Genomic DNA, 115,343 nt, shown 5'->3' on the forward strand with positions numbered 1-115,343 from the left:
GTGCGACTTTTTGTATTTATGCGGTAATGAATTTGATCGGCGGGCGGTATAAGTAACCTTTCTATATGTGGTTTTAATCCCTCTGTGGTTGGCTCTGGCTATAAAGTATTCATGTGTTAGAAAGTGGTGCTTAAGTTGGTCGGGTAAGTAATTTGCAATAGATGCCGGCTTCTTGTTTTGTGTGTTTCGTTATTTACTTTTGGTCCTCTTTAATTGATCAAGGGATGATCGAATGTCTGAATCTAACGGTTCCGCAAGTAATACTGCTGCGGCAGAAAATAACGAGTCCAATGCAGTTCCGGTCTATTTTAAAGTTGATAAAGTCGTGCCGCACCGGTTCGGCGATTTTGGCGGGGCACTGTCTTGGCCGATGCCTTTGTCGGTCTCTCAAAAGGGTAATGTGCTGCTCGCCGCCAGCCACTATTTGAATCGTATCGAGAACCCGGAAAGTGCGTACATTGGTGTGCTTGATTATCTGAACGGTGAGGTGCGACTTTCTGATGACGCACTTCGCGATGCACCCTCGGCGCTGGAAAAACTGATTACCGGCGCTCGTGGCCAAGCGTTGGGGCTGGCGGTGCAGAATCGCCTGAACGGGATTGCCACGGATGTCAGTATCAATGAATACGCCATGGCCGGCATCCAGTTGGTCCTGTATCAGGGATCGCTTGAAGATCCTCAGCGCAACACGGTCGCCGGGTTCGACCTGGCAGGTGAGAAACACTGGGGCAAACCCGCGTCGGCGATATTCAATAATCTGGTTGAGTATCTGGTCAAGGCACACTTGAGCAGCCGGAGAATGGCCCGATTGACCGCAAACCTGTTGCTGGTGTGGAAGGCGCCCGCGCTGCTGATCAGCGACCTTCCCGACCATTTGAAATACGGTAGCGCGGCATGGCTTAACCTGGCTGTTGCCGCGCAGACGATCGAAGCTCAAACACCGGGTAAAGTCGCGTGTATGACCTTCGCCCAGGTCATGAACAGCGCTGAAAGCGCTGCTCAGGCTGATCCGGACGTTACTCTCCAGGCTCAGGCAGCAGCGTTAGTGGACTGGGGGATCGTCAATGGTTCGCTGGAAAAAAGATCCGATGATCTTTACAGCACCACACAACTGGAGGACGTGAAGACACATTTCAATGATCAATTGGCCGACCGGCTCAACGCGTCGATCCTGTTGAGAAGCCAATTCCCCAGTCGCAAAGAAATCGCGTTGGCCAGGCTTAAAGAACGGTTTACAGGTGACGTACCTTTTGAAGAGCGCCTTCTGGAACAAGAAACAGCAGAGGGCGGCGATGGAGTCTTCCTCTCTGCGGACGGGTGGAATGGCAAGTATTCCTTATTGGATATCGCCATGACGGGAAGCTCCCGTCCCCGTCGATGGAAAACTCGCGATGCCCGCCTGGTCCTGCATCTGAATACCATCAACGAACTGCACAACCTAGACGTGCCGCAAACCTTCCAGACTCGGTTTGACAATACGCTCGGCAAGCTGAAGGACGGTGTCCGTCTGACCATAAGCCATCTGATATCCGAGTTGCCACTTGAGGACAGAAAGAATCTGGAATATGGCCGCGTGACTTTTTTTCAACATAAAACTTACAAGTCAAACGGCCATTGGGGAAAAGATCTCCAGTCCACGGACGCGAAACTGACCATTAAGACTGAGTTGGGCCGTGATACAACGGTCTATAACATTCATTTGAATCGTGGAGTCATTGAAAGAGTTGAGTTTACCCAAGCCGTTCCAGGCGAGTCTTACAATACTGGCAGCCCGAGTATTCAGTACGCCACTGAGTCCTTCCATGCCTTCGACAAGTCGGTGGCGGCAAAGCTCTTGCCAACTACAGCGATTCTCTCGACAACTCCGGCCAGTTACGCGAGTGTAAGAACCCAGACAATTGCCGATGTTTTTGTTAAACATCTTGATCTGGATAATGAGAAAATTCTTAAAGACGCCAAAGGCCAGACTACAAAAGAACGGGAAGACGCGGCCGCGCAGAGGGTCATTGATTTTGTACTCGACCTGATCCCGTTCAAGTCAGCTATTTCCAACTTTATCAAAGGCAATTATGCCGAAGGTGCAGTGGATCTGTTCATGGACGTATTGGGGTTCGTCACCGCCGGCGCAGGTGCTGTAGCGAAGGTGGCGAAGATCGGTGCCAAGACGGCTTCGGCAATCGGCAAAACCCTCAAGGCCGCAAAAATCATCGGCGCGGTAGTCATTGGCGAACTGAACCCTTTGAGCGGGTTGACGGGGCTGGTAACGGGGGGGACCCGATTGCTGGGCAAGGGTGTCAATTTCGTGGGCAACCAAAGCCTGCATTACCTCAACAAGTTGCGCGGGGCTTCTGGCAGCTATGATCTGTTGCGTGTTGCAGGCAAGCAACACGGACCGACACTGATTGGCGTCTGGAAGCTAGGCGAGGAGAGTGTCGATGGTGTGGGGGTGTTAAAAAATGGCCAGTTTTATCAGCTCAATCCTGTGAACAATCGGTTGTATGGCCCCCCAGGCGATTTTCGACCCAAGCCTGGCCGCCTCGGTCTTGGGGGGTTGGACAACAAGGACTTGGGGCGCTTCACCGTCAAACCATCTGAAATCGCCGGTCTTGAAGCCAATGCCCAAGGCATTTTTCGAAGTGCCGACGGGGAGCGCTTTTATATCCGCAACTTCGATGAAACCGGCGCAGAGGCCGTGTACCAGATCAGGAATGATTTCACCCGGGGCAGCGATTTCACGGACGTCATCCTTGTCGATCCCGCGACCAATCGCACGCACGGCGCGAGGCTCTGGCAAGTGGCGCCGGATCAATGGCAACCGCTGGCAATACGCGGCGGAAACCTCACCGACGAGATCAAATGGATCCCTTCGCCTATTACGCGCCAGCGTCTGCAAAACGGCTTGTCGGAGCCAATCATTGAAGCCATAACGACCAGTGAAGTCGCACATCTGTCCCGCAATTGGGGCGACTATCATATAGTTTCGTTTACAGCCAGTCCGACCAATATCCACCACGCATTATCGGGCACGGAGTTCGCTCAACTGTCGATTAGCTGCGACCTTTTCAATTCAAAGTTCTGGTCAAACCCACTCGAAAAGAACTCGCTATTGACCAACAAGGAAGGTGGCGCAACGATGATTTTCAGTATGCAGCGAATGAAGACTACCGGCGCTGTGAAAACAGAGTTCAATGCCTTGAGGGCGTTGGAACTGCAGGCCGGCGAAGTGCCGGGTAAAATCGATTCGGTACACGGTTTTTGGGTAGCACAGGGCGGCTATGTGGATATCCCGGTTCATCCGGGATGGGCGGACGCCGACCATGTTTTCACACCGGGTTTCGGTGGCTGTTCATTTGTGGTGGATCAGATGGGAGACAGTACGCTGCGCGTGCGGCATGTCGAAGGTAGCAAGGAAGCGGCTCAATACAACAACCTTTCCCCTCATGAGCACGGGATGGGGCAAAGTGCTGCCATGGAGTTCACGGATTATGGAGTAGGTTTTGATCTGAACGGCAATGCCGACACGATGCTGACCGGATTTTCCTACTTGAAATATGACCGGGCGGCGAAGCAGTGGAAAATACACTACCAGTCCCAATACGGCGCGCCGGTCATCAACAGTTATTCCAAAAATGATGCTGGCTGGTTTGAGCCTTCCACCCGGATGGCTCTGGTTTATCCCCAAACACATATCGTGAAGACCGGTACCAAACCGGTGGAAACGGTCGCCAATGTCGCGAAGCGAGGCGAGGTTTACGCGGCCATCCCGGCATAGCGGGGGAGACCCTGTTGGTGACCAAGGCTTCATCGTCATGAAAGAACCCGGCCTGCAACCGACCGGTGACTCACAAGTTGCGATTCGCTCGGCTTCATAGCTGACGAGCGTGCGGTAAAACAAAAAGTCGCAACGTGCGGCAGTGATTGTAGTGGTGATGTTTCCCCTGCAGGAACTGTTGCAGGGTGCGACTTTTTGTATTGTGTAGTAATGAGTTCGGTCGGCAAACGGTGGGGGTAATCCATGAGTATTCGGTTTTAATCCCTGTGTTGTTAACTTCAGTTGTCAAGGGTGTGTAAGTAAGTGCTTTATGCGTGAAGTGCTTGAATAAGTGATTTGCAATAAAGGCCGGCTTTTTGTTTTGCTCGTTTTGCTATCTACTTTTGGTTCTCTGTAATTGATCAAAGGAAGATCGAATGTCTGAATTAAAAGGTTCTGAAAGTAAAGTTGCTGCGGCGAATAATAATGAGGCCGGTGTTGTTACAGGCAATGTTGAAGTTGATAAAAACCTGCCGCACCGGTTCGGCGATTTTGGCGGGGCATTGTCCTGGCCGATACCCCTGTCTGTCTTGCAAAAGAATAACTTACGGCTCGCTGCCAGCCACTATTTGAATGGTCTTGATGATTTTGGAACTGCGGGCTTTGGTGTGCTGGACTATCTGAACAGCGATTTGCAGCTTTCTGATAAAGCGCTTGGCGATACACCCTCGGCGCTGGAAAAACTTATTACCGGCGCTCGTGGTCAAGCGTTGGGGCTGGCGGTGCAGAATCGCCTGAACGGGATTGCCACGGACGTCAGTGTCAACGAATACGCCATGGCCGGCATCCAGTTGGTCCTGCATCAGGGGGGGCTTGAGGATCCCCAGCGCAATACGGTCGCCGGGTTCGACATCGCCGATCAGAAACATTGGGGCAAACCTGTATCGGCGATATTCAATAATCTGGTTGAGTATCTGGTCAAGGCACACTTGAGCAGCCGGAGAATGGCCCGATTGACCGCAAACCTGTTGCTGGTGTGGAAGGCGCCCGCGCTGCTGATCAGCGACCTTCCCGACCATTTGAAATACGGTAGCGCGGCATGGCTTAACCTGGCTGTTGCCGCGCAGACGATCGAAGCTCAAACACCGGGTAAAGTCGCGTGTATGACCTTCGCCCAGGTCATGAACAGCGCTGAAAGCGCTGCTCAGGCTGATCCGGACGTTACTCTCCAGGCTCAGGCAGCAGCGTTAGTGGACTGGGGGATCGTCAATGGTTCGCTGGAAAAAAGATCCGATGATCTTTACAGCACCACACAACTGGAGGACGTGAAGACACATTTCAATGATCAATTGGCCGACCGGCTCAACGCGTCGATCCTGTTGAGAAGCCAATTCCCCAGTCGCAAGGAAATCGCGCTGACCAAGCTTAAGGAGAGGTTTAAAGGCTACGTACCTTTTGAAGAGAAACTTCTGGATAAAGAACCTATGTCGGGTCGAACCACCGTACCTTCGGGTGGGGGAAAGGGCACGTATTCCTTGTTGGATATCGCCATGACGGAAAGTTCTCGTTACACCCTATGGAGAACGAGCGACAGTCGTCTGCGCCCCCATAGGACGACCATCAACAAACTGCATGACCTTCGCGTGCCGGAAATTTTCCAGGCTGAGTTTGACAGTACTCTCAGCAAACTGAAGGAGGGTGTCCGTCTGACCATAAGACATCTGATATCCGAGTTGCCACTTGAGGACAGAAGGAATCTGGAGTATGGCATCGTCACTTTCTTTCAATCTAAGAATTACAAGTCAGATGGCCATTGGCGCACAAGTCTCCAGTCCACGGACCCGGAACTGATCGTGAAGACCGAACTGGGTGCCGATACACAGTTCTATACAATTGATCTGCACGGCGGAGCCATTAAAAGAAAAGAGTTTACCCGCGAACTTCCTGCAGCAAAGTGGAGCTATCCAGACAGCCCAAGCTTCGTGTACGCCATTGAGTCTTTCGAGTTTTCCGACGGGTTGGTAGGGGTAAAGCGCTGGGTAAAGACAGCAACACTCTCGTTGACGCCCACCAGTTACAGCAGCGTAAGAACCCGAATGATTGCCGATGCTTTTGTTCAACATCTTGATCTGGATAACGAAGCGGTTCTCATAGAAGCCAAAGGCGTGACGACGCTAGAACAGGAACACGCGGTCGCGATGAAGGTGGTTGATTTTGTGCTCAACTTGATCCCGTTCAAGTCAGCTATTACCAACTTTATAAACGGCAAATATGTCGAAGGTGCAATAGATCTGTTCCTGGATGTATTAGGTTTCGTCACCGCTGGCGCAAGTGCTGCCGCGAAGCTGGCGAAGATCGGTGCCAAGACGGCTTCGGCAATTGGCAAGGCGCTCAAGGCTGCAAAAATCATAGGCGCAGTGATCATCGGTGAGCTTAATCCACTGTCTGGAGTGCTGGCAGGAGTGCAGCAGGTGGGTAAGGGGGTCAAGTTCGTTGGGAAGATGGCCGTGCACCAATTGAACAAGATTCGGGGGGCATCGGGTGGGTATGACCTCTTGGTCGCAGCGGGTAAAGAGTTTGGCCCGACGGTGCTGGGGACCTTCAAAGTGGGTGAAAAAAGCATCGATGGCGTGGGGGTTTTGAAAAACGGAAATTGGTATCACTACAATGCCTATATCAATAAGCCATATGGTTTGCCTCATGAGTTTCAGCCAAAGCTTTTCGGCCAGGGACGAATCTTTGGACCCAGCGTCGACAGTGCCCTTTACCACGAGCGTTTTTATAATAATTTGATTAGTGCGCGAAAACCGCAAAATCTTTCCTCCTATCAAAGAGGATTCAATAATGGGCTTTTAGAAGGAATCAGCGATTATAGCCCAAGTCTGGATCTCGATGAGTTATACGAGTTGGCTTCAAATCCCAAGTTGCTTCCGGAACAGATTGGTGCACTAACGAAGGAGATCAAGCGCAAGACTCTGGATAGTTCCTATTATGCTACCAATCTGCTTCTTCAAGACGTGCCGACAAAGTTTACAAAGGTTACCCCGATGTCGCAGGCATATTATATAGCTTATGTTGACTTGGCCTCCAAAGGTGAATGTGCAGGACTCTCCAGCGCCATGGCAGTTGCCATGGCGCAAGGGAAAGAGGATGTTCTCTTGCAAAATCTTTACAAGGCCGCTCACAAACCAGATATTCCTCAAGCCAATAAATTCATCCATGATCTGCGGAACTTTCAGGACAAGGTCAATAAAAAGTCTAATTTTCATTTGAATGCGACCCTGGAAGTGATGACTGTTAATGAAATTGTCAACACACTGCTTTCTTCTCCCCATTCAAAAACGCTGATGCTTAGCACCAAAGATCACGGAATGGTTGCAGGGATTAGAGTGACCGATGGCAATCCTCAATGGTTTTTTTATGATCCAAATTCGGGGCTGGCGAAGCTGGAGTCTATAGCGGCCATGCAGGAAACTTTTGTTAAAGTGCTGGAAAACGGTGCGCTCGCCTCTTCGCACAATACATTTCGAAGTACGCGAGGAGGTCGCGTTTACGAAGTCAGCGAGTTCAATATCAACAATATTGATGCGAGTTACATTGAACGCGTGAAACAACTGTCTTCTGTCGAGTTGCCCGATTTGCCGGATGAGCTGCTCTCGATTCAAGTCATGATTTGAAGACAGGATCCAACTGATCGACGATTGCGGATTCATCGTCATGGCGATGATCATCGACGGCTTCCGTCGCCAGTCGTCGGAAGTGGATTTTCACGAAGCCACCTGAACCGCGCAGAGGTATAAACACGTCCACGCACTTTTGTAGGAGTTGCCGAAGTAACTCCTACACAAGCCTACCAGTCCCAATACGGCGCGCCGGTCATTCACAGTTTTTCCAAAAATGCGCCCGTGATTCAGACTGGCACAATCAACCTTCAGGCCGCCGCCACTTCCTGTGGCTCAAAACTGTCCGCCCGTGCCATCTGCCACATCCGCGAATAGAACTCGCCATTCACTTCTCCGGTCAGCAACTCCCCCGGTTTCAGGAATACATGCAACTGCGAGAACAGCTTGATCTCGGTCGCCGACATACGTCGTACCAAGTGCTTGGCCGACAGTTGCGAGGGGTGATCGAGGCCGGCGGCGGCGAGCATTTCCGCCAGCGCCTTGAGCGTGTTGCGATGGAAGTTGTAGACCCGCTGCGCCTTGTCCGGCACGACCAGCGCGCGTTGGCGCAGAGTGTCCTGAGTCGCAACGCCAGTCGGGCATTTGTTGGTGTGGCAGCTCTGCGACTGGATGCAGCCAATGGCGAACATGAAGCCGCGCGCGGAGTTGGCCCAGTCGGCGCCGATGGCCAGCACGCTGGCGATGTCGAAGGCGCTGACGATTTTGCCGCTGGCGCCGAGTTTGATCTTGTCGCGCAGATTCAAACCGACCAGCGTGTTGTGGACGAACAGCAGCCCTTCGCGCATCGGCACGCCAATGTGGTCAGTGAATTCCACGGGGGCGGCGCCGGTGCCGCCTTCCTTGCCGTCGACGACGATGAAGTCGGGAAGGATGCCGGTTTCCAGCATGGCTTTGGCGATGCCCATGAACTCCCACGGATGGCCGAGGCAGAATTTGAAACCCACCGGTTTGCCGCCAGACAGTTCACGCAGTTGCTGGATGAAATGCATCATCTCGATCGGCGTCGAAAACGCGCTGTGACGTGACGGCGACACGCAGTCTTCGCCCATCATGATGCCGCGGGTTTCAGCGATTTCTTTGGTGACTTTGTGCTTGGGCAGGATCCCGCCGTGGCCCGGTTTGGCGCCTTGGCTCATCTTGATTTCGATCATGCGTACTTGTGGGTTCTGCGCCTGGGTGGCAAAGCGTTCCGGGTCGAATCGGCCGTCGCTGGTGCGGCAACCGAAATAGCCGCTGCCCAGTTCCCAGGTCAGGTCGCCGCCGTGTTCACGGTGATACGGGCTGATGCTGCCTTCGCCGGTGTCGTGGGCGAAGTTGCCAAGCTTCGCCCCTTGGTTCAGTGCGCGGATGGCGTTGGCGCTGAGCGAACCGAAGCTCATCGCCGAGATATTGAACACCGACGCCGAATACGGCTGCGTGCACTGCGGACCACCAACGGTGACACGAAAACTGCTCGGGTCGCTCAATGGCGCCGGACGCATCGAATGGCCGATGAATTCAAAACCGGATTGGTAGACATCGATCAGCGTGCCGAACGGTTTGTCGGCGCTTTCATTTTTTGCCCGCGAGTAGACCAGCGAACGCTGAGCGCGCGAGAAGGGCAGGGCGTCGCTGTCGGACTCCAGCAAATACTGGCGAATCTCCGGGCGGATGCCTTCGACCAGATAACGGATGTTGCCCAGAATCGGGTAGTTGCGGCGCACCGCGTGCGGGCTTTGCAGCAGGTCGAACAGACCGAGCAGGCTTAGCACGCCAGTGACGGCGGTGATCGGCCACAGCCAGTCATGTTCGAGAAAAGGCAGGCTGGCGAGGGTGAACATCACGCAGACGGCAAAGAAGGCGTAGCGGCTCAGGAGGGACAGGCTCATACGGTTTCCTTGGTTCGGACTTTGTAGGGCAGGCAGGGATTCTGCGCCAACGTAGAAACCGTGAACAGCCAGACTTTCTGCCTATTTCGGCGTCAGGCAACAGACTGACGCAGCGGCAACAGCACACGGAACGTAGTGCCAGCCCCGAGTTCGCTGCGCACCGAAATATCCCCGCCGTGTTTTTTCACGATGCCATAGGACAGGGACAAACCCAGCCCTGTCCCTTGCCCCACCGGTTTGGTAGTGAAGAACGGGTCGAAGATTTTCTGCAAGGTTTCGGGCGCAATGCCTGACCCGTTGTCAGCCACTTCGATCCACGCGGTTTCCCCTTGCAGCCCCGTGCGCAGGGTGATGACGCCGCGTTCAGGTCCCATGGCCTGCACGGCATTGACCACCAAATTCATGATCACCTGATTGATCTGCGACGGCAGGCATTCGATGTCCGGCAGATTCTGATATTCCTTGACCACATCGGCCTTGTATTTGAGTTCGCTGGCGACAATGTTCAGGGTCGATTCGATGCCTTGTTGCAGATTGGCCCACTGCCATTGTTGCTGGGTGTCGACCCGGGAGAAATCCTTCAGGTCCTTGACGATCTGGCTGACGCGCCCGATGCCTTCCTTGGATTCTCGGATCAGCACAGGAATATCCTCAAGCAGGAAATCCAGTTCGAGCTCTTTACGCAGTTTTTGCAGTTGCGCGGCGGGTTCGGGTGGCAGCGTTTGCCCGGCGGCCTGATAGGCGTCGAGCATGCTCAGCAGCTGCTGAAAGTACCCGTCAAGCGAACCGAGGTTGGAGGAAATGAAGCCGATCGGGTTGTTGATTTCATGGGCAACCCCTGCTGCCAGTTGTCCGAGCGAGGCAAGCTTTTCGGACTGCACCAACTGACTTTCCAGTTGTTTGCGCTCGTCGATCTCGCGCTGCAAGGCCACGCTGGCCTGCTTGAACTGGGCGGTGCGCTGATCCACCAGATGTTCCAGATGATGCATTTGCAATGACGCGCGTTCGGTCATCTGCCACTTGGTCAGCAGCGTGTTGGCCATTTGCTGGACTTCAATGTTGTCGAAGGGTTTTTTCAGGATCAGCAGACGGTCGTGAGCCTGCAGGCGATCCAGTAACTCGTCCCAGGAATAGTCGGAATACGCCGTACAGACGACCACCTGCAATTGCGGATCCTGCTGCCAAAGGTGTTCGATGGTTTTCGCGCCGTCCCATCCGTCGGGCATGCGCATGTCGACAAACGCCAAGGCGTAGGGACACTGCTCCTGCAGGGCGAGGTTGAGTTTGGCCAGTCCTTCCTCGCCACCGTAAGCGGAGTCGAGCTCGAAATTCGGTCGTTGCGGGCGGACTTGAGCACCAAACAGCGCCGTCTCCATCTCGTCCAGTTCTGCCGAGTGCGCCAGGGGCGGCGTGAGAATCTTGCGAAAGTCTTCGTGAATCGACGGCATGTCGTCGATCAGCAAAATGCGACGGTTCGACAGTTCGCTCATGCGTTCTCCGTTACGGTGATCAGCGGAAGTTGCAAGGTGAACAAGGCCCCCAGCCCTGGTCCGTCGCTATGGGCAGTGAGGTGGCCGTTCATTTCGATCGCCGCCAGCGCGCAACTGTGCAGGCCAAAACCGTGGCCCTCTTTGCGCGTGGTAAAACCGTGAGCAAAGATCCGTGTCATGTTTTCCGGGGCGATGCCTTCACCATCGTCCCGGACGCTGATTTGCAGAAAGGTCTCGTCAACGATTTCCACCCCGAGTGTCATTGTCCGAGGGCGGTTGCTGAGGTCAGTCATGGCGTATTTGGCGTTGCTGATGAGGTTGATCAGAATCAGCAGCAAGCGGTGTTTGTCACCCATCACCTGGGGCACTTCACTGTATTGCCTGACCACGGTTACGTGATGGCGAGTCAGCGCGCCGGCATTCATGCGCAGGGCGTCTTCCAGCAGCTCGTCGATATACAGCGGTTCGGTCATGCTGTTGGCCCCCGCGTAGGACTGCTGGGTGGCGACGATGTCCTTGATGTGGTCGACGCTCTTGTTCATCTGGCCCAGTTCATCGGCCATTTCCTGCTGTTCCTGGGCAATCGCGCTGACCAGTTGATTGAGATAGCCGGGCAGCAATTTGCCCTTGTCGTCCTCACTGAGGAAATGCCCGAGGTCGTTGGGGTGTGCGTTGATCAACTGCATGGCCTTGCCCAGGCCAAGCGCCTTGCTGCTGCGCAGTTTTCGCCCGATCAGCTCGCAGGAGATGTTCACGCTGTTGAGCACGTTGCCGACGTTGTGCAACACGTTGGTCGCGATTTCAGCCATGCCCGCCTGCCGCGCGGCGTCGAGCAGTTCGCTCTGGGCATTCTTGAGTTCCTGGGTGCGTTCTTCGACCCTTTGTTCCAGCACATCGTTGGCATTTTGCAGGGCGTTGTTGACCCGGTGGATCTCGGCGAAGCTGCGGATCAGCCGGACGGCCAGCCACAGCAGCGACAACATCAGCAGCACGGAAAACAGCAGCATGTAGAAGTGGTACTCGCGATCGATTTTTTCGACCCGTTGCTGGTCCAGGTTGAGCATGTGGGTGATGTCGTCCAGGCGTTCGGCCACGGGCACGGCTTCGATGTTTTCCAGCAGTTCGTTGACGATTGGCTGCTCGCGCAAGATCAGCGCGACGTGACTGCTGAGAATCTTCACCGGGGCATGAAATTCTTCCGGCAAGCGTTGCGCGTTCACCGCCAGTTTGTTCAGCCCCACTTCGATGTCGGCGGCCTTGTCGGCAGAGGTGACCTGGGCGAATTCCAGGGCACTGAGCAGCAAGTCGTAGGTGTCGGTGGCGATGTTTTGTACTTGCAGCTTGTCGAGGTCGGACAAGTCCGCCAGTTGCGCCTGGATATCGTCTTCGGCGGTCGGCAGGAAGGCCAGGGAGTTACGCAACAAGGCGTTGTGTGACTTGAACTGCTCCACCAGGCGAGTCTTTTCCTGCATCGCTTTGAGAAAGCCTTCGTGCGCATCGTTCCATTGCCTGGAGTCCTTGCGCCCATGCCCCGACTCCATTGTGGCGAAGCGCTCCCACAACTGGCGCATCTCGATCACCGGAGACACCAGCGGGTCGTAGTTATGGGAAATCGCCACGCGCGCTTTGAGTATCTCGTTTTCCCAACGCGCGTCCTGTTGGGTGATCTGGCGGATCAAGTCGCGCGATTCGATGTACGTGACAGTCTTTTCGGAGCTGGACTTGAGGTAGAGGAACAACAGCGTCGAGGCCAGCAGAATGGCTACCAGCGTGACCAACAGCAGGCTGGTTCTGCGTGACATCTTCTTCATGGCTTGCCCTCCCATTGGCCGGACAGGGTCTTGAGAAACTGGATGATCAGTGTTTTGTCTTCTGCGCTCGGCATGCGCCCCAGTTGATACTGGAACATGACGTCCACGGCCCGTTCGAGGTCGGGGGCTGAACCGTCGTGGAAGTACGGTGCGGTCAGCGCGACATTACGCAGACTAGGCACCTTGAAAACCGCGCGATCAGCTTCGTCGCCGGTGACGTTGAATCGTCCCTGGTCAGCCGCCGTCGGGTTACCGCGATCGGCGATGTAATCACCGAATACGCCGAACTTCTGAAACATGTTGCCGCCGATGTTCACGCCCTGATGGCAGGCGATGCAGCCGTAGTCCTTGAAGCGTTGATAGCCGTACTTTTCTTCGAGGGTGAGGATGTCGGTATCGCCCAAAAGGTATTGATCGAAGCGCGACCCGGGGGATAACAGGGTGCGTTCGTAGGTGGCGAGCGCATTCTGGATATTGGCTTGGGTCACGGCATCCGGGTAGGCGCCGTCGAAGGCTTTGCGGTAGCCGGGATCGTCGGTGATGCGTTGCACGACGGTTTTCCAGTCACCGCCCATTTCGTGGGGGCTGGTGATGACATTGTCGGTTTGCTCCTCCAGCGTCTCGACCCGTCCGTCCCAGAATTGCCGGAAATTGAGGCTGGCGTTGAGCACCGTGGGCGTGTTGAACGCCACCGGTTTGCCATCGAAGCCCAGCGACAGGGCGCGGGTGTCGGCACCGCCCTTGTCCAGTTGGTGGCAACTGGCGCAGGACAACGTGTTGTTCGCCGATAGCCGCGGATCATTGAACAATTGGCGACCGAGCGCGACGCGTTCGCGATTAACGGGAGCCATCTCGGGCAACGGCTTGAGTGGCTGGTTCAATGGCTCGCTGACAGCATTGATACAAACCCCGCAAAACATGAAGGCTAGCGTGTAACGGAAAAGGCTCATTGGAGATTGTCCCCCGTGCTGGTCGGTGGACTGTCGCTGGAGGCCGATGGATCGGCCCAGGGCCCCGGCAGTCCTGCGCTCAGCAGTTGGGCAAATGCCGGTGCCGGCAAGGCTTCGCTGAAGTAGAAACCCTGAGCTTCTTCGCAATGGTGATCCTTGAGATATTGCAGTTGCGCTGCTGTTTCCACGCCTTCGGCGATGACGTTCAGACTCAGGCTCTTGCCCAGGCTGATGATCGCGCCGACCAGCGCGGCATCGCTGCTGTCGCTGCTCAGACCACGAATGAATGACTGATCGATTTTCAGTACATCGATAGGGAAGCGACGCAGGTAGCTGAGGCTTGAATACCCGGTACCGAAGTCATCGATGGCGAGCTTGATCCCCAGTGCTTTCAACCGTTGCAACGCGCTCATGGTCGCGTCGACGTTTTGCATCAGCACACTTTCGGTGATTTCCAGCTCCAGCAGGCAGGGGTCCAGCCCCGTGTCTGCAAGCACCTGTTCGACGCTCTCGACAAAGTGGCGCTGGCGAAAGTCGATGGCCGAGGTGTTGACCGACATGCGGATCGGCGGCAATCCTGCTGCTTGCCATTGCCGCGTCTGGCGGCAGGCTTCGGCCAACACCCATTTGCTCAGCGGGACGATCAGCCCGCTGTCTTCGGCCACTGGAATAAAGTCTGACGGGTAGACCCAGCCATGCCCCGGTTTTTGCCAGCGAACCAGCGCTTCCGCACCGACAATCCGACCGCTCTCCAAGGCGATTTTTGGCTGGTAGTGCAAGACAAATTCATTTCGCTGCAACGCCTGGCGAATACCGGATTCGATACTCTGCTGTTCCCGGGCGCGCGCATTCATCGCCTCGATGAAAAAACCGTAATTGTCCGGTCCGCTGTCCTTGACGTTACGCATGGCCGTTTCAGCTTTCTTGATCAGTTCGGTGGCCTCAAGCCCGTCGTCCGGATAAACGCTTAACCCCATGCTGGCGGTGACGCTGACGTCATGCCCCGCGATCATTTGTGGCGTGCGGATAATGCCCAGCAGTTTTTCGGCGATGCTGCGGGTCTGCTGGGGGTGGTTGATATCGGTGAGAATCACCACGAACTCGTCAGAGCCGTAGCGAAAAACCGAGTCCGATCCGCGCACGCTTTTGAGCAACTGCTGACCCACCCGTTTGAGCATTTCGTCGCCGGCCGGATGCCCCAGCGCATTGTTGATGCGCTTGAAGCGATCCAGACCGAGGAACAGCACCACCAGTTTTTTGTCATGGCGTCGGCAGGCAGCAAGGTGCTGAGTCAGGCGGTCACCGAGCAGGGTGCTGTTGGGCAGACCTGTGAGGCTGTCGTACTGCAACAGATGCGACACCTTGAGCAATTCGTGGACCCGTGCCTCGATAGTCTGTTCGAGGTTGAGCATCTTCAGTGCGGCATCCTGAGCCAGTTGCCATTTCCAGGTCAGGGCGTTGGCCATCTGGCGAATTTCCAGGGCATCGAAAGGTTTTTTCAGGATCAGCAACTGATCGCCGAACTCCAGCCGCTCGGCCATGGCCTCCCAGCTGTAGTCGGTGTAGGCGGTGCATAAGGCGATTTGCAGGTTCGGATCGGCTTGCCACAGTCTTTCGATGGTTTCCAGACCATCCCAGCCGGGCGGCATGCGCATGTCGGTGAAGGCGAGCGCATAGGGGCGCCCTTGCTCCAGAGCCAGTTGAACCAGTTTCAGCGCTTCTTGCCCTTGATAGGCGGAGTCGAGCTGGAAGGCCAGGTGCGATGCCTGTCGGGTGCCGAACAGCGTCTGTTCCAGGCTGTTCAGATCTGCTTCGCCGCTGGTGTCCGGGGTGAGTATCTTGCGAAAGTCAGCGTGAATCGCCGGGGTATCGTCGATGATCAGAATCCGGCGGTTGGTCTGGGCAAAGGGCGTTTTCATCCCTCACTCTCCCTTGTGCCGTTCGACTCGCTGCTGGCGGCCGTGAGCATCCGGACCGCGCGCTCGGGGCTGAGCGCCTCCCGAAAGTAAAGGCCCTGCGCAGCCGGCAGCGGAACGTCGGGTGTTGGAATTAGCGGTTGCCCCGGCTGCTGGCCGCCTTCGGCAATGATGCCGATACCCAGATCCCTGGCGAAATTGATGATCGCCTTCAGCGTGTTGGCCCCGGCCGTGTCCTGAGTCGCGCTGTCCAGAAACGACTGGGCGAGTTTCAGGTGATTGACCCGATAGGTTTTCAGGTAGTCGAACGATGAGTATTCGGTGCCAAAATCATCGATGGCGATTTTCACCCCCAGCTCACTCAATCTCGGCAGCACGTCGTTGTGGGTCCACTTGGTCTGGGCCAGCGTCGCTTCGGTGACGTCAAAACGCAGATCCCAGGGGGCGAGTTCATGGCGTGCGGTGGTGCGCAATACGTCGTAGATAAGCTCGGGGCCACTCTTGAGTTGGGCCAGCGAAATCTTGATCGCCATCACCGGTGGCGCTACCCCGGCGTTGCGCCACTGGCTCATTTGCCGGCAGGCGCGATCCAGCACCCAGCGACCGAGGTGAATGATGGCGCCGGTTATCTCCGCGGCCGGGACAAACGCGCCCGCCTGCAGCAGGCCGCGCTGGGGATGGTTCCAGCAGACCTGCGCTTCCATGCCTAAAATCCTGCCGCTGTGCATGTCGACTTCCGGCGCGTATTTCAACTCCAGTTCATCGCGTTCCAGTGCAATCATCAGCTCATTGACGATGGCCATGCGCTCGGCCACTTCCTGGGTAATCGCCTCAGAGTGGAAGTGATACTGATTGCGCCCCGTGTCCTTGGCGCGGTACAGCGCCATGTCCGCCTGCCCCAGCAGGCTGTCGGCGTCGTGGCAGGCGTCGCTGTAGGTGCTGATGCCGATGCTGGCTGAAATATGCACGGCATTGCCCGCCAGGTGGAACGGCGCCGTCAGCGCATCGAGGATATTGCTGGCCATGGCGGCGGAACGGGTCGGGTCGCTGACGTCCAGTTGCAGAATCGCAAATTCGTCGCCGCCCAGGCGCGCCGTGACGTCGTTTTCGCGCACACTCGATTTGATCCGCCGCGCCACTTCCTGCAATAGCAGATCGCCGATCGGGTGACCGAGGCTGTCGTTGATTCGCTTGAAGTGGTCCAGATCCAGATAAAACACCGCGAATGGCGCTGCGCCCCGACGTGCGCCGGCAAACGCCTGATGCAGACGCTCGATCAGGGTGGCGCGATTGGCCAGCCCGGTGAGACCGTCCGTGCGAGCCAGCAAGGCGAGCTTCTCCTCGGCCACACGGCGCTCGGTGATGTCGAGGATGATGCCTTCGACCTCCAGCAAGCGGCCATCGTGGTCGCGGACCGGAACGTAGCGATTCTCTACCCAGCGCCAGGTGCCTTCTCCGGTGCGCAGGCGAAACTCGATCGAGGCGCCCAATGCGTGTCGATCCAGCACCCGGGCCATGGCGGCATCTACGCCAGCCTGATCGTCGGGATGAATCAGATCCTGCGCCCAGTTTGCCGATGCCACCAGATCGGCGGCCACATGGCCGTATCGCGTGATGTTGTGCGAGATATACATCAATTTGAACGAGGGGTCGCCGCGCAACCGGTAAAGGATCGTCGGGCTGTTCTGCACGATGATATTGGCGTCGGACAGCTCTCGCGTGCGCTCCTGAACGGCCAGTTCGAGTTGCGTCATTTTCAGCGCGGCGTCCTCGGTCATCTGCCATTTGACCGTGAGGGCACTGGCCATCTGGCGGATCTCGATCGCATCGAAGGGTTTTTTCAGAATCAGCAGACCATCGGTCAGTCCCAGCCGCTGATCGATATCTTCCCAGGAATAATCGGTGTAGGCCGTGCACAACGCGACTTGCAGCTTGGGGTCGACCTGCCACAGCCGTTCGATGGTTTCCAGGCCATCCCAGCCCGGCGGCATGCGCATGTCAATGAACGCCATCGCATAAGGGCGTTGAGCGGCCATGGCGGCTTGCAGTTTTTCCAGCGCTTCGCTTCCCTGAAATGCCGAGTCCAGTTCAAAGTGCTCTTTCGGTGCGGTGGCCGGGGTGCCGAACAGCAGGTTTTCAGTTTCCCCGAGGCTGTCGGAGCCTGCATTGCCCGGACTGAGTATTTTCAGATAATCGGCATGAATCGACGCGGTATCGTCGACGATGAGTATGCGGCGGTTGATCGGCCCGGCTTGCGCAATCACGGCGCAACGCCAAATCCAGACTCGCTGTTACTCGGGAGCATCCTTTTCCCCTCCTTGCATGCCCGCACGCAGGCCGTTGGTGTCGTTCGACCTCTTGAGCATAGTTGGCCGCAGGGCACTTCGCTTGCAGGTGTGTAACCAATGTATTGCGTGAGCCCCGCGAAAATCATCTAGCCTTGCCTTCAAGCGCAGGCAAGTCAGGACGTCTGTCGGCGCGCCTGTCAGGTTCACTGTTTCGCTTGAGGCCACCCCATGGAAGAACAATCTGCCCCGATTTCACCGCACCGGCCGAAGGTGTTGCTGGTCGATGACGAGGAGTCGATCCTCAACAGCCTGCGGCGTCTGCTGCGCAGTCAGCCTTACGACGTGCTGCTGGCCACCAGCGGTGCTCAGGCGCTGGAAATGCTGACCCAACAGCCCGTCGACCTGGTGATGAGCGACGCCCGCATGCCCAATATGGACGGCGCGACATTGCTGGCTCGTGTCCATGAACTCTATCCGGCGACCACGCGGATCATGCTCACCGGCTACGCCGATCCAGCGGCGATCATCAAAGCCATCAACGAAGGGCGGATCGATCGCTACATCAGCAAACCCTGGAACGACGAAGAAATGCTCCTGACCTTGCGCCAGGCGCTGGAGCATCAGCATTCGGAGCGTGAACGTCAGCGCCTGGAGCGGTTGGCCCAAGTGCAGAATGATCAGCTCAAACTACTCAACAGCACCCTGGAAAAACACGTCGCCGCGCGTACCGCTGAGTTGCAGCAGACTGCCGACATGCTTGATCTGGCTTACGAGGAACTCAAACACAGTTACGTGACTGGCACCGAAGTGTTCTCGTTGCTGGCCAACCTGCGCCTGCCGCCGGCCAAGCAGACCAATCGGCAGATCATCGAACTGGTGCGCGGCTACTGCAAGATGCACGGCATCGATGAAGCCGGCAGTCGTGACCTGACCATGGCCGCTGCGTTGTACAACATTGGCAAACTGAGCTGGACCGACAACATGATGGTCACCCCCTCGGATCTGCTTCGCCATACCGAGCGCGATCGCTATCGCGGTTATCCGAAACAGAGCGAATCGCTGTTGATGACCCTCGACCCGATGAAGGATGCGGCCCGGTTGATCCTGCATCATCAGGAGCGCTGGGACGGCAGCGGTTTTCCGGATCGGCTCAAGGGCGAGGCGATCCCGTTGGGTTCGCGACTGTTGAAGCTGGCGGTGGACTTCGTCGAATTGCAGCGCGGGCTGATTCTCGAGCGGCAAATGAACAGCGACGAGGCGTTGTTATACCTGCGTCAGTACGCTGGCAAACTTTACGATCCCGAGCTGGTCGAGGACTTCATCAAGGTATGCGCGGCGTTCCTGAGCGACGTGGTCCTCGCCGACCCGGACGTCAAGGTGCTGGGCACCCGCGAGCTGGCGGCGGGCATGATTCTGGCGCGCAACCTGAATGCCGACAACGGCATGTTGCTGCTCAATACCGGCAAGGTTTTGAGCGCACTGCTGGTGGACAAACTGATCAGCTTCGAGGCCATGGAGGGGGCCAAATACAAAGTGTTCGTAAAGGTACCGGAGGAAGTCGAAGGGGCGCTCGAGGCACAGAGGTGATGGCGTAAGAGGTGACGTTGGCGGGGCAGGCATGGGATCCTTGCGGTTTTCTCCAGGCCCGTGGCTGACCCATGACGTGTGCATCCGCCGTTTCACCTCGCATCATCCACATTGCCGCCGCGCTGTTGCTCAACGCCGACGGCCAGACCTTGCTGGTACGCAAACGCGCCACCACGGCGTTCATGCAACCGGGCGGCAAGATCGAAGCCCATGAATTGCCGGTGCAGGCACTGGCCCGTGAGCTGGAAGAAGAGTTGGGGTTGGTGATCGATCCATCGCAGGCGACGTTCCTTGGCCAGTTCTCGGCTCCCGCCGCCAATGAACCGGGATTTGTCGTGCAGGCAGAAATCTTTCAACTGACCATCAATGCCGAAGTCTTCCCGGCAGCTGAAATCGAAGAGGTCATCTGGGTCGATCCGGCCACTGATCCGGCGCTCGAACTGGCGCCATTGACACGCGACCTGATCCTGCCGTTTTATCGAGCCTCGCTGACCCAAATCGCCTGATCATTAACGCAAGGGACGCCCACCATGATCCCGCTTCAAGACCTGCTGATTTTTGCCGCCGCCGCGTTGCTGATGGTCCTCACGCCGGGGCCGAACATGATCTACCTGATCTCGCGTTCGATCTGTCAGGGGCGCAAGGCCGGGTTCACCTCGTTGCTAGGCGTGGTCGCGGGTTTCTTTGTGCATATGTTCGCCGCTGCTGCCGGTTTGACCGCGGTATTCCTCGCGGTGCCGATGGCTTATGAAGTGTTGAAGTGGGCGGGTGCGCTGTACCTGCTGTGGCTGGCCTGGCAGGCGCTGAAACCCGGCGCGCGTTCGCCGTTCGAAGCCCAGCAGTTACCGCCGGATTCGTCGCGCAAACTGATCACCATGGGCTTTCTTACCAGCGCCCTGAACCCGAAAATCGCGGTGTTCTATCTCTCGGTGTTTCCGCAATTCATCAGCCCTGAACACGGCTCGGTGTTCACCCAAAGCATCATCCTCGGCCTGACTCAGATCAGCGTCAGTTTCAGCGTCAATCTGCTGATTGCGCTGTTTGCGGCGGGCATTGCTTCGTGGTTCGTGCGCAACCCGACGTGGCTGGTGATGCAGCGTTATTTCATGGGCCTGGTACTGGGCGGTCTGGCCATTCGCTTGATGCTTGAGCAACGGCGAGCCGCTTGAGATGTGGATCGAAAAGCTGGACGCCAGCCATGCCCTGGCCTATCGGGAACTGATGCTCGAAGCCTACGACCGGCATCCGCAGGCCTTCACCTCCAGCGTGCGTGAACGCGCAGTGATGCCGCTGAGCTGGTGGGAGGCGCGCCTGACCAGCAAGCTCGATGTGGTGCTCGGTGCCTTCGAGGGTGGCACGCTGGCTGGCATTGTCGGTTTGGCATTTGAGCCGCGAGAAAAAGCCCGACACAAGGCCACGCTGTTCGGCATGTATGTGTCGGCGGATTTTCGTCAGCACGGTTTGGGGTTTGAACTGGTGCAAGCGGCGCTGGCCGAGGCGCAGAATCATCCCGAGCTGAAGCTGATCCAGCTCACGGTTACTGCTGGCAATGAAGCTGCGTTCAAGTTGTATGAGCGCTGCGGTTTTATCCAGTTTGGTCTTGAGCCGCTGGCGGTGCGGGTGGGCGAGGATTACTTTGACAAGATCCACATGTGGCGCCAGATCTGAATCCATGCGCAGAACCCTGTAGGAGTGAGCCTGCTCGCGAAAGCGGTGTGTCAGTCGCTCAAATATTGCCTGACCCGACGCCATCGCGAGCAGGCTCGCTCCTACAGGGACTCGTGGTGTTCTCGTATCAGCGCACGGCACTGACCCCATCAAGCGTCGAAAACGATGTGTCCTTGGCCGTCAGCAGAAAATCACGCATGTACGGCGCATCGAGCATGTCGGCGCGGATTCCCGCGTACAGCGTGGCAAACAAGCCTTTCTCGCCCAACCGTTTGCCTTTCACGTAACCGCGTGAGCTGTATTCATGCAGCGCCCAGTGCGGCATGCCGCAGACGCCACGGCCGCTGGCGACCAGTTGCATCATCATCACCGTCAGCTCCGAAGTGCGCACTTGCGCCGGTTCGATGTCGGCCGGTTCAAGAAAGCGGGTGAAGATGTCCAGTCGGTCGCGTTCTACCGGGTAGGTGATCAGCGTTTCAGTCAGCAAATCTTCGGGGACGATGTACGGTTTGCTCGCCAGCGCATGCTGATTGGCCACCGCGAGCATGGCTTCGTAGGTGAACAACGGCACGTAAGTGATGCCGGCGATTTCCAGCGGATCAGAGGTCACCACCAGATCCAGATCGCCACGCGCCAGGGCCGGCAGCGGCGCAAAGGAGAAGCCTGACGCGAGGTCGAGTTCGACCTCCGGCCAGGCATCGCGGAATTGGTCGATGGTCGGCATCAGCCACTGGAAGCAACTGTGGCATTCGATTGCCATGTGCAAACGCCCGGCAGTGCCACCGGCCAAGCGGCTGATGTCGCGCTCGGCGGCGCGCAGCAGTGGCAGGGTCGCGTCGGCCAGTTGCAGCAGGCGCAGGCCGGCGCTGGTGAAGCGCACCGGTTTGGTCTTGCGCACGAACAACTGCATGCCCAGCCGTTCCTCAAGCTCCTTGAACTGGTGCGAGAGTGCCGATTGGGTCAGGTGCAAACGGTCAGCGGCATCGACCAGGCTGTCGGCTTCGCGCAGGGCGTGCAGGGTTTTCAGATGACGGATTTCAAGCACCGGCTGGCTCCATGAGGAAAACTTGTGATCAACACGAAAAGGTTGAGTTTGTCTCATGTTGGTTTGACTGTCGACAATGGCGCCATCTTTTATGCAATGGAGCACACTCGACATGGCCGTGGCCCACACCCTTGGTTTCCCGCGCATCGGCGCCGACCGCGAACTGAAGAAAGCCCTCGAAGCCTATTGGCACGGCGATCTTGATCGGGCTGCCCTGAACCAGGTCGGTCGTGAACTGCGCGCCCGCCACTGGCAATTGCAGAAAGACGCCGGTATCGATCTGCTGCCGGTCGGCGACTTTGCCTGGTATGACCAGGTGCTGACCCACTCGCTGACGTTTGGCGTGATCCCCGAGCGTTTCGACGGCGTGCGCGACGAGCGCGGCCTGCCGAGCCTCGACACCCTGTTCGCCATGGCCCGTGGTGCGTCCGCCAACTGCTGCGGCGCCGAGCACGGCAAGACTCAATATGCGCAAGAACTGACCAAGTGGTTCGACACCAACTACCACTATCTCGTCCCGGAATTCAGCGCTGATCAAACATTCAAGCTGAGCTGGAACCAGTTGTTCGATGAAGTCGAAGAAGCCAAAGCGCTGGGCCACAACGTCAAACCGGTGATCATCGGCCCGCTGACTTATCTGTGGCTGGGCAAGGCCAAAGGCAATGATTTCGACAAGCTGGATTTGCTTGAGCGCTTGCTGCCGCTCTACAACGAAATTCTCGTGCGCCTCGCCGAGCAAGGCGTGGAGTGGGTGCAGATCGACGAACCAATCCTCACCCTCGATCTGCCGCAAGCATGGAAAAGCGCCTTCGAACGCGCTTATCACATCCTCCAGTATTCGCCGCTGAAGAAACTGGTGGCGACGTATTTCAGCGGCCTCGAAGACAATCTGGGTCTGGCCGTGGGTCTGCCGGTGCAGGGGCTGCACATCGACGCGGTGCGCGCGCCGGAGCAACTCGGTCAGGTGCTCGATCGTCTGCCGACCTACAAGATTCTCTCGGTGGGTCTGGTCAATGGTCGCAATGTCTGGCGCTGCGAACTGGAGCAGGCGCTGGCGCAACTGCAACCGGCGCAGGAGCGTTTCGGCGACAACCTGTGGGTCAGCAGTTCCTGCTCGTTGCTGCACAGTCCGGTGGATGTCGAGCGTGAAGACACACTCGATCCGGAACTGAAAAGCTGGCTGGCGTTTGCCGTGCAGAAGTGCAGCGAAATCTCCGTGCTGCGTGATGCGCTGAACGATCCGCAGGCGCCCAAGGTGCAATCTGCACTGTCCGAGAGTCGGGCTATTCAGGCCAGCCGCGCGCAGTCGCCACGTATTCATAAAACCGCAGTGCAGGCGCGGGTCAAGGCGATCAATGCCAGCGACAGTCGCCGTCATTCGCCGTTTGCCAAGCGCATCGCCAGGCAACAGGCGCGTCTGCAATTGCCGACGTTCCCGACCACCACCATCGGCTCGTTCCCGCAGACCGGAGCGATCCGTCTGGCGCGGCAGGCGTTCAAGCAGGGCAAGCTGTCGGCCAACGATTACCACGACGCCATGCGCAGTGAAATCCGCCACGCCGTGCAGATTCAGGAACGCCTCGGGCTGGACGTGCTGGTGCACGGTGAGGCCGAGCGCAACGACATGGTCGAGTACTTCGCCGAGCAACTCGACGGCTACCTGTTCACCCGGTTCGGCTGGGTCCAGAGCTACGGTTCGCGCTGTGTTAAACCGGCGGTGATTTACGGTGACCTGAGTCGTCCGCAAGCGATGACGGTCGACTGGATCAGCTACGCGCAGGGCCTGACCGACAAGGTCATGAAAGGCATGTTGACCGGTCCCGTGACCATGCTGATGTGGTCGTTCCCGCGTGAAGACGTATCGCGCAAGATCCAGGCGCAGCAACTGGCGCTGGCCCTGCGCGATGAAGTGGTTGATCTGGAAAACGCCGGCATCAAGATCGTGCAGATCGACGAAGCCGCTTTCCGCGAAGGCCTGCCGTTACGGCGGGCGCAATGGCAGGAATATCTGGACTGGGCGGTCGAGGCGTTCCGTCTGACGGCGTCTGGCGTGAAGGACGAAACGCAGATTCACACGCACATGTGCTACAGCGAATTCAACGATGTGATCAAGGCGATTGCCGAGATGGACGCCGACGTCATCACCATCGAAACCTCGCGCTCGGACATGGAATTGCTCGACGCCTTTGAGGCGTTCGACTACCCGAACGACATCGGCCCCGGCGTCTATGACATCCACTCGCCACGGGTGCCGGACACTGCCGAGATGTTCAAGTTGATGCGTAAAGCGGTGCAACGGATTCCCGCAGAGCGCCTGTGGGTCAACCCCGACTGCGGTCTGAAAACCCGCGCCTGGCCCGAGACAGAAGCGGCGTTGGTGAACATGGTGGCGGCGGCACGACAGTTGCGCAGTCAACTGGCATAAGCGTCGCCATTTGATCCGGCGCTGCATGAAACCCGTTGTGCCTTGACGCGCAACGGGTTTTTTAATGTCGGTGATATAGGCGTGCGGCCCCGTGAATCTAGTTGGCCAGCGCCTGGAAATGCTCCAGCACCGCCGACTGCCTGCCGATATTCGCGTAGGGCAGGGTGGCGTCGTCAGCGTGGGTCAGGAAGCGGTGTTCGGGCAGCTTCAAGTGAGCCTTTTCGAATGTGCCGAACACTGGCGTCGCACTGCGATAGTGAAAGTGGGCGTACCACAACAACCCGGCTGGCTCGGACGTCAAATTCCACACTTCATATTCCTGCATGTAGTCGGTGCGACCGTCGCGCCTTCCGAGGTTTCTGATCGCGGTGTTGCGACGTATTTCTACCGCGTTTTCGCTGATCAAATCGAGCAACATCCCGTCGGTGGGGTCGCGGCTGACCAGCGACTGGCGAGTACGCATGGCGCGGCCGCTGGTGATCAATTGAGCGGCTTGGTCGCGCAGTTGCTCAATGACCGGCTCCTGCGGCGCGCTGGCGGCGATGCGGTCGGCACGGCGAGTGAGCTCGGCGGCTTCGCTGACCAGCATATGTTCCAGATTCACCGGGAGCATGTTCTGTTCGGCATATGCCTGGACCCGGGTTTGATAGGCCGGGAGCGTAGCGAGGCGTTGTCGAGCTTCTGTCAGCAATGCCGGCAGTTGCAGGTTCGCGGGTGCTTGCTGTTCGACTGGTCGCGGGTTCAGCAAGCGGAATTGACCATCGTTGCCCTGTTGCCAGATTTCTTCATGGCCGCCCCGGCCCGTCGACACGTATTGGCGTGTTTGCGTCGTCGGCTCCCAGCGCTCGACGCCATACAGCAACTGATTGTCGGCGGTGGTAAAAACGCGCTGGGCAGATTGGCCTGCCGGTGCCGCTTGCGCCGGCGCGATAATGCCCCTGCGCGCACGTTCGCCTAGCTGTTCGATACCGTTGAGCAGCGGTTCCACCTGATCAAGGTGAAAGTGCTGTGGGTAACGGTGGGTCCAGATGTTCATCTCGAGGCGAAAACGGCTGTACAGGTCGACGCAGTTCTGCAGAATCCGGCTGCGTTGGGCCGGGGTCGCGGTGAGGGTCGGCAAGATGTATTGCGTGTACAGAGCGCGATCGACATCAATGCGCAGTTCGTGTGCCTGGCCCAGCAGATAGAACCACGACACATCATCAGCCCGGCCGTAACGCTTTACGGTTTCCAAGCGCTGGCTGGTGCGCAGATACAGCAGACTGGCGTCACTGTGTTTGCTGTTGATCTCGTTGACGTCGGAGGCGAGATCGAGCTTGTCTGCCCTGACCTGAATGCGCTCATTCCACAGATTGAGCTCGATCTTCAGTTTCTCAAGCCGATCCAGTTTGCTGAGGTATTGCAAGCGCAGCAGGCGGATCTCCTCAAGCAGAGCTATCCGAGGGGCGAGGTTGTTGCCTGGCAGATTGTTCAGCGCCTGAGTCAACTCGTCGATTCTATTGGTGATGGGCAGGACACTGCGTGACGTGTAAGAGGCCACGCGATGATAGCGGTCGGTCAACTGCCAGGCGGTCTTGCTGCGGAACAGCCTGGCCTCCTGTTTTTTGTTGCCGCTGGTCAACGGGATCAATTCATCCAGTGTCTGAAAAGCGCGTTTGGCCAGTTCGATGTCACCCAGACACGCCGTTTCGGCAGCGGCGACCAGTGCTGGACGATCCTTGGCTGCGGCATCGTTATACCGGTTGATCGCCGCATTGCTCACCGTGTTTCTGGCCTGAATCTGATCCCCGAGGCCCTCGGCAGCCTGGGCCAGGCGATGATGACGGCGAAAAGCGTGGTCGACCCACCAACGCGGCAATTGCTGACGAATCGCCTGCGGCCAGAGCGGATCAAGCGCATCGGCCATGTGCCCGAGTACTTGCCCGCCACCCAGTCCACCCCCCTCGAAAGTCGTGCCGTATACACCGAACCAGGTGTCCCACTGACCACTTTCGTCCAGGGCAATCGGTTGCTTGTAGGTTTTGCGACTGTTGCCGACCAATCGCCAGTTGCGCGAATCCTGACTGCGCTGCACTTCAAAGATCCGCCCCTGACGGACGATGAAGTCGCCATCGGCATGCCGGTAGATCCCGCGATAGAGGCCATGGGTGGCGGGTTGCAGGCCGGCAAGGGAAATCGGCAATTCGTATTCGTAGTCCTTGAAGCGCTGCACCACCTGCCGGGCCTCGCGTTGGGAAGTGCCTTTCAAGGCCGACGCGTGGCGAGCCAGGCGGCGCAATTGGCGAGTACGGGTGAGCTGGCGGGCCGTGCGGGACAAGGTCGAGCTAGGCATTTCGCCCGGCAGCAGGTCCATGGCCGCGTCGATCAAACTGGTCAGCACTGATCTGAGTTCGCTCAAGCCATCGCCGATTTCACCGCGCAGAAAAGCTGCCACGGCCTGATTGGCAGCCGTCCATGCATCGTAGAGGGACAACACGGTGCCGACAAACGGCACCAGCCCGACTGCCATCTTGATGTAATTGAAGGCGCGTGGACCTTTGAGCGCGTAACGCTCCAGGTACAACGCATCGTTGGAGCGAGAGGTCCCGCGATGAGCCTCGATCAGCCGGCCCATGTGGGCGTCGAGCAGATGCTCGCTCAGTGACGTGGTAGCCGGCCAGCTCAGACCGACGCCAATCATGGCGTCGTAGCGATTGGCCCAGGCCTGGTTCAGCCGGTTTTCGTGAGCGCGAACATTACCCTGCAACGTCCGACCGGCGAGGTACTTGTTCCATTTGTCGACCACGGACAGGTTGAACAGGCCCTTGCGCGCGGCTTCGAGGCTATCGTACCGGCGCAGGAACTGTCCGTCGGGGCTGTCCGGCAGGTAAAGCAACGTCACGCCGCTGACCTGTTCCTGGATAAAGGTCACACCCGACAGGGCCACCGACAATTGGTATGGGGTGTCCTTGCCCCCGGCACTCAGGTAAGCCGGCAGTAACACCACACGTTTGCCATCGGTGCGCCACGCCTGGGCAGTGTTGGCGTCGATGGCGATGTTCAGTGTAAGCAGGTCATCACTGCCGATATGCCGCTGCAGGCGCGCGCATTCACCCTGTAAGCGCAGCATCAGGCGCCACGGCTCGACCAGGCATTCGCGGCGCTGTGCCCTGGCGAACGCCGATTCGGTGAGGGGGCCGTTGAAGGTGTCGCGGATCAGTTGTTCGTAAGCGTGCGGCAGGTTCAACTCCGGCAGCACTTGCTTGAGGTAGTCCAGGGTAATGCCAGACGTCAAGCGCAGACGCTCGGCTTCTTCGCGGGTGCTGACCTCGACCTTCATGAAAGCCAGGCGTAGCGCCAGCGGCTCCAGTTGCATCGATGGCGTGTTGTCGATGTTGGTTTGCGCCAGCTCTTCAAGGCTCATTTTGCTGCGCGCGGCACTGGGCACAAGGACCAGTTTTTCTGGTGTCATAGGCGCGCCTGGCGCGGGGTAGAACTGGCTTTGCCATTTTGTCGTATCGGGCAGATCAAGCTGGACCCGGACACTGCCCGTGAGCGCAAAGTCCTTGCTCAGCCTTGCGTGCAGGCGCTTGCGCGTGAAGTCATCGCGCGGTTCCAGCAACAGGGTCATGATTTCATGACTGCGGTCCATGGCCGCCATGTACGCCTCCATCAGCTTTTTGAGCGTCAGCCGATCGGCCTCCGCCATGGTTTTCAGCCAATCGGGCAGGTGGGAAACCAGCGTCGCGCTACGGCTCTGTTCCAACAGGTGGGCAAAGGCCAGGCCTCTGGCAGCGTGCACCGGAACCTGCAACCTGGCGAGCGTTTTGGTGCGCAAGCTGTCCAGCGCTTCACCGAGCGCGCCGGCATCGGTCGAAGCAGCATGACGCTGGCGCAGCATGGCGGCCTGTTCTTCGAATTCGCTTGTCAGCTGGTTGAGCCCATGGACCAGCACATCATCACGAATCTGTTTGAGCTGCAGGGTCAATGTGCGATCCGCCGGATCGATCTTGAACACCTGGCGTGCCAGTTCGCCAAGCCCGGCGTAGCGCTGCAAGCCGCCGCCGGTGCCGGGCCAATACAGGAGCAGGCTGCACGCGCAGGTCGGGTCGCGGAGCACCGCGGCTTGGGTGACGACCCAGACGCCGGGCAGTTCTTGCGTAGTGAGCGTGGTCTGGCCTGCGACGTCAGTGCTCATCGTCAGGGTTATGCTGGCGACAACGGTGTCACTGCCGGCTACCGGCAATGCGTCGAGCACGGTGCGCAGCCTGTTGCAGTCGTCTTCGTCGAGTTGCCCCAGCGCCTGTTGCAGTGCGCATTCGGCCTGTAACCCGGCCTTGTGCGCCGCGTGCAGCGCGGTGAATTCACGCTGGAATGTCTGCAGGTCCGACGTCCGTGCCCGATAGAGCAGGGCCGTGGCCGCTTCGTCGCCGGCCTGTTCGGCAGACTCCAGTGCCTTGAGCGAATCCTTGAAGGATTGCAGCCCGGGGCCGTCACCGACGTCTGCCATTCGCGCCTCAAGCGCCTCGCGCTGGCGGTTCAGTGCCGCCTGACGTAATGGCCAGGGAATATCAGCGAACAGGCTGCCGAACAATGCCTGCTCATCAGGCTCGGCGTCGTCATCGGCATCGACCGGGGGCAGTGGCGGCGTCGGACTCGGCGGTGCCGCAATCAGCTCATCGTGGCTGCGCTGTTGATCGACCCGGTCGACCTGGGCGAGGGATTGTCCGCCATCTGCCGCCAGGGTGGCTTCGCGGCGGCTCGGGGTGGTCAGCAAGGTGACTTGAGATTGCTGGCGGCGCGCGAGCAGGTCGTGGGCACCGAGTTCCAGCGCGTCGGTGCTGACGGTGTACTCAAAGCGGATGTCGTCGGTGGGCAGTCCGGTGGGCACGAGCGACTGTTCGAGCAGCCACGCTTGCATGTCGCTGCGTTGCGCGAAGGCCTGGATTGCAACGGCGCGACACGGCAGGTAAAGCAGGGGGGCAGCGTCGGCGTCGGCACCGGCCCGAATTACCCACGCCCCGCTGAGCATGACTTTACGCTCGTCTTTGAGGACCATTGCCAGTTGCTCGGTGTAGACCGGCTGCGCATTCATCATCAGCGCACCGGGCGGTGGATCAATGACCAACTGCACCAGTTTGAGCTGCTCGGCACTCAGGGTTTTATGGGCATAGGCCAGGTGCGCGCAGGCTTCGAAATGAAGGCGATAAAGCTGTTGGACATGCTCGCGCCGAGAAACCGCCGTGCCCGGTGCTCGACTGTCCCAGAACGCTCGCCACCGTTGCGCATGCGCCTGCTGCATACCGAGCATCTTCAAGCGCTCGAACCATTGCTCAGGTTGCAGGGCCTGCAGCGGGTGCGCCTGAGGCAGGCCGGATACCCGGCACTGCTGATTCAGGTCTTTTTCCACCTGTGGATACTGCAGAACGAAGGCGCAGACGTTGGTGAAACTGATGAACCGTTCAGGCAGCAGATCCGTGGCGGGGAACAGCAGACCGGTGCGCTCGCCATCGAGATCGAGAACTTCCTTGAACCTGTGGTTGAGCGTGTCGCGCATGCCCGGAGTCGCCGCCAGCATTTCGCGCAGGCCTTCCCGGCTTTGTCGCCATCGACTCATGGCGCTGATCGCCAGGCTTTCATCGGGCAGGCGCGCGCTGGGTTTGAAGGCCGGCAAGAGAACGGAGGCCGGTTCGGGCATGGTCAACTGCAGAGAAACGTCCATGGACAAAAAATACTCGGTGCCGGGGGCGGCGGATCCACCCCTCTTGCGAGCTATTGAAAGTCAGTGGACACAGCGCGTGGCGGTACAGGGATATCGCCTCTGTGCATTTTTCCGGTGCTCAGGACGCGTGCGTGGGCGCAGCAGCAACCCCGTTGCAGCCGATAGCTCAACGGGGTTGCTGCCTGGCAACGAAGCTTAGAGCCCTTCGAAATGCACCAGCACTGCCGACTGCTTGCCGATATCGGCGTAGGGCAGGCTGGCATCATCGGCGTGGGTCAGAAAACGGTGTTCGGGCAGTTTCAGATGGGCTTTCTCGAACGCGCGCAGTACGGGCGTTGCACTGGAATAGTGAAAGTGCGCGTACCACAGCAGTTCATTGGGGATGAGGGTCTGATTCCGGATTTCATATTCCTGCATGAAGTCCTTTCGAGTTTTTTTGCCAAGATCTTTCAGCGGTGCGACCTTGCGAATGGTCACGGCGTTTTGTCCGATCAGATCCAGCAGCATGCCATCGGTGGGTTTCTTGCTGGTCAGTGACTGGCGGGTGCGCAAGGCGCGGCCGGTGGCTGTCAGCTCGGTGGCGGTGGTGCGCAGTTCGACAATCATCGGGTCTTGCGGCGAAAGCGCATGGATGCGATCGGCCCGGCGCGTCAGTTCGGCGGATTCACTGACCATCATGTGTTCCACATTGACCGGCAGCATGCCTTTATCGGCGTATGACTGAACCCGCCCCAGGTAAGTCGCTTGCGAATCGAGGCGCGTGCGTGCTTCGGCCAGCAACGCCGCAAGGTCTGGCTGTTCCTGCCGCGGGGGCACGGTTGCCGATGCTTTCAGGCGATATTTCTGGTTGGCGGTTTCTTCCCAGACTTCGCCGTTTTTCATCGTGTATTCGTACTTTTTGGTTTTCGGATCCCAATTTTCCGTCCCGATCAGCCAGTATTCATCTTCAGTGGGGAAGACCTTGGGCGGTATTTTTCCTGCCTTTTGCGTAGTACGCACGGGCCGCGGGCGCGCGATGTTCTTGCGAGCATGGTCGGTGAGCAAATCAATTCCGGACAACAATGGGTCGACCATGTCCTCGTAGAAAAGCTGCGGATAGCCGCTGGTCCAGACTTTCATCTCGCGACTGAACTCCGTGTACACATCTACGCAGCGTTGAAGGATTTGATCGCGTTGTTCGGACGTGACTTCAGCCAATGCCAAGGCACGATGTGTGTCCAGAGTACGTCTGAATTTTCCATGCAAATCGCGTATCTGATCATTGAGGTGATACCACGCCATCTCTTTGGGAATACCGGATCGATAAACCGCGTGATACCGATGTGAGACCCTCCTTTCAGTCAGCCGAAAATCGCTGTAAGCGTCGTTAACTTGCCCCAAACGGTCCGCTAGCCTTTGCCTGTCGTCTGCCTTCCCGATGCGTCTGTACCAGTGGTTTGCCTCATTTCTCAGGGTTTCAATCTGATCCAGTTCGGACAGCATCTCGACACGGTGTTCACGTATCTGTTTATGCACTTCCCTCAGCTCGGCGTAGGCGTCTTCCGGCAACGCACGCAGTTGTGCGTTCAGTGCCTCGATCTTGCGGTAATGGGTATTCGACCAGTAGTAATGATTCACGCGGTGTAGGTACCGGTCCGCCACCATCGAGGCCGGATAGCTTTGCTGCTCGTTCACCATACGGCGTACATCGCCAGTGGACACCGCCTCCAGTTCGACCAACGTCTGGTAACGCCGCTTTCCCAGCTCAATGTCGCCGACAGCGGCGGCTTCAGACGCCGCAATCAAGGGCCGGCTTACTTTTTCCGCTGGTGTCGCCGCGAGGCGGTTTATCGCAACGTCGCTGTTTCTGATGCGCAAACGGAATTCGGGGGCCGAGGCGTTGGCCTGAATGGCCAGGTATTGATAACGGCGATGCGTTCGATCCACCCACCAGCGCGGCAAGCGTTGCCGAATGACCTGCGGCCAGATCGGCTCAAGCGCGTCGGCCAGATGCCCGGCGACATTACCGCCGCCGAGTCCACCACCTTCGAATGTTGTGCCATGAACGCCGAACCAAGTGTCCCACTGGCCGGTTTCATCCAGGGCAATCGGTTGCCTGTAGGTGGCCTGGCGGGTACCGCGCAAACGCCAGAAGCGTGCGCTGGTGTCGAGTTGAACCTCAAAGATCCGGCCCTGACGGACAATGAAGTCACCGTCGGCGTGGCGGTAGATCCCGCGATAAATTCCGTGGTTGCCTGTTTGCAGGCCGGCCAGCGAAATCGGTTGTTCATACTCGTATCTGGCGAAGCGTGCGAGCAGGTGACGGGCCTGGCGCTGGCTGTTGCCATGCAGTGCCGCCACATTGCGCAGCAGCCGCTGCGCCTGGCGCATACGCGTCAATGCGCGGGCGGTGCGCGACAGGACACCGGTCAGCGCTTCACCGGGAAGCAGGTCGACCGCCGCGTCGATCAGGCACAACAACATCGTTGCCAGTTCTTCCAACCCATCGCCGATCTGGCCGCGCAAGAACGCCGCCACCGCCTGGTTGGCCGCAGTCCAGGCATCGTAGAACGCGATGGCGGTGCCGATGAAGGGCAGCATGCCGAGCGCCATCTTCAAGTAGTTGAACGCACGCGGGCCGCGCAGCGCGAAACGTTCCAGATACAGCTCATCATTGGAGCGGGAGGTATCGCGGTGCGCCATGATCAGTCGGCCCATGTGCGCATCGAGCAGGTGCGCGGCCAGGGAGGTGGTCACCGGCCAGCGCGTGCCAACGCCGATCATCGCGTCAAAGCGTCTGTGCACGGCTTCATTGATACGACTTTTATGAGCGCGCACATTGCCGTGGACCGTACGCCCGGCCACATAGGTGATCATCGAGTCTTGCTGGCAAAGCCTGTACAGCCCCAAGCGTGCCGCTTGCAGGTTGTCGTATGAACGCAAAAACCGGCCATCCGGGCTCTCGGGCAGATACATCAGAGTGATGCCGCTGACCTGCTCCTGGATGAAGGTCACACCTGATAGCGTGCTGGGTCCTTGACGCGGGGTGTCCTTGCCGCCCATGGTCAGGATGGCCGGCAGGATGACCACGCGCTGGTTATGCCTGTTCCACGCCTGTGCATGGTCGGCGCTGATCGCGATGTCCAGTATTTGCAGCTGGCTGTCGTTGATATGACCCTGCAAACGGGCAAAACGGCCTTGTAACCTGAGAGTCTGGCGCCAGGGCTCGATCAGGCATTCGCGGTGATGCGCCAAAGTGAACGCGGACGCGCCGCTAGCCCCTCGGAAGGCCTCGTAGATCTGACGTTCATAGGCCTTGGGCAGATCCAGTTCGGGCAGCACTTTGCGCAAATAGATCAGGTTGACGCCGTTGAGCAATCGGATACGGTCCTGACGATTCGCCGCGATCACCTTCAACCGCATGAATATCAGTCGCTGCGACAGCGAGTCCTGTTGCACCGATTGCTCTTTGTCGAGGTTGAGCTGCGCCAGTTCTTCAAGCGTAAGGTGGCTGCGCTTGTCACCGGCAACCATCACCGACGATCGCGCGGGGCCCGTGGGCCCGGCTCTGTATCGGGTTTCCCATTTGACCTCATCGGGCAGATCCAGGGTGACCGTGAAATCACCCTGCAGCGAAAAGTCTTTGCGCAAACGCGCATGCAAGTGCTTGCGAGTGAAGTCGTCGCGTGGCTCCAACGCGGTGGTCATCAAGGCGTGGCTCAGTTGCATGGCCTTGATGAACGCGTGGATCTCGGTGTTGAGGGCGACGCGCTCGGTGACTGGCAGGTTGCCCAGCCAGTCGGGCAGGTTGGCGACCAGCGTGGCCGTTCGCTCTTGCTCCTGCACATGCATCAGCGCCAGGCTGCGCGCCGCATGCACGGGCACTTGCAGGGCGGCGTTGAAGCGTTCGCGCAACATGCTCAGTTGCTCGGTTTGCTCGGCGGCCTGCGTGGTTGCGGCAAGGCGTGTGCGGATTGCTGCGGCTTGCTCTTCGAATTCGCCGATCAGGCCATTCAAGGCGTGTCGCAGTGGATCTGTCTCGATTGCCTTCAGTTGCAGGGTGCGGGTGTTGTCCTGCGTGGTGATTTTGAACACGCGGTTTTCCAGCGACCGACGATCAGCGAATGTCTGCAGGCCACCGCCGGTGCCCGGCCAGTACAGCAACATGCTGTGCGCCGATGCCGGGTCGAGCAGCGCGTCCGGGTGCGTCATCACGAACGGGCCGTTGAGTGCCTGCGTCGTGAGTGTGTGCTTGTCAGCGGTGTGCTCGCTCAGGCTCACGATCAGACTCGCGGCCCTGTGCCCGGCCCCCGGATTGGTCGGGGTATCCAGTAGCGCATTGACCCGGTCGCGCTCCTCAGTGGTCACTTGTTCGAGCAAATATTGCGCGTTGATTTCCGCCTGCAAACCGTCCTTGTGGGCTTTATGCAGGGCGGTGAGTTGACGCTCGAACGTGGCCGGATCGGTAGCGCGTGAACCTGTCAGCAGGGCGGTGATCGCTGTGTCGGCGGCTTGTTCGGCGTTTTCCAGTGCCGCGTGTGCATCCTTGACCGGCTGTAATGTGCTGCTTTCTTGCGCGATACCGCGCAGCGTTTCCAGGGCAGTGCGCTGACGGCCCAATGCCGCCTGACGAAGCGCCCAGGGTATTTCGGCGTGCAGACTGCCGAACAATGACGGCTCATCGTCTTCGCTCACGTCAGGCGTCATGCGCGCTGGCGAGGCGAATACGCCAGTGGTGCTGCGTTGGCGGTCAGTCAGATCGGCATGATCGAGGGCGCTGCCAGCGTGTTCTGCAAAGTCTGGCGCGGCGATCCGGCTATTGCGCAGCGCATCAATCTGCGCCTTGCGCAAATGCTCCAGCAGGTCGGTCATGCCCGTGCTCAGAGGCAGATCGCGGTCGGTGTATTCGAATCCCATGCCAGCGCTGGGCAACCCACGTGGAACCAGATTCTGAGCGGTCAGCCAGGCCTCAAGTTCGGTGCGCCCGGCGAACCCCTTGAACGCCTCGGCGCACAATGGCAGATACAGCCAATGCGGGAGCGGCGCGGCGTTTGCGAAGTTGATCACCCACGCCGCGGGAATCTTCACTTTGCTGCCGTTGCTCATTACCAGCGCCAATGTCTGGGTGGTGACCTGCGCCGTGGCGCTGCTCGCATCCATCAGCAATGCCAAGGGCTTGAGTTGTGCCGCGGTCAGTTGGCGGCGGGCGAGGGCCACTTGAGCAGTGGCTTCCAGATGCTCGCAGTAAAACTGCCGGGCCCGTTCACGGCGTGACACCGGTGTACCCGGCGCGCGCTCATCCCAATACTCATTCCAGGCAGTGCGCAGGGCTTGTTCCGGGTCGAGTGTCTTGATCCGTTCCAGCAATTGTTGCGGTGTCCGCGTGAACAGCGCATGCGTCGTCGGCAGGCCGATCACCTTGCACTGCTGATTGAGCGTGTCAGGCAGTGTCGGATGCTGGAAGACAAAGGCGCACGCCTGGACCAGCGGGACGAAGTGTTCAGGGCGTTGCTCGGTGGCTGCAAATTGCAGCCCGATGTCCGGCTCGCCCAGATCCCATTTCAGTTCCAGCGACCGAGCGAGGGTGTCGCGGGCGGCCGGAATACCGACAATCAGCTCACGCAAACCCTCGCTGCTGTCGCGCCAGCGCTGCGAAGCGGTCAAGAGCAGGGCGTCGTCATAGGTGTCCGGCAAGCGTGTCTCGGTCGGCGGGGAAGACGAACTCAGGGCGGGATGATCGAGAAGTATAAAATCTGGCATGGTCGCAATTGCTCGCTGTGTGAAGCGGAACTCCGCTTTTTGTCACGGCCATTGCATTGAATTTGTCGGCCTCGATGGCGGTACATAGTTATTGCCGGGCGACCGCTCGGCACTCTTCATCAAACTGTCATCGAACTGTGGCAGCGCGCTTGTACAAACTTCATCAGACTCGCGCTCTACTGGGGTTCTGCGTTTCGGTGTTTTTCCATGGGTAAGGTTTTTTTCTCGATCGCGGCCGTTCTGGCCGCGCTTTTGTTCGGCTTGCCGGCTTCTGCGGCGTCGCGCTGTGATGTGAATGTACCGACCGAACGGGTCGATCTGGCGCAGGTGAGCCTTGCCTACCAGAGCATCGGTCGTGCGTCGGATCCGGCATTGCTGCTGGTGATGGGGTTGGGCGGGCAGTTGATCCATTGGCCGGATGAGGTGGTTGAGGCGCTGTGTCAGCAGGGCTTTCGGGTGATTCGCTACGACAACCGCGATGTCGGTTTATCGACCTGGCGGCAGGCACCGGTGGAGGCCAACCTGACCTTTGAAGTGCTGCGCTACAAACTCGGACTGCCGGTGTCGGCGCCGTACAGCCTGACCGACATGGCCGACGATGCGCTGGGCCTGATGACGGCTCTGCACGTCGAGCAATTCCATGTGCTCGGTGCGAGCATGGGCGGGATGATTGCCCAGCACATGGCGGCCATGGCGCCGCAACGGGTGGAAAGTCTGACGCTGATCATGACCAGCTCCGGCGCCGAAGGTTTGCCGGCACCCAACGCGGCGCTGGTGCAATTGCTGGCGCGGCGTGGTGCACCGAACCGAGAGGTGGCGCTGGAGCAGCAGGCGGATTTACTTGCGGCGCTCGGCAGCCCGGCGGTCAGCGATGATCGCCAGGCGTTGCTGAGTCAAGCGGCGGCTTCTTACGATCGCGCGTTCAACCCGGAAGGCGTCAAGCGCCAGATCATGGCGATTCTGGCCGAGCCGAGCCGGGTGGCGCTGCTCAACCAGTTGCGCGTGCCGACGCTGGTGGTGCACGGTACGGCCGATCCGTTGCTGCCGGTGATGCATGGTGTGCATTTGGCGGCGCACATTCGCGGCAGTCAGTTGAAGTTGATTCCGGGGCTGGCCCACCGGTTTCAGGAAGCGTTCAAGGAACCGTTGCTGGCGGCGGTATTGCCGTATTTGCAGGCGCACCGTGAAGACACTTCGCATTGGGCGCAGATTGAGCCGGTGGTGGGGCGTAATCTGCTGTAGCCGCGTCGCTCCCACACAGGAATGCGTTCCCCTGTAGGAGCTGCCGAAGGCTGCGATCTTTTGATCCTGACCTTTTATAAACAAGATCAAAAGATCGTCCGATCGCGGCCCGAGCCTTCGGCAGCTCCTACAGGGGAAGACGTTAGCCATGTACGCGCACCCAAACCGAAACCAACACCGTCGCCGCCATCAACCACGCCACCGCCGCCACGGCCAGCGAAGCCTCCAGCCGCATCCGGTCGACCATCACATACAACGTCGCCAGATACACAAAGTACGGAATGATCGACCACATGCCGAAGACGATGGTGGTCTTCAGGTCATCAACCGAGCGGCCCTTGCCGACGATGTAATGAGCAATCAGCGCAAACGTCGGGAACAGCGGCACCAACCCCGCGATGTAGTAGTTCTTCGTCTTGGCCAGCGCTGCGAGAATCAGCACAACCGCGGCACCGAGTGCCGCTTTCAGCAACAGATCCATCAGTGGCTCAACCCGTATTTTTTGACTTTGTCGAACAGCGTGGTCTTGGCCATGCCCAGTTCCAGACTGGCCTGGGTCAGGTTGCCGCCGCTGCGTTGCAGCGCGTCGCTGAGCAGGTTGCGTTCGAAGGCTTCCACCGCTTCGGCAAACGCCAAACCCTGGCCCGCGCTGCCAGCACCGGTTTTCTTGAACGCCGGCAAACCGAGGGCAAAACGCTCGGCGACGTTGCGCAGTTCACGCACGTTGCCCGGCCAGTCGTGGCTCATCAGGTTCGACAGGGTCTGGTTGTCCATGTCCGGCAGTGCGCGGTCGAAGCGCAGTGCCGATTGCTGGGTGAAGTGTTCGAACAGTTGCAGTATGTCTTCGCGGCGTTCGCGCAGCGGTGGCAATTCCAGCGTCACCACATTGAGACGGTAATAAAGGTCGCTGCGGAATTCGCCAGCCTTGCTCGATTCGTCGAGGTCGGATTTGGTCGCCGCAATCACCCGGCAATCCACCGCCACGCTCTGGTTCGAACCGAGGCGTTCGAGGGTGCGTTCCTGCAACACCCGCAGCAGTTTGATTTGCAGCGGCAGCGGCATGCTTTCCACTTCATCGAGGAACAGCGTGCCGCCGTCGGCGTGTTCGATCTTGCCGATGCGGCGCTTGCCGGCGCCGGTAAACGCGTTGGCCTCGTGACCGAAGATCTCGCTTTCGAAAAGGTTCTCCGGCAAGCCGCCGCAGTTCAGCGCTACGAACTGCTTGCTGTGGCGCCGACTGAAATCGTGCAGGCAACGGGCGACCAGTTCTTTACCGGTGCCGGTTTCGCCTTCGATCAGGACGTTGGCCGAGGTGTCGGCGACGTTGGCGATCAACTCGCGCAGATTCTGCATGGCCGGCGAGCGCCCGATGATCCGGCCTTCAAGCGAATCCCGCTCGGCCAGTTGCCGACGCAGCGACGAGACTTCGCGGGCGAGGCTGCGTTGCTCCAGCGCACGGCGTGCAACATCGACCAGGCGCTCCGGCGAGAACGGTTTCTCCATGAAGTCGTAGGCGCCTTTCTGCATTGCGCCGACGGCCATGGAGATATCGCCGTGCCCGGTAATCAGCACCACCGGCAGGCTGCGGTCGCGTTGCTTGAGCCGGGTCAGCAGCTCCAGGCCATCGATACCGGGCAGACGAATGTCGCTGATGACGATACCGGCAAAGTTGTCGCCGACACGCTCCAGCGCCTCTTCGGCACTGCCGACGCCGATGCTGGGGATGTCTTCCAGCGTCAGCGCTTGCTGGCAGCCGAGCAACACATGAGGGTCGTCTTCGACGATCAATACACTGAGGTCTTGGTTCATATTGGCTCGGCAGGGGTAGGGCTTACCAACGGTAAACTGAGGACGAAGGTGGTGCCACCGCCGCCAGGGTGTTCGACACCCAAATGTCCGCCCGTGGCGGCGGCGAGGCTGGCGGAAAGCGTCAGGCCCAGGCCCAGGCCTTGTTCGCCGGGCTTGGTGGTAAAGAACGGTTCGAACAGATGCTTGCGCGCCTCGGCGTCGACACCGTGGCCGTTGTCGCGCACGCGCAGGCGATATTTGCCATTGAACTCTTCACCTTCCAGCCACAGTTGCGGCAGCGATTGCGCCTGCATGGCGTCGAGGGCGTTGCCGATCAGGTTGACCAGAATCTGTTCGAGGCGGGTCTGGTCGATGTGCAGCTGCACATCAATGAATTGTCGGTGCAGTTGCAGCGCCGGATTTTCCAGCCGCGCTCCGAGCAATTGCAGCGCCGCGTCCACGGCTTTGCCGAGGCTGGCCTGGCCCTGATTGTCACCACGCCGGGCAAACGAGCGCAGGCTGGCGGTGATCCGGCCCATGCGGTCGATCAGGTCATTGATGGTTTTGAGATTGGTGCTGGCGACATCGAGTTGACCGCGTTCAAGGAAACGCACGGTGTTGCCCGACAACGTGCGCATCGCCGCCAGCGGCTGGTTCAATTCGTGGGCGATGCTCGTGGACATCTGGCCGATGGCGGCAAGTTTGCCGGCCTGCACCAGTTCATCCTGGGCCCGGCGCAGCGTCTCTTCAGCCTGCCGGCGCTCGCGGATCTGACTCTTGAGTCGGTCGTTGCTGGCACGCAGGTCGGCGGTGCGTTCGGTAATCCGACGCTCCAGTTGATTGTTGGCTTCCTGCAAGGCTTCGCGGGCGGCGAGACGGGTGGCGATGACCTTGCGCCGCTCATTCCAGGCAATCAGCAGGAACGCCACCAAGGCAAATGCGACAGCGACCAGAATGCCTTGGTTGATCGCTTCGCGGCGCAAATCCTGAAGCGGCGTCAGCAGGGTGAAATTCCACGGTGTATCGCCAAGAGGCCGCGTCTGTGCCAGATAACTGATGTCGTCTTCGTCAGACTGCACTTCACTGTTGGCCGGGAAGGTGAGTTTTTCCACGCCTTCGGACAAGGTTTCCCGAGCCAGCGGTTGCAGCTCGGTGAGCGGGAACCAGTAGTACTGCAAGCTGCGGGCGAGTTTCTCTTTGACTTCGTCACTCAGCGGGATGACCGATTTAAGGCGTCTGGCCGGATCGCTGGACAGAATGATGATGCCGTTTTCATCGCTGACAAACGCTTCCAGGCGCGCCCGTTGCCAGCGTTCTTCCATGGCTTCGAGGCGCACTTTGACCACGGCAACGCCGATGATCTTGCCGTGTTCTTCCAGGCCATGGGCGAGGTAGTAGCCGGGTTCGCCGTTGGTGCTGCCGATGCCGTAGAAACGACCGGGTTCACCGCGTATGGCTTTCTGAAAATAAGCACGGAAGGACAGGTCTTCGCCCAGATAACTGTCGACATCGCGCCAGTTGCTGGTGGCCATTACGCGGCCGGTGGTGTCCATCACGTAGATGGCCCGACTGCGGCTGCGCCGGTTCAGGCCTTCAAGGTAGTCGTTGACCGTTTGCCGGTGTTCCGGGGTCGGGTTGGCGAGCAATTGCGGGACACTGGTTTCCAGCTCCAGCAGGCTGGGGAGGTAGGTGTATTTGCTGATCTCGCTCTCGACGGCGCGGGCGTGCAACTCCAGCTGACGCTGGCCGTTCTCGCCAAGGCTGCGGATGCCGAAATGTTCACTGGTCCAGAAGCCGATAAAACCCAGGCCGACCATCAGGGCGATGACCAGTGGCGGCAGGAACAGATGACGAATCAGACGGGGCTTCACGGCAAGTGATGGCGGCGCGGCGCGATAGAGATTGGGGTCGCATTTCATCACAGATGCCTTGGGTCAACCACAACAACAAGCTATGGCGATCCCTTGTAGGAGCTGCCGCAGGCTGCGATCTTTTGATCTTCAAACTCACAATCAAAAGATCGCAGCCTGCGGCAGCTCCTACAGGGGAAGCCTGTGTTGCTTTTAGTGCTGCAGGATTTTCTCAAGGAAGTGCTGCGCGCGTTCGGAGCGGGCGCTGATGTCGCCGAAGAACTCTTCTTTCGGGCAGTCTTCGATGATTTTGCCGGCGTCCATGAAGATCACGCGGTCAGCCACTTTGCGCGCGAAGCCCATTTCGTGGGTCACGCACATCATGGTCATGCCTTCCTGGGCCAGTTGCACCATCACGTCGAGCACTTCGTTGACCATTTCCGGGTCGAGCGCCGAGGTCGGTTCGTCGAACAGCATGACGATCGGGTCCATTGCCAGCGCACGGGCAATCGCCACACGCTGCTGCTGACCGCCGGACAGTTGACCCGGATGCTTGTGGGCGTGAGCCGACAGGCCGACGCGCTCCAGCAGTTGCAGACCTTTTTTGGTCGCCTCTTCCTTGCTGCGGCCCAACACCTTGATCTGCGCGATGGTCAGGTTTTCGGTGATGGTCAGGTGCGGGAACAGTTCGAAATGCTGGAACACCATGCCCACGCGCGAGCGCAGTTTCGGCAGGTTGGTCTTCGGGTCGGCAATCGAAGTGCCGTCGACCACGATGTCGCCTTTCTGGAACGGTTCCAGCGCGTTGACGCATTTGATCAGGGTCGACTTGCCGGAACCTGACGGGCCGCAAACCACGATCACTTCGCCTTTTTTGACCTCGGTGCTGCAATCAGTCAGCACCTGGAAGTCCCCATACCACTTGTTGATGTTCTTGATAGAGATCATACGGCGAACCTTTTTTGCAGACGCTTGACCAGCAGCGAGGCGGCAAAGCTGATTGTGAAGTACACGAGACCTGCGAAGATCAGGAACTCATTGGAACGGCCAATGATGTCGCCACTGGCGCGCGAGGCATTGAGGAAGTCCACCAGGCCCACGGTGTAAACCAGTGAGGTGTCCTGGAACAGAATGATGCTCTGTTGCAGCAACAGCGGGGTCATCTTGCGAAACGCTTGCGGCAGGATGATCAGACGCATCATCTGCCCGTAGCTCATGCCCAGCGCTTGCGCAGCGCCCATCTGACCTTTGGGAATCGACTGCACACCGGCGCGGACGATTTCACAGAAGTAAGCCGCTTCAAACATCATGAACGCGACGATGCACGAGGTGAACGCACCGATCGGGGTGTCTTCGCCGGTGATCCAGCGCAGCACGAACGGCACCGCCAGATAGAACCAGGTGATGACCAGCAGCAGCGGGATCGAACGGAAATAGTTGACGTAGGCGCCGGCAACCCGCGACAGCAGTTTGCTCGAGGACAAACGCATCAGCGCCAGGATGGTGCCGAGAATGATCCCGCCCACCACGCCCATCGCCATCAGCTTGAGGGTCATCACCATGCCGTTCCACAAACCGGGAATGGCCGGGACGATGCCACTGAAATCAAATTCCATTATTTACCCCCCACGGAGATCAGGCCGGGCACGGCAACTTTCTTCTCGACCACGCGCATCAGCAGCATGAGGCTCATGTTCAGGGTGAAATAAATCAGGGTAGCGAGGGTGAACGCTTCAAACAGGTTGGCCGAGAACTCGGCGGTCTGTTTGGTCTGCGCGAGCAGCTCCATCAGCCCGATCAGCGAGGCCACGGAGGAGTTCTTGAAGACGTTCAAGAATTCCGAGGTAAGCGGCGGAATGATGATCCGGTAGGCCTGGGGCAGCAGCACGTTCCAGTAGATTTGCGGCAGCTTGAAACCCATGGCGCGGGCGGCCGATTCCTGGCCACGCGGCAGCGCCTGGATGCCGGTACGCACTTGTTCGCAAACACGCGCGGCGGTGAACAGACCCAGGCACACGACCACGCTCAGGTAAGCCGAAGTGGTCGGGTTGAGGTCCTGTTTGTACCACTCCTGAATATCCGCCGGCAGCAGGTCGGGCACCAGGAAGTACCAGATGAACAGCTGAACCAGCAGTGGCACATTACGGAACAGCTCGACGTAGCAGGTCGCAATGCCCGACACGATGCGGTTCGGCACGGTGCGCATGACGCCCAGTATCGAGCCCAGCAGCAGAGCGATGATCCAGGCCACGATGGCGATGGCGATGGTCCAGCCCAGACCGGAAATGAACCAGTCGAGATAGGTCTCGCTGCCCACGCCGGTGGACTTGAAGAACACGCCCCAGTCCCAGTTGTAATTCATTAGGGTCTCCCCTCGATTCGATCGATATACAAGTGCCCGCCTGGGAAACTCCGTTCCCTCTGATCGTGAAGATCAGGCACACGCGATCGGCTCGACAGCCACCGGTTCGAGTGTTTCCAGAATGTGCCAGCAGGGAGTGACAAACTCCTGAAAGGGCCGAGCCCCTTCAGGAGATAAGGTTAGTCAGAAATCAGGATTTCTTGTCGTCAGCCGCTTTATCGGTCGGATTGGCGATCAGAGCCTTGAGCTCGTCGCTCATCGGGAAGTTCAGGTTCAGGCCTTTTGGTGGGATCGGCGCCATGAACCACTTGTCGTAGATCTTGGTGATCGCGCCCGATGCGTAGGTCGCCTTGATGGCGTCATCCACAGCCTTTTTGAACGGCTCGTCGCCTTTGCGCATCATGCAGCCGTAGATTTCGTAGGACTGTGGAGTACCGGTCACGGCCCAGTCGGTGGCTTTCTTGGCCTTGGCCGCTTCGCCGGCCAGCAGTGCGTCGTCCATCATGAACGCAACGGCACGACCCGATTCCAGCATCTGGAAGGATTCACCGTGGTCTTTGGCGGAGATGACGTTCATGCCCATCTGCTTGTCGGCATTCATCGCCTTGAGGATGCGCTCGGACGTGGTGCCGGCGGTGGTCACGACGTTCTTGCCTTTGAGGTCGTCGAAATCCTTGTACTTGGAGTCAACCTTGGACAGCAGACGGGTACCGATTTCGAAGATGCCGACGGAGAAGTCAACCTGCTGCTGACGCTCGACGTTGTTGGTGGTGGAGCCGCACTCGACGTCCACGGTGCCGTTTTGCACCAGCGGAATACGGGTTTGCGAGGTCACCAGGTTGTATTTGACCTGCAGGTTTGGAAGGTCGAGGTCTTTCTTGATCGCTTCGACGATGGCCAGCTGGATATCGTGCGAGTAGCCGACCGGTTTGCCGGAGGCATCAGCGATGTAGGAAAACGGGATGGAGGCATCGCGGTGGCCCAGGGTAATGACACCGGACTCTTTGATCTTCTTCAGGGTGCCGGTGAGTTCGGCTGCGAAAACTGGCGTGCTGATCAGAGCGGCAGCAATGGCTGCGCCCAGGATATGGGGAACGATGCGCATCAAATTTTCCTCGACATTGTTTTTTTTATGGAGCCAGTTTGTCGGCCCTTTTGTGCTTCGAATGCCTGACGGCTACTGAAGTGTTGGCACAACAGGCATTCGTCGAGAGAGTGTAGAGCATGAGTCGTGCCATACCAGTCGCGAATGCCTAACTATATGATTTATAAAGCTATTAAACTTTTGTGGCGGATTTTTGTGGTGTGGCTGATCCGGTTAACCGAATTGACTAACAGGTCGCGTTCGGAAATCCGAACGCATTTCTGTAGGAGTGAGCCTGCTCGCGATAGCGTCAGACCAGGCAACTTATTTGTGACGGATGTATTGCGATCGCGAGCAGGCTCACTCCTACAGGGGATAGTGTCTTCCCGATATACGAAAAAGCCCCTGAATCTCACAATCCAGGGGCTTTCGTTCAAACGCTGATCAGATGATCAAGCCGCTTCAATCTTGCGATTCTGCTCAACCTTGCCCAAGTAAGCCGCCAGTTTCTCCTGCTCGGCGGGTGTGGTGAACAACCCCAGCTTGCTGCGACGCCACAGAATGTCGTGCGCCGTCGTTGCCCATTCCTCGCTGCACAGGTAATCCACTTCGCGGGTGTAGAGCCCGCCACCAATGTGCTCACCCATGTCGGCGAGGGTTTCTACGCCTTCGAGCATGCGCCAGGTGCGGCTGCCGTAGGTGGTGGACCAGCGGCGGGCGATCTCGGTTGGCACGAAGTCGAACTTGTCGCGGATCAACGCGCTCAAGGCCTGCGGGGTGGTCATGTCTTCGCCGCCGGGCAGGGTCGCCGAAGCCGTCCAACTCGGGCGCATCTGGGTGAAGTACGGCATCAACTGCGCCATCGCCGACTCGGCGAGTTTGCGGTAGGTGGTCAACTTGCCGCCGAATACTGACAACAGCGGTGCTTCTTCACCGCCACCCGACAACGCCAAGGTGTAATCGCGGGTCACGGCCGACGGGTTATCGGATTCGTCGTTGCACAGCGGACGCACACCCGAGTAGCTGTGCTGGATGTCGTCGCGGCTGACTTGCTTCTTGAAGTGAGCGTTGACCACTTTCAGCAGGTAATCGGTTTCGCCGTCGGTGATCGCCACTTTGGCTGGATCGCCGGTGTACTCGCGGTCGGTGGTGCCGATCAAGGTGAAATGGTTCAGGTATGGAATAGTGAAAACGATGCGCTGATCTTCGTTTTGCAGAATGTGCGCATGTTCACCTTCGTACAGCTTCGGCACGATGACGTGGCTGCCCTGAATCAGACGGATGCCGTATGGCGATTCCATCTTCAGGTCGTCGCGAATGAACTTGGCAACCCACGGACCCGCGGCGTTTACCAGCGCTTTGGCGGTGATCGAGAACAGGCTGCCGTCGGCACGCTCAAGATTCAGATGCCACAAGCCTTTGGCGCGGCGGGCGCTGACGCAGCGAGTCTGGGTGTGCACATGGGCGCCTTTTTCCCGGGCAGCCATGGCGTTCAACACCACGAGGCGGGCGTCGTCGACCCAGCAGTCGGAGTATTCGAAGCCTTTGGTGATTTCGCTTTTCAGTGCGCTGTCGGCACCGAACTTGAGACTGCGCGAACCTGCGAGTTTTTCGCGCTTGCCGAGGTTGTCGTAAAGGAACAGACCGGCACGAATCATCCACGCTGGACGCAGGTGCGGACGGTGCGGCAGCACGAAGCGCATCGGCTTGACGATGTGCGGTGCCTTGGCAAGCAACACTTCACGTTCAGCCAGCGCTTCACGCACCAGGCGGAACTCGTAATGTTCGAGATAGCGCAGACCACCGTGGATCAGCTTGCTGCTGGCCGACGAGGTGTGGCTGGCGAGGTCATCCTTTTCGCAAAGGAACACCGAGAGACCGCGACCGGCGGCATCCGCTGCGATCCCCACCCCATTGATCCCGCCACCGATGACGGCGATGTCGTAGATCTCGGAGATAGGGGGCGTACGCAAGGTAGATGTGGACATCGGCTGGCCTCGGGCTCTTGTGATTTTCTATATTTGAATTCGAACATTAATGTTCATTTGCGAAAATGGTAGCCCATAAACACGCGCACAGCCAGTCGCATTCGATTGAAAAAACTCATCGAAGGGCTGGGAAAGGAAAATTTTCGAACATTAGAAGCAAAAGATCGCAGCCTGCGGCAGCTCCTACATGGGTTCATTTGACCTGTAGGAGCTGCCGAAGGCTGCGATCTTTTGATCTTTGGGGGGGGGGTTAAACCACTTCCAGCCGAATCTTGTGCTGGCTCAACAACTGCGCCAATGCCGGCACCGGTTGCTGGTCGGTCACCAGGCAATCAATCAGGCTGATCGGCCCGAGCCGGATCATCGCGTTACGTCCGAACTTGCTCGAGTCCGCCGCCAGAATCACCTGGCGTGCATTGGCGATGATCGCCTGCGAAACCCGGACTTCCTGATAATCGAAGTCGAGCAGACTGCCGTCCTCGTCGATACCACTGATCCCGACCAGCGCAAAATCAACCTTGAACTGATTGATGAAATCCACACTCGCCTGACCGACCACACCGCCATCGCGACGGACATTGCCACCGGTCAGCAGCACATCGAAATCATCCTTGGCACTGAGCATCGACGCCACGTGCAGGTTGTTGGTGATGATTTTCAGGTGGTTGTGATTGAGCAGGGCGCGGGCAATCGACTCGGTGGTCGTGCCGATGTTGATAAACAGCGAGGCATGATCGGGAATCTGTGCGGCGATGGCTTCACCGATGCGTTGTTTTTCATCGCGCATCTGATCGGCGCGCATCGCATAGGCAGTGTTTTCGACGCTGGAATCATAGGCAGCGCCGCCGTGATAACGACGCAGCAGATTGGCTTCCGCAAGCTGATTGATATCGCGGCGGATGGTTTGCGGGGTAACAACGAACAGCGTGGCCATTTCCTCGATGCTCACATAGCCGCGTTCGCGGACCAGCTCGAGGATTTGCTGCTGACGGGGAGGCAGATTCATGGGGCTTCCTTTGTGCTGCCGTGCAAAATTTGCCCATGATGACGCAGGAATCCGCTCCCTACCAGTTTCCAAACAACGTGAAAGCTACTTCGTGCTGGGCGCCTACGGCGTTACGCAAGCAATCCTGCGTTAAAAACAGGCTCGGACTGCTCATTTACAAACCCGTAAACTCCGCGTCCTCGCCTGTTTTTGCCTTGTCTTGCCTTCGCTCGCTACGCTTTCACGCTGTTTGGACAGCTTTAGTCAGTCCTCAGGTTGGCTTATTCAGCGTCCTCGCGCGCCCAGTCACGGGTGCGGCTGACGGCTTTTTTCCAGCCTTTGTACAGCTTCTCTTTTTCTACTTCGTCCAGGCTCGGTTCAAACTCACGCTCGATCACCGCTTTGCCACGCAGTTCATCCAGGCTGCCCCAGAAGCCGCACGCCAGACCTGCCAGATACGCAGCGCCCAGTGCCGTGGTTTCGCGCATTTGCGGGCGCTCGACCTGCGTGCCGAGGATGTCGGCCTGGAACTGCATGAGGAAGTTGTTCGCCACCGCGCCGCCGTCTACGCGCAGGGCTTTGAGGCGTTCGCCGGAGTCCTGTTGCATGGCGTCGAGGACGTCTCGAGTCTGGTAGGCGATCGACTCCAGCGCGGCGCGGATGATGTGGTCCACGCGAACGCCGCGAGTCAGGCCGAACAGCGCGCCACGGGCATACGGGTCCCAGTACGGAGCGCCGAGACCGGTAAAGGCCGGCACCAGGTACACGCCGTTGCTGTCCTTGACCTTGTTGGCGAAGTATTCGGTGTCGTGAGCGTCGTTGATGATTTTCAGCTCATCGCGCAGCCATTGCACGGTCGAACCGCCGTTGAATACCGCACCTTCCAGCGCATAAGCGACTTCGCCACGCGGGCCGCAAGCGATGGTGGTGAGCATGCCATGCTTGGATTTCACCGCTTTGTCGCCGGTGTTCATCAGCAGGAAGCAGCCAGTGCCGTAGGTGTTTTTCGCCTGGCCCGGCTCGACGCACATCTGGCCGAACAACGCCGCTTGCTGGTCGCCAGCGATACCGCCGATGGCAATGCCGCTTTTGGTGCGGCCATAGATCTCGGAAGAAGCTTTCACTTCCGGGAGCATTTCGCGCGGGATGTCGAGGATCTCCAGCATCTTCGCGTCCCACTCAAGCGAGTGAATGTTGAAGAGCATGGTGCGCGAGGCGTTGGTGTAGTCGGTGACGTGCACCTTGCCGCCAGTGAATTTCCAGATCAGCCAGCTATCGATGGTGCCGAACAGCAATTCGCCGTTGCGCGCACGCTCGCGGCTGCCTTCGACGTTGTCGAGGATCCACTTCAATTTGGTGCCAGAGAAGTACGGGTCGGTGACCAGACCTGTGGTGTCACGGATGTACTCTTCGTGGCCATCGCGCTTGAGCTGCTGGCAGATCTCGGTGCTGCGGCGGCACTGCCAGACGATGGCATTGTAGACCGGACGGCCGGTGGTCTTGTCCCAGACCACCGTGGTTTCACGCTGGTTGGTGATACCGATGGCGGCGACCTGATCGTGATGCAGACCGGCCTGGGCCAGCGCTTCGACCATCACTGCGCTCTGGGTGGCGAAAATTTCCATCGGGTCGTGTTCGACCCAACCGGCTTGCGGGTAATGCTGGGCGAATTCGCGCTGCGCGGTGCAGACCACGTTCGCATCGCGGTCGAAAATGATCGCGCGGGAGCTGGTCGTACCCTGATCGAGGGCAATGATGTAGTTCTTATTCTGAATGTCGGTCATGTCGATTGCCTTGGACGAAATAAGGGAGAGTGGGCCGTGGCGCAGGTTCTATAGGGCAGGAACCTGCGCCGACTGTTTCAAGAAGTTCTTGGTTTGCCGTCAATGGCCGGTTCTGCATCCTTTGTAGCAGGTGTGGCGCCGGTCAGGTGACGGGCGATGAGCCCGCGATACCCGGCAGCGCCGAGGCAGGCACCGACAATCGGTGCAAAAATCGGAATCAGGAAATACGGAATGTCACGGCCGCCAGTGAAGGAAATTTCACCCCAGCCAGTGAAGAAAGTCATCAGTTTCGGACCAAAATCACGCGCCGGGTTCATCGCAAAACCGGTCAGCGGGCCCATCGAACTGCCGATCACCGCAATCAGCAAACCGATCAGCAGCGGTGCCATCGGGCCTTTCGGCAAGCCGTTGTTGTCATCGGTCAGGGCCATGATCACGCCCATCAGGATCGCGGTAATGATCATCTCGACCAGGAACGCCTGAGCGGTCGACAGCACCGGGTTCGGGAATGTCGAGAACACCGACGCCAACTCAAGGCTGGCAGCCGAGCCACGAACCATTTGATGGGTTTGTTCGAAATCGAAGAACAGGTTGCTGTACAGCGTGTAAACCAACAGCGCACCGCAGAAGGCGCCGGCAATTTGCGAGAGGATGTAGAACGGCAGTTTGCGCTTTTCGAAGTCGGCGAAGATTGTCAGGGCGATGCTGACGGCCGGGTTCAGGTGCGCGCCGGAAACACCGGCAGTGAGGTAGATCGCCATGCTCACGCCGACGCCCCAGATGATGCTGATTTCCCACAGGCCGAAGCTGGCGCCCGCGACTTTGAGCGCGGCGACACAACCGGTGCCGAAGAAGATCAGGAGGGCAGTACCCAGGAACTCGGCCATGCATTGGCCTGAGAGCGATGGTTGCTGTAAAGCAGTTGTCATTGAAAACCTCGATTTTTGTTGTTGTCTGGCGCGTTGCCGACAGGGCAAGGCGCGATTTTCTCCGAGGCAGGATCCCCATCCTGTTCCCGGTTACTGCTGGGTGCTGCGATGACCGCAATTCTTACATTATTCAGATTCGAAAAAATATAGACAAGAAACAAACCTGTCAAAGGTCGAAAGTGAACTGTCGGTCACAATGTAACTATTCGCGGTGTGAATGATCCTTCTGCATCGGCGCAGAGCGACGAGTTCGAAAAGCCTGCAAGCCACGGGAAACGTGGCTTGGAATGGAGCCTTTGCGCTGTGAAAGCCTGGAGTGATCGCCTAGAATCCGGGGCAGCATTTTCCTGTCACTGCCGAGCCTGGAGTTGCCATGACCCCTGCGTTGGACTTGTTGAAAAAAGTTCGTGCCGAACATCGCGTGCACAGTTACGAACATGACCCGAAGGCCGCGTCCTATGGGCTGGAGGCCGCAGAGAAGCTTGGCCTCGAGCCCGCGCAGGTGTTCAAGACGCTGCTGGCGGCCAGTGAAAAAGGCGAATTGCTGGTGGCGGTGGTGCCGGTCGTCGGAAGCCTCGACCTCAAGGGCTTGGCCCATGCTGCTGGCGTGAAAAAAGTCGAGATGGCAGACCCGGCCGCGGCTCAGCGTTCCACAGGGTATTTGTTGGGTGGTATCAGCCCTTTGGGGCAGAAAAAGCGCCTGCGCACCTTTATTGATCATTCAGCTCAGGGTTTTGCGTCTATTTATGTCAGCGCCGGTCGGCGAGGGCTGGAAGTCGAGTTGGCGCCTGCAGTACTTGCCGAACACACCCAGGCGAAATTTGCCGATATTGGCCGCGCGTGACATTCATTCGCGCTGTATGAAGAAAATTCGCCGGATCTGTCACTGGCGCTGATTTCAGCGTGGTTGCATGCTCTTTCAACTGACTTAGGGAGAAGGTTATGCAGCTCGAGTTTCATCAGGTTGACGCGTTCAGTGATCGGCCGTTCAGTGGCAATCCGGCAATGGTTTATCGGCTCGATGCGTGGCTCGCCGATGAGCTGATGCAGAAAATCGCTGCCGAACACAATCTTGCGGAAACTGCGTTTCTGGTGCGCGAAGGTCAGGTCTGGCATATCCGCTGGTTCACTCCGACCACCGAGGTGCCGTTATGCGGTCACGCGACGCTAGCCAGCGCTTACGTGCTGTTCGAGATCTACAAGGAAGAAGCCGAACGTATCGACTTCACCTGCAAGTCCGGGCCGCTGAGCGTCAGTCGTGAGGATGGCCGCTTGTGGCTGGATTTCCCGTCGATTGTGCCGTCAGAGATTGGCGTGACGCTGGATGTCGAGCGTGCACTGGGTGTCGAGGCGGTGGATGTGCTGGGCTCCAACGAACTGTTCGTGGTGCTTGATTCGGAGCAGGCGGTGCTCGATTGCACGCCGGACATGGTCGCGTTGGCCAAACTGCCGTGGCTCGGCGCTATTGTCACCGCACGCGGCAACCAGCACGATTTCGTCTCGCGTTATTTCGCCCCGGCGATAGGTATCAATGAAGACCCGGTAACCGGTTCGACTCATTGCAGCCTGATTCCTTACTGGTCGAAGCGTCTGGGCAAATCGAGCCTGACCGCGTGTCAGCGTTCGGCACGAGGCGGGGAGTTGTTTTGTCGGCTGGAAGGCGAGCGAGTGAAGATTGGCGGCAATGCGACGCTGGTTGCCAGCGGCACCTTGATCCTCGGTTAAAAGCTAAAAGATCGCAGCCTTCGGCAGCTCCTACACTGATCCCTGTAGGAGCTGCCGAAGGCTGCGATCTTTTGATCTTCAGAGAGCAGTGCTGTAGCGCCGAACGCCGTTTTCCACCGCTGGAATCTGCGCGACCGTGCTGCCCGAGGCCTGGAACAGCACCAGGTGTTCGGCCGCAACGCGAATGCCTACCTCAGCACCGACATGATGATCGGCGTGGCTCGGGAAAATCGACTCAAGTTGTGCACCGGTCGGCAGTTGCAGGCGATACAGCGTCGATGCGCCTTGAAATGTCTTGCCGACAATCTGCGCCTTCAGCGCGCTATCCGGGGCATACACGATGTCATCCGGCCGCAGCAACACATCCACTGCGCCGCCAATCGGCCAGGTATAAGCCCGATTACCGCGCAGTTCGCCGAGTTCGGTTTGCACCGATTCCGGGCTGGCGAGCTGGCCGCGAATGAAGTAGCCCTGACCGATAAAACTGGCCACGAACTGGGTGGCCGGTTCGTGGTACAGGTTGTACGGCGTGTCCCATTGCTCCAGTCGACCTTCCTTGAAAACGCCGACGTGATCGCTCACGGCAAAGGCTTCTTCCTGGTCGTGGGTCACCAGAATCGCGCTGGTGCCACGAGCCTTGAGGATGTCTCGCACTTCGTGGCTGAGCTTGCGCCGCAGCTCGCCATCGAGGTTGGAGAACGGTTCATCAAGCAGCAGCAATTGCGGTTCTGGCGCCAAGGCACGGGCGAGGGCGACGCGCTGTTGCTGGCCGCCGGACAGCTCGTGCGGGAAGCGCTTGCCGAGGTTCTTCAGGTTGACCAGTTCCAGCAACTCTTCGGTTACGCGCGCCTTGTTCGGGTGCTTGCGAATGCCGAAGGCAATGTTGTCCGCGACACTCAGGTGCGGAAACAGTGCGTAGTCCTGAAACACCATGCCGATCCGGCGTTTCTCCGGCGCCAGGGTGAAACCGGCGCTGGAAATAGTCTCGCCGCCCAGGGTGATTTCGCCTTCGTGCACCGGTTCGAAACCGGCAATCGCGCGCAGGGTGGTGGTCTTGCCGCAGCCGGACGAGCCGAGCAGGCAACCGATGTCACCGGCGTTGAGGTGCAGATTGAGGTTCTGCACCACACGTTGGTCCTGATAGCCGCAAGCGAGGTTGCGCAGGTTCAGCAGTAATTCATGGCTCATGCGTGGTGATATGCCGGTTCGACGAGGAACTCGAGCAGGGCCTTCTGTGCGTGGAGACGGTTTTCTGCCTGATCCCAAGCGACGGAGCGCGGGTCATCCAGCAGGTCGAGACTGATTTCTTCGCCACGGTGCGCGGGCAGGCAATGCAGGAACAGCACGTCCTCGGCCGCGAGGTCGAGCAGGGCACGGTTGACCTGGAACGGTGCGAACAACTTGAGGCGTTTGGCGGTTTCCTCTTCCTGGCCCATGGAGGTCCAGACGTCGGTGCTCACCAGGTGTGCGCCGCGCACGGCATCCTTTGGATCGCGGACGATGGTCACGCGATCGCCGGCCTTGGCGACGAACTCCGGGTTGGGCTCGTAGCCTTCCGGGCAGGCGATGCGCAACTGGAAGTCGAACTGGATCGCCGCTTCTATATAGCTGTTGCACATGTTGTTGCCGTCGCCGATCCAGGCCACGGTCTTGCCCTGGATCGAGCCACGATGCTCAAGAAAAGTCTGCATGTCGGCCAGCAACTGGCACGGGTGCAGGTCATCGGACAGGCCGTTGATCACCGGTACGCGCGAGTTGGCGGCAAATTCGGTGAGAGTGCTGTGGGCGAAAGTACGGATCATCACCGCATCAAGCATGCTCGACATGACGATGGCGCAGTCGCCGATCGGCTCGCCACGGCCCAGTTGCGTGTCGCGCGGCGAAAGAAAGATCGCCTGGCCGCCGAGCTGGATCATGCCGGCCTCGAACGAGATCCGGGTGCGGGTCGAGGATTTCTCGAAGATCATCCCCAGCACGCGGTTTTTCAGAGGCTCGAACAGTACGCCGCGGTTACGCAGGTCCTTGAGCTCAACGCCTCGACGGATCACGCTGACCAGCTCTTCGGGCGTGCAATCCATCAGGGAGAGAAAGTGCCTTGCGCTCATCATTGACTACCTTTTGCTACAAACCGCAGATGCTCAAAGCCTTGTTTATCGGAACAACGGGCGAGACCTGCGGCGTAAGCCGCACAGGGCGACGAAATAGGGGAAGGCGCGATATTGACATTAAATGTCGCGTTTTTCCAATAGGCTACGGTTTTTGCGGGATTCGGAGGGCGGACGGCAAGTTGCAGTCGCGCATTTGAAGCCGGGTTCAGGACAGCAGCGAACCTCTTTGTACACTGGCCTTACCGGGCTTGGCAATCAGGCGTGGCGGGTATGGTGCCACGCTGGTCGCTTTAATACCGGGTGATCGCGCAATCGCTTGGTCGGATGTTCGCGTTGAAACATTTGCTAAAGCAAAGTGCTGAGTTATAAATAGCCTTCGAGCGACGCAGGAAGCCTCCGCATGGAATCGAAAGAACAACTGTTAATGGATTTGCTGGGCCACACGGCTCGCTCCTTGACCCACCTCACCGCTTCAATGACCTCGATGTCCTTCGAACTGCTGCGCAGCGAGGACGAAGTGGTCAAGGCCGCCAGCCGTCAAATGATTGATCGCATGGCGACCATCAGTGCCGGGCTCGACGAGCATTGGCGCCTGATCGGCGAACTCACCGGCGTGCACATCGCCCACGAGCAGATCGAAACCATTCAGGAAATCCAGTTGGCGCCGCCACCCTCTCTGCCGATCAATTGATCGCGTCGGGCTATCGGCTCGCCTGATGGCCGCCGATTCACAAGACGAACGTCGCTGGCGCCGTGTCGGCACACGGGCCATAGTTTTGTTCCCGCAGGCGTTGTTGCCTGCCCAGAACAAAACAGAGACTGGCCATGACCAAGACTCTCCATCACCGTGCCTGCCACCTGTGTGAAGCCATTTGCGGTTTGACCATCGAAACCACCGAAACCGATGGCGCTGTCGCGATCACCTCGATCAAAGGCGATGCCCTCGACACCTTCAGCCGTGGGCACATCTGCCCCAAGGCCGTGGCCCTGCAAGACATTCAGAACGATCCTGATCGGCTGCGCCAGCCAATGCGCCGTGTCGGTAGCGAATGGCTGCCGATCGAGTGGGACGAGGCATTTGCATTGGTGGCCGAGCGCCTGGCAGCGATTCAGGAGCGACATGGGCAGAATTCAGTGGCCGTCTATCAAGGCAACCCGAGCGTGCACAACTATGGGCTGATGACCCACAGCAATTACTTCCTCGGACTGTTGAAAACCCGTAACCGCTATTCCGCGACATCGGTCGATCAATTGCCCCATCACCTCAGCAGTTACCTGATGTACGGCCACGGCTTGCTGCTGCCGATCCCCGATATCGATCACACCGATTTCATGCTGATCCTGGGCGGCAATCCTCTCGCCTCGAACGGCAGCATCATGACGGTGCCCGACGTCGAGAAACGCCTTAAGGCGATTCAGGCACGTGGTGGCAAAGTGGTGGTGGTCGATCCTCGACGCAGTGAAACGGCGGCAATCGCCGATCAACATATATTCGTGCGTCCCGGGGGCGATGCTGCGTTGTTGTTTGGTTTGCTCAACACGTTGTTTAGCGAGGGATTGACCAGCGACAGTCATTTGCCAGTGGATGGCCTCGACGAAGTGCGCGCGGCCGTTTCGACGTTCACCGCCGAAGCCATGAGCCCGTTGTGCGCGGTGCCCGCCGAGAAAATCCGCCAATTGGCCCGCGACTTTGCCGCCGCGCCAAGTGCGGTGTGTTATGGACGGATGGGCGTTTCCACCCAGGCGTTCGGCACGTTGTGCCACTGGGTGGTGCAGTTGATCAATCTGGTCAGCGGTAATCTGGATCGCGTTGGCGGGGCGCTGTGCACAGAGCCCGCAGTGGATCTGGTGGCGTCGACCTCGGGCGGGCATTTCAACAAATGGCAAAGCCGTGTTTCCGGGCGCCCTGAATACGGCGGCGAACTGCCGGTGTCGGCGCTGGCTGAAGAGATGCTCACCGAAGGTGAAGGACAGATCCGTGCGCTGATCACCGTGGCCGGCAATCCTGTGCTGTCGACGCCCAATGGTCGACAACTCGAACAAGCGCTGGACGGTCTGGAGTTCATGGTCAGCATCGACCTGTACATCAACGAAACCACACGTTATGCCGACCTGATTCTGCCGTCGACTTCGGCGCTGGAGAACGATCACTACGACACCACGTTCAACCTGTTCGCGGTGCGCAACGTCACCCGCTTCAATCGCGCGATCCTCGCCAAGCCCGAGGGCGCGCTGCATGACTGGGAAATCTTTGTCGGTCTGGCCAAGGCCTTCGCCGAGAAAACCGGCAAGGAATTGAAGCCGACCATGCCGCCGGCGAAGATGATCGACATGGGCCTGCGCATGGGGATGTACGGCGATGCCGCCGAACAAAAACTGTCGCTGGCGACGCTGTTTGACCATCCCCATGGAATAGATCTGGGCGCGTTGAAGCCTAATCTGGCCGCGCGCCTGAAAACGCCGAGTCAACGCATACAGGCTGCGCCGCCAGAGATCCTCGCTGACCTGGCGCGGTTCGCCGCCTTGCAGGCCCCAGCCGCCGATGAGCTTTTGATGATTGGCCGCCGGCATGTGCGCAGCAACAATTCGTGGATGCACAACTATCACCGTCTGGTGAAGGGCAAGCCGCGTCACCAGTTGCTTATGCACCCGGATGACCTCGCCAGCCGCGGGCTCAATGATGGGCAGCTTGTGCGGGTGAGTTCGCGGGTCGGCCAGATCGAGGTGGAAGTGCTCGGCAGCCTCGACATGATGAAAGGCGTGGTCAGCCTGCCGCACGGTTGGGGGCATGCGCGTCCGGGCGTGCAGATGGCGATCGCCAGCAGTCAACCGGGGTCGAGCGCCAATGACCTGACCGACGAATGCCAGCTCGACGAGTTGTCCGGCAATGCAGCGCTCAATGGTGTGCCGGTGACCGTGGCGGCGGCTTGAGCATGTCTGTCGGGGAGACCGAGCATGGCGCTCGGGATTCCGTTACAATGCGCCACCGTGCCGACCCGTGAGTCGGAAAGTTCAGCCGAGGTGCTCCATGGATATCATCGAAACGATTAAAGAGCAGATTGCCAACAACACCATTCTGCTTTACATGAAAGGCTCGCCGAATGCCCCACAATGTGGCTTTTCCGCGAAAGCTGCGCAGGCTGTGATGGCGTGTGGTGAAAAGTTTGCGTACGTGGACATCCTGCAGAACCCGGAAATCCGTGCCAACCTGCCAAAGTACGCCAACTGGCCGACTTTCCCGCAACTGTGGGTCGGCGGTGAGCTGGTCGGCGGTAGCGATATCATGACCGAGATGTCGGCAGACGGTTCGCTGCAAAGCACCATCAAGGCTGCTGTCGAAGCCGCTGCTGCGAACAAGTCCGAAGCCTGATCGGCTTGTAGGGAAGCAAGCTTCTTTGCTTCCCCGCAGGTTCATTCGACAACGCTTCCCCTGTAGGAGCTGTCGAGTGAAACGAGGCTGCGATCTTTTGATCTTCAGCCAATAAAAAGCCCCGCACCTCGAAAGAGGGCGGGGCTTTTTAATGTCTTGAATCTGGCGAGTGTTAAATCACTCTTCGCCCATCTGCGACTGCAGATAGTTCTCAAGACCGACTTTACCGATCAGGCCCAGTTGGGTTTCCAGCCAGTCGATATGTTCTTCTTCGGATTCGAGGATATCTTCGAGCAGTTCACGGCTGCCAAAGTCGCCAACGGTTTCGCAATGGGCGATCGCGGCTTTCAGGTCAGCGTGGCCGGTCTTCTCGATACGCAGGTCGCACTCCAGCATTTCCTGGGTGTGCTCGCCGATGTGCAGCTTGCCCAGGTCCTGCACGTTTGGCAGACCTTCGAGGAACAGGATGCGCTTGATCAGCTTGTCCGCGTGCTTCATCTCGTCGATGGATTCTTTGTACTCGTGCTTGCCCAGCTTGTTCAGGCCCCAATCTTCATACATGCGCGCATGCAGGAAGTACTGATTGATCGCGACCAGCTCATTGGCAAGGATCTTGTTGAGATGCTGGATGACTGTAATGTCGCCTTTCATGATCGGAGTCCTGCCCTGTAATAGCTGTATATAAGGCGGAGTTTGAGCTTCGTATTTATAAGTGTCAAACCTAAGTTATTGAATAATATATGAAAATTAATCGGAATAAGAATGTTTGTGTTCCGCGTCTGGAGCCTAAGCGCTTGATTTACAGGCATAAAAAAACCGGACATAAGTCCGGTTCTTTGAAATAGGGGTAATTACGCAGCAGTAAATTCTACTGGATAAGGAATCGCGGCCTGGGCGGTTTGCAGCTTGGTCAGGGTTTCGCGAACCACTTCCTTGGCAAGGCAGGCACATTTGCCGCACTGGCTGGCGACGCCGGTGGCCTGGCGGACTTCTTTATAGCTGCAGCAACCTTCATAGATCGCTTCGCGGATCTGTCCGTCGGTGACGCCAGTGCAGAGACAAACATACATAAGTGAGAACCGTCGCTGGTTGTGACTCAATTGCGATGGATCTTAATAATAACGAGAATGATTGTCAAAGTGCTTTGCGAGGCCTTTTCACCAGATTGGCGCGTGACTGACGAACGGTGATTACTGGCGATCTGCCTGGCCCCGTAAATGCAGCCTTGTGATCGGCAAACTGCAAAAAACCGTTAAGGACAGCTCAAAAACGCAGTGTATGATGGTCGGCCCTTGCGAAGGGGGTTCGTGTCACAGGGCTGTCGCCTGAGGGTGGCAGGCTGGCCCGGACCCTGAACTTCAAGTTTCTACACCAGGAGATATCAATGAGCGTACTCGTAGGCAAACAAGCCCCAGACTTCACCGTCCCGGCCGTACTCGGCAATGGCGAGATCGTTGACAGCTTCACCCTGTCCTCGGCCATCAAAGGCAAATACGGCCTGGTGTTCTTCTACCCACTGGACTTCACCTTCGTCTGCCCGTCCGAGCTGATCGCTCTGGACAACCGCATGGCTGACTTCAAGGCACGCAACGTTGAAGTGATCGCTGTGTCGATCGACTCGCACTTCACCCACAACGCCTGGCGCAACACCCCAGTGAACAATGGCGGCATCGGCCAGGTGAAATACACCATGGCTGCCGACATGAAGCACGACATCGCCAAGGCTTACGACGTTGAATCCGAAGGCGGCGTGGCTTTCCGTGGCGCATTCCTGATCGACGACAAAGGCGTTGTCCGCTCGCAGATCATCAACGACCTGCCACTGGGCCGTAACATGGAAGAGCTGATCCGTCTGGTCGACGCTCTGCAATTCCACGAAGAGCACGGCGAAGTCTGCCCTGCCAACTGGAAAAAAGGCGACAAAGGCATGAACGCTTCGCCAGAAGGCGTTGCTGCTTACCTGACCGAGAACGCTGCTGCCCTGTAAGGCGCAACGTTTGAGGTACAAAAAAACCGGCCCACGTGGCCGGTTTTTTTATGAGCGGTAGATCGACGAGGATCAGTCGTTGAAGTCTTCCCAGCCGCCCATCTGTTTCCAGCGATTGACGATGCCGCAGAACAGCTCAGCGGTTTTCTCGGTGTCGTAACGCGCCGAGTGCGCCTCACGACCGTCGAAATCGATGTCGGCCGCCTGACAGGCTTTCGCCAGTACGGTTTGGCCGTAAGCCAGACCGGCCAGCGTCGCCGTGTCGAAACTGGAGAACGGGTGGAACGGATTACGCTTCATGTCCAGTCGCGCAACGGCGGCATTGAGGAAGCCAAGGTCGAAGCTGCTGTTGTGGCCGACCAGAATCGCGCGCTTGCACCCGTTGGCTTTCAGCGCCTTGCGGATGCCACGGAAGATGTCGGTCAGTGCCGTCTCTTCGCTGACAGCCATGCGCAGCGGGTGGTCCAGCTTGATCCCGGTGAACTCCAGTGCCGCCGCTTCAATGTTGGCGCCTTCGAACGGCTCGACACGGAAGAAGTAGGTGTGATCCGGATAAACGAAACCCTTTTCATCCATGGCGATGGTGGTCGCGGCAATCTCCAGCAACGCATCGGTGGCCGAATTGAAGCCACCGGTTTCTACGTCGACAACAACCGGCAAGTAGCCGCGAAAGCGTGCTGCCATTGGGTGACGGGAACCGCCTCCGCCACTTTGACCGTCCAGTTCGTCGTCGAAATGGTCTTCACTCACGCGTGTTCCTCCAGCAGGCGCCAGCGCAGTTTTTCACCGGCGCGCAGCGGGATAACGGTCAGCTCGCCAAATGGCAGGCTGGTTGGGGCGGTCCATTCATCACGAACCAGGGTGATGCGATCGGTGTTCACCGGCAGGCCATAGAAACGCGGGCCGTTGAGGCTGGCGAACGCTTCGAGCTTGTCCAGCGCATTGCGCTGTTCAAAGGCTTCGGCATACATCTCGATGGCGGCGTACGCGGTGTAGCAGCCAGCACAACCGCAAGCGGCTTCCTTGGCGTGCTGGGCGTGCGGCGCCGAGTCGGTGCCGAGGAAGAACTTCGCGCTGCCGCTGGTGGCAGCATCGAGGAGGGCTTCCTGGTGGGTGTTGCGCTTGAGGATCGGCAAGCAGTAGAAGTGCGGCCGAATCCCGCCCACCAGCATGTGGTTGCGGTTGTACAGCAGGTGATGTGCGGTGATGGTCGCGCCAACGTTGGCCGGGGCCTCGTTGACGAACTGCACGGCATCGGCGGTGGTGATGTGTTCGAAAACAACCTTGAGCGTCGGGAAACGCTCGACCACACGACGCATGTGCTCATCGATGAAGATTTTTTCGCGGTCGAACACGTCGACATCGCCACGGGTGACTTCACCGTGAATCAACAACGGCATCCCGACTTCGGCCATGGCCTCGATTGCCGGGAAGATCTTGTCGATGCTGGTGACGCCAGAATCCGAGTTGGTGGTGGCGCCGGCCGGGTACAACTTGGCGGCGTGCACGAAACCGCTGGCCTTGGCCTCGCGAATTTCCTCGGGCTGGGTGCGGTCGGTGAGGTACAGCACCATCAACGGCTCAAAGCGACTGCCGGCCGGGCGGGCAGCGAGAATCCGCTGGCGATAGCCGTCGGCCTCAGCGGCGTTGCGCACCGGTGGTACCAGGTTGGGCATGATGATGGCGCGACCAAACGTGCGCGCAACATCGGCAACGGTATTGGTCAACACGGCACCATCGCGAAGATGAATATGCCAGTCGTCGGGACGCAGCAGGGTCAGGCGGTCGGACATGAGGGGATTCCAGGCGGGTCAAACTGAGGCGAATGCTACCGGAAAAGACTCTTGCAGGCACTCGCTATCAAGTTTTGCGGGAACCTTCCGATATCCCGTAGGTATGCCGTAAACGTAGTGTGAATCGGTCTTTGTGTTTCAGAAGCCAATGGAGCCTCCCGTGCGCCAGCGATATTTAGCCTTGCTCAGTGTGTTTGCCAGTTTTCCTGCGATGGCGCTTACGTACCAGACTCGCCTGGAGAACATTGAGTGGACGGTCGCCGGCGACAAGTTCGAGTGCCGTCTGACACAACCGATTACAGATTTCGGCTCGGGTGAGTTCGTGCGCAAGGCCGGTGAACAGGCGATTTTCCGTCTGAATGCCTACAACGCCATGCTCGGCGGCGGTTCGGCGACGTTGCTCGCAGCCGCAGCACCTTGGCAGCCGGGACGCGGCGACATCAATCTGGGCTCTGTAAGACTGGGCAGCGGCAACGTCTTGTTCAACAGTTCGCAGTCTCAGGCCGGTGGCTTGATCAGTGGACTGATGGACGGGCGCAGCCCTGTTGTTCGTCGCGCTTCAAGCGATGGTCGGGTCTCGGAAGTGCGTTTGTTGCCGGTCAGGTTCAGCAAGGCCTTCAACGATTACCAGAGCTGTGTGGCGAAGTTGCTGCCGCAGAATTTCGAACAGGTGAAACAGTCGCAGATCGGCTTCCCCGGCGAAGGCATCGAACTGGATGCAGCCGCCAAGGCCAAGCTGCAAGTGATGCTCGAGTACATGAAGGCTGATCCGACGGTGAACCACATCGAACTTGATGGCCACTCCGACAACAGCGGCAATCGCCTGACCAATCGCGAACTGTCGCGTCGTCGGGCCTTGGCCGTGGTTGATTTCTTCAAGGCCAACGGCATTCAGGAATCGCAGATCACCGTACGTTTCCATGGCGAACGCTACCCGTTGGCGCCGAACACCAATGCGGCCAACCGGGCGAAGAACCGTCGGGTCAACGTGCACCTTGCGCGAGTAGCCCCGGCAACGGCCCCGGCACCCACTGCCAGCACGCCAGCGAACGCTGCGGCAACTTCCTGACCCGCCGGTCATCGTCGCGCGCTCGACACAATCTGTCGCTTTGTCGTCTTAAGCTGTCGCGCCTCTGTAAATTATCGCGTTTGGGCGTTAGACTCCTCGGCTTTCCGTAGAACCCCGTGGAGTGATGGCATGGCGGACGTAAACAAGGTCGTTCTGGCGTATTCCGGCGGCCTGGACACTTCGGTGATCCTCAAGTGGCTGCAGGATACTTATAACTGTGAAGTGGTGACCTTCACCGCTGATCTCGGTCAAGGCGAAGAGGTCGAGCCGGCCCGCGCCAAGGCTCAGGCCATGGGCGTCAAAGAAATCTACATCGACGATCTGCGCGAAGAATTCGTGCGTGACTTCGTGTTCCCGATGTTCCGCGCCAACACCGTTTACGAGGGCGAGTACCTGCTGGGTACTTCCATCGCGCGTCCACTGATCGCCAAGCGCCTGATCGAAATCGCCAACGAAACCGGCGCTGACGCCATTTCCCACGGCGCCACCGGCAAGGGCAACGATCAGGTGCGTTTCGAACTGGGTGCCTACGCGCTCAAGCCAGGCGTGAAAGTGATCGCGCCGTGGCGTGAGTGGGACCTGCTGTCCCGCGAGAAGCTGATGGACTATGCCGAGAAGCACGCGATCCCGATCGAGCGCCACGGCAAAAAGAAATCCCCGTACTCGATGGACGCCAACCTGCTGCACATCTCCTATGAAGGCGGCGTGCTGGAAGACACCTGGACCGAGCACGAAGAGGACATGTGGCGTTGGACCGTCTCCCCGGAGAAGGCTCCCGACACCCCGCAGTACCTGGAACTGACCTACCGTAACGGCGACATCGTCGCGCTGGACGGCGTCGAAATGTCCCCGGCCACCGTGTTGGCGACATTGAACAAGATCGGTGGTGCGCACGGTATCGGCCGTCTCGACATCGTCGAAAACCGTTATGTCGGCATGAAGTCTCGTGGTTGCTACGAAACCCCGGGCGGCACGATCATGCTGCGCGCTCACCGCGCCATTGAGTCGATCACCCTGGATCGCGAAGTCGCTCACTTGAAAGACGAGCTGATGCCCAAGTACGCCAGCCTGATCTACACCGGTTACTGGTGGAGCCCTGAGCGTCTGATGCTGCAACAGATGATCGACGCTTCCCAGACCAGCGTGAATGGTGTGGTTCGCCTGAAGTTGTACAAAGGCAACGTGATCGTGACGGGCCGCAAGTCCGACGATTCGCTGTTCGATGCCAACATCGCCACCTTCGAAGAGGATGGCGGTGCTTACAACCAGGCTGACGCGGCGGGCTTCATCAAGCTCAACGCGCTGCGCATGCGCATTGCTGCCAACAAGGGCCGCAAACTGTTCTGATTTTTCAGACTGACGCGCAATAAAAGGGCGGCCCTGTCTTGGAGACAGGCCGCCCTTTTTTACAGAATTCTTTTGTCCGACGCTTACCTGCAATGTCCCTTGTCTCTATGCCTGCGTGGCAATGTCCCCATCTTTCAAGCTCGTCCCAACAGCGTGACCGTCTGTGAACACAGGTTGTAAACAATACAGAGTGTTGTGCCCGAGCCTTTCTTCGCCTGCCTGATCTGCAGTAATGCATTCTTTGTCAGTGAAACGTCCGACATATGACTGGAAAGAAACATGATGACACGGGCGGTTTTTTTGTCGGTGCGTCGGATTTTCTCCAGAATTGTTGCGAGTTCTCTCGACGCATCGATGTCCCGTGCATCGATGATGTGCAGGTTGCTGATAGAGGCGGGTAGCTGAATGTTGTGTTGAATCCTCAGATTCGACTTCGCACTGGTGCCTGGCGGCGGGTCGGATGCATTATGGACTTTGCACGAGTCCCTGCACCCTGCAGCAGCGGCTTCGCTGGGTACGATGTGACTTGATATACCGAATGTGGCGTGTGTATCTGTCTCATGCAGCGACGTGTTTCGTTTGTTCTCGCGGTAATCGCTGTAGATGACTTTTAAAAAATTCTTGTCCTTGCCGAAATCAGAGGGTGAATAAAGCGAGCGATGGTTGAAGTTTAAAGTAATAAAGAAAAGGAATAACAGGTAAAACGGAAAGCTGATTAGGAACCATACATAGATTTCTCGATCTTCGTTGTTAAGAAACGGCAAAGATGCCGCGGCGGACCCTTCCGATATGGCAGCGAATATGGCGATAACCGTCATCGGGTTGGTGATTTTATTTTTTATCTTTAACATATATATGCTCTTGTTCAGGTGTCTTGTTGTTAGTGGGTTGTATGTGTTTGCTTGTGAGTAAGTCGGGTTTATGGTGGTTTCTATTTATAGCAAAAGTGTTTGTTTGAGTATAAATATCTTGTTTCAAGTGTTTATGTTTTCCAAGCCTTGTATGCGGAAGGTGTAGGCAATTGCCGTCATTGCATGATGTTTCTAATCTGCAATATCTTTAGAATCTCATGCGGGTATTCGGCGGCGGCCCCACAGCCGAGCTGTAATGAAAGCGGGTGTTGAGGCTGCTCTTCAGCGAACATCGGTCGCGAACTGTTACAAGTCAAAACCTGAAGTTTTGCAGGCGGGTGAAGAGTTTTTTCGTCGGATGTTTATAGTGAGGTGGGTTTTTTGTAGGAATATTCCTCGATGGCTGTAGGGGATGTCTTTCGATGCAAGTGCATGAGAGACCTGACATGCCATAGAGCAAATGGCTGAGCTATTGTGCGTGTTCTAAAAATTCGAACAGCGAAACTGGACTTGCCCATGAATAAAGTGCTGATCGTGGATGACCACCCCGTCATTCGTCTTGCGGTACGTATGCTGATGGAACGTCATGGCTACGAAGTCATTGCAGAAACGGATAACGGCGTGGATGCATTACAACTGGCTCGCGAACAAATGCCGGATATTGTCATTCTGGATATTGGAATACCGAAACTTGATGGTCTGGAAGTAATTGCACGACTGACCTCGGTCGCAATGCCTACTAAAGTCCTGGTGTTGACTTCTCAGGCGCCGGGCCATTTCTCCATGCGTTGCATGCAGTCGGGGGCGGCGGGTTATGTATGTAAACAGCAAGATTTGACCGAGTTGCTAAGTGCGATAAAAGCTGTTCTATCCGGCTACAGTTATTTTCCCAATCAGGCCTTGCACACCGTACGTACCAGCCTGGGCAATGCCAGTGAAGCAGACATGGTGGATCGCCTTTCCGGGCGCGAGATGATGGTGTTGCAACAGTTGGCGCGGGGCAAGACCAACAAGGAAATCGCTGATGGAATGTTTTTGAGTAACAAGACAGTGAGTACCTACAAGACCCGCTTGTTGCTGAAACTCAATGCGCGTTCACTGGTTGATCTGATTGAGCTGGCCCAGCGAAACGGGCTTGTCTGAATACTTCAGTCGCTGACGGGGTCATGGGCCGATCGAATTCAGCTAGGCATTAAAAGCAAAAAGCCTCCGTTTCGGGAGGCTTTCAAATATCAGAGATCAAAGTCATAATCGGCCAACTTCCTTTGCAGTCGGCGCTCCTCCAGCAGGTTATCGATCGTGCGGCGTTTGCTCAGGTTGGTCTTGGCGACTTCAACCACGGGTTCGGCGTCATCCGTGGGGTCATCATCCACTTCCAGCTCCAGTTCCTCTTTATCAGTACTCATCAGATTAACTCCCACCCTAAGACTGCCGTTGGCGCCCCTTATATCGACATTCCGGCGGCGGGTAAAAAAGATTTTTTCAATCGATCACTCATTTATTTCTATAACTGATCAATCGTCCGATGTTTTTTGTTTGTATTCGCACAAGTCTTCGATTCGGCAACTGCCGCACCGCGGCTTGCGCGCCAGACACACGTAGCGTCCGTGAAGAATCAGCCAGTGGTGGGAATCGAGCAGGAATTGCTTTGGTACAAACTTCATCAGCTTGTCTTCCACTTCGACCACATTTTTGCCGGGAGCGATGCCCGTGCGGTTGCTGACTCGGAAGATGTGCGTGTCGACGGCCATGGTCAGCTGACGGAACGCCGTGTTGAGCACCACGTTGGCGGTCTTTCGGCCGACACCGGGCAACGCTTCGAGCTCCTCACGCGTTTGTGGCACTTCACCGTTGTGGCGTTCGACCAGCAAGCGGCATGTCTCGATGACGTTTTTAGCCTTGCTGTTGTAGAGGCCGATGGTCTTGATGTATTCGGACAGCCCCTCCACGCCCAGCGCGTAGATCGCTGCCGGGGTGTTGGCGACCGGGTACAGCTTGGCTGTCGCCTTGTTTACGCCAACGTCGGTCGACTGCGCCGAAAGAATCACCGCAATCAGCAATTCGAAGGGCGAGGAGTAGGCCAGTTCGGTTTTCGGCTCGGGATTGTCTTCATGCAGGCGGCGGAAAATCTCAAGACGTTTTGCGGCATTCATGGGCGATGCGTTTCCTTGGGAATTGAGTTCGAGCGAGTCCACGCCTGACGGGCCGCGAGCAGCAGCCCCAAGACAATCAGCGCGCCGGGAACCAGGGTTGCCAGAGGCAACCCCTCGCTAAGTAAAACCAGACCTTGCCAGTGTCCGAACAGTCCTCGGCCCAAGCGACCCTGGCCTGCGAGTTCACGCACGACGGCGAGTATCACCATCAATGCGCTGAACAGACTGCTTAGCTTTAGGCGCTCGAGGCGTGTCTGGCGGAAAAATCCGTTATGTTCCAGTACCAGGCACTGCAAGGCGATCAACCCGGCATACAGACCAAAAGCCTGATGCCATGGCAGAAACCAGCGTTGCGCGAAGACCTCGGCACAACTGGTCAACGTTGCGGCGAGCAGCAGGCCTGCTGACCATGTGGCCGCAGGCGTCAGACGTGAGCGTAAAAAAGACATGCACAAACCGTAGGCACCAACGACCATCGCGAACATCAAGAGCGCGCCCAGTGCGCCAGCCAACGAACTCGTCGTTCCGAGCAAAAGCAAGAGCATCAATGAATTCGCCACGTGCGCCGTGCGGTTCATGGCGGGCTCCCCAGCAATGCCAGACGATGCTGGTCAAAGTAGCGAAGAGCGTCATGCACAGCGTTGATCACCGCGCGGGAAGTGATGGTCGCACCGGCCATTTGATCGAATTGCCCCTGATCCTTTTTCAGTGCCCAACCGGCATCCGTCGGCTCATCACTCGATTTCCCGATAAACACCGACAGCCATGCATTCGGCCATTCGCCCAGATGTCCGCCGAGTGCTGGCGTTTCATTTTGCTTGAGGGTTTTCACGCCCAACAGTTTTCCATGGTCATCAATGGCAATCAGCAGTTCGATGCTGCCTGCATAACCCTCGCTGCGGCTGCGCAGCAACACTGCGACCGGTCGCCCTGCTTTGCTTGCGCGATAGCCGCCGGTCAGCGTGCTGTGGCTCAAGGCAACGTCCGCCAAGGCCAGAGGCTGCTCAAGTGGTTGATTGTCGTAGCTGTCGGGCGCGAGCACGTCGAGCAGTTTGCGACTGTCGAGCAGACGTTGTTCGGCGGCTATCTGCGGCGCATTGCTGCGTTGCACAAGATACGTCGCCGTGATGCCGACGAAGGCCAATAGCAGCAGCGTGAGTGTGCTCTTTGTGCGGCTCATGGGCGCACCGGTGTCTGTCGACTCACGGCGAAACGCTCGAGTGCCGGCACGCAGAGATTCATTAACAGCACCGCGAACGCGATGCCGTCCGGGTAACCGCCCCATGTGCGGATCAGGTAAGTCAGCAGTCCGACTCCGGCGCCGAACAACACGCGCGCCAGCGCATTTTTTGCCCCGGATACCGGTTCGGTGATGATGAAAAACGCGCCGAGCATGGTGGCACCGCTCAGCAGATGAAACAGTGGCGAGCCGTGAGAGTCCGAGCCCGAGCCGTTCCAGCACAGCAGGCTGACTAAAAACAGGCTGGCGAGCATACCGACAGGCGCGTGCCAGCCGAATACTCGCCGTTGCAGCAGAAATAGCCCGCCGGCGAGAAACGCCAGATTGACCCATTCCATGCCATGCCCGCCGAAGCGCCCGAAGGCCGGGTTGGCGGCGAACAATTCATCGATGGTCAGGCTTTTATTGATGCGCAGGCTGTCCAGGGCCGTGGCCTGAACCCAGGCGTCCGGGGCCTGCCCCGGATTGAATACCTGCTGCAAGGCGTCGAGCAGGGCCATGCCATGGGCCGGCCATTGGGTCATCGGCTGCGGGAACGTCACGATGACCAAGGCAAAACCGAGCATGGCCGGATTGAACGGGTTTTTGCCCACGCCGCCATACAGATGTTTGCCAAACAGCAGACCTGAGGCGGTCGCTGTCATCGTCAGCCACCAGGGGCAATAGGGCGGCAGGGCGACGGCCAGCAAAGTCGCGCTGACCAATGCGCTGCCGTCAGTGAGCAGCGGCTGCAATGCTTGCCCGCGCAGGCGTGCCACGCCGGTCTCGACGGCCAGTGCGCAGGCGACGCAAAGGATCAGATTGATCAATACGCCCCATCCGTAAAACCAGAACAAGCTCAGCAACCCCGGCAGCATGGCAAGCAGCACCAGCTTCATCGCCTGTTGCAGGCGACCGTCGGGTGTCTCAAGGGGCAACATGGTCTTGCACCTGGCGCTCGGCGTCTTGCAGGCGGGCGCGGGCCTTGTCGAGGGTTTCGGCCGGGGTGTCAGCGCGTCGTTCGAGTTTGTTCAGGTCAGCGCGGGCGTAGGCCAATTCGGTTTTCAACTGGCGAAGTTGGCTGTCGATCGGGCGTTTTTCCACGCGCACCAGATCAGGCGCAGGCTGATCGCTGCCCGCTTCGGCGGCGTGAAGGGCTTGCTCGGCGTCACGTAACGCCTGTTCCAGCGTCGCAATCTGCTCGGTCGGCGCTTCGGCGGTCTGGGCCTTTTTCAGTTCGGCGCGGCGCATGGCCAATTGAATTTTTGCCCGCTTCAGGTCCGCGTCTTTCGCTGGAGCTGGAGCTGGCGGAGTGGCGGGTGCGCTGCTTTCGAGTTTTGCCAAAGCCTGTTCGGCCAGTTCGAATTGCTGCTGCAACACGATCAATTGCGACTGCTGTTCAAAGGTCGGCGGATGGCCGAAGGCTTTCAGCGATTTATGCAGTTGCGCACGGCTCATCGCGACATCGATCTTGGCTTTTTTTAGTGCGGCGTCGGCGCCTGCGGATTTTTGCGCGCGCACGCGTTCCAGTGCAGCTTGCACCGGGTCGAGCGTTGTCACTTCAGATTGAGCGGCGCGTTTGGCTCGCGCCTCCCGCTCAGCCTGTTTCTGTTGTTCTTCGCGTTGCAGGCGGGCATTGCGTCGTTCAAAGCGCTGGCGGGCGTGATCACGTTTGGCGGCGCGCGCGCGCTGTTCTTCAAGATTGAACGCGAGGCCACCGACCACAGGCAGTGTGCTCGGCGGCAGAGGATGCATTTCGATGCAGTCCACCGGGCAGGGCGCCACGCACAGGTCGCAACCGGTGCATTCGTCGATCAGAACGGTGTGCATCAATTTCGCCGCGCCGACGATGGCATCAATCGGGCAGGCCTGAATGCACTTGGTGCAGCCGATGCATTCGGCTTCGCGGATGTAAGCCACCTGCGCTGGCGCCGAACCGCGACTGACGTCCAGTTCCAGCACCGGCACTTTCAACAGGTCGGCCAGTGCCGCGATGGTTTCATCACCACCCGGGGGGCATTTGTTGATCGGCTCGCCGTCGACGATGCCCTGTGCGTAAGGTTTGCATCCTGGATGACCGCATTTGCCGCACTGAGTCTGCGGCAGAAGGGCGTCGATGCGTTGAATCAGACTCATGTTTTGATCAGTCCACTGAATCCGAGAAAAATCACTGCGATCAATCCGGCGCCGATCAGATCGATCGGCAGGCCGCGAAAGGGCAGGGGAATATCGTTGTCGGTTGTACGCTCACGCAAATCGCTGAACAGGCTCAGCACCAGCCAGAAACCCAGCCCGGCACCGAGGCTCATTGCTGTCGCGTGCAACAGGCCTTGATCGTTCTGCGCATTGATCAGCGCCAGTCCAAGCACGCCGGCGTTGCCCAGCAACAGCGGCCACAAACCCTCGAACGACAGGTTCGGCAACCCACGCGCCAAGAGCTTCAGCAACGGTGCGATCAACAACACGCTCAATGGCAAAAACACGAACAGGCGCAGCGCTTGCAGTTGCAGGGGTACCAGCAGCCAGTGCCAGATTGAATAGCCAACCACGCCGACGATCACCATCAGACACAAGGTCGCCAGCCCCAGCGCGTGCACCTGCCGACGACTGCCCGCCAATAGCGGATCGACGCCCAGCGGCCAGTGCAACACGAAGTTGTTGAGCAGCGCGGCACTGATAAGCGTAAGCACGAGTTCGGTCATGGGGCTGCCGGCGAAACGGGCGGATGTCTCATAAGGTTAGGCATTATCCGGCAGCGACGGTGAGTGGGCCAGATATGAAAAATCCCACAGGCATGCGCGCACGCCTGTGGGATCGATTTGCCGCAGAGTCTTACTTGATGCGCTGACCTGGCTTGGCGCCGCTGTCCGGGCTCAGCAGGTAGATTTCTTCACCGCCAGGACCTGCCGCCATCACCATGCCTTCGGAAATACCGAACTTCATTTTCCGCGGCTTGAGGTTGGCGATCATCATGGTCAGGCGACCGTCGAGCTTGGATGGGTCTGGATAAGCGCTCTTGATTCCGGAGAACACGTTGCGTTGCTCGTCACCGATGTCCAGGGTCAGGCGCAGCAGTTTGTCGGCACCTTCCACGGCTTCAGCCTTGATGATCAGGGCAACGCGCAGGTCGACGGCGGCGAAGGTGTCGAAGTCGATTTCCGGCGACAGCGGATCCTTGGCCAGTTCGCCGTTGCCTGCCGGGGCGGCTGCGCCGGTATCGGTCTGGCTGGCGGCGAGGTCTTCTTTCGAGGCGTCGGTCATGGCTTGCACTTTTACCGGGTCGATGCGGGTCATCAACGGCTTGAATTCGTTGAGCTGATGATTTGCCAGCAGGGTGGTGTGGTCGTTCCAGGTCAGCGGGGCGACGTTGAGGAACGCCTCGGCATCGGCGGCCAGCAGCGGCAGCACCGGTTTGAGGAAAATCACCAGTTGGCGGAACAGGTTGATGCCGGTGGCGCAAATCGCCTGGACTTCATCCTGTTTGCCTTCCTGCTTGTTCAACGACCACGGAGCCTTGTCGGCGATCCAGGCGTTGGCGCGGTCGGCCAGGGCCATGGTTTCACGCATGGCACGGGCGAAGTCGCGGGCTTCATAAGCGTCGGCGATGCTTGGCGCGGCGGCGAGGAAAGCCTCGGTCAGCTCAGGCGCGGCATTGTTGTCGACCAACAGGCCGGCATTGCCCTTTTGAATGAACCCGGCGCAACGGCTGGCGATGTTGACGACTTTGCCGACCAGGTCGGAGTTGACCTTCTGCACGAAGTCTTCGAGGTTCAGGTCGAGGTCGTCAACGCCACGGCCCAGTTTGGCTGCGTAGTAGTAGCGCAGGTATTCCGGCGACAGGTGATCCAGGTACGTGCGGGCCTTGATGAAGGTGCCGCGCGATTTCGACATCTTCTGGCCGTTGACGGTCAGGTAGCCGTGTACGTTGATCGCGGTCGGTTTACGGTAACCGGCGCCTTCGAGCATGGCTGGCCAGAACAGGGCGTGGAAGTTGACGATGTCCTTGCCGATGAAATGGTACAGCTCGGCAGTGGAATCCTTGGCCCAGAACGCGTCGAAGTCCAGCTCCGGCGTGCGATCGCAAAGGTTCTTGAAGCTGGCCATGTAGCCGATTGGCGCATCCAGCCATACGTAGAAATACTTGCCCGGCTCGCCCGGGATCTCGAAACCGAAGTACGGCGCATCGCGGGAGATGTCCCACTGTTGCAGGCCGGCGTCCAGCCACTCGGCGATCTTGTTGGCCACGGCGTCCTGCAAGGTGCCGCTGCGGGTCCAGGCTTGCAGCATTTCCTGGAAGTCCGGCAGTTTGAAGAAGAAGTGCTGGGAATCCTTGAGCACCGGGGTGGCGCCCGAGATTGCCGACTTCGGATCCTTCAGATCAGTCGGTGCGTAGGTTGCACCGCATTTTTCGCAGTTGTCGCCGTACTGGTCTTCAGTGCCGCATTTCGGGCAGGTGCCCTTGATGAAGCGGTCGGCCAGGAACATTTTCTTTTCCGGGTCGAAATACTGCGTGATCGAACGTTGGGCGATGTGCCCGGCGTCACGCAGCTTGAGGTAGATCTGGCTCGACAGCTCACGGTTTTCTTCGGCGTGAGTGGAGTGGAAGTTGTCGAAGTCGACCAGGAACTCGGCAAAGTCGGCGCTGTGTTCAGCCTGCACGTTGGCGATCAGTTGTTCCGGGGTAATGCCTTCCTTTTCTGCGCGCAGCATGATCGCCGAACCGTGGGCGTCGTCGGCGCAGACGTAGATGCATTGATTGCCGCGATGCTTCTGGAAGCGCACCCACATATCGGTCTGGATGTATTCCAGCATGTGGCCAAGGTGGATCGAACCGTTGGCGTAGGGCAGGGCGCTGGTGACGAGGATCTTGCGTGGCTCGGACATGTGGGGCTTCGCTACTTGATGAAACGGAGGTCGGCCACTATAAAGCGCTGGCGCATATTTTTCACCCTGTGCGCCTGTTTCCGGATGCGCCAGGCAGATTATTTTTGACTGTGAATCCCTGTGTTGTGAACGGGTTTGCCTGTGGCGAGGGGATTTATCCCCGATCGGCTGCGCAGCAGTCGTAAATCCATTGCACGCGGTGTGTCTGATGGGCTGAGGTGTCCGGTTTTGGGGAGGCTTCGCCTCCCATCGGGGATAAATCCCCTCGCCACAATATCTGTGACTGGCATAAATCCCATTCACCCTGGAATGTTTGCGGTACAAATCCACTCACCACAAATCAATCTGCGCGGTACGATACCCGCCATCTTTTCCCAGTCTTGTTATCGGAGTTGCCCATGAGCGCCGTCACTCGCGCAGCGGTGGAAGCCGTCCTCAGCCAATACACCGACCCTTACCTGAACCAGGACCCGGTCAGCGCCGGTTGCGTGAAGAACATCGAGATCGTCGGTGACCGCGTCAATGTGCAGCTGGAAATCGGTTACGCCGCCGGCCTGTTCAAAAGCGGCTGGGCGCAATTGCTGCAACTGGCCATCGAAAACCTCGACGGCGTAGTGATTGCCAAAGTCGAGGTCAACACGGTGATCGCTGCGCACAAGGCTCAAGCGCAGATCCCGGGGCTGGCCAACGTCAAGAACGTGGTTGCCGTGGCGTCGGGCAAGGGCGGTGTCGGCAAATCGACCACCGCCGCCAACCTCGCGCTGGCGCTGGCCCGTGAAGGCGCCAAGGTCGGGATTCTCGATGCCGATATCTACGGCCCGAGTCAGGGCATCATGTTCGGCATTCCCGAGCGCACTCGCCCTGAAGTCAAGGATCAGAAGTGGTTCGTGCCGCTCAAGGCCCACGGCGTCGAAGTCATGTCGATGGCGTTCCTGACGGACGACAACACGCCAATGGTCTGGCGTGGGCCGATGGTCTCCGGCGCATTGCTGCAACTGGTCACGCAAACCGCGTGGGGCGATCTCGATTATCTGGTGATCGACATGCCGCCAGGCACTGGCGACATCCAGCTGACCCTGGCGCAGAAAGTCCCGGTGGCAGGCGCTGTGATCGTCACCACACCGCAGGACCTGGCCTTGCTCGACGCGCGCAAAGGCGTGGAAATGTTCCGCAAGGTCAACATTCCGGTGTTGGGCGTGGTGGAAAACATGGCCGTGCACATCTGCTCCAATTGCGGCCATGCCGAGCATCTGTTCGGTGAAGGCGGCGGCGAGAAGCTTGCGAGCCAGTACGGTGTCGAGCTATTGGCCTCGCTGCCGTTGTCGATGCTGATCCGCGAACAGGCCGATGGCGGCAAGCCAACGGTGATCGCCGAACCGGACAGCCAGATTGCCATGGTCTATCAGCAACTGGCGCGTCACGTTGGCGCGCGGATTGTGTTGCAGGAAGCGGCAACGCCGGCCATGCCGAACATCACCATCAGCGACGATTGATCGGCGTCGCCAGTTAAAAGATCGCAGCCTTCGGCAGCTCTTACAGAAAAACATTGTGTAGGAGCTGCCGGAGGCTGCGATCTTTTGATCTTGTTCTAGATCCGCAACCCGCCATCCATCTCCAGAATCCGACCGGTGTAATAGTCGTTCTCGAAGATGTACGCCGCCGAATGGGCGATCTCTTGCGGTTTGCCCATACGCTTGAGTGGAATCCCCGCGGTCATCTTCTCCAGCGCTTCCGGCTTCATGCCCAGGGTCATCTCGGTCTCAATGAAGCCCGGCGCAATGCCCGCCACGCGAATGCCATAACGCGCCAGTTCCTTGGCCCAGGTTACGGTCGCCGCCGCCACACCGGCCTTTGCTGCGGAATAGTTGGTCTGGCCAACGTTGCCTGCGCGCGAGATCGACGAGATGTTGATGATTGCGCCGCTGGTCTTGAGCTCGACCATTTTCGCCGCGACTTCGCGCGTGCAGAGGAATACGCCAGTCAGGTTGACGTCGATCACTGCCTGCCACTGGGCCAGGCTCATCTTGGTCATCTCGCCGTCCTTGACCTTCAGTAGCAGGCCATCACGCAGGATCCCGGCGTTGTTGATCAAACCGTGGATCGCACCAAAGTCGGCGGCGACCTGCGCGACCATGTGCTCCACCTGTTCTTCATTGGCGACGTTGCACAAATAGCTGCGGGCCTCGACGCCTTTGGCTTTGCAGGCGGCGACTGCGTCGTCGAGCTTTTCCTGGTTCAGATCGACCAGCGCCAGCTTCGCGCCTTTGTCGGCGAAATACTCGGCCATCGAACGGCCCAAACCCTGGCAACCGCCAGTGATAATGATTACTTTGTCGTTGAGTTGCATTCGCATGCCCCGATAGCAGGTCAGAGTGGATTTCCCTTAGAGAGCCTCTCGATCTGCGCCTGATGTGGCCTGGCTGCACATGAGAATTGCCCGATGGTGAGCGGAACTTATCCCGCGCACCTGTCCGTTTTTTCGACGGATTCTATTTAAGGAGTCATAAATTGAGCGTTGAAGTGGCGAAGAATGCCCGAGAATTGCTTCTCAAGGAATACCGTGGAGTGCTCTCGACCCACTCTAAATCCATGCCCGGTTTTCCCTTTGGCTCCGTCGTGCCGTATTGCCTGGACGAGCAGGGCCGGCCGTTGATCCTGATCAGCCGCATCGCCCAGCACACGCACAATCTGCAAAAAGACCCGAAATGCTCGATGCTCGTGGGTGAGCGCGAGGCAGATGATGTGCAAGCCGTTGGTCGCCTGACCTATCTGGCCGAGGCGCAAAAGCTTGAAGACACCGCCAGCATTGACGCGGCGGCCGAGCGTTATTACCGCTACTTCCCCGACTCGCAGAACTACCACAAGGCTCACGATTTCGATTTTTGGGTGCTGAATCCGGTGCGACATCGCTACATCGGTGGTTTCGGTGCGATTCACTGGGTCGATCAACTGACCTTGGCCAACCCGTTCGCCGGCAAAGCCGAAATCAGCATGGTCGAACACATGAACAGCGACCACGCCAAAGCCATCGCGCACTACGTCGATCTGGCCGGGCTGCCGAAAACCGTGCCGGCACAACTGGCCGGGATCGACACCGAAGGCATGCACCTGCGCATCGGTCAGGCGCTGTACTGGTTGCCGTTTCAAGCGCCATGTCATACGCCGATACAAGTGCGCGAAGCCTTGGTTTCTCTGGCTCACGCCGAGCATTGGCCAAAAAATGCAGTGGCCGACGCTTGAATTCACGAAAGGGCGACGTCATCTAAGGCTTACTGCAAGGCATTTCTTGCGTAGAGGAAAGTTAGATGCGCCCTTTTTTGTTGCTCTTTCTGCTGTTTCCGGTGCTGGAGCTGTTCGTATTCGTCAAAGTGGCAGGGGCTATCGGGTTTTTCCCGGCCCTGCTATTGATCATTCTCGGCTCGATGTTCGGGGTATTCGTGCTGCGCGTCGCCGGTCTGGCCACGGCACTGCGTGCCCGTGAAAGCCTGAACCGCGGCGAACTGCCAGCGCAAACGATGCTTGAAGGTCTGATGCTGGCACTGGCCGGTGGCCTGTTGATCCTGCCAGGCTTCATCAGCGACGTGGTCGGTCTGGTGATGCTGCTGCCATTCACCCGTCGACTGCTGGCCAATAAAATGCGCCAGCGCGCCGAAGAACAGGCGATGCGCCAGCGTGCGTTCGCTGACGATCTGCAACCACGCGGCGGGCCTGCCCCACGCGAGACGCTGGGCCGTGAGCCCAACGTGATCGAAGGCGAGTTCGAACACCGCGACACCAAGTGACACCTGAATCGACACGGCACCCTCGGGTGCCGGGTTTTTATGTGGGCTGCATCCGGGCGCTGCGATGAAAAATTTTCTGCGTTCGCCCTTGTAATAAGCTTATGCGCCCTTATGTAACGGTCACCGCAAGGTTTCTGGCATTTGCGCCAGTCAGACTTCCGCGTCTCGCTCGACGAGGCGCACCCGGCGAAGGCCGGATTTGTTAAACCCGCCGGGACTACACCGGCCGATGAAAACCACAATTAGGAGAGATCGACAATGAAGCTTCGTCCTCTGCATGACCGCGTCGTAATCCGTCGCAGCGAAGAAGAAAAGAAAACCGCTGGCGGTATCGTCCTGCCAGGTTCGGCTGCTGAAAAAGCCAACCACGGTGTGATTCTCGCTGTAGGCCCGGGCAAAGCTCTGGAAAACGGCGAAGTGCGCTCACTGTCCGTTAAGGAAGGCGACAAGGTTGTGTTCGGTCCTTACTCCGGCAGCAACACTGTGAAAGTCGACGGCGAAGACCTGTTGGTAATGAGCGAGAACGAAATTCTCGCCGTTATCGAAGGCTGATTACCCCGTCCATTTTCCCGCTACTACAAAGTATTTAAGGAATATCGATCATGGCTGCTAAAGAAGTTCTGTTTGGCGATTCCGCCCGTAAGAAAATGCTCAAGGGCGTCAACGTCCTGGCAGACGCAGTAAAAGCGACCCTAGGCCCGAAAGGCCGTAACGTGATCATCGAGAAGAGCTTCGGCGCTCCGACCATCACCAAGGACGGCGTTTCCGTCGCCAAAGAAATCGAACTCGAAGACCGTTTCGAAAACATGGGCGCGCAGCTGGTCAAAGACGTTGCCTCCCGTGCCAACGATGACGCAGGCGACGGCACCACCACCGCTACCGTGCTGGCTCAGGCCATCGTCAACGAAGGCTACAAAGCCGTCGCTGCCGGCATGAACCCGATGGACCTCAAGCGCGGCATCGACAAGGCGACCATCGCCGTTGTTGCTGAGCTGAAAAACCTGTCCAAGCCATGCGCTGACACCAAGGCCATCGCTCAGGTCGGCACCATCTCGGCCAACTCCGACAGCTCCATCGGCGAAATCATTGCCGAAGCCATGGAAAAAGTCGGTAAAGAAGGCGTGATCACCGTTGAAGAAGGCACTGGCCTGGAAAACGAACTGTCGGTTGTAGAAGGCATGCAGTTCGACCGTGGCTACCTGTCCCCGTACTTCGTCAACAAGCCTGAGACCATGGTTGCCGAACTGGAGAGCCCGCTGGTTCTGCTGGTCGACAAAAAGATCTCGAACATCCGCGAAATGCTGCCAGTGCTGGAAGCCGTTGCCAAAGCCGGCCGTCCACTGCTGATCGTTTCCGAAGACGTTGAAGGCGAAGCCCTGGCGACTCTGGTTGTGAACAACATGCGTGGCATCGTCAAGGTTGCAGCCGTCAAGGCTCCAGGCTTCGGCGACCGTCGCAAGGCCATGCTGCAGGACATCGCTGTTCTGACCGGCGGTACCGTTATCTCCGAAGAGATCGGCCTGAGCCTGGAAAGCGCCACCCTGGAAAACCTCGGTAGCGCCAAGCGTGTGACCATTTCCAAGGAAAACACCATCATCGTTGACGGTGCTGGCGTAGCAGGCGACATCGAAGCCCGTATCGCTCAGATCCGTGCTCAGGTTGCCGAAACTTCCTCGGACTACGACCGTGAAAAACTGCAAGAGCGTCTGGCCAAGCTGTCCGGCGGCGTTGCAGTAATCAAGGTTGGCGCTGGTTCCGAAGTTGAAATGAAAGAGAAAAAAGCCCGCGTTGAAGACGCCCTGCACGCAACCCGCGCAGCCGTTGAAGAAGGCGTGGTACCTGGCGGTGGCGTTGCGCTGATCCGCGCTCTGGAAGCCCTGAGCAACCTGACCGGCGACAACGCTGACCAGAACGTTGGTATCGCTGTACTGCGTCGTGCTGTTGAAGCGCCGCTGCGCCAGATCGCTGCCAACTCCGGCGACGAGCCAAGCGTCGTGGTCAACGAAGTCAAGAACGGCAAAGGTAACTACGGTTACAACGCTGCAACTGGCGTGTACGGCGACATGATCGAAATGGGCATCCTGGATCCTACCAAAGTGACTCGTTCGGCATTGCAGGCAGCAGCTTCCATCGGTGGCCTGATCCTGACCACCGAAGCTGCAATCGCTGACAAAAAAGTAGACGCTCCGGCTGGCGGCGGTATGCCAGACATGGGCGGCATGGGTGGCATGGGCGGCATGATGTAAGCCAGCCTTACCCCTGTAACGCAAAAACCCCGCTGGCGAAAGTCAGCGGGGTTTTTTATTGCCTTCTAAAAGATCAACGTCAAAAGATCGCAGCCTTCGGCAGCTCCTACACGTGATTCCTTACCCTGTAGGAGCTGCCGAAGGCTGCGATCTTTTGATCTTTGTTCAGACGCTGACAGGTTGTGTGTTGATCACCGATTCAGTCTTCACCGCCGGGCGATACAGCACCCAGTAATACGATCCCAGACAAATCAGCCAGCAGAAAATCGCCGTCCACACGTTGTGCGAAAAGAAGTGCGCGCCCTGCATCATCCGGCTGATAGAGAACACCGAGCCCAGCGCAAAGGCAAAGATAAACGCCTGTCGCGCCAGACGCGGACGCCGATCACGCAACACGAAGAACAACGCAAACAGGGTGAACCCCGTCGCCGCATGACCGCCCGGCCAGCAACGCCCGGGTTTATCGGTCGGCGGGCGATGATCCATCAATTTGCTGTAGGTTTCATGGCCGCCGAACTGCTCCAGGCTCCAGGGGCATTGCACAGCGGTCACTGCTTTGACCGGCGTCACGAACGAAGTCGCCAGCCCAAGGGACAGCACCAGACAGCCCAACTCGCGCTTGAACGGCTTGAGCCTGTCGATGAAGAACGCGCCGAAGAAGCCGAAAATGGCGAACACCGAAAATGCGATCACTACCTGCTTGGCGCGATCGTGCAGGATGTCTTCGAGGAAGTAGCTGTGCCGGCCGATGAAGTCGCCCGCGACCGGATCGTAGAACAGCCTGGCCAGATCCATGTCCAGATCGGTCAGTTCGAGCAGCACCAGCACCAGTGCAGCCAAGGCAGGAATGCCCAGGCACAGCCAGAAATTCAGAGGCCTTGAAACGGGACGGGCAGAGGTCGACACCATGGCAATTCCTTGGTCGGCAAGTATTTTGAGGGGCGTAATCGCGCGAAGTCTGCGCCCGCGTGCGTAGGTGATTTGTTAACCGAAAGTGAAAAAATCGTTGGCCGGCACAAACAACCGGTTTATCGATAAACATCCCGACACACGCCTAGCCCTGAGCCACACTTGGCCGTAAGCTGCGCGAGCCGTGATGGCCGTAACTGTGTACGCAAGAGGTGCTCATGCGAATTTTATTGGTCGAAGACAACCGCGACATCCTGGCCAATCTGGCCGATTACCTGGGGCTCAAAGGCTATACCGTCGATTGCGCCCAGGACGGTCTGTCGGGCCTGCATCTGGCGGCCACCGAGCATTACGACCTGATCGTGCTCGATATCATGCTGCCCGGTATCGACGGCTACACCCTGTGCAAACGCCTGCGCGAGGATGCCCGCCGTGATACCCCGGTAATCATGCTCACCGCCCGCGATCAACTGGACGACCGTTTACAGGGCTTCAAGTCCGGCGCCGACGATTACCTGATCAAGCCCTTCGCATTGTCTGAACTTGCGGCGCGGATCGAAGCGGTCATGCGTCGGGCGCAGGGCGGCGGCCGGCGTGCCTTGCAGGTCGCCGATCTGAGCTACGACCTCGACACTCTGGAAGTGACCCGCGAAGGCAAGCTGCTCAAGCTCAACCCGGTCGGCCTCAAACTGCTGGCGGTATTGATGCAGAAGAGCCCGCACGTACTGCGACGGGAAATTCTCGAGGAAGCGCTGTGGGGCGATGACTGCCCGGACAGCGACAGCCTGCGCAGCCACGTTCACCAATTGCGTCAGGTGATCGACAAACCGTTTGCCAAACCTTTGCTGCACACCGTGCACGGCGTCGGTTATCGCTTGGCCGAGGGGCGTGATGGAGTTTAAGCAAAGCCTTTCCCAACGGATCATCATCGCCTTTGCGCTGATGAGCGCACTGGTTGCCGGCGCTTTCGCCATGGGCATTGTCGCGACGGTGCATCTGGTCGAGGAAAAACTGATTTCGGCGGGGCTGGGCGGCGATCTGCAGCGCCTGTTGCTGATGGACAATGTCTCCGACTGGAGCCATCGCCCGGAGCCGGACCAGCTGTTCTATTTCAGTGGTGGCCCCGGCGACTTCGACTTGCCCAAGGATCTGCGTCATCTGGATGCGGGTTTCCATGAAGTCTTCCGCGAGCAGCTGTCGTACCACGCCATGGTCGAAGTTGTGGATGGCCGGCGGTATGTGCTGCTGCAGGATCAAAGCGATTTCGAAGAACGTGAGCGTGTGCTGTTTGCCGTGGTGCTGGTGGGCTTCGTGCTCAGCCTGGCGCTGGCGGTATTCCTCGGCTGGGTGCTCGCGCGCAAGGTAATGGCGCCAGTGGTGCGCCTTGCACGCCAAGTTCGCCATCGCGATCAATTGCTGGGTTTGGCGCCGCCGCTGGCGCCGGACTACGCGGCTGATGAAGTCGGTGAACTGGCGGTGGCATTCGATGCCACGCTGGGGCGTTTGCGCCAGGCTCTGACCCGCGAACGACTGTTCACCAGTGACGTCAGCCACGAGTTGCGCACGCCGTTGATGGTGCTGGCGAGCTCCTGCGAACTGCTGTTGGAAAACCCGGGAATCGACCAGCGCGGCCGTTCCCAGGTCGAGCGCATTGCCCGCGCCAGCGAGGAAATGCGCGAGTTGGTGCAGACCTTCCTGATGCTCGCCCGCGCACAAAATGAAGAAGCCGGGGCGGCACCGCAGCAAAACCTGACGCAAGTGGCAGAAAGTCTGGTGTGCCTGTGGCGCGAGCCGATTGAGCGCAAGGGACTGACCCTCACCCTCGAACCCGGTAACCCTGCGGATACCCGCTATAACGCAACCCTGCTGAACGCCGTGATGGGTAACTTGCTGCGCAACGCATTGCATTACACGGAGCAGGGTTTCATCCGCCTGACGCTCACCGCCAACGGATTTGTCGTCGAAGACTCCGGCGTCGGCATCCCTGAAGAAAAACGCGAGGCCATGTTCGAGCCTTTCGTGCGGGGCAGCGAGAAGCGCGGGGAGGGGCTGGGGCTGGGTTTGTCATTGGTACAACGCATCTGCGAAAACCAGGGCTGGACTGTCAGCCTGAGCACGATGGAACCCAATGGCTGCCGCTTTGAGGTAGATCTTGGCCATTTCGGACGCAAATAGTGGCTTCAGGCTACTCCCGCCAACCTGTCTAAATCCTGTATAACGTTGTAATAATTTGTCGGTTTACCTGACATTTTTTTCACATTTGGATGACCTGACGCTGACACACCGCTCCTTAAGGTGGTGCCATCAGTAATTCAGGAGTCCTGGTGATGACCGGCCCGATCAAGCTCGATTTTTCCGAAAAGTACGACGATCAACACGCTAAGAAATATCTGCGCAAACATAAAGAAAGCCTCGGACGTCGTCTTTCCCATCTACGCGACGAGCAGTTGGCGCGCAAGGCTCTGACCCTGGCCGGCGAACCTGGCCTTGTGCTGGATTTGCCTTGCGGTGCCGGACGCTTCTGGCCGTTGCTGGCGGAAAAGCCCAATCGGGTGATTATCGGTGCGGACAACTCCGAATCGATGATCAAGACCGCATTGGAAGGACAACCGGCAGATGTGGTGAAACGGGTGCAACCTTTGCACACCTCCGCTTTCGATATTGCTCTGCCAGATAACGCCGTCGACAGCATTTTCTGCATGCGCTTGCTCCATCACGTCGGAGAAGCCGAGCACCGTCTGGCGATTTTGCGCGAGTTCGAGCGCGTAACCCGTGACAGCGTGATTGTTTCGCTGTGGGTCGACGGCAATTTCAAGGCATGGAAACGCAAGCGTGCGGAGAAGGATCGTCCCAACCGTGACTACCAGAATCGCTTTTTGATTCCGGCGGCTACGGTCGAAAAAGAATTTGAAACGGCGGGTTTCCGTATTCAGGAACAACTCGACTTTATTCCGCTCTATGCGATGTGGCGAGTTTACGTATTACGCAAGAGGTAAAGGATGGCAGTGCAAATGGCAGCAGAAGCGCAAGTGACTCCCCAGGATAGCTTCGACTACTACTGGAGTCAGCGCGGTGAGTGGGTCGAAGAACCCAATGTGCGCCGTGGCGGCGAAAGTGGTGTGCAACGCATTGTCGGTCGCGATGGCCAGTTGCTGTATGCCAAGCGCCAGACCGGACACATTTATCGCAGTTGGCTGCATCCGTTCGGACGTCCGACCGTATTGCGCGAGCTGGATGCCCTGACCGGTGTCAGCAAGCTTGGCGTGCGCGTACCGCAAATCGTTTTCTGTGGTGCCCAGCCTGATCCGCAGCACAAGTGGCGTGCTCTGCTGGTGACCAAGTCTCTGGACGGTTTCCAGGAACTGGAACACTGGCTGGCGTCTGCCGGTGGTCGCGATCAGTGCGGCGACGCAGTCTATGAGCGTGTGCTCAAGGATCTGGCCGAAAACCTGGCGCGTATGCACAAGGGCCGCTGGCAGCACAGCTGCATCTACATCAAACACGTTTTTGTACGGGTGACGGGCGAAGGCGAGTCGGCCACCGTTGAGGTGGCGTTGATCGATCTGGAGAAATGCCGCCAGCGTCTGACCGCTTATCGCGCAGCCTCCCACGACATGAAGCAATTGCGTCGCCATTCGTCGTTCCGCGATGCCGACTGGAAGAAACTCGTCTACTTTTACGAGACGGCGTTTGGCAGCGCTATCAAAGGTTTATAGCGATGAAACTCGAAATTGCACGAGGTTTGTTTTTGGTAGGAGCCTTGGCAGTTGCTTCACTGGCGGTGGCTGCCTGGGAGCAGCCGCGCATGCAGGTCCTCGGCGCATCCACGACGGATGCGCATTGTGCAGTACCACGGGTGGCGAAAGCCTCCGTGGCAACTCAACCCGATCATGATTTGTTGTTGTTCATGTTCGGACTTACTCAAGGCATGAGGCCACAGAGTTGAACCGATTGAAGCCAAAATAAAAGGCCTCGCAGATGCGAGGCCTTTTTTTTGGATGCAAATCCCCCTGTAGGAGCTGCCGAAGGCTGCGATCTTTTGATCTTGATTCTAAAAACAAGATCAAAAGATCGCAGCCTTCGGCAGCTCCTACAGGGTCAGGGTCAGGGTCAGAGTCAGGTCCGAGTTAGAGTCAGGTCAGAGTCAGGTCCGAGTCAGGGTCAGGTCAAGGTTTGGTATCGGCTTTCGCCAGCAGGGTGTAGATGCAGGGCAAAACGAACAGCGTAAACAACGTCCCGATCGACATCCCCGTCGCAATTACCATCCCGATATCAAACCGGCTGACCGCCCCCGCGCCGGTCGCCAGAATCAGCGGCACCATGCCGAACACCATCGCTGCCGTGGTCATCAATACCGGGCGTAGCCGAATCGCTGCGGCCTCTTCGACCGCTTCACGCGCCGACAGGCCCTTGTCCTTGCGTAACTGGTTGGCGAACTCGACGATCAGGATGCCGTGCTTGCTGATCAGCCCGATCAACGTCACCAAGCCGACCTGGGTATAGATGTTCATGCTCGACCAGCCGAGGAACAGCGGGATCAGCGCACCGCAGATCGACAGCGGCACCGTCACCAGAATCACCAAGGGATCACGGAAACTTTCGAACTGCGCCGCCAGTACCAGGAAAATGATCGCCAGTGCTAGCGCGAACGTCACCCACAAGGCACTGCCTTCCTGCACGAATTGCCTGGATGCGCCGCCATAGTCGAACGCGAATCCGGCCGGCGCCTCTTCCCGGGCGATCTGCAAAACGGTGTCGATCGCTTCGCCCATGCTCACCAGCGGGAAACCAGAGATTTTCGCCGCGTTGAGCTGTTGGAACTGGTTGAGTTGACGCGGTCGTGCGCGGTCGCTGACCTTGATCAGCGTCGACAGCGGCAGCAACTCGCCCTGGGTATTTTTCACGTAGTAGTTGTTCAGCCAGTCCGGGTTGTCACGGAAGGGGCGTTCGACCTGGGCGATGACCTTGTAGCTGCGCCCTTCGATGGTGAAGCGGTTGATTTCCGCCTCCCCGAGCAACGTCGCCAGAGTGCCGCCCAGATCCTGCATCGACACGCCCATCTGCGCCGCTTTGGCGCGGTCGATGTCGACCACCACTTCCGGTTTGTCGAATGCCAGATCGAGGTCGACGAAGGCAAACTTGCCTGACTCCATGGCGCGTTTCTTGATCCGGTCGGCCACTTGCAGCAGCAGTTCGTAGTCGTTGGCCGTGTTGATCACAAACTCGAATGGCAAGCCTTCACCTGTGCCGGGCAGGGAGGGCAGGTTGAAGCCGAAAATCTGCAAGCCCGGAATGTTCTGCAGTTTGCCTTGCACCTCGGGCAGGATCTCCATCTGGGTGCGGCTGCGCTCGTTCCAAGGCTTGAGCAGGAACCCGCCAATGCCCGCCTGTACGCCGTTGTAGCCGTTGATCTGGAACGAGGAGTAGTACTCCGGAAACTCCTTGAAGATCTTGATGAATTCGTCGGTGTAGGTGCTCAGGTAATCGAGGTTGGTTGGCTGCGGGGCGGTGGCCATCATGAAAATGATGCCCTGATCTTCGTCCGGCGCCAGTTCCGATTTGGTGAACTTGAGGAACACCGGGATCAGGCACAGCACAATCAAGGCGAACACCAGCACCACCGGGCGTGTGTTCAACGTGCCGTGCAGCGTGCTCTGGTAGCGGCGCTTGAGGCTGTCGAAGACGCGATCGAGCCGATGCGCCAGGCCTGTGGGGTTTTCCTCGTGGCGCAGCAAAAAGGCACACATCATCGGTGACAGGGTCAGGGCGACGACGCCGGAAATCACCACGGCGCCGGCCAGGGTTAGCGCGAACTCCTTGAACAGCGCCCCGGTCAGCCCGGTGAGGAAACCGATTGGCGCATAAACCGCCGCCAGGGTGATGGTCATCGACACCACCGGCATGGCGATTTCACGCGCGCCCTCAAGCGCTGCATCAAACGGGGTTTTTCCTTCCTCGATATGCCGGTGGATGTTCTCCACCACGACAATCGCATCGTCGACCACCAAGCCGATGGCCAGCACCATCGCCAACAGGGTCAGCAGGTTGATCGAGTAGCCCATCATCTGCATGAAGAACATCACGCCGATCATCGACAGCGGAATGGTCACCACCGGGATTACCACCGAACGCAGTGCGCCGAGGAACAGGAACACCACGACGATGACAATCAGCACCGCCTCGAACAGGGTTTTCACCACTTCGTCGATGGAGGCCTGAATGAACAGCGTGGCGTCGTAGGCGATCTCGCTTTTGAGGTTCGGCGGCAACTGCGCCTCCAGCTCCGGCATGATCTTGCGCACTTCCTTGATCACATCCAGCGGGTTGGCTCCCGGCGTGGCCTTGATGCCGATATACACCGAGGGCGTACCACCGAACGAACTGATCGAGTCGTAGTTTTCCGCACCCATTTCGACCCGCGCGACATCGCTGAGCAGCACGCGGCTGTCACCACTGACCTTGAGCGGAATCGCCGCGAAGGCTTCGGCGGACTTCAATTCAGTGTTGGCATTGATGCTGGTGACCACGTACTGGCCTTTCACTTCGCCGGCGGCGGAGAGGAAGTTGTACTGGCGCACGGCGTTGGTCACGTCGCTGGCGCTGAGGCCGAAGCCGGCAAGCTTCACCGGATCAAGCCACAGGCGCATGGCGAACACCTGATTGCCGAGGATCTGCGCTTCGGCCATGCCCGGCAGGGTTGCCAGTTTTGGCTGGATCACCCGTGACAGGTAGTCGGTGATCTGCGGGTTGCTCAGGTCTTTGCTGAAAAAACTGATGTACATCAGCGCCGAGGCGTCGGCGGATTCCTTGCTCAGCACCGGGTCTTCGGCGTCTTGCGGCAGTTGGTTTTTGACTTCGTTGGCCTTGGCCAGCAACTCGGTGAACAGGCGGTCGGTATTGGAGCCGATGCGCGCGTAGATCGAAATCGTCGAGAAGTTCTGCCGACTGACCGAGGTCATGTAGTCGATGCCCTCGGCGCTGGCCAGGCTCTGCTGCATCGGCTGGGTGATGTAACCCTGAATGGTTTCGGCATTGGCCCCGGGGTAGGCGGTGGTCACCGTGATCAGGGCGTTTTCCATTTGCGGGTACTGGCGCAGCGGCAGCTTGCTCCAGGCCTGGAAGCCCAGCAGCACAATCAGCAGGCTGACCACGGTGGCGAGCACCGGGCGGCGGATGAACGGGTCGGTAAAAGCCATGGGGATTCCTTGATCAGTCGGCGCGGGGCGGACTGTTCTGCTCGCCGAGGGTCTTGTCGTCGCTGATGGCAATGTGTGCGCCGTTGTCCAGTTTGATCTGGCCTGCCGTCACCACTTGTTCGCCGCTCTGCACGCCCTTGTTGATCATCACCAGCCCATCGCGACGCTCACCGGTTTCGATGAAGCGTCGCTCGGCGATCAGCACTGGTTGGCCCTTGTCGTCTTTTTCGAGGCTGCCGTCTTCGGCTTTCTTCTGCCCGACCACGTAGATCGAGTTGCCGTAGAGGGTGTAGGTGATCGCGCTCTCCGGCACCACGATGTGTTTCTGCGGATCAGGCAGCAGCACTTCGAGGCTGGCGAACATGCCCGGCAACAATTTGCCGTCGGGGTTGGCCAGGGTGGCGCGTACCAGCACGTTACGCGTGGTGCTTTCGACGAGCGGGTTGATCGCGCTGATCTTCCCCGTAAAAATCTGCCCGGGGTACGCGGCGGCCGAGATATTCACCGGTTGGCCGAGGGCCAGTTTCGGCACCGATTGCTCGGGCACATAGAAGTCGGCGTAGAGGCTGCTCAGATCCTGCAGAGTGGCAATTTTGGTGCCGCTGGCGAGGTAGTCGCCGATGTCGACCTGACGGATGCCGATGGTGCCGCTGAACGGTGCGAGGATGCGTTTTTTCGCCAGCGCTGCGTTGAGCTGGTTGACCGTGGCCCGCTCCTTTTGCAGAACCGCCGAGAGTCGGTCGTATTCACCTTTGGAAATGGCGCGACTGTCGATCAGTTGGCTGCCACGGCCGAAGTCCAGTTGCGCCAGGCCCAGGTCGGCTTTGGCGGTCTCCAGCAGAGCGGCTTCAACGGCGCTGTCGAGTTGCAGCAGCGGTTGCCCGGCCTTGACCTTCTGCCCTGATTCGAATTTGAGCTCGGTGACGGTGCCGGAGGATTCCAGGCTCAGGTCGACGCCTTGCAGGGCCTTGAGGCTGCCGACGGTGGGCAAACGCATCTGCCACGGACGCTCGCTGGCAGTGGCCACGGCGACGCTGATCGGCGGTTTCGGCTTGGAGAAGCCTTGAACCATGGTGTAAATCGAAAAGGCTTTGTACCCGCCCAACACCAGGACGATCAGCAAAACAACACCCAACATGATCAGCATGCGGCGACGCAGCATATTTCCAGTTCCTTGGATAAATCAGGTGAGACAGGCGGGAACATTACTCCGAGTTCAGGGGGGATTCCAACTGGCAGTTTTTACAGGGGGGAGGAGAGAAGAGAGGTGAAGTGAATAAGTCTGAACACAACCCCTGTGGCGAGGGGATTTATCCCCGATGGGTGGCGAAGCCGCCCCAAAACCATTACACGCGGTTCATCTGTTGAACCGCGTGTAACGGTTTTACGACTGCTGCGCAGCCGAACGGGGATAAATCCCCTCACCACAGGTTTTGAGTCATCCCCAAAAGAAGTGTTATCAGGCCAGAAGTCGGAACTCAAGCCATCAGATGAAGATGGTTATCCCAGAGCCCTGCCGGTAATTCCAGCGGCTTGGCCAGCAGTTCAGCCTGACGGCAATCGTAGTAGCGGCAACGCCCCTGACCCGAGGTCACGACAAAGCCGTCCTTCACCGCACCCACACCTGCGCAATCAGGCAATGGCGCATCAAGGCGCACTTCGCCGCTGTCCAGATCCCAGATAAAGAATCGATTACCACGCGGCGCTGTCAGTGCGACCAGACGCAAATCGCTGTGTACCGCAACGCTGGCCGTGTAATGCCCCATCGACTGCAATTGATGCTCAGGCACCGGGAACGCCACGAACGGTTGCCCCGGACGTTTGATCGCCAGCAGCTCAGAACGCTCATGCGACGCGCCCATGAATTGCTGACCGGCGACGATGGTGCCATCGCTGGCAATCCCCAGGTGGCGCACGCTGTTCATCTGCTGGGCGAGGGTTTCCTTGCTCAGCAGGGTGCCGTCGCGTTGCATCAGGACCAGGCTCGGTTCCATGGCGCTGAGGTTCATGTCGACGCGGCTTTCCGCCTCGGTCCGAATCCCGCCGTTGGCCACCACCAGTGTCTCGCCGTCGGGCATCCACGACACCTGGTGCGGGCCGAGACCATGGGTGGAAATCTCGCCGCTGTGCACCAGCCGCTCACCTTCGAACTTGTACACCCCGAGCAAGCCACGACCCGGATCGGTGGTGTCGTTCTCGGTGGCGTACAGGTATTCGCCGTCCTTGTGCACCACGGCGTGGCCGTAGAAATGCCGGTTCGGCTGCGACGTCACGGTTTGCAGCAACGTGCCGTCACGCAGGTCGATCAGATAGCTTTCAGTGCCCGGCCGACGGGCGACGAACAGCGCAATCGCAAGCGTCGGATGATTGATGATGTCGTGGCAGCGCTGACCCACCTCGGTGGCGAACACGCGCGTGCCATCCAGCCGATAGCCGACGGCGTAGTGCTTGCCGTCGGTATCGTCGCGAGCCGACAGCAGCAGCGGGCTCTGATCCTTGCGTTTGAACAGCGTCCAGCCGCCCAGCGTCACTGCTCCCAGCAGCAAACTACCTAAAGTCAGAGCCTGGCGTCGCAGCATGGCACTTGCCCTCATCAGTCACCGTCGTTGGCGTTGAAGCCCAGTTGAATACCCAGCGCCTTGGCCAGTTCGCCTTCGTGCAGGCGATGGACGACGTTGAGGCTGTCGTAGATGTCGTTGAGTTGTTGCCGACCGGCGTCGTCTTCAAGCATTTCGCCGAGCGAACGCTGGGTGCTGTCGAACAGTTTCAGCGACGCGGCATAGGCAGCATCGATCTTGTCCGCCAGTGGCTTTTGCTCAGCCGGCAACAGACCGCGCAGGCCTTTGTTGTCGACGCCTTCCCAAACGGTTTTGGCGGCGGCGAGGCTGGCTTGCAGCGCGGTCATTGACGACTGGCTGCGCCACGCATCGGCCTGGAATGGCTGCGGCACACCTTTGCTCTGACGGCCCATCGGCGTGCCGAGTTTTTTCTTCAGGGTGTCGAGCGCGGTGACCTGCACACGCAGCAGATCGGCGATCGCTTCGTGGGAGTCAGCGTAGCGCTGGTTGGGGAACTTGCTCATCTGCGCGAGCATGCCGTCGGTGTTGTTCCAGCCTTGCAGAATCTCTTCGGCCAATTGCTTCTGGCGTTCGCCGATGGCGATCAGCAGCGGGCAGTATTTGGCTTTCTGCTCAGCGTTGGCGACGTCTGGCTTGGCGTCGAACAGGATGTATTCGTAAGCCGACAGGCCTTGCACCACCACGCTCGATTTGGCCAGTGCGGCGGCGTCGATCTGCGGTTGCGCGACGACCAGTTGCTCGACCTGACGGCCGACGAGGTTTTTCTTGTCGGGCCAGAACTGCACCTGCCACGAACGGTTGCCCTCGGCCAGTGGCCCGATCAGCAGCGGTTGCAGCTCGGCCCAGGCTTTCTGCGCGTGCAGGAAGTCGGCGCGGGCGGTTTCCAGCGTCTCTTTGCCCTGGCAGTAGGCGAGGGCGCTGACGGCCAGTTGCTTGTCGGCCTCGGCCCAGCGCGTGTAGGTCGGCAGGATCACCGATTTGGCGATGGCAGCCGAGGTAACGGCTTGCGGATCCTGCGGCGAGCAGGCGCCGAGGGCGATGGCGGCAAGGCTGGTGAACAACAGCTTGGGACGGAACATGTCGGGCTCCCGGATCTTTATCTGTATTTAAAGTGAGTTCAAAAACGCCAGCAGCGCGGCACGCTGATCGGCATTGAAAGCTAAAACCTGTTGCTGCGCAGCTTGCGCTTCGCCGCCGTGCCAGAGCACCGCTTCGAGCAAATTGCGAGCGCGGCCATCATGCAGAAACTGGGTGTGGCCACTGACCGCTTGCGTCAGGCCGATCCCCCACAACGGCGGCGTGCGCCAGTCGCGGCCGGAGGCCTGGAATTCGGTGCGGTTGTCGGCCAGACCGTCGCCCATGTCATGCAGCAGCAGATCGCTGTACGGGCGAATCACTTGATTGGCCAGTTCAGGTTCGGCCGCGTTGGCGGCGGTGGTGTATTTCGGTGTGTGACACGACTGGCAACCGGCCTGGAAAAACAGGTTTTTGCCGGCCAGCACTTGTTCGTCGTTGATGCCTCTGCGCGCGGGCACGGCCAGGTTGCGGCTGTAAAACAGCACCAGTCGCAGGATGTTATCGCTGACCTCCGGCTCGCCATTCGGGCCATTGCCGTTCGGCGCCTGTTTGCAGGCGGTTTGCGCGTCGGTGCAGTCATCGAACGGTCTCAGGCTGGTGGTGAGGCCCATATCACCTGAAAACGCGTGAACATTCTGTTGATTGAGGTTGGGTTGCCCGGCTTTCCAGCCAAATCGACCGATGACGGTTTTTTGCAGTTCGTCGTCCCAAACGCGGTTCGGTCGGCCATTGATGCCGTTTTTGTCTTTGGCCTGCGCGGCAGCGTTGGCGAGGATCGCATCTTCGGGGATCGCTTCGAGCAGGCCGAGGCCGATCATCGGCGGGGCGACACGCGCCGAGAAACGCGTGTCCGGGTGCATCGGGCCGTAGCCGAGCTGAGTGATCTGCAGCGCCGGTTTGCGCAGTTCGACTTCGGTGCCGTCCTTGAAGCGCACGGGAACCGGCGTGTACTCGACGCGCACCTTGCCTTCCGGCGTAACACCCGGCACGGCCATGTCCTGGAACTGTCCGCCGTACACCGGCTCCGGCACTACGCCGAGCTGCTCGATGACTTTGGCGTATTGCGGCGCATCGGGGATCGACAGGCGCACCAGCATCGACACCGAGTTGGCCGCGTCTGGCAGTGGCGGATGACCGCGACCGTCCTTGATGTGGCAGTTCTGGCAGGCGTTGGTGTTGAACAGCGGGCCGAGGCCGTCGCGCGCGGTGGTGGTCGACGGCGCTGTCACCCAAGGGCTGCGAAAGAAACTGTTGCCGACGCTGAAATCCACCCGCCGCGACGGCGGCAGATTGGCCGAGGGCAGGGAGAATGCGTTCTGATCGCTCTTGCGCACGGTCGCCGCACCGCCCGAGCGTGCTTCATCGGGCTCAGCCTTGATGAAACGCGGGGCGTCATCGCAGGCACTCAGGCCCAAGGCCAGAAACAGTGCGGACAAGCGAAGAAGCAGCGAGGGCATCAGACATCCTGCGGACGGGCGAAAACAAAGGCGCAAAGTCTAACAGGGCGAGGGAGTTTGAATAAGAGGAATTATCGTTTGCTTGATGTGGGGCAGATCCCTGGGCCAATGCAAAACCTTGTAGGAGTGCTCGGCTCTTGGGAGCACCAACCAACCTGTAGGAGCTGCCGTAGGCTGCGATCTTTTGATTTTGCTTTAAAACAACAAGATCAAAAGATCGCAGCCTGCGGCAGCTCCTACATGTGGGGGCGCTTTTGCAGGCATGAAAAAGGCGACCCGAAGGTCGCCTTTTTCAGTCAGACATTGTTGATCAGAACTCGTGATCAGCGCTGTCCGGGTTCAGGTCGCTGATGCCCAGTTTGCCGGCAGCGGCTTCGATCGAACCGGTCTGCTTGACCAGGGATGCGATGGCGTCACGGACGATCTGGTTGCCAGCGGTGTTGCCGGCAGCGATCAACTGGTCGTAGTGCTCACCCTTGTTGGCGTGATCAACCATGACCTGGATCTTGGCTTCGGTCGCGGCCAGATCGGCTTTCAGTGCGGTGTCGGCAGCCGGATCGGCCTTGGCCACCAGCGACGACAGGCTGGCGCCGGTCATCTTGGTGCCGTCAACACGGGTGTACTCGCCCAGGTAAACGTTACGAATGCCTTTGGCATCGTAGAAGTGCGAGTAGTGAGTGTTGTCGCTGAAGCAGTCCTGTTCGTCTTCCGGGGAGTTGGCTTCCAGAGAAACCTTCATGCGCTCGCCCGCCAGTTCGCCCAGAGACAGGCTGCCCATGCCGAAGAGCATTTTGCGCAGACCGGTTTCGCCCGACTCGGCTTCCAGGGTGGCGCGGTAGTTGTCAGCCACGTTTGGCTTCCAGTTACCGACCATTTCTTCCAGGTCGCTGACCAGCAATTGGGTCACGGACTTCAGGTAAGCGCGGCGACGATCGTTGTGACCGCCAGTGGCGCCGGCGCCTTCCAGGTAGTCGGATGCAGGACGGTTACCAGCGCCAGGGCCGGTACCGTTGAGGTCCTGGCCCCACAGCAGGAATTCGATGGCGTGGTAGCCGGTGGCGACGTTGGCCTCGGAACCGCCCAGTTCATTCAGGCTGGCGAGTTTTTCCGGGGTGATGTCTTTGACGTCGACCTTGTCTTCGCCGACCTGTACTTCGGTGTTGGCGATGATGTTGGCCGCGGCACCCGGGTTACCCAGTGCGTGCTCGTAGGATTTGTCGACGTAGTCGATCAGACCCTCGTCCAGCGGCCAGGCGTTAACCTGACCTTCCCAATCGTCGATGATGGTGTTGCCGAAGCGGAACACTTCGCTCTGCAGGTACGGCACGCGAGCAGCGACCCAGGCAGCCTTGGCGGCTTTCAGGGTGTCGGCATTCGGCTTGGCCAGGAAGGCGTCGACGGCGGTTTGCAGGGTTTTCGCGGTGGATTCGGCATCGCTGTAAACGGCGAAGACCATGTCGGCGTAGTGCGCGACCACAGCCTTGGCGGCGGCATCGTCAACTTTACCGGCAGCAGGAGCAGGCGCAGCGGCAGGGGCTGGAGCAGCGCTGCTGGAAGCCGGCGTCATTTCAGAGGCTTTGTCTTTGTCTTTGCCTTCGCCGCAACCGGCGAGAGAAATAGCGATGGCCAGCAAACTGGCGGTAGCCAGAGGCATACGAATCATGGCGAACATCCTGCTTCGGTAGTTGAGTGGACTCGCGCTGGGGGCGCAAAACTGCGACATAATGCAAATCTTTCGCATTATGTGTAAAGGGTCGTGCTTGGAAATATTTCTTATTCGCGCATCAAGATCAAAAGATCGCTGCCTGCGGCAGCTCCTACAGGAGAACGCATTTCAAATGTAGGAGCTGTCGAGTGAAACGAGGCTGCGATCTTTTGATCTTCTAGAGGATTGCCGCGTTGCTGCGCTGCGCCTGCTTCAGATAAACGCTCAGCTCGCGTGCCGGCAGCGGTTTGCTGTAGTGATAGCCCTGACCTTCGTGGCAGCCTTCGGAGATGATGTAGCTTTCCTGCTCGGCGGTTTCAACGCCCTCGGCGATCACCTGCATGCCGAGGCTTTTGCCCAGTTGGATGATCGCGCGAACGATGGTCGCATCGTCGTCGTCATCGAGCAGATCCTGCACGAAGCTCTTGTCGATCTTGATCTTGTCCAGCGGCAGGCTTTTCAGATAACTCAGCGATGAATAGCCGGTGCCGAAGTCGTCGATGGCGATCAACGCGCCCGAACGGCGCAGGCTCAGCAAGTGCTGGGCAGCGGTGCTGATGTCTTCCATCAGGCCGGTTTCGGTGACTTCCAGTTCCAGGCTGCGCGGCGGCAGGCGGTACATCTGCATCAAGTTGTTGACCACCCGTGGCAGCTCGGCGTGGTGCAATTGCACGGTGGACAGATTGACCGCCATGCGCAGATCGGCGAAGCCTTGATCGTGCCATTCGCGCAATTGCTTGCAGGCCTGATCGAGTACCCACTCGCCGATGGCGATGATCGTGCCGTTCTGTTCGGCCAGCGGGATGAACAGGTCCGGCGGCACCAGACCGTGCTCCGGGTGCTGCCAGCGAATCAGCGCCTCGACACCGACCACGCGATGATCGCGATAGCTGATCTGCGGCTGATAGACGAGGTAGAACTGGTCACGCAGCAACGCATCGCGCAGGTCTTTTTCCAGTTCACGCCGGCGGCGCATCTCGCTGTCGACGCTGGCGATGTAGAACTGATAACGATTGCGCGAGCGAGTCTTGGCCAGCGTCATGGTCTGCTCGGCTTTCTGCAAGAGCTTCTCGGTGCTGTCGCCATCTTCCGGGAACAGGGTGATGCCGATAGTCGCGCGCAGGCGGATTTCCTGATGATCAAGGGCAAACGCTGCTTCCAGGTCATCGAGAATGCTTTGCGCCAGTTCCGCGGCTTCGTAAGGCTGTTCAATATCGGCTTGCACCAGGGCGAACTGATCGCCGCCCAAACGGGCGAGGGCGCCGAGGCGGCCGCTGTGGGCGCGTAGTCGGTCGGCCAGCGCCAACAGCAATTGGTCGCCGGTCTGGTAGCTGAACTGCTCGTTGATGCCTTTGAAATCGTCCAGCCCCACGCATAACACCGCGACCCGGCGTTGCAGTTTGCCGGCGTCGACCAGAATCTTGTCCAGTTGCTGCTGCAACTGTTGGCGGTTCGGCAGACCGGTGAGGAAATCGTACTGGGCCATGCGCAGCAGACTGTTTTCCGCTTCGTGACGCAGATGCGTATTGCGTTCAATCGATTCGAGCAACTGGTTGGCGGTGTTGATCCAGATGCCCAGTTCGTTTTTCTCGTGGCCCTTGAGCTGCGGGATCTTGTGCTCGCTGGGACGGTCCGGATTGATCTCGGTAAGGTGCTCGATGATCCGTGACAGCGGTTTGGTCAGCAGCCAGTGATAAACCAGATACAGCACCAGGCCCATGGCCAGCGCACGCAAAACGCCGGAGATAAAGATGATGACCGAACTGACGATAAAACCTTCGCCATAGGTGGCGGTGTCGAGGGTGATGCTCAGGTCGCCATAATATTCACTGTACGGCCCGCGTCCCACCAGTTGGGTGGTGAAGGTGCGCTCCTTGCCCAGAATCAGGTCGGTCAGCCAGCGGCTGCTGGAATGCTGCAACTCGCGGGATTTTTGCGCGAGCATGGCTTCATTGGGATGGCCGATAGAGGCCTGACGCACGGCGTCGTCCTGGAACAGGCCTTCGATCACCTGCATGCCCATCTCCCGATCCAGGCTATAGACGGCCTGAGTGGAGGGGTCGCGGAACATATCGAGGATGCGTTCGGCATCGCCGGCCACGGCCTGACGGGTTTTATAGGCGTCGAACACAATCTGCGCGCAGCTCAAGACTACGCCAACGATCAATGCCGACAGGAGCACGACCCGGAGCAACTTCACCGACAAGCTGTTCTTGAGTTCCAGCTTCAAAGGGTTATTCCTTGTTCCGTGCGGGTAGCGTCAGTTTGCCATGAGTATTGGCAATCCCGTGTTGGCAGTCAAAGGGACAATCGGGCACAGGATAATTTGCCTGTGGGCTTGGCCAGAATGCTGCCATCTGGAGTATTAGCCCTATTTGTACTGTGTCGGTAGTTTTAGCCCTCAACTTGAGCGATGCGGGGCAAATTTTCCTCTGTTGGATGTTAGCCCGCTGTGGCGCGGCAGCAAGCAGCGCTGACCAGCATTCACCGTGAGAAAAACGCTATCCCCTGTAGGAGCTGCCGAAGGCTGCGATCTTTTGATGTTGATTCTATAAACCATGATCAAAGATCTCAGCCTTCGGCAGCTCCTACATAAATCAAAGGCATAAAAAAACCCGGCCATGGCCGGGTTTTTTATCTGGCGCGCAGCTTAAGCAGTAAAGGTTTTGCCTTCGAACTGCTCGGCAACAAACTTCCAGTTGACCAGGTTCCAGAACGCTTCGACATACTTCGGACGAACGTTGCGGTAGTCGATGTAGTAAGCGTGTTCCCAGACGTCGCAGGTCAGCAGCGGGGTGTCGCCGCTGGTCAGCGGGTTGCCGGCGCCGATGGTGCTGGCCAGGGCCAGGGAACCGTCAGCCTTTTTCACCAGCCAGCCCCAGCCGGAACCGAAGGTGCCGATGGAGGTTTTGCTGAACTCTTCCTTGAACTTGTCGAACGAACCGAAAGCAGCGTTGATGGCTTCAGCCAGCGCGCCGGTTGGTTGACCGCCAGCGTTTGGCGCCAGGCAGTTCCAGTAGAAAGTGTGGTTCCAGACCTGAGCGGCGTTGTTGAAGATGCCGCCCGAGGAAGTCTTGACGATCTCTTCCAGGGTCTTGCCTTCGAACTCGGTGCCTGGCACCAGGTTGTTCAGGTTCACGACGTAGGTGTTGTGGTGCTTGTCGTGGTGAAATTCCAGGGTTTCCTTGGAAATGTGCGGCTGCAGGGCATCGTGTGCGTAAGGCAGCGGCGGCAATTCGAAAGCCATGATGATTCTCCTAATCAGGTCTGTTGCGGTGAGCGCAAGGCCGATCACGGGCGGCCAGAAATGCACCGACGAGTTTTTACTCTTTGCGGCGCAGGGTTCGGATCATAGCACCGGGGTTGCGGCTTAACCACGCAACAACTGTGTGGAATAGAGGTTCCAGAGCCTTTTGGAATAAATCAGCCAGCGATAATTAATTGACCCGCCACGGCGAACATCATCAACGCCACGACCAGATCGAGAATCCGCCATGTGCTTGGCCGAGCCAGCCAAGGCGCCAGCCACGCAGCACCCAGCGCCAAAGTGAAAAACCACAGCAGTGACGCACTCGCCGCGCCCACCACGTAAGCGCCCGGCACTGATTGCTGAGCACCAAGTGAGCCGATCAGCAACACCGTATCCAGATAAACGTGCGGGTTGAGCAACGTCACCGCCAGCGCACTGAGCATCACCGCCCGCAGCGAACGCACGGTCTGGTTCCCGCCCTGATCCAGACTTTGTTTCGAGAATGCCCGGCGCAGTGCCTGGCTGCCGTACCAGATCAGGAAGGTCGCGCCGCCCCAACGGGCGATCGCCAGCAGCGTCGGACTCTGCGCCAGAATCGTCGCCAGACCGAAAACCCCGGCAGCGACCAGCAGCGCATCGCACACCACGCACAGCGCTGCCACCGGCAGGTGATGCTCGCGGCGCAGGCTCTGCGCGAGGACGAAAGCGTTTTGCGTGCCGATGGCCATGATCAGTCCCAACGCCACCAGCAAGCCGTTCACATAGCTCTGCCACATAACAATTACTCCGCGTTGGCTGCGAGATCGCGCAGCACTTGCATGGCGCGCTCGGCGTCGGCCTGGCCGACAAATAGATGGTCGTGGTAGTAGCCGGCGATCACGTTGCAGCTGATTCCGGCCTTGCCCAGTGCGGTGGCGAACGCGGCGGTGAGGCCGACCGCTTCCAGCGCCGAATGCACGTTGAGAGTGATCCACGCGGCAACATAGTCGAAGCTCAAACCGGCCTGCTCGGCGTGGGCACGTTCGAGAATCACGGTCAGCCCTTCCTGTTCGCGGAAGCTGCCAATGACCTCCAGACCGCTTGGTAAGTTGCCGTTGCGCAGGGTGCAGAACACGTATTCGCCGGCATTGAGTTGCGGACTCATGCTGCGCAGCAAGGTCGTGAGTGAAGTTTCGCCAGCCATGAGTGAAGTCCTGATAAGAGTGCTTGCTGGCTATTCTCCGACTGAAAGCTGTATAAGAAAAACCAATAATGCTGATCGCTCATTAGGAAAACTGATGTTCGACTATAAATTGCTTTCCGCTCTGGCCGCCGTGGTCGAGCAGGCCGGATTCGAGCGTGCAGCGCAGGTGTTGGGTTTGTCCCAATCGGCGATCTCGCAGCGGATCAAACTGCTCGAAGCGCGGGTCGGCCAACCGGTGCTGGTGCGCGGTACGCCGCCATCGCCGACCGAAATTGGCCGGCGTCTGCTCAACCATGTGCAGCAGGTGCGCTTGCTTGAGCGCGACTTGCAGAGCCTCGTGCCTGCATTGGATGAAGAAGGGCTGCCGGAACGCCTGCGTATTGCCCTTAACGCCGACAGCCTCGCCACGTGGTGGGCGCCAGCGGTGGGGGATTTCTGCGCCGAACAACATTTGTTGCTCGATCTGATCGTCGAAGACCAGACTGTCGGCCTCAAACGCATGCGTGCCGGTGAAGTGGCCGCCTGCCTATGCGCCAGCGAACGACCGGTAGCGGGTGCGCGCAGCGTTTTGCTCGGCGCCATGCGCTATCGCGCAATGGCCAGCCCGGCATTTATCGAGCGACATTTCCCCGATGGCGTGCGCGCCGAACAACTGCCGCGCACGCCGGCGCTGGTGTTTGGCCCGGACGATTTCCTCCAGCATCGCTATCTGGCATCGCTGGGCGTGGATGGCGGTTTCGAACACCATTTGTGTCCATCATCCGAAGGTTTTATCCGTCTGGCCGAGGCCGGTCTGGGCTGGGGCCTGGTGCCGGAACTGCAAGTGCATGAGCAATTGCAACGCGGCGTGTTGCGCGAACTGCTGCCAGATAAACCGATCGATGTGCCGTTGTACTGGCATCATTGGCGCAATGGCGGTCAACTGCTGGGCTTGTTGACCGAGCAATTGGTGCGTTCTTCAGCGCAATGGCTGGTGCCCTTGAAGCAGCTGTAAGCGTCAAGCTGCAAGCGGCAAGTGAAGCGCTTGCGCACTGTTTTTATCTTGCAGCTCGAAGCTTGAAGCTCGCAGCTGGTTTTGTTGGAGCTCTACATGAAAATTCTGGTCACCGGCGCAAGCGGCTTCATTGGCGGGCGCTTTGCGCGTTTCGCCCTGGAGCAGGGCCTGGACGTGCGGGTCAACGGCCGCCGCGCCGAGAGCGTCGAGCATCTGGTGCGCCGTGGCGCCGAGTTCGTCCCCGGTGATCTGACCGATCCGCAACTGGTGCGCGATCTCTGCGCCGACGTCGAGGCCGTGGTGCATTGCGCGGGTGCGGTTGGCTTGTGGGGCCGTTATCAGGACTTCCATCAGGGCAATGTGCAGGTCACCGAAAATGTTGTCGAAGCCTGTTTGAAACAACGGGTGCGGCGTCTCGTGCATTTGTCGTCGCCGTCGATTTATTTCGATGGTCGCGATCATCTGGGTCTGACTGAAGAGCAGGTGCCAAAACGCTTCAAACATCACTATGCCGCGACCAAGTACCTGGCCGAGCAAAAGGTCTTTGGCGCACAGGAATTTGGCCTGGAAACCATCGCCCTGCGCCCGCGCTTCGTGACGGGCGCCGGCGACATGAGCATTTTTCCGCGCCTGCTGAACATGCAGCGCAAGGGCCGTCTGGCGATCATCGGCAACGGCCTGAACAAGGTCGATTTCACCAGCGTGCACAACCTCAACGAGGCGTTGCTCAGCAGTCTGCTGGCAGCCGGTTCTGCGTTGGGCAAGGCCTACAACATCAGCAACGGCGCCCCAGTGCCCTTGTGGGATGTGGTCAATTACGTGATGCGCAAAATGGACGTCCCACAGGTCACCAAGTACCGATCCTACGGGCTGGCTTACAGTGTCGCGGCGCTGAATGAAGGTGCCTGCAAACTCTGGCCGGGACGTCCGGAGCCGACGCTGTCGCGTTTGGGCATGCAGGTCATGAAGAAAAATTTCACCCTCGACATCAGCCGTGCACAGCATTATCTGGACTACGATCCGAAAGTCAGCCTGTGGACGGCCCTCGACGAGTTCTGCGGTTGGTGGAAAGCCCAGGACATTCGCTGAAACCTGTTGATACCAATCGGCCGGCCGGCAATGAACCGCACCGCAGGTTGAGGGTCAATCCCTGCGGCTGCGGCGGTTATACTTCGCAGCATTTAGCCATCACCGCGATTCACAAAGGTTGCCTCAATGTCCATGCGTAATGATGCCCACGACGATTTCGATGATGTACCGAGCCTGCGTGCCGACACCTTCGACGACGATGACATTCCGACCACTGCCCGCACCACCGTGCACTCGCGTACACCGCCGGTGGTCAAGGTCAAGGCTGCCAGCACCGGGCCGCTGTGGGCGTTGGTTGGCGCACTGTTCTTCGCGTTCATCGGCCTGGCCTGGTGGAGTTTTCAGCAGATCTCGCTGATGGAGCAGCAACTGGTGGCCACCCAGGAAAGTTTCGCGCGGATCAGCGAGGAAGCGGCGGGGCGCTTGCAGGATATTTCCGGAAAGGTCGTCGCCAGCCAGACCAACGTCAGCACTGACAGCGAAGCCTTGAAGCTGCAGATCAAACAGCTGGAAGGCAAGCTGCTCGATCAAAGCAAACAGCAGCAAGGTGTGGCGGGGCAGGCCAGTGATCTGGACAAGCGTCTGGCGCAGATGAGTGCCCAGACCACCGAGCAGCAGACCGCGAATACACAGTTGCAAGCGCAGGTAAAAGCCCTGAGCGCAGAGCTGGCAACCATTAAAAGCACTCCGGCCGACACCAGTAAGGTCGACGCTCAGCTCAAGGCTTTCGATGCGCAGTTCAAGAGCCTTGGCGCTGATATAGCGGCACTGAAAAAGCAGGGTAACCCGAGCGCCGAGATTGATCGTCTGGCGCAGGAAATCGTCGTCCTCAAAAGCATGCAGGACAACCGCCCGGCCACGCCACAGGGTGGCGGCAACACGGCCGAGTTCGATGCGTTCCGTGGCCAGATGACCCGCAACCTCAACACGCTGTCGGCGCAGATCCAGAACTTGCAGCAGCAGATCAATGCGCGGCCCTGAGATCGGATGATGTGTCGATGAACCCTGTGGCGAGGGGTATCTGTGGAGAGGGGATTTATCTGTGGTGAGCGGATTTATCTGTGTCGAGGGGATTTATCCCCGATGGGCTGCGCAGCAGCCCAATCCACCCCCCTCATTTTTGCTGACCCACCGCACTGAATGGCTTGGGGGCTGCTTCGCAACCCATCGGGGATAAATCCCCTCGCCACAGATAATCTGTACACAGATAAATCTCTTTTCACAGCTAAATCCCTTCCCCACAAATAAAACCACCCACCACACAAAGCTGCGGCAGTTTTCAGAAACAATCTGAATATCCATACATCACCCCAACCCGTCTACGCTCTTGAAACACCAACAAGAACGAGGGATGCGTCATGGGGTTTTTGCATAAAGTGGCCTGGCTCGGCGTGATGCTGTTAGTGGGGTTGGGGCAAGCCAGCGCCGCGACCACGGAGAAGGATGACAGCAAGGCTGCTATTGCCCTGCTGGAAAAGGCACTGGCCTATTACCACGACAACGGCGACAAGGCGTTCGCCGCATTCAGTCGCCAGGGCGAGTTTGTCGACAAGGACCGCTACGTGTTTGTGGTCGACACCAAAGGCGTGATGCTCGCCAGTGGCGGCCCGTCATCGGCGCTCATCGGCCGCGATGTCAGCGAAGTGCTCGGCCCTGATCTGCAAAAAGCCTTCAAGGAAGCGTTGCGGGTGCCCGAAGGCAACGGCATTCAGCAAGCCGAATACCGTTGGCAGAACTGGTCCGACGGCAAGGTCGAACGCAAGCATGTGTTTTATCAGCGCATCGGCCAGCGCATCCTTGCGGTCGGCTACTACTTGCCACGGGCGTCGGCAGAACAAGCCAAGGCGTTGCTCGACAAAGCCGCCACGGATCTTGGCAAAGACGAAAAAGGCACGCTCACGGCGATCAATTCGCTCAAGGGCGGTTATCTGCAGGATGACCTGTATGTGTTCGTGGTCGATCTGAATAACCAGCGCTACGTCGCCCACGGCACCAATCTGCGCCTGATCAATACCGACTTCGGCAAGATCAAGGACCCGGAAGGCAAACCGGTGGGCGAGCCGATTCTGGCGCTGATTGGCAAGCAGGACGACGGCGAATACGAATACCGCTGGAAGAACCCGGTGACCGGCAAGGTCGAAGACAAGCATGCGTACCTGAAGAAGGTCGGGCATTTTCTGGTGGCGGTTGGGTATTACAGCCCCTGAAAGTCAAAAGATCGCAGCCTGCGGCAGCTCCTACAAGGGGGGCAATGTTTACCGAAACCCCCTGTAGGAGCTGCCGCAGGCTGCGATCTTTGCTGTTAGCGGGCGCCGTGCTCACGTCCGCGCAGCAGGTTGTTCGGCATCGCAATCGCCGCCGCCAGCCCCAGCAGCGACACCGTCGCACTGACCCACAGCAAATGCCGGAAGGTCACCGCAAGCTCCGCGCGCAAAGCGTTTTGCGCATCCCCCGGCGCTGCGTTCAAACCGTCCAGCAGTACGTTGCCGGAATGTCCCTCGGCCATCAGCGAACTGCTCGCCAAATGGGCGAAATTCGAATCCTGCAGCAACGCCAGCAACAGCGCCGACATCAACGCCACACCCACCGCGCCGCCCAGCGAGCGGAACAGGTTGGTGGTGCTGGTGGCGACGCCAATGTCGCGTTGCTCCACCGAGTTCTGCGTGCCGACCAGTGAAGTCGGGAACTGCATGCCGCCGGCAATACCGCTGAGCAACATGAACAAACCGCTCATCAGCGTCGCCTCGGGCGGGCTGAACGCCATGCCGACAATCGAGATCGGCATCAGGATCGCACCCGTCAGAATCTGTGGTTTGTAGCGACCGGTGATAGACGTGCGACGGCCGGCAAAAAATGCCCCGATCGGCAGACCCATGGCCAGCGGCAGCAGGTGCAGCGCGGCGCTGTCGGCGCCGGCACCGGTGACGGTTTGAAAGCGCAGCGGCATCAACACGATCAGCGAAATCGCCTGGAAACTGGTGAAGAAAATCGTGCACCAGCACAGCAACGCATTACGGTTGGCGAACAGATGCATCGGCAACAACGGCTCCCGTGCGCGACGCTCGTGCCAGACGAAAATCGCCAGCACCACGACCGCACAAGCGAACAACCCCAGCACTTCGCTGCTGCGCCACGAATGGCCCTGACCGACCTGCGTGATGCCGAGCAACAACGCCGTCAGGCCAGTGATCATCAGCAGTGTGCCGAGATAATCGATGATCGGTTTGCGCTGCGGAATCGGCAGCCCGCGCAGATTGCGATTGGCCACCCACCAGGCGCCAAGGCCCAGTGGCAGGTTGATCAGAAACACCCAGCGCCACGACAGGTATTCGGTCATGTAGCCGCCCAGCACCGGGCCGGCCACGCTTGCGACGGCGTACATACTGCTGAAGTAACCCTGATAGCGGCCGCGTTCGCGTGGCGGCACGATGTCGCCAATGATTGCCTGGCTGACCGAGATCATTCCGCCCGCACCAATCCCCTGAAGAATCCGCGCCAGCACCAGTTGCTCCATGCTTTGCGCCATGCCGCAGAACAGCGAGGCCAAGGTAAACAGGCCCATGCCGAACAGCATCAGTTTGCGTCGCCCGTACAAATCGCCGAGCTTGCCGTAGATCGGCACCGCCACGGTCATCGCCACCATGTACCCGGAAATCACCCAGGCCAGCAGGCTGACGTCCTTGAACTGTGCGGAGATGGCCGGCATCGACACGGCAACGATGGTCTGATCCAGCGCACCCAGAAAAATCGCCATCATCAGCGCGACCAGCACGCTGCGAATGGCCGGTTTGGGCGTTTCGGGGTGATTGAGATGGGTCACGGGCAAAACCTGCGGGCAGTGGAAGTCCCGCAGATCATCAGGCGAGCGGGGATGCTCGCCAGTGTAAGTCGGTAGCAGGCTATTCGATAGCCTCATAAGGAAGTCCGACGTAATTTTCTGCAATGGTTTTTCGACCGGCTTCTGAACTGACAAAGTAGTCCAGTTCCGAGGCGCTGATGCGTTGGCTGAACGCATCGTGATCGTCGAAGCGATGCAGCATCGAGGTCATCCACCAGGAAAAACGCTCGGCCTTCCACACCCGGCGCAGACAGATCTCAGAGTATTTCTCCAGCAGCTCCGTGCGGCCGTCGCGATAGACCTTCAGCAGAATGTTGAACAGTGTGCTGACGTCGCTGGCCGCCAGATTCAAACCCTTGGCACCGGTGGGCGGGACGATGTGCGCGGCGTCGCCGACCAGAAACATCCGTCCGTACTGCATCGGCTCGACGACAAAACTGCGCAGCGGCGCGATGCTTTTTTCAATAGACGGGCCGGTGACCAGTTTCTCTGCAAGCTCCACGGGCAAGCGAAGTTTCAGTTCATCCCAGAAGCGCTGATCGGACCAGTCGTCGACGTTTTCGTCTGCCGGCACTTGCAGGTAATACCGGGTGCGAGTCGCCGAGCGCATGCTGCACAGGGCAAAACCACGTTCGTGGCGGGCGTAGACCAGTTCGTCATGCACTGGCGGGGTATCGGCAAGAATCCCCAGCCAGCCGAACGGATACACCCGCTCGAACACCTTCAGACAATCAGCCGGAATCGACTGGCGGGCGACACCGTGGAAACCGTCGCAACCGGCGATGTAATCGCAATCGATACGCCAGGTTTCACCGTCCTTTTCGAAGGTCACAAAAGCTTCGTCGCTTTTCATGCCGTGAGGAACGACATCGCTCGCTGCGTAAATCGTCGTCGCTCCCGCCTCCCGACGAGCGGCCATCAGGTCGCGGGTGACTTCGGTCTGGCCATAGATCATCACGTTCTGGCCACCGGTCAAAGCGTGCAGATCGATGTGCACCTGGCGCCCGTTCAAAGCCAGATCGAACCCCCCGTGCACCAACCCTTCGGCATCCATTCGCTGACCGACGCCCGCCTCACGCAACAGCTCTACCATGCCTTGTTCAAGCACACCGGCGCGAATCCGCCCGAGCACATAGTCAGGTGTTTGACGTTCGATGATGAGTGTATCGATGCCAGCGTTGTGCAGCAGTTGGCCGAGGAGCAGTCCGGACGGACCGGCGCCGATGATGGCGACTTGGGTTTTTAGCGTTTTCATTGTTTTTATGACTCGCAAGCTTCACGCGACATTCGCCGGTGAATGATTTTTATGGATCGAGTGCTTGCATTTTTCCCTTGCGGGTCTGTCAATTGAAGGTGAAAACTGAGCCGATACCTGTACATTCTGCCAATCGGGGCGATTATCGCCCGCAATACAAGAGGCCTGGATTGAAGTGATGAACAAGCCCGAGCTGCCTTCGATTCCGGTGTTCAAGCTCTACGGTGAAAGCCTGGACTGGCCGACCCCTGACTTGCTGCACTGTGAAACCATTTCCTCACGCAGTCGCGAACATCAATGGGAAATCAAACCCCACCGCCACGCCGATTTGTGTCAGTTGCTCTTCGTATTCAAAGGTCAGGCAGAGCTTGAAATCGAAGGCCAGCGCACCCAGCTCGAAACACCCGCGATTCAAGTCCTGCCGCCGCTGTCGGTGCATGGCTTTCGCTTTTCCGAGGACGTTGAAGGGTTCATCGTTACCCTCGCAACGCCGCTGATCCATCACTTGCAGGCTCAACTGGGCGACGCGGTGCACGCGTTGGCGCAGGCGCATGCTTACTCGGCGGGCAACGACGGCGATTATCTGAACAGCCTGTTTTCAGCGTTGCAGGCTGAGTACAACGGCCATCAACCGGCGCGGGAAATGCTCATGCATGCGCTGGTCAGCGTGATCATGGTCTGGGTCAGTCGTCAGGCAATCGTGCGCCATAAGGCCAGCCAGCGGCCACAGCGCCAGCGCGAATACCTCAATGGGTTTATCCAACTGGTGGAAGAGACTTACCGCCAGCATGTGAAGGTTGAGGATCTTGCGCATCGACTGGGCATTTCGGTATCGCACCTCAACGGCACCTGCCGTGAGCTGGCGGGGCAACCGGCGCTGCAGATCATGCACGAGCGTCAGTTACTGGAAGCCAAGCGCTTGCTGACCTACACCAGCATGACGATTTATGAAATGTCGGAGTTATTGGGGTTTTCCGATCCGACCAACTTCACGCGTTTGTTCAGGCGTCGGGTGGGGATATCGCCAAAGGCGTTTCGCGACCGGTTGAAGGCCGAGCAATAGCCTCATAAACGCTGCAAAAACCTGTGGGAGCTGGCTTGCCAGCGATGGCGGTGGCTCAGTCGACATCAATGTTGAATGTGAGTCCGCAATCGCTGGCAAGCCAGCTCCCACAGGATCGCATTCCAGTCAGTTGGATCAGCGCAACGCATTCAGCGTGGCATTGTGCGGAATGCAGCGCTCGAAGTTGCAACTCGCGTATTCGCGGGGCAGTTGTCGCTGTTGCTCGACCCGCCAGGCCGCAGTGCCATACAGCGCGAGCGTGGCGGCGCAGGTGATGAAAATCGCGAAATACCTTCTTGTTTTGATGTTCATGGTGTTCGACCTCTGAACGAATACTCTGCGGTATTACTTTCAGCATAGGTCAGCGCCAAGGACTTGCCAGCTAACGTGATGGCACATGTAACGCGACATTCAGAACAATGATGGACCTCCGGTGGGAAATGGGTTTACAGGCCCACATCCCATTCAGGATTCTCGGGAAACCTCACCACCAGAAAATCCAGCAGGCTGCGCAACGCCGTCGGCATGTGTTTGCGTGAGGCGTAGACCGCGTAGATGTTCATCTGTCGCGGTTCGGCATCAGGTAGCAGCCGAATCAATTCACCCGCATGAATATGCCCCCCGGCCTGATACGTCGGCAGCATCGCCACCCCGGCGCTGGCCAGGGTCGCGCGTAACAACGTACTGGCCTCGTTGGCGCTGATGTTGCCCTGCACCGGCACGGACACCTGCTCGCCATCCTCTTCGAAGTGCCACAGACTCTTGCCGAAATACGAGTGGGTCAGGCAGTTGTGCCGGCTGAGATCTTCGACGCGCTGTGGCGCGGGATTTTCGCGCAGATACGCCGGGGTCGCGCAGACCACCGAGCGGCACACCGTCAGGCGCCGGGCAATCAGGTTAGGGTCCAGATCGTTGCTGGTGCGAATCGCCAGGTCGATCCGCTCATCCACCAGATTCACCGTGCGATCAAGCATCTGCAGGTCAATGCTCACGCCCGGATAGCGCTTGACGTAAGCCGCCATCGCATCGGCCAGTTGCGCCTGGCCGAACGAGGTGCTGACGCTGATCCGCAGCAACCCGCGCGGCGCATCGTCGGGCTCGCTGACGGCGGCTTGCATGTCGCTCGACAGTTCGATCATCTGTCGGCAACGCGGCAGGATTTCACTGCCGGCAGCGGTCAGGCTCAATTTGCGCGTGGTGCGGTGCATCAGGCGTGCACCGACCCAGTCTTCCAGCTCTGCCAGATAACGCGAAACCACCGGGCGTGACAGGTCCAGATGATCGGCGGCGGCCGACTGGCTGCCCAGATCCACCACCGTGACGAATACTCGCATTGCTTGGAGACGATCCATGATTTGCCCGCTTTCAGAAACAAACTATGTTCAAGCATCGCATTTTTTGTACTGACTCAGGCAACTAAGCTCTGTCCCATCGCCAGACACGGCATTTCGGATACTGGAGCAACAGATGATCGGCTTCACCACAATCAAACGCGTTTTACTCGCCACGGCCTCCCTCGGCTTCGCCGCCCACGCAGCCGCTGCCAACCTTACCCTCGATGTCTATAACCCTGGCACCAACGCTATTTTTCCGGTGACCTCGGTACTGGTCAGCGGCGCGAAAGACGCGATTCTGGTCGACGCGCAGTTCGGCAAATCCCAAGCCGAGCAAGTGGTGGAAAAGATCCGCGCCAGCGGCAAGCATCTGACCACTATTTACATCAGCCACGGTGATCCGGATTACTACTTCGGCCTCGATACCCTGACCAAAGCCTTCCCTGACGCCAAGGTGCTGGCCTCGCAGCCGACCGTTGATCACATCAACAAAACCGTCGAAGGAAAACTCGCGTTCTGGGGCCCGAAAATGGGCGCCGACGTCCCTGCAAAAACCATTGTGCCGGGCGTCCTCAAGGGCGACAGCCTGATGCTCGAAGGGCAGAAGTTGCAGGTGATCGGGCTGGACGGCAAACAACCGGATCGCAGCTTTGTGTGGATTCCGTCGCTCAAGGCCGTGGTCGGTGGCGTGGTCGTCGCCGAAAACATCCACGTCTGGATGGCCGACACCCAGACCGCGCAATCCCACGCCGATTGGCTGGCGACACTGCACTCGATCGAAACCCTGAAACCGCAAACCGTGGTGCCGGGACATTACCTGGGTGAGAGCAGCCGTTCGCTGGCCAGCGTTAAATTCACTGCCGACTACATCAAAGCGTTCGACGCAGAAACCGCCAAAGCCAAGGACTCCACCGCATTGATCGCCGCCATGAAAAAGCGCTACCCGACGCTGGGCGAGGAAAGCTCGCTCGAACTGAGCGCGAAAGTCGCCAAAGGTGAGATGCAGTGGTAACCCGCTGACACTGACCGCTCAAAAACTGAGGACTGAAGACTGCATTTGTGGCGAGGGGATTGCCTTACAACAGTAGATTTTTGCCGTTACTGAAACACTCAAGCCAACTGGAGAATGTCATGAGCAAAATCGCAATCATTGGTGCCACCGGTCGTGCCGGTAGCCAACTGCTGGAAGAAGCCCTGCGTCGCGGTCATAGCGTCACTGCCATTGCCCGCGATACTTCGAAGATCGGTTCGCGTGCAGGTGTGGTCAGCAAGAATGTCGATGTGCTGGATTCAGCCGCACTGCAAGACGCCGTGGCGGGACACGATGTGGTGATCACCGCCGCGCATTTCGCCACGGTGCCGGCCAGCGCCATTGTCGGGCCGGTGAAGCAGGCGGGTGTGAAACGCTTGTTGGTGGTCGGCGGTGCTGGCTCGTTGTTGCTGCCGGACGATACTCGGGTGATCGACAGTGCAGGTTTCCCGGCGGAGTACAAAACCGAAGCCAGTGCCGGTGCTGCGTTTCTTGAGGCGTTGCGCCAGGAGAAGGATCTGGACTGGACCTTCCTGTCACCGTCGGCGGAGTTTGTCGAAGGTGAGCGCAGCGGCAAGTTCCGCGTCGGCCAGGATCATTTGCTGGTGAGTGAAGAAGGGCGGAGCTGGATCACTTTTGCCGATTACGCGATTGCGCTGATCGACGAGGTGGAAGCGCCGAAGCATTCGCGTATGCGGTTTACGGTCGGCTTCTGAACCCACACACACACACATCCCGTGTAGGAGCTGCCGAAGGCTGCGATCTTTTGATCTTGTCTTTAAAAAACAAAAGTCAAAAGATCGCAGCCTGCGGCAGCTCCTACAGGGGATTAGGGTTTCTGGTTTGACGGGGTGTTCAGCGGGTGTGGGCCTGCTCAACCAGCCACAGCATCAACTCTTCAAGCTGCGGCGAAGTTTCCCCGCCCTGCGGCACCACCAGGTAGTAAGCCAGCCCGGTCTTCACCTTCAGCTCAAACGGCATCACCAATCGCCCGGCGTGCAAGTCATCACCGATCAGTGACCAATCACCGATGGCCACCCCCGTCCCGTGGGACGCCATCGACATGGCCTGATCCAGCGTCTCGAAATGCTGACCGCTGCTGACATTGTTCAATTGAAGTGCGGCGGCGCTCAGCCACACCGACCAGTCCTGCACATCGTGCGTCGGATGCAGCAGCAGATGTTGCTGCAGATCGGCGGGTGTCTTCAGCACCGGCGAGCCTTTGAGCAGCAGTGGCGAACAGACCGGTGTCAGTTGTTCATCGAACAGATGCAACGCACCCGGCGAGTTGTCTGGCGGTGTTCCATAAATCACCGCCGCGTCGAACTGCTCACGTTGAAAGTCGACGCCATGTTGCAAAGACGCGGTCAGTTTCACCGGCACGTCCGGGCGCTCCTTCTGCCATTGCAGCAACCGTGGCAAAAGCCAGCGCATCACACAACTTGGCGCCTTGAGTTGCAGGGTCTGACGGCGCACGCCGATCTGCTCCACCGCCTCACCGAGCAGGCCGAACATCTGTTGCACGCGCAACATCCATTCCCGACCTTCGGCTGTCAGCTTCAACCCTCGGGCCAGACGAATAAACAGCGGATAACCCAGATGCTCTTCCAGCCCGGCGATCTGTCGGCTGACCGCGCCCTGCGTGATGTGCAACTGCTCGGCAGCCCGGGTGAAGTTGCAGCACTGGGCGGTGATCCAGAACGTGTGCAGGGCGGGCAGGGGCGGCAGTCGTTTCATGTGGATCCAAGCTATGACGTGAGGACATGGCTAGTATGACTTTTAATCGATTGTTGCGGCTACCCACCGCCAGTTCAATGAAGCCCATTCCACGAACAAGAAGGGCAATCGACATGGCGACGTGTGGCGAAGTACTGGTCAAGTTACTCGAAGGTTATGGGGTCGAGCAGGTGTTCGGCATTCCCGGGGTGCACACCGTGGAGCTGTATCGCGGGCTGGCCCGTTCGAGCATCAACCACGTCACCCCTCGGCATGAACAGGGCGCCGGATTCATGGCTGACGGCTATGCGCGCACCAGCGGCAAACCGGGCGTGTGCTTCATCATTACCGGCCCGGGTATGACCAACATCACCACCGCCATGGGCCAGGCCTATGCCGATTCGATCCCGATGCTGGTGATCTCCAGCGTGCAATCGCGCAGTCAGTTGGGCGGCGGTCGCGGCAAACTCCACGAATTGCCGAACCAGAGCGCATTGGTCGGCGGCGTTGCAGCGTTCTCTCATACGTTGATGTCGGCGGCGGAATTGCCCGGCGTCCTGGCTCGCGCCTTCGCGCTGTTCCAGGCCGGCCGTCCGCGTCCGGTGCACATCGAAATTCCTTTGGATGTGCTGGTAGAAGAGGCCGATGAACTGCTTGCCAGCGTCCCGGTCAACATCGACCGCGCGGGTGCTGCCCCAGCGGCCGTGAGCCGCATGACCGAGCTGCTGGCCGGCGCCAGACGTCCGCTGATTCTTGCCGGCGGTGGCGCCATCGATGCCGCCGCCGAACTCACCGAGTTGGCCGAGTTGCTCGACGCTCCGGTGGCGCTGACCATCAACGCCAAAGGCATGCTGGCGTCCCGTCACCCGCTGCTGATCGGCTCGACGCAAAGCCTGGTCGCCACCCGCGCATTGGTCGCCGATGCCGATGTGGTTTTGGCCATTGGCACCGAACTGGCGGAGACCGATTACGACGTCACTTTCGCCGGTGGTTTCGAGATTCCCGGCAAGCTGCTGCGCATCGATATCGACGCCGATCAGACCGTGCGCAACTATCCGCCGCATGTCGCCCTGGTAGCCGACTCGCGCAACGCCGCGCAAGCATTGCTGAGTGCGCTGTCGCACAAATCACTGGCCGAGCGCAGCAACGATTGGGGTCAGGTGCGTGCTGCGCGTCTGCGCGATGATCTGGCCGCAACCTGGGATGCACCGACGCGGGCCCAGACGCGTTTCCTCGAAACCGTGCTGCACGAATTACCGGACGCGGTGTTTGTCGGCGACTCCACGCAACCGGTGTACACCGGCAACCTCACGTTCAACCCGGAGCGCCCGCGTCGCTGGTTCAACTCGTCGACCGGCTACGGCACCCTCGGTTACGCACTGCCTGCGGCCATCGGTGCGTGGCTCGGCGGCAGCACCGAGAGCGGGGTTCGCCCACCAGTGGTCTGCCTGATCGGCGACGGTGGCCTGCAATTCACTTTGCCGGAACTGGCCAGCGCCGTTGAAGCGCGCACACCGGTCATCGTCCTGCTGTGGAATAACCAGGGCTACGAAGAGATCAAGAAGTACATGGTCAACCGTGCCATCGAGCCGGTCGGCGTGGACATCTACACCCCAGACTTCATCGGTGTGGCCAAGGCCCTGGGTTGCGCGGCTGAAGCGATCAGTTCGGTTGAGCAGTTGCGTGGCGCACTCAGGGCTGCAACCGATCGGCAAGGCCCGACAGTGATTGAAATCGACCAGCGCCAATGGATGCAGGCGGTGGCGCAATGATCAATTTCCCCACCACACTCGACGGCCTCTACATCAACGGCCAATGGTCGGCCGGTCGCGAGCATTTGCGCGTGATCAACCCCGCCACCGAAGCGCTGCTGACCACGGTCATCGGCGGTGACGAGCGCGCAGTCGATCAAGCCGTCAGCGCGGCGACTGAAGCCTTCAAGAGCTGGTCGCAAACCACTGGCGCCGAGCGCGGCGTGATCCTGCGCAACATCGCTACCGGGGTGCGCAACGGTCGCGAGCACTTGATGAAATTGCAGTCGAGCAACAACGGCAAACCGCTGTTCGAAGCGGCCATCGACGTCGATGACGTAATCGCCACGTTCGATTACTACGCCGAACTTGCCGAAGGCCTCGATGCGCAACAGGACAGCAACGTGCCGCTGCCCAGCGAAGATTTCAGCGCACGCCTGCGACGCGAGCCGTGCGGTGTGGTCGGGTTGATCGTGCCGTGGAATTTCCCGATGGTCACCACCGCGTGGAAACTTGCGCCAGCCCTGGCCGCCGGTTGCTGCGTGGTGCTCAAACCGTCGGAAGTCACGCCGCTGCCGGAGCTGGAACTGGCGGCGATCATCGCAGAATCCGGATTGCCGAACGGTGTATTCAATTTGGTCTGCGGCACCGGTCTGGCGGTGGGTGCGCCGTTGTCGGCAGAGCCGCGTATCGCCAAAATTTCCTTCACCGGCAGCAATGCGGTTGGCGTGCAGGTGATGCAGAGGGCCGCTGAAACCGTGAAGGGCGTGAGCTTGGAACTGGGTGGCAAATCCTCGCTGCTGGTGTTGGCGGATGCTGACATTGATCTGGCGGTTGAACTGGCCTGCGGCGGCGCATTCTTCAATGCAGGGCAAATGTGCTCGGCCACCAGCCGCGTGCTGGTCGCTGAAGAGTTGGAGGAAGAGTTCCTCATGCGCCTGCAAAAACGTGCGCAGGCAATTCGCGTGGCTGACCCGTTCGACCCGGAAGTGGAAATGGGCGCACTGGTCAATCAGGCGCAGTACCAGCGTGTGCTTGGGCATATTGATCGTGGGCTGAGTGCTGGCGCGAAGTTGCTCTGCGGTGGCAATCGTCCTGAGCATTTGCCGCGTGGATACTTCTTGCAGCCAACCGTGTTCACTGACGTGCCGCTGGACAGTGCGCTGTGGTGCGAGGAGATTTTCGGTCCGGTGGTGTGTGTGCGCAGTTTCAGCAGCGAAGCCGAGGCGATTGCATTGGCCAACGACAGTCAGTTCGGTCTGGTTGCCAGTGTGGTGACCCGTGATGTCGAAACCGCCGATCGTGTCGCCAACGCCCTGCAGGCTGGTCTTGTGTGGCTGAACGCGCCGCAAGTGATTTTCCCGCAAGCTGCGTGGGGCGGTTACAAGCAGAGCAGCATTGGTCGTGAATTGGGGCCTTGGGGGTTGGCGGCGTTTCAGGAGATCAAGCATGTGATTAGGGCGGTTTGACTGGACTGGCCTCTTCGCGGGCAAGCCCGCTCCCACAGGAATCGCTGTCGTGCATAAAATGTGTGCGCACCAATGAACCTGTGGGAGCGGGCTTGCCCGCGAAAAAGGTCCGTCGCCGCATCAAATAATCTGGATCAGACCGACAAGCGCAACCGCGCCAGATCCCTTAACGGCGGTGCCCCAAACAATCGGCTGTATTCGCGGCTGAATTGCGACGGGCTTTCATACCCCACCCGATACCCCGCCGCCGACGCCTCCAACCCTTCGGCCAGCATCAAGCGCCGCGCCTCTTGCAGGCGCAACTGCTTCTGATATTGCAGCGGGCTCATCGCCGTCATCGCTTTAAAACGGTGATGCAAAGTCGACACGCTGAGGTTCACTTCCTTGGCCAGATCATCAATTCGCAGCGGCTGTTCGAAGTTGCCGTTGAGCCACTTGATCGCCTGGCTGATGCGATGGCTCTGGCTGTTGGCAATCGCGATCTCATACAAGCGATGGCCCTGCGGGCTGCGCAACAGGCGATAGAGAATCTCCCGGCGAATCAGTGGCGCGAGCATGGCGATGTCTTTCGGTGCATCGAGCAAACGCGCCAGACGCAGCACCGCGTCGAGCATCGCGCTGTCGATTTTCTCGACATACAAGCCGCGCCCGGTCGGCCGGGTCGGTACGGCCATGGGGCCGGCGTCGGCGATCAGTGCGGTGATTTCCGCCGGGTCGATATCCAGGCGCACGGCGAGGATCGGCTCTTCAGGCGACACGTTAACCACTCGCCCGCTCAACGGCATCGAAACCGAGACCACCAGGTAATTCAGCGGATCGTAATTGAAGAACTCATCGGCCAGCCGCACCTCTTTACGACCTTGCGCCATGATGCACAGCGCCGGTTGCGCGAGTACCGGGGCGAAGTCGTGGGATCGGGTGTGGCGCGACATGAACAGCGAACCGACGGCGGTCTGATAGCTGCCATCGTCGGTGGTGTTGCGGCGGATGATCGCCGCCAGTTCCGCACGCTGCTTTTCCATGTCGGCGGTGGGTTCGGCTTGAAAACGATCGAATGACGTCATGCACGGCATCCTCGGCAGGGGAGGTGGAATGGAGCAGAGCATATGTTTGTGCAAGCGCCAGCGGTAGACACATCCTGCCAAATGCTTGCCTGATTCTGCACCGCGATATTCACGACACACGGTTCGCCCCTTGCTTGTAGGAGCTGCCGAAGGCTGCGATCTTTTGATTTTTGTTTATAAGATCAAAAGATCGCAGCCTTCGGCAGCTCCTACAGGGTACGGGCGTGGTTTGATGTTCAGGCAAGTCTCGCAGGATTGTGCAACGCGGCGGCAGGAATCGACTAACGGCACCTCGCGCCCGCGCCTTAACCTTGGATCCTGTCGCAGCCTCCCCCCGGCTGCAACGCAACTCCTTGGGAGGGTTGAACATGTCCAAGCAGATTCCCGTCAGTCATATGGCCTTCGTACGAGCGCGCGCCGGACGCTCGGCAGAACTCGGTGTACGCCTGAGCGCGTTGATCGATCCTTCTCGTGCCGCCCCCGGTTGCCTGAGCTTTGCCTTGCAGCATTCGCAGTGTGATCCCGAGTTGTGGCTGGTCTCCGGTTTCTGGAGCAATCAGCAGATGATGACCGCGTACTTCAACAGTCCGGCAATGGAAATCTTCGCCGAGCTGGTGCAGGAACTGGTGGTCAACAGTCTGGATTTTCACACCTTCAAGGATGTCTCGGCGGCACAGGCGCTCGGCCAGTGTTCAGCACCGATACACAAACTCGTCGGTTGAGGGTTTAATGTCCGGCTTAATTGACTGAGCCAGGACTTGCGACATGGCACGTAAAGAGTTCGAACACTTCGAAGCAGTATCCGCAGTTGTCCCCGTCGAGTTGGGTGGCAACAAGGGCTATTACGCAGCGATCGCGGTCAAGGCCCTGGTCGATGGCGGTGCACCACGCTTTCACAAACTGCTGGAAGATCAGG

At 58.8% G+C, this 115,343-nt stretch carries 91 protein-coding genes (1 of these 91 only partly in view); 38 read left to right on the forward strand and 53 right to left on the reverse strand.

What is annotated here, in order from left to right; all coding sequences use genetic code 11:
• The first annotated feature begins 232 nt into the window (after window positions 1–232).
• Both ICA16_RS06250 and ICA16_RS06255 read left to right on the forward strand, forming a co-directional pair.
• Window positions 233–3,772: a hypothetical protein gene (locus ICA16_RS06250; RefSeq protein WP_210700241.1), complete on the forward strand. Its 3,540-nt coding sequence runs from the start codon at window positions 233–235 to the stop codon at window positions 3,770–3,772.
• Window positions 3,773–4,188: 416 nt separating this feature from the next.
• Complete coding sequence (locus ICA16_RS06255) at window positions 4,189–7,428, forward strand: hypothetical protein (RefSeq protein ID WP_210700242.1); 3,240 nt, start codon at window positions 4,189–4,191, stop codon at window positions 7,426–7,428.
• A gap of 254 nt (window positions 7,429–7,682) precedes the next feature.
• On the opposite strand, the gene ICA16_RS06260 is transcribed toward ICA16_RS06255, so the two are convergent.
• The 6 genes from ICA16_RS06260 to ICA16_RS06285 all read right to left on the reverse strand — a co-directional run bounded on the left by ICA16_RS06260 (window position 7,683) and on the right by ICA16_RS06285 (window position 17,733).
• A complete protein-coding gene (locus tag ICA16_RS06260) occupies window positions 7,683–9,302 on the reverse strand; it encodes an FMN-binding glutamate synthase family protein (protein ID WP_210700243.1) in 1,620 nt (539 codons plus the stop codon).
• A 92-nt stretch (window positions 9,303–9,394) separates the two neighbouring features.
• Window positions 9,395–10,792, reverse strand: a complete 1,398-nt coding sequence (locus ICA16_RS06265) for an ATP-binding protein (RefSeq protein WP_210700244.1) — start codon at window positions 10,790–10,792, stop codon at window positions 9,395–9,397.
• Window positions 10,789–12,603 carry a DAHL domain-containing protein gene (locus tag ICA16_RS06270; RefSeq protein WP_210555012.1) on the reverse strand — a complete coding sequence of 605 codons (1,815 nt, stop codon included), beginning with the start codon at window positions 12,601–12,603 and terminating at the stop codon, window positions 10,789–10,791. The genes ICA16_RS06265 and ICA16_RS06270 overlap by 4 nt, the downstream gene beginning before the upstream one ends.
• Window positions 12,600–13,523, reverse strand: coding sequence for a cytochrome-c peroxidase (locus ICA16_RS06275; RefSeq protein ID WP_414704734.1), 924 nt, complete (start codon window positions 13,521–13,523; stop codon window positions 12,600–12,602). The genes ICA16_RS06270 and ICA16_RS06275 overlap by 4 nt, the downstream gene beginning before the upstream one ends.
• 26 nt (window positions 13,524–13,549) lie before the next feature.
• On the reverse strand, window positions 13,550–15,472 hold the full coding sequence (locus ICA16_RS06280; protein ID WP_210700246.1) for a putative bifunctional diguanylate cyclase/phosphodiesterase: 1,923 nt from the start codon (window positions 15,470–15,472) through the stop codon (window positions 13,550–13,552).
• On the reverse strand, window positions 15,469–17,733 hold the full coding sequence (locus ICA16_RS06285) for a GGDEF/EAL domain-containing response regulator (protein WP_210700247.1): 2,265 nt from the start codon (window positions 17,731–17,733) through the stop codon (window positions 15,469–15,471). The genes ICA16_RS06280 and ICA16_RS06285 overlap by 4 nt, the downstream gene beginning before the upstream one ends.
• A 252-nt stretch (window positions 17,734–17,985) precedes the next feature.
• Here ICA16_RS06285 and nosR point away from each other — a divergent pair, with 252 nt between their 5' ends.
• From nosR to ICA16_RS06305, 4 genes are all read left to right on the forward strand, one after another.
• Window positions 17,986–19,344: a response regulator c-di-GMP phosphodiesterase, NosR family gene (gene nosR / locus ICA16_RS06290; RefSeq protein ID WP_210555016.1), complete on the forward strand. Its 1,359-nt coding sequence runs from the start codon at window positions 17,986–17,988 to the stop codon at window positions 19,342–19,344.
• Window positions 19,345–19,415: 71 nt separating this feature from the next.
• The gene (locus tag ICA16_RS06295) at window positions 19,416–19,850 is read left to right on the forward strand and encodes an NUDIX hydrolase (protein WP_210700248.1); all 435 of its coding nucleotides are present in this window, start codon (window positions 19,416–19,418) and stop codon (window positions 19,848–19,850) included.
• A gap of 24 nt (window positions 19,851–19,874) precedes the next feature.
• Entirely contained in the window at window positions 19,875–20,513 is a 639-nt protein-coding gene (locus ICA16_RS06300) for a LysE family translocator (protein WP_210555018.1), read from the forward strand.
• A gap of 1 nt (window position 20,514) precedes the next feature.
• Entirely contained in the window at window positions 20,515–21,012 is a 498-nt protein-coding gene (locus tag ICA16_RS06305) for a GNAT family N-acetyltransferase (protein ID WP_150601747.1), read from the forward strand.
• A gap of 127 nt (window positions 21,013–21,139) precedes the next feature.
• Here the strand turns inward: ICA16_RS06305 and metR are convergent, their stop codons facing one another.
• The gene (metR, locus tag ICA16_RS06310; protein ID WP_150601746.1) at window positions 21,140–22,057 is read right to left on the reverse strand and encodes a transcriptional regulator MetR; all 918 of its coding nucleotides are present in this window, start codon (window positions 22,055–22,057) and stop codon (window positions 21,140–21,142) included.
• 112 nt (window positions 22,058–22,169) lie between these two features.
• On the opposite strand from metR, the gene metE reads away from it, so the two are divergent.
• Window positions 22,170–24,482: a 5-methyltetrahydropteroyltriglutamate--homocysteine S-methyltransferase gene (metE, locus tag ICA16_RS06315; RefSeq protein WP_210700453.1), complete on the forward strand. Its 2,313-nt coding sequence runs from the start codon at window positions 22,170–22,172 to the stop codon at window positions 24,480–24,482.
• 97 nt (window positions 24,483–24,579) lie between these two features.
• Here the strand turns inward: metE and ICA16_RS06320 are convergent, their stop codons facing one another.
• A complete protein-coding gene (locus tag ICA16_RS06320; protein ID WP_210700249.1) occupies window positions 24,580–30,183 on the reverse strand; it encodes a dermonecrotic toxin domain-containing protein in 5,604 nt (1,867 codons plus the stop codon).
• Between the two features lie 195 nt (window positions 30,184–30,378).
• On the reverse strand, window positions 30,379–35,922 hold the full coding sequence (locus ICA16_RS06325; RefSeq protein WP_210700250.1) for a dermonecrotic toxin domain-containing protein: 5,544 nt from the start codon (window positions 35,920–35,922) through the stop codon (window positions 30,379–30,381).
• A 207-nt stretch (window positions 35,923–36,129) separates the two neighbouring features.
• On the opposite strand from ICA16_RS06325, the gene ICA16_RS06330 reads away from it, so the two are divergent.
• A complete protein-coding gene (locus tag ICA16_RS06330; RefSeq protein ID WP_210555023.1) occupies window positions 36,130–37,164 on the forward strand; it encodes an alpha/beta fold hydrolase in 1,035 nt (344 codons plus the stop codon).
• Window positions 37,165–37,306: 142 nt separating this feature from the next.
• Here ICA16_RS06330 and ICA16_RS06335 read toward each other — a convergent pair whose 3' ends face one another.
• From ICA16_RS06335 to ICA16_RS06385, 11 genes are all read right to left on the reverse strand, one after another.
• Window positions 37,307–37,636, reverse strand: a complete 330-nt coding sequence (locus ICA16_RS06335; RefSeq protein ID WP_181818525.1) for a GlpM family protein — start codon at window positions 37,634–37,636, stop codon at window positions 37,307–37,309.
• An 8-nt stretch (window positions 37,637–37,644) separates the two neighbouring features.
• Window positions 37,645–38,973, reverse strand: a complete 1,329-nt coding sequence (gene aauR, locus ICA16_RS06340; RefSeq protein WP_150601742.1) for a two-component response regulator AauR — start codon at window positions 38,971–38,973, stop codon at window positions 37,645–37,647.
• A complete protein-coding gene (aauS, locus tag ICA16_RS06345) occupies window positions 38,970–40,871 on the reverse strand; it encodes a two-component sensor histidine kinase AauS (protein ID WP_150616230.1) in 1,902 nt (633 codons plus the stop codon). The genes aauR and aauS overlap by 4 nt, the downstream gene beginning before the upstream one ends.
• Window positions 40,872–41,015: 144 nt before the next feature.
• Entirely contained in the window at window positions 41,016–41,750 is a 735-nt protein-coding gene (locus ICA16_RS06350) for an amino acid ABC transporter ATP-binding protein (RefSeq protein ID WP_042560754.1), read from the reverse strand.
• The gene (locus ICA16_RS06355; protein WP_042560753.1) at window positions 41,747–42,418 is read right to left on the reverse strand and encodes an amino acid ABC transporter permease; all 672 of its coding nucleotides are present in this window, start codon (window positions 42,416–42,418) and stop codon (window positions 41,747–41,749) included. Before ICA16_RS06355 ends, ICA16_RS06350 begins: the two co-directional genes overlap by 4 nt.
• Window positions 42,418–43,164 (reverse strand): amino acid ABC transporter permease, encoded by a 747-nt coding sequence (locus tag ICA16_RS06360; protein WP_210700251.1) that lies wholly within the window; start codon window positions 43,162–43,164, stop codon window positions 42,418–42,420. Before ICA16_RS06360 ends, ICA16_RS06355 begins: the two co-directional genes overlap by 1 nt.
• A 190-nt stretch (window positions 43,165–43,354) precedes the next feature.
• Complete coding sequence (locus tag ICA16_RS06365; RefSeq protein WP_042560751.1) at window positions 43,355–44,269, reverse strand: glutamate/aspartate ABC transporter substrate-binding protein; 915 nt, start codon at window positions 44,267–44,269, stop codon at window positions 43,355–43,357.
• 431 nt (window positions 44,270–44,700) lie between these two features.
• A complete protein-coding gene (gene glpD, locus ICA16_RS06370) occupies window positions 44,701–46,236 on the reverse strand; it encodes a glycerol-3-phosphate dehydrogenase (protein ID WP_210555024.1) in 1,536 nt (511 codons plus the stop codon).
• A gap of 250 nt (window positions 46,237–46,486) precedes the next feature.
• The gene (locus tag ICA16_RS06375; RefSeq protein ID WP_007916700.1) at window positions 46,487–47,242 is read right to left on the reverse strand and encodes a DeoR/GlpR family transcriptional regulator; all 756 of its coding nucleotides are present in this window, start codon (window positions 47,240–47,242) and stop codon (window positions 46,487–46,489) included.
• Between the two features lie 260 nt (window positions 47,243–47,502).
• Entirely contained in the window at window positions 47,503–49,005 is a 1,503-nt protein-coding gene (gene glpK / locus ICA16_RS06380; protein WP_042560749.1) for a glycerol kinase GlpK, read from the reverse strand.
• Between the two features lie 77 nt (window positions 49,006–49,082).
• Complete coding sequence (locus tag ICA16_RS06385; protein ID WP_150601738.1) at window positions 49,083–49,934, reverse strand: MIP/aquaporin family protein; 852 nt, start codon at window positions 49,932–49,934, stop codon at window positions 49,083–49,085.
• Window positions 49,935–50,307: 373 nt separating this feature from the next.
• Here ICA16_RS06385 and ybaK point away from each other — a divergent pair, with 373 nt between their 5' ends.
• Window positions 50,308–50,778: a Cys-tRNA(Pro) deacylase gene (ybaK, locus tag ICA16_RS06390; RefSeq protein WP_150601737.1), complete on the forward strand. Its 471-nt coding sequence runs from the start codon at window positions 50,308–50,310 to the stop codon at window positions 50,776–50,778.
• A gap of 98 nt (window positions 50,779–50,876) precedes the next feature.
• Window positions 50,877–51,659, forward strand: coding sequence for a PhzF family phenazine biosynthesis protein (locus ICA16_RS06395; protein ID WP_210700252.1), 783 nt, complete (start codon window positions 50,877–50,879; stop codon window positions 51,657–51,659).
• Between the two features lie 78 nt (window positions 51,660–51,737).
• Here ICA16_RS06395 and ICA16_RS06400 read toward each other — a convergent pair whose 3' ends face one another.
• Together ICA16_RS06400 and argF are read right to left on the reverse strand one after the other, a co-directional pair.
• Window positions 51,738–52,847, reverse strand: coding sequence for an ABC transporter ATP-binding protein (locus ICA16_RS06400; RefSeq protein ID WP_150601735.1), 1,110 nt, complete (start codon window positions 52,845–52,847; stop codon window positions 51,738–51,740).
• Window positions 52,844–53,764, reverse strand: a complete 921-nt coding sequence (gene argF, locus ICA16_RS06405; RefSeq protein WP_150601734.1) for an ornithine carbamoyltransferase — start codon at window positions 53,762–53,764, stop codon at window positions 52,844–52,846. The genes ICA16_RS06400 and argF overlap by 4 nt, the downstream gene beginning before the upstream one ends.
• 403 nt (window positions 53,765–54,167) lie before the next feature.
• Between argF and ICA16_RS06410 the strand changes: the two genes are divergently transcribed.
• The 3 genes from ICA16_RS06410 to grxD all read left to right on the forward strand — a co-directional run bounded on the left by ICA16_RS06410 (window position 54,168) and on the right by grxD (window position 57,137).
• Complete coding sequence (locus tag ICA16_RS06410) at window positions 54,168–54,458, forward strand: hypothetical protein (protein ID WP_150592781.1); 291 nt, start codon at window positions 54,168–54,170, stop codon at window positions 54,456–54,458.
• Between the two features lie 134 nt (window positions 54,459–54,592).
• Window positions 54,593–56,698, forward strand: a complete 2,106-nt coding sequence (locus ICA16_RS06415; RefSeq protein ID WP_210700253.1) for a molybdopterin oxidoreductase family protein — start codon at window positions 54,593–54,595, stop codon at window positions 56,696–56,698.
• Between the two features lie 97 nt (window positions 56,699–56,795).
• Window positions 56,796–57,137: a Grx4 family monothiol glutaredoxin gene (grxD, locus tag ICA16_RS06420; protein WP_042560740.1), complete on the forward strand. Its 342-nt coding sequence runs from the start codon at window positions 56,796–56,798 to the stop codon at window positions 57,135–57,137.
• A gap of 177 nt (window positions 57,138–57,314) precedes the next feature.
• Here grxD and bfr read toward each other — a convergent pair whose 3' ends face one another.
• Window positions 57,315–57,788 (reverse strand): bacterioferritin, encoded by a 474-nt coding sequence (gene bfr, locus ICA16_RS06425; protein ID WP_042560739.1) that lies wholly within the window; start codon window positions 57,786–57,788, stop codon window positions 57,315–57,317.
• 200 nt (window positions 57,789–57,988) lie between these two features.
• The gene (locus ICA16_RS06430) at window positions 57,989–58,207 is read right to left on the reverse strand and encodes a bacterioferritin-associated ferredoxin (RefSeq protein ID WP_003227725.1); all 219 of its coding nucleotides are present in this window, start codon (window positions 58,205–58,207) and stop codon (window positions 57,989–57,991) included.
• Window positions 58,208–58,521: 314 nt separating this feature from the next.
• Between ICA16_RS06430 and ICA16_RS06435 the strand changes: the two genes are divergently transcribed.
• A complete protein-coding gene (locus ICA16_RS06435; RefSeq protein WP_003227723.1) occupies window positions 58,522–59,124 on the forward strand; it encodes a peroxiredoxin in 603 nt (200 codons plus the stop codon).
• A 72-nt stretch (window positions 59,125–59,196) separates the two neighbouring features.
• On the opposite strand, the gene rnt is transcribed toward ICA16_RS06435, so the two are convergent.
• Together rnt and pyrC are read right to left on the reverse strand one after the other, a co-directional pair.
• Complete coding sequence (rnt, locus tag ICA16_RS06440) at window positions 59,197–59,874, reverse strand: ribonuclease T (RefSeq protein ID WP_042560738.1); 678 nt, start codon at window positions 59,872–59,874, stop codon at window positions 59,197–59,199.
• A complete protein-coding gene (gene pyrC / locus ICA16_RS06445) occupies window positions 59,871–60,917 on the reverse strand; it encodes a dihydroorotase (RefSeq protein WP_042560737.1) in 1,047 nt (348 codons plus the stop codon). Before pyrC ends, rnt begins: the two co-directional genes overlap by 4 nt.
• A 160-nt stretch (window positions 60,918–61,077) precedes the next feature.
• Here pyrC and ICA16_RS06450 point away from each other — a divergent pair, with 160 nt between their 5' ends.
• Window positions 61,078–61,986, forward strand: coding sequence for a flagellar protein MotY (locus ICA16_RS06450; protein ID WP_150616226.1), 909 nt, complete (start codon window positions 61,078–61,080; stop codon window positions 61,984–61,986).
• Between the two features lie 129 nt (window positions 61,987–62,115).
• Complete coding sequence (locus ICA16_RS06455) at window positions 62,116–63,333, forward strand: argininosuccinate synthase (protein ID WP_150601729.1); 1,218 nt, start codon at window positions 62,116–62,118, stop codon at window positions 63,331–63,333.
• Between the two features lie 134 nt (window positions 63,334–63,467).
• Here ICA16_RS06455 and ICA16_RS06460 read toward each other — a convergent pair whose 3' ends face one another.
• Entirely contained in the window at window positions 63,468–64,184 is a 717-nt protein-coding gene (locus ICA16_RS06460; protein ID WP_150616225.1) for a hypothetical protein, read from the reverse strand.
• A gap of 516 nt (window positions 64,185–64,700) precedes the next feature.
• On the opposite strand from ICA16_RS06460, the gene ICA16_RS06465 reads away from it, so the two are divergent.
• Complete coding sequence (locus ICA16_RS06465) at window positions 64,701–65,327, forward strand: response regulator transcription factor (RefSeq protein WP_150616224.1); 627 nt, start codon at window positions 64,701–64,703, stop codon at window positions 65,325–65,327.
• Between the two features lie 89 nt (window positions 65,328–65,416).
• On the opposite strand, the gene ICA16_RS06470 is transcribed toward ICA16_RS06465, so the two are convergent.
• The 8 genes from ICA16_RS06470 to metG all read right to left on the reverse strand — a co-directional run bounded on the left by ICA16_RS06470 (window position 65,417) and on the right by metG (window position 72,440).
• Window positions 65,417–65,590 (reverse strand): PA3496 family putative envelope integrity protein, encoded by a 174-nt coding sequence (locus ICA16_RS06470; protein WP_191627662.1) that lies wholly within the window; start codon window positions 65,588–65,590, stop codon window positions 65,417–65,419.
• A 108-nt stretch (window positions 65,591–65,698) separates the two neighbouring features.
• Window positions 65,699–66,337 carry an endonuclease III gene (gene nth, locus ICA16_RS06475; RefSeq protein WP_150601727.1) on the reverse strand — a complete coding sequence of 213 codons (639 nt, stop codon included), beginning with the start codon at window positions 66,335–66,337 and terminating at the stop codon, window positions 65,699–65,701.
• A complete protein-coding gene (locus ICA16_RS06480) occupies window positions 66,334–66,915 on the reverse strand; it encodes an Rnf-Nqr domain containing protein (protein WP_210700254.1) in 582 nt (193 codons plus the stop codon). Before ICA16_RS06480 ends, nth begins: the two co-directional genes overlap by 4 nt.
• A complete protein-coding gene (locus ICA16_RS06485; RefSeq protein ID WP_150616221.1) occupies window positions 66,912–67,517 on the reverse strand; it encodes an RnfABCDGE type electron transport complex subunit G in 606 nt (201 codons plus the stop codon). Before ICA16_RS06485 ends, ICA16_RS06480 begins: the two co-directional genes overlap by 4 nt.
• The gene (locus ICA16_RS06490; RefSeq protein ID WP_210700255.1) at window positions 67,514–68,497 is read right to left on the reverse strand and encodes an RnfABCDGE type electron transport complex subunit D; all 984 of its coding nucleotides are present in this window, start codon (window positions 68,495–68,497) and stop codon (window positions 67,514–67,516) included. Before ICA16_RS06490 ends, ICA16_RS06485 begins: the two co-directional genes overlap by 4 nt.
• Window positions 68,484–69,692: an electron transport complex subunit RsxB gene (rsxB, locus tag ICA16_RS06495; protein WP_210700256.1), complete on the reverse strand. Its 1,209-nt coding sequence runs from the start codon at window positions 69,690–69,692 to the stop codon at window positions 68,484–68,486. The genes ICA16_RS06490 and rsxB overlap by 14 nt, the downstream gene beginning before the upstream one ends.
• Window positions 69,689–70,258 (reverse strand): electron transport complex protein RnfA, encoded by a 570-nt coding sequence (locus ICA16_RS06500; protein ID WP_210700257.1) that lies wholly within the window; start codon window positions 70,256–70,258, stop codon window positions 69,689–69,691. The genes rsxB and ICA16_RS06500 overlap by 4 nt, the downstream gene beginning before the upstream one ends.
• Window positions 70,259–70,388: 130 nt before the next feature.
• Window positions 70,389–72,440: a methionine--tRNA ligase gene (gene metG, locus ICA16_RS06505; RefSeq protein ID WP_210700258.1), complete on the reverse strand. Its 2,052-nt coding sequence runs from the start codon at window positions 72,438–72,440 to the stop codon at window positions 70,389–70,391.
• Between the two features lie 398 nt (window positions 72,441–72,838).
• Between metG and apbC the strand changes: the two genes are divergently transcribed.
• Window positions 72,839–73,933 (forward strand): iron-sulfur cluster carrier protein ApbC, encoded by a 1,095-nt coding sequence (apbC, locus tag ICA16_RS06510; protein WP_210555034.1) that lies wholly within the window; start codon window positions 72,839–72,841, stop codon window positions 73,931–73,933.
• Window positions 73,934–74,028: 95 nt separating this feature from the next.
• Here the strand turns inward: apbC and ICA16_RS06515 are convergent, their stop codons facing one another.
• Entirely contained in the window at window positions 74,029–74,787 is a 759-nt protein-coding gene (locus ICA16_RS06515; protein ID WP_150616215.1) for an SDR family oxidoreductase, read from the reverse strand.
• Window positions 74,788–74,948: 161 nt separating this feature from the next.
• Here ICA16_RS06515 and ICA16_RS06520 point away from each other — a divergent pair, with 161 nt between their 5' ends.
• The 4 genes from ICA16_RS06520 to groL all read left to right on the forward strand — a co-directional run bounded on the left by ICA16_RS06520 (window position 74,949) and on the right by groL (window position 78,468).
• The gene (locus ICA16_RS06520) at window positions 74,949–75,680 is read left to right on the forward strand and encodes a HugZ family pyridoxamine 5'-phosphate oxidase (protein ID WP_150601718.1); all 732 of its coding nucleotides are present in this window, start codon (window positions 74,949–74,951) and stop codon (window positions 75,678–75,680) included.
• A gap of 65 nt (window positions 75,681–75,745) precedes the next feature.
• Window positions 75,746–76,222: an FxsA family protein gene (locus ICA16_RS06525; RefSeq protein ID WP_150601717.1), complete on the forward strand. Its 477-nt coding sequence runs from the start codon at window positions 75,746–75,748 to the stop codon at window positions 76,220–76,222.
• A gap of 258 nt (window positions 76,223–76,480) precedes the next feature.
• Window positions 76,481–76,774 (forward strand): co-chaperone GroES, encoded by a 294-nt coding sequence (locus ICA16_RS06530; RefSeq protein WP_122606800.1) that lies wholly within the window; start codon window positions 76,481–76,483, stop codon window positions 76,772–76,774.
• A gap of 50 nt (window positions 76,775–76,824) precedes the next feature.
• Window positions 76,825–78,468, forward strand: coding sequence for a chaperonin GroEL (gene groL / locus ICA16_RS06535; protein ID WP_150592796.1), 1,644 nt, complete (start codon window positions 76,825–76,827; stop codon window positions 78,466–78,468).
• 165 nt (window positions 78,469–78,633) lie between these two features.
• Here groL and ICA16_RS06540 read toward each other — a convergent pair whose 3' ends face one another.
• Complete coding sequence (locus tag ICA16_RS06540; RefSeq protein ID WP_210700259.1) at window positions 78,634–79,377, reverse strand: phosphatase PAP2 family protein; 744 nt, start codon at window positions 79,375–79,377, stop codon at window positions 78,634–78,636.
• A 218-nt stretch (window positions 79,378–79,595) separates the two neighbouring features.
• On the opposite strand from ICA16_RS06540, the gene colR reads away from it, so the two are divergent.
• The 5 genes from colR to ICA16_RS06565 all read left to right on the forward strand — a co-directional run bounded on the left by colR (window position 79,596) and on the right by ICA16_RS06565 (window position 83,323).
• Entirely contained in the window at window positions 79,596–80,279 is a 684-nt protein-coding gene (gene colR / locus ICA16_RS06545) for a two-component system response regulator ColR (protein ID WP_042560717.1), read from the forward strand.
• A complete protein-coding gene (locus ICA16_RS06550; protein WP_150616212.1) occupies window positions 80,269–81,552 on the forward strand; it encodes a sensor histidine kinase in 1,284 nt (427 codons plus the stop codon). Before colR ends, ICA16_RS06550 begins: the two co-directional genes overlap by 11 nt.
• Window positions 81,553–81,704: 152 nt before the next feature.
• Window positions 81,705–82,373: a class I SAM-dependent methyltransferase gene (locus ICA16_RS06555; RefSeq protein WP_150616211.1), complete on the forward strand. Its 669-nt coding sequence runs from the start codon at window positions 81,705–81,707 to the stop codon at window positions 82,371–82,373.
• 3 nt (window positions 82,374–82,376) lie between these two features.
• On the forward strand, window positions 82,377–83,093 hold the full coding sequence (locus ICA16_RS06560) for a lipopolysaccharide kinase InaA family protein (RefSeq protein WP_150592799.1): 717 nt from the start codon (window positions 82,377–82,379) through the stop codon (window positions 83,091–83,093).
• A gap of 2 nt (window positions 83,094–83,095) precedes the next feature.
• The gene (locus ICA16_RS06565; protein ID WP_042560713.1) at window positions 83,096–83,323 is read left to right on the forward strand and encodes a hypothetical protein; all 228 of its coding nucleotides are present in this window, start codon (window positions 83,096–83,098) and stop codon (window positions 83,321–83,323) included.
• A gap of 220 nt (window positions 83,324–83,543) precedes the next feature.
• Here ICA16_RS06565 and ICA16_RS06570 read toward each other — a convergent pair whose 3' ends face one another.
• The 10 genes from ICA16_RS06570 to ICA16_RS06615 all read right to left on the reverse strand — a co-directional run bounded on the left by ICA16_RS06570 (window position 83,544) and on the right by ICA16_RS06615 (window position 97,824).
• Window positions 83,544–86,573: a multidrug efflux RND transporter permease subunit gene (locus tag ICA16_RS06570; RefSeq protein ID WP_150601711.1), complete on the reverse strand. Its 3,030-nt coding sequence runs from the start codon at window positions 86,571–86,573 to the stop codon at window positions 83,544–83,546.
• A gap of 13 nt (window positions 86,574–86,586) precedes the next feature.
• Window positions 86,587–87,735: an efflux RND transporter periplasmic adaptor subunit gene (locus tag ICA16_RS06575; RefSeq protein ID WP_150601710.1), complete on the reverse strand. Its 1,149-nt coding sequence runs from the start codon at window positions 87,733–87,735 to the stop codon at window positions 86,587–86,589.
• 316 nt (window positions 87,736–88,051) lie between these two features.
• Window positions 88,052–89,152 (reverse strand): DUF1513 domain-containing protein, encoded by a 1,101-nt coding sequence (locus tag ICA16_RS06580; protein WP_150601709.1) that lies wholly within the window; start codon window positions 89,150–89,152, stop codon window positions 88,052–88,054.
• Window positions 89,153–89,166: 14 nt separating this feature from the next.
• Window positions 89,167–90,231 carry an imelysin family protein gene (locus ICA16_RS06585; protein ID WP_150601708.1) on the reverse strand — a complete coding sequence of 355 codons (1,065 nt, stop codon included), beginning with the start codon at window positions 90,229–90,231 and terminating at the stop codon, window positions 89,167–89,169.
• A 27-nt stretch (window positions 90,232–90,258) separates the two neighbouring features.
• Entirely contained in the window at window positions 90,259–91,686 is a 1,428-nt protein-coding gene (locus tag ICA16_RS06590; RefSeq protein ID WP_210700260.1) for a di-heme oxidoreductase family protein, read from the reverse strand.
• A 310-nt stretch (window positions 91,687–91,996) separates the two neighbouring features.
• Window positions 91,997–93,349, reverse strand: a complete 1,353-nt coding sequence (locus ICA16_RS06595) for an imelysin family protein (protein WP_150601706.1) — start codon at window positions 93,347–93,349, stop codon at window positions 91,997–91,999.
• Between the two features lie 220 nt (window positions 93,350–93,569).
• Window positions 93,570–95,621, reverse strand: coding sequence for a putative bifunctional diguanylate cyclase/phosphodiesterase (locus ICA16_RS06600; protein ID WP_150601705.1), 2,052 nt, complete (start codon window positions 95,619–95,621; stop codon window positions 93,570–93,572).
• Between the two features lie 420 nt (window positions 95,622–96,041).
• A complete protein-coding gene (locus tag ICA16_RS06605) occupies window positions 96,042–96,638 on the reverse strand; it encodes a superoxide dismutase (protein ID WP_042560704.1) in 597 nt (198 codons plus the stop codon).
• A gap of 176 nt (window positions 96,639–96,814) precedes the next feature.
• Entirely contained in the window at window positions 96,815–97,417 is a 603-nt protein-coding gene (locus ICA16_RS06610; protein WP_150601704.1) for a LysE/ArgO family amino acid transporter, read from the reverse strand.
• 5 nt (window positions 97,418–97,422) lie between these two features.
• Window positions 97,423–97,824 carry an ACT domain-containing protein gene (locus ICA16_RS06615; RefSeq protein ID WP_150616205.1) on the reverse strand — a complete coding sequence of 134 codons (402 nt, stop codon included), beginning with the start codon at window positions 97,822–97,824 and terminating at the stop codon, window positions 97,423–97,425.
• A 94-nt stretch (window positions 97,825–97,918) separates the two neighbouring features.
• Here ICA16_RS06615 and ICA16_RS06620 point away from each other — a divergent pair, with 94 nt between their 5' ends.
• From ICA16_RS06620 to ICA16_RS06635, 4 genes are all read left to right on the forward strand, one after another.
• Entirely contained in the window at window positions 97,919–98,818 is a 900-nt protein-coding gene (locus ICA16_RS06620) for a LysR family transcriptional regulator ArgP (protein WP_150616204.1), read from the forward strand.
• Window positions 98,819–98,914: 96 nt separating this feature from the next.
• A complete protein-coding gene (locus tag ICA16_RS06625; RefSeq protein ID WP_150601701.1) occupies window positions 98,915–99,907 on the forward strand; it encodes an NAD-dependent epimerase/dehydratase family protein in 993 nt (330 codons plus the stop codon).
• 126 nt (window positions 99,908–100,033) lie between these two features.
• Complete coding sequence (locus tag ICA16_RS06630; protein WP_210700261.1) at window positions 100,034–100,888, forward strand: ATPase; 855 nt, start codon at window positions 100,034–100,036, stop codon at window positions 100,886–100,888.
• Between the two features lie 377 nt (window positions 100,889–101,265).
• On the forward strand, window positions 101,266–102,114 hold the full coding sequence (locus tag ICA16_RS06635) for a cache domain-containing protein (RefSeq protein WP_210700262.1): 849 nt from the start codon (window positions 101,266–101,268) through the stop codon (window positions 102,112–102,114).
• A gap of 95 nt (window positions 102,115–102,209) precedes the next feature.
• Here the strand turns inward: ICA16_RS06635 and ICA16_RS06640 are convergent, their stop codons facing one another.
• Entirely contained in the window at window positions 102,210–103,727 is a 1,518-nt protein-coding gene (locus ICA16_RS06640) for an MDR family MFS transporter (RefSeq protein ID WP_210700263.1), read from the reverse strand.
• Window positions 103,728–103,806: 79 nt separating this feature from the next.
• Entirely contained in the window at window positions 103,807–105,000 is a 1,194-nt protein-coding gene (gene pobA, locus ICA16_RS06645; protein ID WP_210700264.1) for a 4-hydroxybenzoate 3-monooxygenase, read from the reverse strand.
• A gap of 178 nt (window positions 105,001–105,178) precedes the next feature.
• Between pobA and ICA16_RS06650 the strand changes: the two genes are divergently transcribed.
• Window positions 105,179–106,063, forward strand: a complete 885-nt coding sequence (locus tag ICA16_RS06650; RefSeq protein ID WP_042560695.1) for a helix-turn-helix domain-containing protein — start codon at window positions 105,179–105,181, stop codon at window positions 106,061–106,063.
• A gap of 135 nt (window positions 106,064–106,198) precedes the next feature.
• Here the strand turns inward: ICA16_RS06650 and ICA16_RS06655 are convergent, their stop codons facing one another.
• Window positions 106,199–106,375 carry a hypothetical protein gene (locus ICA16_RS06655; protein WP_176091768.1) on the reverse strand — a complete coding sequence of 59 codons (177 nt, stop codon included), beginning with the start codon at window positions 106,373–106,375 and terminating at the stop codon, window positions 106,199–106,201.
• Window positions 106,376–106,509: 134 nt separating this feature from the next.
• Window positions 106,510–107,415, reverse strand: coding sequence for a LysR family transcriptional regulator (locus ICA16_RS06660; protein WP_210555044.1), 906 nt, complete (start codon window positions 107,413–107,415; stop codon window positions 106,510–106,512).
• 115 nt (window positions 107,416–107,530) lie between these two features.
• On the opposite strand from ICA16_RS06660, the gene ICA16_RS06665 reads away from it, so the two are divergent.
• Both ICA16_RS06665 and ICA16_RS06670 read left to right on the forward strand, forming a co-directional pair.
• A complete protein-coding gene (locus ICA16_RS06665) occupies window positions 107,531–108,409 on the forward strand; it encodes an MBL fold metallo-hydrolase (RefSeq protein ID WP_210555045.1) in 879 nt (292 codons plus the stop codon).
• A gap of 119 nt (window positions 108,410–108,528) precedes the next feature.
• Window positions 108,529–109,143, forward strand: coding sequence for an NAD(P)-dependent oxidoreductase (locus tag ICA16_RS06670; RefSeq protein ID WP_210700265.1), 615 nt, complete (start codon window positions 108,529–108,531; stop codon window positions 109,141–109,143).
• Window positions 109,144–109,282: 139 nt separating this feature from the next.
• On the opposite strand, the gene ICA16_RS06675 is transcribed toward ICA16_RS06670, so the two are convergent.
• On the reverse strand, window positions 109,283–110,164 hold the full coding sequence (locus ICA16_RS06675; protein WP_210700266.1) for a LysR substrate-binding domain-containing protein: 882 nt from the start codon (window positions 110,162–110,164) through the stop codon (window positions 109,283–109,285).
• 113 nt (window positions 110,165–110,277) lie between these two features.
• Here ICA16_RS06675 and ICA16_RS06680 point away from each other — a divergent pair, with 113 nt between their 5' ends.
• Together ICA16_RS06680 and ICA16_RS06685 are read left to right on the forward strand one after the other, a co-directional pair.
• The gene (locus ICA16_RS06680; protein WP_210700267.1) at window positions 110,278–111,915 is read left to right on the forward strand and encodes a 5-guanidino-2-oxopentanoate decarboxylase; all 1,638 of its coding nucleotides are present in this window, start codon (window positions 110,278–110,280) and stop codon (window positions 111,913–111,915) included.
• A complete protein-coding gene (locus ICA16_RS06685; protein ID WP_210700454.1) occupies window positions 111,915–113,363 on the forward strand; it encodes an aldehyde dehydrogenase family protein in 1,449 nt (482 codons plus the stop codon). Before ICA16_RS06680 ends, ICA16_RS06685 begins: the two co-directional genes overlap by 1 nt.
• A gap of 134 nt (window positions 113,364–113,497) precedes the next feature.
• Here the strand turns inward: ICA16_RS06685 and ICA16_RS06690 are convergent, their stop codons facing one another.
• Window positions 113,498–114,427 (reverse strand): AraC family transcriptional regulator, encoded by a 930-nt coding sequence (locus ICA16_RS06690; protein ID WP_150616194.1) that lies wholly within the window; start codon window positions 114,425–114,427, stop codon window positions 113,498–113,500.
• Window positions 114,428–114,795: 368 nt separating this feature from the next.
• Between ICA16_RS06690 and ICA16_RS06695 the strand changes: the two genes are divergently transcribed.
• Window positions 114,796–115,149 carry a putative quinol monooxygenase gene (locus ICA16_RS06695; RefSeq protein WP_150616192.1) on the forward strand — a complete coding sequence of 118 codons (354 nt, stop codon included), beginning with the start codon at window positions 114,796–114,798 and terminating at the stop codon, window positions 115,147–115,149.
• Between the two features lie 43 nt (window positions 115,150–115,192).
• Window positions 115,193–115,343, forward strand: partial view of a hypothetical protein gene (locus tag ICA16_RS06700; RefSeq protein ID WP_042560686.1) — the 5' portion only. The gene runs 92 nt beyond the window's last position; the window shows 151 of its 243 coding nt (coding positions 1–151); it begins with the start codon at window positions 115,193–115,195; its stop codon lies beyond the right edge, outside the window.

Source organism: Pseudomonas anatoliensis, from assembly GCF_017976235.1.
Classification (GTDB): Bacteria; Pseudomonadota; Gammaproteobacteria; order Pseudomonadales; family Pseudomonadaceae; genus Aquipseudomonas; species Aquipseudomonas anatoliensis.

What these genes read in the sequence shown, in the direction of transcription:
- ICA16_RS06250 (WP_210700241.1), top strand. Translation starts at nt 233, where the DNA reads ATGTCTGAATCTAACGGTTCCGCAAGTAATACTGCTGCGGCAGAAAAT.
- ICA16_RS06255 (WP_210700242.1), top strand. Translation starts at nt 4,189, where the DNA reads ATGTCTGAATTAAAAGGTTCTGAAAGTAAAGTTGCTGCGGCGAATAAT.
- ICA16_RS06260 (WP_210700243.1), bottom strand. Translation starts at nt 9,302, where the DNA reads ATGAGCCTGTCCCTCCTGAGCCGCTACGCCTTCTTTGCCGTCTGCGTG.
- ICA16_RS06265 (WP_210700244.1), bottom strand. Translation starts at nt 10,792, where the DNA reads ATGAGCGAACTGTCGAACCGTCGCATTTTGCTGATCGACGACATGCCG.
- ICA16_RS06270 (WP_210555012.1), bottom strand. Translation starts at nt 12,603, where the DNA reads ATGAAGAAGATGTCACGCAGAACCAGCCTGCTGTTGGTCACGCTGGTA.
- ICA16_RS06275 (WP_414704734.1), bottom strand. Translation starts at nt 13,523, where the DNA reads ATGTTTTGCGGGGTTTGTATCAATGCTGTCAGCGAGCCATTGAACCAG.
- ICA16_RS06280 (WP_210700246.1), bottom strand. Translation starts at nt 15,472, where the DNA reads ATGAAAACGCCCTTTGCCCAGACCAACCGCCGGATTCTGATCATCGAC.
- nosR (WP_210555016.1), top strand. Translation starts at nt 17,986, where the DNA reads ATGGAAGAACAATCTGCCCCGATTTCACCGCACCGGCCGAAGGTGTTG.
- ICA16_RS06295 (WP_210700248.1), top strand. Translation starts at nt 19,416, where the DNA reads ATGACGTGTGCATCCGCCGTTTCACCTCGCATCATCCACATTGCCGCC.
- ICA16_RS06300 (WP_210555018.1), top strand. Translation starts at nt 19,875, where the DNA reads ATGATCCCGCTTCAAGACCTGCTGATTTTTGCCGCCGCCGCGTTGCTG.
- ICA16_RS06305 (WP_150601747.1), top strand. Translation starts at nt 20,515, where the DNA reads ATGTGGATCGAAAAGCTGGACGCCAGCCATGCCCTGGCCTATCGGGAA.
- metE (WP_210700453.1), top strand. Translation starts at nt 22,170, where the DNA reads ATGGCCGTGGCCCACACCCTTGGTTTCCCGCGCATCGGCGCCGACCGC.
- ICA16_RS06320 (WP_210700249.1), bottom strand. Translation starts at nt 30,183, where the DNA reads ATGGACGTTTCTCTGCAGTTGACCATGCCCGAACCGGCCTCCGTTCTC.
- ICA16_RS06325 (WP_210700250.1), bottom strand. Translation starts at nt 35,922, where the DNA reads ATGCCAGATTTTATACTTCTCGATCATCCCGCCCTGAGTTCGTCTTCC.
- ICA16_RS06330 (WP_210555023.1), top strand. Translation starts at nt 36,130, where the DNA reads ATGGGTAAGGTTTTTTTCTCGATCGCGGCCGTTCTGGCCGCGCTTTTG.
- aauR (WP_150601742.1), bottom strand. Translation starts at nt 38,973, where the DNA reads ATGAACCAAGACCTCAGTGTATTGATCGTCGAAGACGACCCTCATGTG.
- aauS (WP_150616230.1), bottom strand. Translation starts at nt 40,871, where the DNA reads ATGAAATGCGACCCCAATCTCTATCGCGCCGCGCCGCCATCACTTGCC.
- ICA16_RS06350 (WP_042560754.1), bottom strand. Translation starts at nt 41,750, where the DNA reads ATGATCTCTATCAAGAACATCAACAAGTGGTATGGGGACTTCCAGGTG.
- ICA16_RS06355 (WP_042560753.1), bottom strand. Translation starts at nt 42,418, where the DNA reads ATGGAATTTGATTTCAGTGGCATCGTCCCGGCCATTCCCGGTTTGTGG.
- ICA16_RS06360 (WP_210700251.1), bottom strand. Translation starts at nt 43,164, where the DNA reads ATGAATTACAACTGGGACTGGGGCGTGTTCTTCAAGTCCACCGGCGTG.
- ICA16_RS06365 (WP_042560751.1), bottom strand. Translation starts at nt 44,269, where the DNA reads ATGCGCATCGTTCCCCATATCCTGGGCGCAGCCATTGCTGCCGCTCTG.
- glpD (WP_210555024.1), bottom strand. Translation starts at nt 46,236, where the DNA reads ATGTCCACATCTACCTTGCGTACGCCCCCTATCTCCGAGATCTACGAC.
- ICA16_RS06375 (WP_007916700.1), bottom strand. Translation starts at nt 47,242, where the DNA reads ATGAATCTGCCTCCCCGTCAGCAGCAAATCCTCGAGCTGGTCCGCGAA.
- glpK (WP_042560749.1), bottom strand. Translation starts at nt 49,005, where the DNA reads ATGACCGACATTCAGAATAAGAACTACATCATTGCCCTCGATCAGGGT.
- ICA16_RS06385 (WP_150601738.1), bottom strand. Translation starts at nt 49,934, where the DNA reads ATGACAACTGCTTTACAGCAACCATCGCTCTCAGGCCAATGCATGGCC.
- ybaK (WP_150601737.1), top strand. Translation starts at nt 50,308, where the DNA reads ATGACCCCTGCGTTGGACTTGTTGAAAAAAGTTCGTGCCGAACATCGC.
- ICA16_RS06395 (WP_210700252.1), top strand. Translation starts at nt 50,877, where the DNA reads ATGCAGCTCGAGTTTCATCAGGTTGACGCGTTCAGTGATCGGCCGTTC.
- ICA16_RS06400 (WP_150601735.1), bottom strand. Translation starts at nt 52,847, where the DNA reads ATGAGCCATGAATTACTGCTGAACCTGCGCAACCTCGCTTGCGGCTAT.
- argF (WP_150601734.1), bottom strand. Translation starts at nt 53,764, where the DNA reads ATGAGCGCAAGGCACTTTCTCTCCCTGATGGATTGCACGCCCGAAGAG.
- ICA16_RS06410 (WP_150592781.1), top strand. Translation starts at nt 54,168, where the DNA reads ATGGAATCGAAAGAACAACTGTTAATGGATTTGCTGGGCCACACGGCT.
- ICA16_RS06415 (WP_210700253.1), top strand. Translation starts at nt 54,593, where the DNA reads ATGACCAAGACTCTCCATCACCGTGCCTGCCACCTGTGTGAAGCCATT.
- grxD (WP_042560740.1), top strand. Translation starts at nt 56,796, where the DNA reads ATGGATATCATCGAAACGATTAAAGAGCAGATTGCCAACAACACCATT.
- bfr (WP_042560739.1), bottom strand. Translation starts at nt 57,788, where the DNA reads ATGAAAGGCGACATTACAGTCATCCAGCATCTCAACAAGATCCTTGCC.
- ICA16_RS06430 (WP_003227725.1), bottom strand. Translation starts at nt 58,207, where the DNA reads ATGTATGTTTGTCTCTGCACTGGCGTCACCGACGGACAGATCCGCGAA.
- ICA16_RS06435 (WP_003227723.1), top strand. Translation starts at nt 58,522, where the DNA reads ATGAGCGTACTCGTAGGCAAACAAGCCCCAGACTTCACCGTCCCGGCC.
- pyrC (WP_042560737.1), bottom strand. Translation starts at nt 60,917, where the DNA reads ATGTCCGACCGCCTGACCCTGCTGCGTCCCGACGACTGGCATATTCAT.
- ICA16_RS06455 (WP_150601729.1), top strand. Translation starts at nt 62,116, where the DNA reads ATGGCGGACGTAAACAAGGTCGTTCTGGCGTATTCCGGCGGCCTGGAC.
- ICA16_RS06460 (WP_150616225.1), bottom strand. Translation starts at nt 64,184, where the DNA reads ATGTTAAAGATAAAAAATAAAATCACCAACCCGATGACGGTTATCGCC.
- ICA16_RS06465 (WP_150616224.1), top strand. Translation starts at nt 64,701, where the DNA reads ATGAATAAAGTGCTGATCGTGGATGACCACCCCGTCATTCGTCTTGCG.
- ICA16_RS06470 (WP_191627662.1), bottom strand. Translation starts at nt 65,590, where the DNA reads ATGAGTACTGATAAAGAGGAACTGGAGCTGGAAGTGGATGATGACCCC.
- nth (WP_150601727.1), bottom strand. Translation starts at nt 66,337, where the DNA reads ATGAATGCCGCAAAACGTCTTGAGATTTTCCGCCGCCTGCATGAAGAC.
- ICA16_RS06480 (WP_210700254.1), bottom strand. Translation starts at nt 66,915, where the DNA reads ATGAACCGCACGGCGCACGTGGCGAATTCATTGATGCTCTTGCTTTTG.
- ICA16_RS06485 (WP_150616221.1), bottom strand. Translation starts at nt 67,517, where the DNA reads ATGAGCCGCACAAAGAGCACACTCACGCTGCTGCTATTGGCCTTCGTC.
- ICA16_RS06490 (WP_210700255.1), bottom strand. Translation starts at nt 68,497, where the DNA reads ATGTTGCCCCTTGAGACACCCGACGGTCGCCTGCAACAGGCGATGAAG.
- rsxB (WP_210700256.1), bottom strand. Translation starts at nt 69,692, where the DNA reads ATGAGTCTGATTCAACGCATCGACGCCCTTCTGCCGCAGACTCAGTGC.
- ICA16_RS06500 (WP_210700257.1), bottom strand. Translation starts at nt 70,258, where the DNA reads ATGACCGAACTCGTGCTTACGCTTATCAGTGCCGCGCTGCTCAACAAC.
- metG (WP_210700258.1), bottom strand. Translation starts at nt 72,440, where the DNA reads ATGTCCGAGCCACGCAAGATCCTCGTCACCAGCGCCCTGCCCTACGCC.
- apbC (WP_210555034.1), top strand. Translation starts at nt 72,839, where the DNA reads ATGAGCGCCGTCACTCGCGCAGCGGTGGAAGCCGTCCTCAGCCAATAC.
- ICA16_RS06515 (WP_150616215.1), bottom strand. Translation starts at nt 74,787, where the DNA reads ATGCAACTCAACGACAAAGTAATCATTATCACTGGCGGTTGCCAGGGT.
- ICA16_RS06525 (WP_150601717.1), top strand. Translation starts at nt 75,746, where the DNA reads ATGCGCCCTTTTTTGTTGCTCTTTCTGCTGTTTCCGGTGCTGGAGCTG.
- ICA16_RS06530 (WP_122606800.1), top strand. Translation starts at nt 76,481, where the DNA reads ATGAAGCTTCGTCCTCTGCATGACCGCGTCGTAATCCGTCGCAGCGAA.
- groL (WP_150592796.1), top strand. Translation starts at nt 76,825, where the DNA reads ATGGCTGCTAAAGAAGTTCTGTTTGGCGATTCCGCCCGTAAGAAAATG.
- ICA16_RS06540 (WP_210700259.1), bottom strand. Translation starts at nt 79,377, where the DNA reads ATGGTGTCGACCTCTGCCCGTCCCGTTTCAAGGCCTCTGAATTTCTGG.
- colR (WP_042560717.1), top strand. Translation starts at nt 79,596, where the DNA reads ATGCGAATTTTATTGGTCGAAGACAACCGCGACATCCTGGCCAATCTG.
- ICA16_RS06550 (WP_150616212.1), top strand. Translation starts at nt 80,269, where the DNA reads ATGGAGTTTAAGCAAAGCCTTTCCCAACGGATCATCATCGCCTTTGCG.
- ICA16_RS06555 (WP_150616211.1), top strand. Translation starts at nt 81,705, where the DNA reads ATGACCGGCCCGATCAAGCTCGATTTTTCCGAAAAGTACGACGATCAA.
- ICA16_RS06560 (WP_150592799.1), top strand. Translation starts at nt 82,377, where the DNA reads ATGGCAGTGCAAATGGCAGCAGAAGCGCAAGTGACTCCCCAGGATAGC.
- ICA16_RS06565 (WP_042560713.1), top strand. Translation starts at nt 83,096, where the DNA reads ATGAAACTCGAAATTGCACGAGGTTTGTTTTTGGTAGGAGCCTTGGCA.
- ICA16_RS06570 (WP_150601711.1), bottom strand. Translation starts at nt 86,573, where the DNA reads ATGGCTTTTACCGACCCGTTCATCCGCCGCCCGGTGCTCGCCACCGTG.
- ICA16_RS06575 (WP_150601710.1), bottom strand. Translation starts at nt 87,735, where the DNA reads ATGCTGCGTCGCCGCATGCTGATCATGTTGGGTGTTGTTTTGCTGATC.
- ICA16_RS06580 (WP_150601709.1), bottom strand. Translation starts at nt 89,152, where the DNA reads ATGCTGCGACGCCAGGCTCTGACTTTAGGTAGTTTGCTGCTGGGAGCA.
- ICA16_RS06585 (WP_150601708.1), bottom strand. Translation starts at nt 90,231, where the DNA reads ATGTTCCGTCCCAAGCTGTTGTTCACCAGCCTTGCCGCCATCGCCCTC.
- ICA16_RS06590 (WP_210700260.1), bottom strand. Translation starts at nt 91,686, where the DNA reads ATGCCCTCGCTGCTTCTTCGCTTGTCCGCACTGTTTCTGGCCTTGGGC.
- ICA16_RS06595 (WP_150601706.1), bottom strand. Translation starts at nt 93,349, where the DNA reads ATGATTCGTATGCCTCTGGCTACCGCCAGTTTGCTGGCCATCGCTATT.
- ICA16_RS06605 (WP_042560704.1), bottom strand. Translation starts at nt 96,638, where the DNA reads ATGGCTTTCGAATTGCCGCCGCTGCCTTACGCACACGATGCCCTGCAG.
- ICA16_RS06610 (WP_150601704.1), bottom strand. Translation starts at nt 97,417, where the DNA reads ATGTGGCAGAGCTATGTGAACGGCTTGCTGGTGGCGTTGGGACTGATC.
- ICA16_RS06615 (WP_150616205.1), bottom strand. Translation starts at nt 97,824, where the DNA reads ATGGCTGGCGAAACTTCACTCACGACCTTGCTGCGCAGCATGAGTCCG.
- ICA16_RS06620 (WP_150616204.1), top strand. Translation starts at nt 97,919, where the DNA reads ATGTTCGACTATAAATTGCTTTCCGCTCTGGCCGCCGTGGTCGAGCAG.
- ICA16_RS06625 (WP_150601701.1), top strand. Translation starts at nt 98,915, where the DNA reads ATGAAAATTCTGGTCACCGGCGCAAGCGGCTTCATTGGCGGGCGCTTT.
- ICA16_RS06630 (WP_210700261.1), top strand. Translation starts at nt 100,034, where the DNA reads ATGTCCATGCGTAATGATGCCCACGACGATTTCGATGATGTACCGAGC.
- ICA16_RS06635 (WP_210700262.1), top strand. Translation starts at nt 101,266, where the DNA reads ATGGGGTTTTTGCATAAAGTGGCCTGGCTCGGCGTGATGCTGTTAGTG.
- pobA (WP_210700264.1), bottom strand. Translation starts at nt 105,000, where the DNA reads ATGAAAACGCTAAAAACCCAAGTCGCCATCATCGGCGCCGGTCCGTCC.
- ICA16_RS06650 (WP_042560695.1), top strand. Translation starts at nt 105,179, where the DNA reads ATGAACAAGCCCGAGCTGCCTTCGATTCCGGTGTTCAAGCTCTACGGT.
- ICA16_RS06655 (WP_176091768.1), bottom strand. Translation starts at nt 106,375, where the DNA reads ATGAACATCAAAACAAGAAGGTATTTCGCGATTTTCATCACCTGCGCC.
- ICA16_RS06660 (WP_210555044.1), bottom strand. Translation starts at nt 107,415, where the DNA reads ATGGATCGTCTCCAAGCAATGCGAGTATTCGTCACGGTGGTGGATCTG.
- ICA16_RS06665 (WP_210555045.1), top strand. Translation starts at nt 107,531, where the DNA reads ATGATCGGCTTCACCACAATCAAACGCGTTTTACTCGCCACGGCCTCC.
- ICA16_RS06670 (WP_210700265.1), top strand. Translation starts at nt 108,529, where the DNA reads ATGAGCAAAATCGCAATCATTGGTGCCACCGGTCGTGCCGGTAGCCAA.
- ICA16_RS06675 (WP_210700266.1), bottom strand. Translation starts at nt 110,164, where the DNA reads ATGAAACGACTGCCGCCCCTGCCCGCCCTGCACACGTTCTGGATCACC.
- ICA16_RS06680 (WP_210700267.1), top strand. Translation starts at nt 110,278, where the DNA reads ATGGCGACGTGTGGCGAAGTACTGGTCAAGTTACTCGAAGGTTATGGG.
- ICA16_RS06690 (WP_150616194.1), bottom strand. Translation starts at nt 114,427, where the DNA reads ATGACGTCATTCGATCGTTTTCAAGCCGAACCCACCGCCGACATGGAA.
- ICA16_RS06695 (WP_150616192.1), top strand. Translation starts at nt 114,796, where the DNA reads ATGTCCAAGCAGATTCCCGTCAGTCATATGGCCTTCGTACGAGCGCGC.